Consider the following 114,834-nt stretch of genomic DNA (forward strand, 5'->3'; position numbering starts at 1 on the left):
TGAACGGAGCCTCTGTCTACATTACCGGCGGCGGCTCGGGCGTTGGTGCCGCGCTGACCGACGGGTTCATGGCCCAGGGTGCCAATGTCGCCTTTATCGGCCGGTCCGATGCAAGCGATTTTGTCGAACAGATGCACGACAAACACGGCCGCGCGCCGCTGTTCCTGCAAGGCGACATGACCGATACCGAATTGCTGCATGCCACCATGGCCAAGGCATCTGAGGCGCATGGCCCGATCAAAGTGCTGGTCAACAACGCCGCCAATGACAAGCGGCACTCGCTGGAAGAAACCACGACCCAGTTCTGGGACTGGATGATCGAGGTCAACCTCAAGGCCTATTACTTCGCCTGTCAGGAGGCCGCCCGGCAGATGAAAGACGGCGGCGCGATCATCAATTTCAGTTCGATCAGCTATATGATGGGGAACGCGGGCTATCCGATCTACACAACCTCGAACGCGGGGATCACCGGCATGACCCGCTCACTGGCGCGTGAGTTGGGACCGCAAAAGATCCGCGTCAACGCGCTTGCCCCGGGCTGGGTTCTGACGCAGAAACAACTGGATATGTGGGCCACGCCCGAGGATCTGGCCGCGCATCTGGATCGTCAGTGCCTGAAAGAGCATCTGACGCCCGAGGACATGATTGCCCCGACGCTTTTCCTGGCGTCCGAGGCCAGCCGCGCGATGACAGGTCAGTGCATGGCCGTCGACGGCGGCGTTGTGGTGACGGGGTGAGCCGATGAACGTGGAATGGATCGCTGTCGATTGGGGGACCTCGCACCTGCGCGCCTGGGCGATGCAGGGCGATACAGTGGTGGATCAGGCGCAATCGGATCGCGGGATGGGCCGGTTGGCCAAGGGCGAATTTCAGGCGGCGTTGATGGATCTGGCCGAAGGCTGGCTGGGAAGCTCTCCGGTGGATGTCATTGCCTGCGGCATGGTGGGCGCGCGACAGGGTTGGGTCGAGGCTCCGTACAGCGCGGTTCCGTCCCCGCCAGTCCCGGATGCGCCGATCCGCGTGCCAGCCACCGACCCGCGCATCCGCGCCTTTGTGGTGCCGGGTCTGAAACAGGTCACGCCGCCGGATGTCATGCGCGGTGAGGAGACCCAGATAGCCGGTTTTCTGGCCGCGCGTCAGAACTGGGATGGCGTCCTCTGCCTGCCCGGAACCCATACGAAATGGGTGCAGGTCAGCGCGGGTGAGGTCGTCAGTTTCCGCACCTTCATGACTGGTGAGATGTTCGAACTGCTGCGCAAGCAATCGGTTCTGAAGCACTCGGTGGCCGAGGGGTGGGACGATGCCGCCTTTGCCGAAGCCGTCGCTGATGCATTGTCGAAACCCGAGCAGCTGGCGGCACGATTGTTTTCGCTAAGGGCCGCCGATTTGCTGGAAGGTCAGGACAAAGGCATCGCCAGTGCCCGCCTTTCCGGAACGCTGATCGGTGCAGAACTGGCCGCCGCGCGTGCCTATTGGCTGGGCCAGCAACTGGCCATCATCGGGTCGGACACGGTCGCGAAAATCTACGCGCAGGCACTGCGTCAACAGGGTGCGTTTGTCGACACCGCGAACGCAACGCAAACCACATTGGCCGGTCTGGCACTGGCCCGAAACCTGACGAGGCAGACCGCATGAGACGTCCCATCATCGCCATCCTGCGCGGAGTGCAACCGTCCGAAGCCGAAGCGGTCGGTCAGGCCATCATCGACGCAGGCATCGACCAGATCGAGGTGCCCCTGAACTCGCCGGACCCGTTGCGCAGCATTGGCCTGATGGCCGACGCTTTTGGCGACCGCGCACTTGTAGGCGCTGGCACGGTGCTGACGCCGGAACAAGTTGAAGATGTCGCGCGGGTTGGCGGCAAACTGATCGTCTCTCCCAACTATGACGCCGAGGTGATCACCCGCACGGTCGCGCTTAACCTGCAAAGCTGGCCGGGTATTTATTCCCCGACCGAGGCGTTCGCTGCGCTGAAAGCCGGTGCAACCGGCCTGAAACTGTTCCCCGGTGTCATGGCCGGGCCGGCGGGCCTTGCCGCCCTGCGTCCGGTGCTGCCCGAAGGCACGCTTGTCTTTGCCGTCGGCGGAGCTGGTCCCGAGAATTTCGGGCAGTGGATCAAAGCCGGGGCCGATGGGTTCGGCATCGGTTCGGCCCTCTACAAACCCGGCATGAGTGTTGCGGACATTGCGGAGCGGGCGGCCAAAATCGTCGCCGCCTATGATGAGTCGGTGGGATGAGCTCTGTTTTTGACGACCGTCCTTGCGAACTGGGCGAGGGCCCCTTGTGGCATCCCGAACGGCAGCAGCTATTCTGGTTCGATATCATAAACAAGCGCCTGATGACGCAAGAGGGCGACGCCCCAAAACACTGGGATTTCGACGAACATGTCTCGGCTGCTGGCTGGGTTGATCGCGACACCTTGCTGATCGCGTCTGAAACCGGTCTCTGGCGGTTCGATCTGACGATAGGGCGGAAAGAACTGGTTGCGTCGCTTGAGGCTGACAACCCGGTCACGCGTACCAATGACGGGCGCGCTGACCCGTGGGGCGGGTTCTGGATCGGGACGATGGGCAAACAGGCTGAATCCGGCGCGGGCGCGATCTATCGGTTCTGGCGCGGAGAATTTCGACGTCTGGTGCCGGATGTAACGATCTCGAACGCGATCTGTTTCGCGCCGGACCGGTCCTGTGCCTATTTCAGCGATACGGCAAGGCAACAGGTCATGCGCCAGCCGCTGAACCCTGAAACCGGCTGGCCCGAGGGCGAAAGTGCCGTCTTTCTGGATTTGCGCGCTGACGGGCTGCACCCTGATGGCGCTGTGGTTGACGCGGCGGGCAACATCTGGATCGCGCAATGGGGTGCAAGCCGGGTGGCTGTTTACGACCAGACCGGAGTGTTTCAGAACGCCATCCCGGTTGACGCCGCGCATACCTCCTGCCCGGCTTTCGGCGGCGACAATCTGACCACGCTGTTCTGCACAACGGCCCGTCAGGGGCTGGGTGCGGAACATATCGAAGCCCAACCCTCGAACGGAATGACCTTTGCTGCATCCAATGCCGGGCAAGGTCAGGCGGAACACAGAGTCATCTTATGAAGCCGGAACTTGGCGTTTGCTACTACCCTGAACACTGGCCCGAAGCAATGTGGGCCGAGGATGCCGCGCGCATGGTCGAAACCGGCCTGACATGGGTCAGGATCGGAGAGTTTGGCTGGAGCCGGATGGAACCCACACCGGGCGACCTGTGCTTTGACTGGCTGGATCGCGCGATTGAGACGCTGGGCGCGGCGGGCCTGAACGTGGTGCTTGGTACGCCCACCGCGACGCCTCCGCGCTGGATGTTGGACAAGTATCCGGACATGCTGGCCGTTGATGCGAATGGCAATCCGCGCAAGTTCGGCTCGCGCCGACATTATTGCTTTAGCCATCAGGGGTATATCGCCGAATGCGCGCGGATCGCGCGGATCATGGGCGAACGTTATGGCCGCAACCCGCATGTGGCCGCATGGCAGATCGACAACGAATATGCTTGCCACGAGACAACTGTCAGCTATAGCCAACCCGCCCTGCAGGCCTTTCGCAGATGGCTTGCCAAGCAATACGGCACCGTCGATGCGCTGAACGAGGCGTGGGGCAATGTGTTCTGGTCAATGGAATACAATGATTTCGCCCAGATCGACCTGCCGAACCTGACCGTGACCGAGCCCAGCCCGGCCCATGTGCTGGCGTTCCGGCGCTTCAGTTCGGATCAGGTGGTGGCGTTCAACAAGGCGCAGGTGGATGTTCTGCGTCCGTTGACCGATGCGCCGCTCTTGCACAACTACATGGGTCGCGTGCTGGAGTTCGACCATTTTGCGGTCGGCGCGGATCTGGATATCGCCACGTGGGACAGCTATCCGATCGGGTTCCTGTCCGATCGGCTCGAGGCGGATGAGGATCACAAGACTGCCTTTCTGCAACAGGGCGACCCGGATATGCAGGCCTTCCACCACGACCTTTACCGCGCCGTTGGGCGTGGCCGTTGGTGGGTGATGGAACAGCAGCCGGGTCCAGTGAACTGGGCCCCCTACAATCCGGCCCCCCTGCCCGGCATGGTTCGGTTGTGGTCGCTTGAGGCGGTGGCGCACGGGGCCGAAGTGGTCAGCTATTTCCGCTGGCGGCAAGCCCCATTCGCGCAGGAACAGATGCATGCGGGTCTGCTGGCACCTAACAACCGCGCGGCACCGGGCCTGTCGGAAGCACGGCAAACAGCGGATGATTTGGGGGGTCTGGGGGCGGTAAAACCCGGGAAAGCCAAGGTTGCGATCCTGTTCGACTATGCCTCGGACTGGGCCTGGGCGACGCAGCCGCAAGGGGCCGGGTTTGACTATTTCCGGCTTGTATTCTCAACCTACCGCGCGTTGCGCCGCGCCGGGCTGTCGGTGGATTTCGTCCCGCCGACGAACATACCGGCGGGCGGGTATAAACTGATACTCGCGCCCGGGCTGGCAACGCTGGAGGACGATCTGGCGCAACGGCTGATTGATGGCTGTGACCTCGCAATCCTCGGTCCCAGAACAGGAGCGATCACGCGGGATTTCCAAATCCCGCGACAGGGTCGTCCCGGCCTGAGTGGTCTGGACTGCGACGTCGATCTGGTCGAGACCCTGCCCCCAGATATCACCCGCCCGGTCCAAGGCGACGGCGCGGCGCAGCATTGGATCGACCGTGTGTCAGGTGATGCGCCGGATCTGTTGTCATTTGCGGACGGGACTGCCGCGCTCAAGGGCATGGATGGTGTCTGGTATCTGGCAGGTTTCCCGGATGAAACCCTTTGGGACCGTGTCGTCGCCATGGCGGCGCAGGAAACCGGACTGGATCTGCACCCTATGCCCAATGGGCTGCGGCGCCGGGAAACGGCGGATCATGAGTTCCTGATCAACTACAATGCCGATCCTGTCGAGTGGAACGGCCACACAATCCAGGGTTGCGATGTTGCCATCCTGAACCGCACCCCGCCCGGACCGGCCTGAGGCCAATCCGGGCGGGTCCTGCGCCGCGATCAGTCGCTTTGCAGGGTGTTGGGATCAAAGGCCCCGCCGAAACCACCGTTGTTTGACGGCTGGTCTTCGCTTTCCGGAGCCTCCTCATCACCCTCGCCGCTCAACGTATTCGGAGCGAATACGTTGCCGAAGCCAGAGTTGTTGCCCTCGGCCTCCGGCTGCGCGTCCTCTTCCGTTGCGCCGGGCTGCAGATCGCCAGGCTCAAACACGCCTTCGAAGCGTCGCTTGCGCTCTTCCTCGCGCAGTCTGCGCTGCTCTTCGCGCTGCTGTCGCAACTCCTGAATACGCTGTTCCGCCTCGAGCTGCTTTTGCTCGCGTACATCGGCGATACATTGGCCGGGGTTATAAGCCGTTGCAGTGCCAACCACGGTGATCGTGGCGACAGCAAAAACGAAAACCAGAACCGCCGCCATGTTTCCGGCGAAGAAACTGGGCAGTTTGATCTTGCCCGCCAGTTCCTCGACCGTGGCTTCCCTGCGCGCGGCTGCAACCAGTTCCTGACGTTTCAGCTTGGCTTCGTTCAGCAGGGCAAAGAACACGGTCAACGCCACGATGATGAAGGCCAGCGCCGAGATCGACGGCGTGATGCCATAGCGCACCTTTTGCGCCAGTTCGATGGTCAGTGTCGGGTATTCGCCAAAGGTGAAGGTGGTGGTGTTGTAGTTCTCGAACGAGGCAAGAAACGCCAGCACGGCAGCGCTGGCAATCGCCGGGCGCATGAACGGCAGCAGGATCTTGCGGAACGCCTGCGCATGGGATGCGCCAAGGTCCAGCGCGGCCTCGGTCAGCGCGATGTCATAGCGCTGCAGCCGCGCCACCAGCACCAGCATGCAGTAGCTGGCGATAAAGGTGGACTGGCCGATCACCGTCAGGAAAATCCCGTTCGACAGCACGCTATCCGCGCCCAGCCCCAGCATACGGTTGATCCGGTCCCAGAACACCAGTGTCGAGATACCCAGAACCACACCTGGGATCAGGATCGGCGCGATGATGATGGTGTAATAGGTCGCGCGCAGCTTGGGCCAGATCTGAGTCAGCATCAGCGCCCCCGCCAGACCCATCGCGACCGACAGAACCACCGTTCCGGCCCCGATGATCAACGAGTTCTTGATGCCGTTCAGAATGCGCTGATCCTGAAACAGCTCTCCGAACCATTGAAAGGTCAGACACTCCCACGGAGTCATCCGCGGGAACGAGGATGAGTTGAACGCCGTGACCGACATGATCACCAGCGGACCCAGCAGGTACAGGAAGAAGAGGGCCAAATAGACCCAGACGCTTACACGAAGGAACGACAGGTTCATTTCCCGATATCCCCCATGTTCACCTTGAACAGGCGCATCACCGCCAGCACGAACAGTATACAGGTCACCAGCAGCACGATGGCGTAGGCGGCCCCCTGCGGCCAGTCATTGTTGTCGTTGAACTGCTGATAGATCAGCTGCGTGAACCACAAGCTGGACGGCCCGCCCAGAATTTGCGGCGCGGCCAGCGCACCGGCGCTGAGCATGAAGACCATGGTGCAGCCCGAACTGATCCCTGGCTTGGCATAGGGGATCACGACCCGCCAGTGAATTCGCCACCATGGCGCACCCAGATCGCGTGCAGCCTCGATCTGGTTTCCGTCCAGGCTTTCGATGACGTTATACATCGGGAAGATCATCAGCAGGATGTAGGCGTATCCCAGACCGGCGTAGAGCGCGATGTCGTTGCGGATGAAGTCGAACGGCGTGTCCCAGATGCCCAGCCCCATGAACAGCGTGTTCAGTACTCCGGTCTCGCCAAAGATGATCCGCAGGGCAAAGGCGCGCAGGATCTCGTTGATCCAGTAGGGGATGATCAGCATGATCGCGAAGATACGGATATGGCTGCCCTTTGACTGGCCCAGATAGTATGCGATGGGGTAGCAGATGATCAGATTGAAGATCGTCACACAGACCGCGGCCAGCAGCGTCCGAAAAAATACCCGCAGATCGACGGTGTTATAGTCCTGACTGCCGCCTTCGGGGCCGTAGATCAGGTATTTATAATTCTCTAGCGTGTATACATCCTTTGGCCCGCCGATTTCAGGGGGCGGCAGGTTTGGGCGGAAGGAGAAGTCCAGCATCGACAGCTGCGGCAGGATGATCAGGCCAATGGTCCAAAACAGGACAAGGCCCAGGATCGCGATCCCCATGCCGGTGCCATTGCGGTTGAAGAAGTCTTTCAGGAACTGGGGCATGTGACCGACCCCTTATTCCGCAGCCAGTTCACCCGCCGGAACCAGAACCGCGTTGCGGATCTCGTATTCCAGCGTGATGTTCTGGCCGGTGTGATCCTCGAAGGACTGGCCGAGGTTCGGCAGGGATACCTTGATCTCTTTGCCGCCGTCCCCTTCGGTGAAGATATTGAAGACGTTGCCCTCGAACTCTTCATGCGTCACGCGGGCGGTGACGAAATGGTCCCCGGACGCGCCATCAGGGGCGATGGCAAAGGCTTCGGGGCGGATGAACATCATCGCGTCGTCACCCACTTTCAGCTTGCCCTGATTGGCGGTCGAAATCCGCGCCACCAGATCGCCCGAACGGTTGGTTGCGATCAAAGCCTCGTTGCCCATGACCTGTTTGATCTTGCCACGGAAGACATTGTTTTCCCCCACGAAAGAGGCCGCAAAGGCGGTGTTGGGGTCGTTGTAGATGGTCTTGCCATCGGCAATCTGGTCGATCACGCCTGCGCGCATGACGGCGATGTTGTCCGACATGGTCAGCGCCTCGCCCTGATCGTGGGTGATGTAGATAAACGTGATGCCGACGCGCTGCTGGATTTCGCGCAATTCGGTGCGCATATGCTGGCGCAGCTTGAGGTCGAGCGCCGACAGCGGCTCGTCCAGCAGCAAAACGTCGGGCTCTGCACAAAGGGCGCGGGCGATGGCGACGCGCTGGCGCTGACCGCCCGACAGTTCACTGGGCAGCTTGTCGCCCTGCCCCGGCAGCGCGATCATGTCCAGCAGCTCATCCGCGCGCTTGCGCCGCTGGGCGGCGCTGGCCCCCTTGATCTCCATCGAGAAGGTGATGTTTTCCCACACTTTCATCAGCGGGAACAACGCGAGGTTCTGGAAGATCAGCGCGGTCGGGCGTTTGTTGGGCCCGATCCCGCGCATGTTGTTGCCACCGATCAGGACGTTGCCCTCGCTGGGTTCCAGAAACCCCGAGACCGCGCGCAGAATCGTGGTCTTGCCGCAGCCCGACGGGCCCAGAAACGAAAAGAAGTCGCCCCCGTTGATGTTGACGTTGGCATCGCGGACGGCGACAAAATCGCCGAAACGGATCCACAGGTTTTCCAGATCGACTCCGACCCCTGCACTCATGGCTGATATCTCCGTATTGGCCGGTTTTCACCGCACCACAGTAGGTCCCGGCACGCCCTTTAGACGCACGGGGGTAGAACCCCCCGCATCGCTGCGAGGGGCCAGTCTGCAAAGCGATCAGGCGCTTTTGAACTTGTTGACGAACTCGGTCCGGGTTTCCGCATACCAGGGCGCTTCGGCCGGCCACGGATTGAGGTTGGCCAGCGAGTCGCCCGGATAGGCCTCGGCAAAGTTCTTTTTGTAGGTATCGCCCGAATACTGGTCGGCACCCAGAACCGGCGAGTTGTAGCCGTGGCTGTCGATCGCCACACCGGCCGGTTTCGCCTGATAGGCGAAGTCGATAAAGGCGTAGACCTGATCGATATTGGCAGCACCGGTGGGCATCGAGATACCGTCCACCCATGCCATCGCGCCTTCGACCGGAGCCTGATAGTGCACCGGCTCACCTGCGGACTTCAGCGCCAGCGGCGGGCCATCCCAAGTCTGGCCGACAATAACGCCTTCGTTCAGCAGGCCGTTTTTCTGGGTGTCGGCGTCGTTCCAGATCAGTTTGATCCGATCCTTGCGGGCGATGCACCAATCGGTGATCTGGCCCCAGACTTTGCGCATCGTCTCTTCGTCGCCATACGCGGCCCAGACCGAACCGGGCTCCATCTCGCCTGCGCGCTCCATGTAAAGGCCAGCGCCCAGCATCATGGAATGCGCGCGGCCCATGGTCTTGCCGGCATTTTCTTCCGACCAGACGTCGCCGTACGAGGGCGCGTCGCCTTCCGGCAGCCACAGATCGGTGCGATATGCGATGCCTTCGGTGCCCCAGATATGCGGCAGCCAGTGCGAGCCGCTGCCTCCGAAATCCCACGCGTCGGTGCCGATTTTGGCCATCGCCGGGTTCACCAGATCAATCGGCACCTTGTTCATGTCGAAGGGCTGCAACAGTTCCAGCGGTTCCCACTGCAGTGACCGGTTGTTGGTGGGCGAGACGATGTCAAAGCCCTGACCCTTGGTGGCCTTCATCTTGTTGATGATTTCTTCGTTCGAACCGATGCCGGTGTAGTTCACCTTGATGCCGGTCAGGGTTTCGAACTCCTGAATGAAGGTCGGCGGCAGATAGTCCGACCACATCAGGATGTTGATCTCACCCGACGAGGCCAGCGCGCTTTTGCTGTAGAGCGGCGCCGCCAGAGCAGCAGCCCCCGCGCCCTTCAGCACCGTGCGCCTGGATATTGATTTCATGTCAGCCATTGTTTTTCCTCCCGATATTGGACTGATTCTTTTTGTTATTTTCTATTGATAGGACTTTCTGTGCGCGTTGGTCAGCCAAAAAGTGACAGTTCGCGAAATTCATAAGTCCAGATTGCCAGAGGCCCTGCAACACTGGTTTAGCCGGACGGCTCTTCCGCGTGCCAGATAGCAAGGCCATGTGGTGGAATCGGATCTTCGCCAACAAGCAGTTTCCTGTGCCCCTTGGGCAACGAAATCACCGTATCGCCGAAATTGAACGCAAATCGCAGACCGCCCCGCCGGGTTATCCGCAGGTCGGGTCCGTAATCCGCCCAATCAAGGCCGCACCAGTCCAGCACATCCTGAACGATTTCAGACAGCAACGCACCACGCGGCACCATCGCCAGATAAGTCGCCCGCTCGGACCGGACCACCGCCGGACTGCCGTTGCGATATGGGCTGACGAAGTGGCCAATGACGTCCCTGTCGGTCTCCAGAATCTCTCGCCAGCCCGTGAAGTCCAATTGTGCCCCGCCGGACAAACGCACGGTCTCCTGCGCCAAATCAGGCAGGGATTCCACGCGCAAGACACGAACGCCTGTCAGGTCGGCCAACGGCCCCGGTGCCAGATTGGCCGGAGTGTGCATTTGCAGCGTTTTGCTGCCGGATCGCGCTCCGACCAGCAATTTGGCTTTGCTGTCGCGCAGCTGTGCTGCAAGCGCGTCCGTCACGATCATGCTTTGCGGCAGCGCGATCAGAGTATACCCGCTCAGATCGTCATCGGGGCCGATGAAATCCAGATCAACGCCGCTTTGCGAAAAGGCCGTATACCACTCCCGCAGAATTTGCGCATTCGGGAATTCGTCGTCATGCGGCAGGATGTCGGCGGCCCAAATGGACGCGTAATCGACCAGCATAGCCACTTTGGCCCGCCCCCGGGTTACGGGTGGCAAAACGCTTCGGTCTTTCACGATCTGCGCCAGTTCCTCTGCCGCCTGATCCCGGCTGTCATCCGATCTGAACAAGGCCGTATGATACTGTTCCTGCGCGCATTTCGCCTGCCGCCAGCGGAAGAACATCACCGCCTGTGCGCCATGCGCATAGGCGGTCCAGGTCCACAGGCGCACCATGCCGTCGGCGGGTGAAGGGTTCTTGTCGGCCCAGTCCACCGGCCCCGGCTGTTGTTCCAGAACCCACATCCGGCCTTTCCCCAGCGAACGGTAGAGGTCACAGTGGAACCCCTGATAATCCGGCGCGCCAGTGCGCAGGTAGCGGCGTTTTTCGGCATCAGACAGCGCCGAGCCCAGCAAATTGCCCAGCGGGTAGCTGTCAAACCCGGCGTTATCCAGATCGGCTGCAACCGCATGGTGATCGAACTCGAAACTTCCGGCCATGAAGTTATGGGTGATGTCGCGGCCCGGGGCGTGTTCGCGCAGGATATCCACCTGCGCCCGGTTGAACAGCCGCACCCGGTCTGAGGAATAGCGCATGAAATCAAGCGCATGGGTCGGGTTCGGAGAGGCAACCAGCCCGTTAGGCAGTTCGATCTGATCAAAGCCGGAATAGACCGCGCCCCAGAACGTGGTGCCCCATGTCTGGTTCAGGTCTTCGATCGATCCGTACCGATCCGCAAGCCAGCGCCGGAACCCTTGCCGGGCCGCCTCGGAGTAACTGAGGGCGGTGTCGTGGTCGTTATATTCATTGTCGATTTGCCACGCGTGCACATGCGGGTTCCGGCCATAGCGGCGGGCGTATTCGGTGGCAATCCGGCGGGCCTCGGCCAGATAGGTCTCGCTGGAAAAGCAGTAGTGCCTGCGAGACCCGAAGCCGCGCACCCGCCCGTCGGGACCAACCGGTAGAATGTCCGGGTACTCGTCGATCAGCCATTTGGGTGGTGAGGCTGTGGGCGTCGACATCATGATGCGCAGCCCGGCCTGCCCTAATATGTCGATCACCTCGTCAAGCCAGTCCCACCGAAATGTTCCGCGTTCAGGTTCGATCAGCCCCCAGGTGAATTCGGCGATGCGCACCCAGTCCAGCCCCATCCCGACCATCCGCGAAGCATCCTCGCGCCATTGAGAGGGGTCCCATTGTTCTGGATAGTAGCAGACGCCCAGTTCCAGCCTGCTCATCGGTGGTCCTTTGCGGTGCGGCGTTCGATCCACTTCAGGAAACTGGCGCAGCCAAGGGTGATGACGACATACAGGATCGCCGCCGTGTTGAACGGCGCAAAGGGCAGGAAGCTGGCGGCCTGAAATTCGCGCATCCGCTGGGTCATGTCGCGCACCGACAGGATCGACAGCAGCGATGTATCCTTGATCATCGCGATGAACTCATTGCCCAGCGGCGGCGTCACGATGCGCAACGCCTGCGGCAACACGATCAGCCGCGCGGTCTGCCAGCGCGACAGACCCAGCGAGCTTCCGGCCTCGAGCTGCCCCTTGGGGATGGCTTCGATGCCGGATCGGAAAATCTCGGCCATATAGGCGGAATACCCCACCGATATTGCGATGATCCCGCGGGTCATGTTCGTCATGTCGATGCCTCCGCCGGTGGCATCCTTGACCGCCCCGGCCAGCGGCAGGCCGATATACAGGATGATGACCAGCATCGGGATACCCCGGATCGTGTCCACGAAGAATTCGGCCCCAACGGCGAGCGGGTGTAGCTTGTGCTGGGCCCCGCCGATGGTCAGGGTCAGCAGCAGGAAGCCAAAGACCGCGAAGGCAAGCGCCGGATTGCGGTACTTGTCGGGCAGAAAGCTGGTCTGCCAGAGAACGGGATAGCCCTGCGTGTGCGCCTCGACCGGGACAAACGCGCCCGAGACACTGTCGACCGTTTCAATCTGTTCCAGCGCGCTGGCTGCATCCGTGGCGCTGCGGATGCGGTATTGCCGGTCTTCCCCGCCTTCGAATTCGCCAAACCTGATGATATCCGCCTGTGCCTGCGGCGTGCCGCGCACGATGGCAATACGGGCATCCGTGCTGCCGACGAGAACATAGTTCACTTGCGGCTGCATGAAGAAGAACGTGGAAACCGCCAACAAGGCCAGGCTGATCGACCCATAGACTACAGTTGTCCGGGCTTTCTGCTTGAAGGATTGCAGACCCACCCAGATCAGCCCGAGGATGGCTGCAAAGATGTAAGCGAAGATCGCCGCCCGGAAAGTGATCGCGACGCCCGTGGCGAATTGCCAATGCGCCATGAACAGCAGGTAGAACAGAGCCGCTCCGGTCAGGATTTCAAATCCCAATCGCGCATAGTTGCCCGGTTTCGCGGGCAGCCGCCCGGAAAGCAAAGACAGACCGACCAGAGCGGCGTAAAAAACCAGCAGAACCTGAAGCCCCAGCTGAACCTGCGCCACGACCTCGGGGAACAACACCCAGGTCTGGCTGGATCGATCGATCAGGGCCGAGGTGTTTTCGCTGAGGGCGTGAAAGAAGACCGACTCGGCGAATGGCATCAACACGTGCGGTGCGAGGAACCCCAGAACGGCCAGCCCAACCGCCGCCGGAAGCGCGGCCAGCGCCGAAAGGCGCAGCCAGACCGGGGCCTGCGCGGCAAACCGGGCGTGCCGGGCGCAGAGATATCCAAGAACAGCGACGATCAGGACCAGCAGGAACCCCACAAAGATCGGTCCTGCGTTGTTTCCGATCCCCAGAATGGCCACCAGCGACCTGAGGTATTTCGACGAGGTGGCGAACAGGTAGATGATGAACGGGGCGGCTGCGAGCAACACAAGGTTGCTCGGGCGGATCGAACGTAGGCGAGACATGGGGTTCTCCGCTGGGCTGTGGCTCCGGCGGCAGGAACCGCCGGGCCAGAGAAGGTTTCAGAGGCTCAGTCAGCGCCCCAGTATTTGCCGACCAGCGCATCCAGCGTGCCGTCTTCCTTGATCGCGGCCAGCCCTTCATTGATGGCGTCAACGGTTGCGTCGCCCTCCTGGAACACAATGCCCAGCGGGTCGGATTGCAGGCCGGTGATGCCAACGGTCAGTTCGCCCGCAAATTCCTGTTCATAGGCCGCGGCCGAGGTGCCATCGATGATCACACCCTGCACATCCGCGTTCTGCAGCGCCAGAATTGCCGCCGAAAAGTTGTCATACAGGCTGACATTCTCGCGCCCAACCAGTTCTTCGGCCAGTTGTGCATTGGTGGTGCCGGTCTGGGCCGCCAGTTTCTGACCGCCAGCCTTGAAGTCGTCCAGGGTCATATCGGCATTGTCGACCTGCAGCAGGACGGCCTGACTGACGACGATGTAGGGCTCGGAGAAATCCATCGTCTCTTCCCGTTCCGGCGTGATCGACACGCCCGAGATCACAAGGTCGAACTCGCCCTGTTGCAGCGCGGCAAAGATACCGTCCCATGCGGTGTTGACGAAGTTGGGGACGCAATTGACCTTGGCGCAGATCGCATTCATCACATCGACATCAAAGCCGACAATCTCGCCCGTCGTCTCATCGACCGTTTCCATCGGTGGATAGGTGGCATCCGTTCCGATCTTGAGCACACGCCCTTCCAGATCGGCGGCAAAGGCAGCCGGGGCCGTGATCGCGGCCAGGGTTGCGGCGGCTAGCAGTTTCTTGAACATGTCCTGTTACTCCTGTGTTGGGTCAGTTGGTTCACGCCGGTGCCGGCGCGGGTTTGTCAGGTTGCCGCTCGATGAAGGTGGCCCTGATCTTTTTCTGGGTCTCGGTCGGGTCGGCCCCGTCCAGAGATTTCAGCATGAATTCCCCCAGCAGGCGACTGGTTTCGCCAATCGGAACATAATAGGTGCTGGGAGGCGGGACAAAATACTGGCTGAGCCGCAGATCATCGGTCGAGATCACGACCACATCGCGCCCGACCTGAATGCCGGATTGTGCTGCAGCCGAAAGGGTGCCCAGCGTCATCGCCTCATTGGCGCAGATGATTGCGGTGGGACTGTTGGGCAGAAGTATCAGAGCGCCGAAGGCCCGCGCCCCGCTTTGCGCCGTGGTCGCGCCGTTGAAGACCAGCGCGGGGTCAAAAGGGATTTTGCTGGCGGCAAGCGCGTCGGAATATCCCTGCTGCCGTTGCGTGGCGTAAACCAATTCTGCCGGTGGATTGACCAGAGCAATCCGTTTGTGCCCAAGCCGCAGCAGCCGGGCGGTGGCCTCATGCGCTGCGGTCTGGCTGTCGAAATCGACGAACGCGTGGGGAATGTCGCTGTCGCTCATGCCATAAGTGACAAAGGGAAAATCCTGCGCCTGCAGGTAAGTAATACGAGGGTCGTTGTGCCGCGTGCCCGAGAATATGACGCCATCGGCCAGCCCTTCTTGCACGATACCGCGCAGGGTCTCCATCGAGTCTGGAAGGCTGGCAACGCTGAAAACGCTCAGATCATACCGTGAGCCCTGCAGGGCGGCGGCAATCCCGGCCAGGATTTGGGTGAACTCCACCCCCTCCCACTCCTCGGATGCGTCTGCTGAGACACCGACCAGCACCGCAATCCGGTAGGATTTGTTGGTGCGCAGTTTGAGCCCGTCGAGGTTGACGCGATAGCCAAGACGGGAGGCAACCTTTTGTATGTCGTCGCGTGTCTCGGCTTTGACCGTTTCCGAGCCGCGCAAGGCGTTCGAAACCGTGCCGACGGAATAGCCCGTCAGCTTGGCAATCGATTTGATCGTGGGCCGCGCCATCACGCGACCCGTTCCAACTGTTCCATCAGGAACTGCCGCCCCTTTTCCAGCGTGCGCTTGGGGTCTGGCGAGTCATCATGTTCGACAAACAGGTCGGTGCAACGGGTGGCGCGAAGCGATCGGAGAACGGCGGGCCAGTCCACGACCCCATCCCCTAGATCGCACCAACGTGCGTCACCCTGTTCTGCCGGATTCACATCCTTGGCGTGGATCGACAGGATACGGTCGCTATGGTGTCGGATAAGGTGCGCAGGGTCCAGCCCGGCGGCCACCAGCCAGCCAATGTCAGGTTGCCAGTAGATTTCGGGCTGCGACAGGATCAGATCCAGCGGCGTTTCTCCGGCGTCTCCGATCACATCGAAATCGTGGTTGTGATAGGCCAGTTTCACACCCTGCCGGGACAGGCGTTCCGCCCACTCGGATAACTGGCCCGACACTGCTATCCATCCCTTTGCAGTGCCGGGCCGCGCCTCGGGCGCCAGCCAAGGCATGACGGCCACTGGGCATTCCAGAAGGTGCAAAACTTCCAAAATCTCGGGAAACCGGTCGTCGAACTCTTCCCAGTCGAAGTGGGCGGATCGCACACGCAGGTCGGATTGCCGGACAAGGCTTGCCATTTCGCCCGGCGACAAATGGTGCAGGCCAGTCGTTTCGACATCGGTAAAGCCGCACGCCGCCGCAAGCTGCAGCTGATCGCTCAGATCACCGCAATGCCGGACCGTATATAGCTGCGCCGAAACCCGCATTTCCCACCATTGAAACGTTTCAATTATGGTGAAACAGGCAAACCCGCGTTGTCAAGCGCCGCGAAACGGCGCTAGCGCATGGACATTCCGTTATGGAACAGGTGCACTTTCTCGGGGCTGGCCGTGACCGAAACACTCTGCCCCCGCAGGTTCCGCTGCACACCCGGCAGTTTTGCGATGACCTGATCCGCGCCGCCCGTGTTAGCGAAATACAGCAAAGTGACTTCTCCCAGAGCTTCGGTGAAATCCACCTCGCCCGTCAGAATTGGGTTGCTGTCGGTCATGACAAAGTCTTCGGGCCGGACACCGATATTGACCTGTTTGCCCTCATCCGCCGCGTTCGTCGGAATTGCCGAAACGGCGACCCCACCGGCATCCAGCGCCACAGTCGTCGTCGCCCCTGTACCGGTGATCTTGCCGGGCAACAGGTTCATGGCTGGCGATCCGATGAACTGCGCGACAAATTCATTGTCGGGCGTCTCGTACAACTCCAGCGGCGTTCCGACCTGAGCAATGCCCTTGTTGGCCAGAACCACGATCCGGCTGGCGAGCGTCATCGCCTCGACCTGATCGTGGGTCACGTAGATCATCGTGCTGTCGGGCATCGCCTCTTTCAGCCGCGCGATCTCGATCCGGGTGGCAACGCGCAGCGCGGCATCGAGGTTCGAGAGCGGTTCGTCAAACAGATAGACCTTGGGGTCCCGCACGATCGCCCGCCCGATGGCGACGCGCTGGCGCTGCCCGCCGGACAGGGCTTTGGGCAAGCGGTCAAGGAACGGATCAAGCTGCAGGATACGGGCGGCGCGGTCAACTGCGGCGTCAATCTCGGCCGCGGGCAGTTTGGCGATTTTCAGTGCAAAGGCCATATTCTCGCGCACGGTCATGTGCGGATACAGAGCGTAGGACTGGAACACCATCGCGATACCGCGTTGGGCGGGCGGCACGTCATTCATGACCTGCCCTTCGATCTCAAGCGTGCCACCGGTGATCTTCTCAAGCCCCGCGATCATCCGCAGCAAAGTGGATTTCCCGCAGCCCGAGGGGCCGACAAAGACGATCAGTTCGCCCTGTTCGATGTCCAGATCAATATGCTTCAGGACATCAACCGGCCCGTAAGATTTGGCCACATCCGTGAGTTTGAGTTCCGACATGGCTTACCCCTCGTCCCTGATCAACAGGCAGAACTGAGCTGCGTTCAGCGTGACTTTGCCCTGACCTTCGATTCCGCCCAATTCCTGACCGATGACACGCCAGTCACCGGTTGGCAGAGTGACCTCGCTTGGCTCAGAACCCAGGTTGAAGGCGCAGAAAACCTGCTCAGCCGCATCTGTGCGCAGGAATGTCAGCACAGGTCCGGATTGCGTCATCTCTGATTGCGCGCCGGATGCCAATGCAGGGTGTGCGTGGCGCAGCGCTATGGCCCGGCGATAGAAATGCAGCATCGATTGGGGGTCATGCTCCATCCGGTCGACGGCGCGTTCCGCTTGCGGGGCGCTGACCGGCAGCCATGGAGAGCCGGTGCTGAACCCGGACTGCTCATCCTGCGCCGCCCAGACCATCGGGGTCCGGCACCCATCGCGGCCTTTGTATTCGGGCCAGAACTCAATGCCATAGGGGTCCTGCAACTGCTCAAACGGCACGTCGGCCTCGGGCAGGCCCAACTCCTCGCCCTGATACAGGCAGGCCGAGCCGCGCAGACACATCATCAGGACCGCATGCTGACGAATGGCGGCCTCATCCAGATTCCAGCGCGAGGCGTGGCGTTGCACGTCATGGTTGGAGAACGCCCAGCAGGGCCAGGCGTCACCGGCCTTGGCCTCAAGTTCATCGAACACATGCTTGGTGTAAGAGGCTGTCAGCGCGCGCTTTTCCAGGAACTCGAAGGCATAGCACATATGCATCCGCTTATCGCCGGTTGTGTACTCGCCCATGATCTCAAGCCCGCGTTGGGCATCGCCGATCTCACCCAGACAGGCGCGGCCTTCATATTCATCGGTAAGGGCACGCAGCCGTTCAAGGAAGGCAAGGTTTTCGGGCTGGCTTTTCGAATACAGGTGATCCTGATGGTTATACGGGTTGACCTGCGGCGCGATCGAGGCGTTGCGCTGGTCCAGCGGCAGTGCCGGATTGTCGCGCAACTGCTTGTCGTGGAAATAGAAGTTGATCGTGTCCAGCCGGAAACCATCGACGCCCATCTCAAGCCAGAACCGCGCCACGTCCAGCAGCGCGTCTTGCACCTCAACGCAATGGAAATTCAGATCCGGTTGCGAGGTCAAGAAGTTGTGCAGATAATATTGCTGGCGGCGCGAATCCCACTGCCAGGCCGGGCCGCCAAAGATTGACAACCAGTTATTCGGCGGCGTGCCATCCGGCTTCGGATCGGCCCAGACATACCAGTCGGATTTCGCATTGTCCCGGCTGGCACGGCTTTCGCCGAACCACGGATGCTGGTCCGATGTGTGCGACAGCACGAGGTCGATCATCACTTTCAGCCCCAGCGCATGCGCCTGATCCAGCAATTCCTGAAAGTCACTTAAAGACCCGAACATCGGATCGACGTCGCGGTAATCGCTGACATCGTAGCCGAAATCCTTCATCGGAGATTTGAAGAACGGCGAAATCCAGATCGCATCGACGCCCAGCGACGCGATATAGCCCAGCCGCTGGGTGATGCCTTTCAAGTCCCCGATCCCGTCGCCATTGCTGTCCTGAAAGCTGCGCGGGTAAATCTGATAGATCACCCCGCCGCGCCACCAGTCGGACGCTGCTTTGGTTACACGGGAAAGCTCTACGGTGTTCTGCACGTTCATCAGACGCCTCTATTTAACGGACCCGGCCAGCAGGCCGCGGACCAGGTATTTTTGCATTGCGAAGAAAACGACCAGCGGCACGGCAATCGATACAAAGGCCGCTGTGGCAAGGATTTCCCAGTTACCCCCACGCGTGCCCAGCAGTTCGACGATGCGGTTGGTCATGACCGTGGTCTGACCCGTGGCATCGATCAGGAACACCTTGGCGACCAGCAGGTCATTCCATGTCCAGAGGAACTGGAAGATCGCAAAGGATGCCAGTGCCGGAAAACTGAGCGGCAGGATCAGTTTGGTGAAAATCTGGAACTCGGTCGCGCCATCGACCCGCGCGTTCTCGATCAGGTCGCGGGGCAATCCGGCCATGTAGTTGCGCAACAGGTAAATCGCCAACGGCATCCCGAACCCGGTATGGGCCAGCCAGACCCCCAGATAGCCTTTGCCGATCCCGATATTCAGGTGGAACTTCAACAGCGGGATCAGCGCCAGCTGCAACGGCACCACCAGCAAGCCGACCACCGCAGCAATCAAAAGCGCACGACCGGGAAAGTCCATCCACGCCAACGCATAAGCCGCGAAAGCTGCAACGAGGATCGGAATGATCGTCGCCGGAATCGTCACGGTCAGCGTGTTGAAAAAGGCCTTGCCCATACTGTCGGTACTGCTCTGATCCAGCAGGACTTTCTGGTAGTTCTCAGTGGTGAATTCGGGCGGCAGTTCGGCGGTCACAAAGATACGCGCGCCGCGATTGCCGGTGAACTCTTCGGTGTTTTCCATCCGGTAGTTGCCCTCGGCATCCACGGTGATGGTGCCACCCCGGCGCAGCTCGGCGATATCGCCGGGCGCATAGGCGTCAACGTCGCGCGAACTGATGCCCCAGCGCGAGATAACGGCCTGCTGGTCCCCATCGAACAACTGCCCTTCGATCACGTAAACGCCGTTTTCCAGCACCTGCGTCTCGGGCGCTGCGCTGCGCAGGGTCAGGTTCTGCTCGGACGGGAAAAGAGAACGCCACCAGCCGCTGCCGGAAATCTGATCGGCCGTGCGGAAGGACGAGATCAACAGGCCAAGCGTCGGAATGATCCACAAGACGACCAGAAAAACGACCGAGGCATGGACGACCCAGCGCAGCGCCGGTTTGGTTCCTGCAATATCGTTCATCGCCCTACTCCATTTCCTTGCGCGCATTGCGCACGTTCCAGACCAGGATCGGAGCCACCAGCAGCATGATCACCATGGCCGAGGCGGACCCGACGCCCCAGTCATTGGCGCGGAACAGTTTGTCGTACATGTAATTGGCCAGCACCTGCGTCTCCCACTGGCCGTTGGTCATGGCGAACACGATGTCGAAAACCTTGAGCACGGTGATGGTGATGGTGGTCCAGACGACCAAAATCGTAGTTTTGATCTGCGGCACCTTGATGCGGAAGAAAATCTGGAACGGGTTTGCGCCGTCCAGAATGGCGGCCTCGATGGTTTCTTCGGGGATGCCGCGCAACGCGGCGGACAGGATGACCATGGCAAAACCGGTTTGAATCCAGATCAGCACGATCATCAGGAAGAAACTGTTCCAGAACGGAACCGTCAGCCATGTTTGCGGCTCGGTCCCGCCAAAGAAGATATAGAGCGCGTTCAGAATGCCGATCTGATCCTGCTCCGCCGGACGGGCGTCGTAGACCAGTTTCCAAATCACCGAGGCGCCCACGAATGAGATCGCCATCGGCATGAAGATCAGCGATTTGGCAAAGTTGCCCCAGCGGATGCGGTCGGTCAGCTGCGCTACCAACAGGCCAAAGGCCGTGGACATGGCAGGCACAACGATCAGCCAGAACATGTTGTTGCGCATGGCTTCCCAGAACTTCGGCTCAGCCGCCATCTGGGTGTAATTGTCCAGACCGACCCATCTGTACCCGCCGCCGGGCACACGTTCCGTGAGTGACAAGCGCAACGTTTCAACAACCGGATAGGCCAGATACAGGCCAAGCGCGGCAAGCGCCGGGAACAGAAACAGCCAGGGCCGGATCATGTTCGCCCGATTGATATTGCGGCCCGCATTTGGCCCGCGCGGCGGGAACAGGACTTTGTCCAGAAACTGGTTCGAGAGGTAGAAATAGCCTACGCAGCCCGACACGCCGATGGCGATGGTCAGCAGGCCCTGAAGTGCCGGAGTCATGACGCCCTCGTCCGTTGAAAGGCGGGACGGCGTGAAGACCGCCCCAAACCTTTGGTTACTTTGCTGCGTCCCACGAAGACTGGATTTCGCTGGCAACAGTCGCCGCGTCCTTCGCGCCCGAGGAATAGTCGACCATGCCGGTCCAGAACGTCCCTGCCCCGACCGCGCCGGGCATCAGGTCCGAACCGTCAAAGCGGAAGGTTGTGGCATTGGTCAGAATCTCACCCTGTCCGCGCTGGGTGTCGTTCGAGTAATTCTCGGGGTTTGCGCCAAGGTGCGGGGTCAGGAACCCGTCCTGCGACATCATGATCTCATGCGCGAAGGGGGTCTTGAGGAATTCCATGAATGCCTCGGCCGCCGGGCTGGCGTTGGTGATCGTGAACAGCGTTCCGGCGCCCAGAACCGGGGTGCCCAGGTCCTTTTCGGCATAGGCCGGGAAGTAGAAGAAATCCGCATCCACGCCCAACTCAGTCCCTTCCGGGAAATAGGCCGGAATGAACGACGCCTGACGGTGCATCATGCAGGCCGGCGGGCTGTCGAACAGGCCTTTGGGGCTGTCGCGGAAGTCGATGGCCGCGGTGTCGTCCGCGCCGCCGACAACGTAGTCGTCATTGCGGGTAAAGCTGCCATATTCCTCGATCGCGGCGATGACGCGCGGGTCGTCGAACTTCATGTCATTCGACACCCAGTCGTCATAAACCTCGGGCGGCTGGGTGCGCAGCATCAGGTCTTCGACCCAGTCGGTCGCAGGCCAGCCGGTCGCCCCGCCAGACGCCAGACCGACGCAAAGCGGCGTCTCGCCGTCTTCGACCATCTGGTCCATCAGCGCCTTGAAGTCTTCCATCGTCTCGGGGACCTCATAGCCGAAATCCTCGAAGTTTTCGGGGATGTACCAGACCAGAGATTTGACGTTCACGTTGAAGAAAAAGCCGTAGAAGCCGTCTGCGCCTTCGGCGTTCTCAAATGTCCCCAGATCGACCCAGGACTGACCGGCGGCGAAGTTTTCCTTGATCCAATCCGCCGACCCTTCCGGCAGCGGCGTCAGATAGCCGTTCTTGGCCATATTCGCGGCCAGCCCCGGCTGCGGGAAGACCGTGAGGTTCGGTGCGGACCCGGCAGCGGCGTCGATCAGGATCTGCTGTTCCAGCGAGTCCGATCCCACATAACTGGAATTCGCCCCCGTCGCCGCGTCGAAATAGGCGACCAGATTTTCGAACGATTTCCCCTCACCCGCCAGCCACGGGCCGAAGATTGTCAGGCTTTCGCCGGACAGGTCGGTCGCATCGGCAAAGGCCTGATAGCCGTCCCAGTCAAAGCTTCCCTCACCCGCGGGGTGGATCAATTCACCCTGCGCCTGTGCCGCCCCTGCCATCAGGGCGAGCGTCGCCGCACCTGCATAAAGCGCGTGTTTCATGAATAGTCCTCCCGACGATATCATGCGCATCTGGATTTTTCCAAAGCGCTTTGGATGATTGGTGTTATCCGCTAACATTCACGCTCTGTCAACATTCTGTTTCCACTTAGCCATAATATTAACATTCTTGGCAAAACGGGTTGACGGAATGGGAAATTGGCCACAATACAGAAAAGAGCACTCGTTTGAAGGCGCTTTGAGATCGAAATGAACCTGAAGCAACTCTCGGAAATCCTTGGCTTGTCGCAGACAACCGTCAGCCGCGCGCTGAACGGCTATCCCGAGGTGAGCGAGGATACGCGGGTTCGCGTTCAGGCCGCAGCCGCCAAACATGGCTATCGCCCGAACAGCCGCGCCAAGGGGCTGGCGACAGGGAAATCCATGGTGATCGGGCATGTGATTCCCAGCTCATCCCAGCATGAAATGGTGAACCCGATTTTCGGGGATTTCGTGGCCGGTGCCGCGCGCAAATACGCGGAACATGGCTACGACATGATGTTCACCAGCGCCGATGACACCTCGATTGAAGAGGCGTATCGCAGCCTGTTTCAACGCGGTGCCGTGGATGGCGTCGTGCTGCAGGGGCCCAAGGTGAACGAACACCGGATCGAGGTTCTGAACCGCATGTCCGTTCCGTTCATCGTGCATGGACGGTCGACCGGCATCACCGTCCCCTATGACTGGGTCGACGTGAACAACAAAAGCTCGTTCCTGCGGGCAACCCAGTTTCTGATCGATCTCGGCCATCGCCGCATCGCGCTGATTAACGGGATCGAGGATATGGATTTCGCGCAACGGCGGCGCGAGGGGTACCTTGAGGCGTTGCAGCAAAGCGGCGTGGAGCCCGACCCGGACCTGATGCGCAGCGCCGAAATGACCGAGGTCTATGGCCATCACGAAACCCGCGACATGCTGCGGCTGGCCAACCCGCCAACGGCCATATTGTGCGCATCGATGATCTCGGCCATCGGGGTGCGCCGCGCGCTGGACGAAGCCGGGCTTCAGATGGGGCGCGATGTGTCGGTCATCGCCCATGACGATGACCTGTCCTACCTGAAAAACGGTCAGGATATACCGATATTTACCGCCACGCGCTCATCGGTCCGGCGGGCCGGTGAGTTTGCGGCGGACATGCTGATCGAACGGATCAAATCGCCGGGCGATCCGATCAAAACTAGATTGCTCGAGGCGGAACTGGTAGTTGGCCGGTCAACCGGCCCCGCCCCTAACAGGTTCTGAACATGAAATATGCCCGCAGCGATTTTCCCAAGGATTTCCTCTTTGGCGTGGCGACCTCGGCCTATCAGATCGAAGGCCACGCGCAGGGCGGTGCGGGTCAGACCCATTGGGATACATTCGCGGCCTCACCGGGCAACGTGGTTCGGGAAGAAAACGGCGATCTGGCCTGCGATCATCTAAACCGGTTCGAACAGGATTTCGATCTGGTGCGCGAGGCCGGGTTCGATTGCTACCGGTTTTCGACCAGCTGGGCCCGCGTGCTGCCCGAGGGGCGCGGTCAGGTCAACCAAGCCGGTCTGGACTATTACGACCGTTTGGCCGACGCGCTGCTGGAACGCGGCATTCGCCCCTGCGCGACGCTGTATCATTGGGAGCTGCCTTCGGCACTGGCCGATCTGGGCGGTTGGCGGAACCGGGATATCGCCGGATGGTTTGCCGACTTTGCCGAGGTGATCATGGGCCGCATCGGCGACCGGATGTATTCTGTCGCGCCGATCAACGAACCCTGGTGCGTAAGCTGGCTCAGCCATTTCGAAGGCCACCACGCGCCGGGTCTGCGCGATATCCGCGCCGCGGCCCGCGCGATGCATCACGTTCTGCTGGCCCATGGCCGCGCCATTCAGGCGATGCGCGGGTTGGGCATGTCCAATCTGGGCGGCGTGTTCAATCTGGAATGGGCCGAACCCGCCGATGACAGCCCCGAGGCACGGCAGGCCGCAGACCTGTATGACGGAATTTACAATCGGTTCTTTCTGGGCGGCGTGTTCAAAAAAGCCTATCCCGACAATGTGTTGAAAGGGCTGGAGCCTCATCTGCCCTCCGGTTGGCAGGATGATTTCGACACCATTGGAACGCCGGTCGACTGGTGCGGGCTGAACTACTATACCCGCAAGCTGATCGCCCCGGCGGATACCGCATGGCCCGGTCTGACCGAGGTTCCGGGCACGCTGCCCAAAACCCAGATGGGATGGGAAATCGACCCCGCCGCCCTGACCCGTTTCCTGACGCGGACGTGTCGGGAATACACCGGGGACCTGCCCCTCTTGGTGACCGAGAACGGCATGGCCAGCCCCGAGAGGGGGCAGGATGATGACCGGATCGACTATCTGAACAGCCATCTGGCTGCGGTACAGGACGCACTGAATCAAGGCGTTCCCGTTAATGGCTATTTCATCTGGTCGCTGCTGGACAATTACGAATGGGCCTTTGGCTACGAGAAACGCTTTGGTCTGGTGGATGTGGATTTCGAAACGCTTGAGCGGACCCCCAAAGCCTCGTTCCATGCCGTGAAATCGATGCTGGGTGCCAGTAAGGTTTCCCTACCGCTGGCGCAACCGGCAGGTGCGGTGCATGAGCACTGGAATCTTGTTGCGGATGTCGGTGGCACGAACACCCGCCTTGGCGTGGTTTCCAACGGAGAGTTGGTCGATCTGCGTAAGCATCCGACCGGGTCTCTGCCTGATCTGCTCGAGGCGTTTCACAGCCTGCGCGACGACATCGGAACCGACCCTCAGGCGGTTGTGGCCGCCGGGGCCGGGCCGGTGCGGGACGGCGTGATCCGCCTGACCAACGCCCATCTTGACCTGTCCGAGGTCGAGCTTGCGCAGGCCACAGGCGCGAAGAATACGTTTGTCATCAATGATTTCACCGCCGCTGCCTGGTCCGTGGCCGAGGTGACACGCGCCGATGTGGCGGTTCTGCAAGGGCACGACACGCCGCCAACAGGAACCCGCCTTGTCGTGGGGCCCGGCACGGGGCTGGGCGTTGGCGCGCTGCTGTATTCGGAAGGTCATTATCACACTGCCTCGGGCGAAGGCGGCCATGTGGGCCTGTCTCCGCGCCATCGGGATGAGGTGGATGTGTTCGACGCCGCCCGCCGCATCTCGCCCGAGAGTTTCTTTGACGACAGCCTGATGCTTGAGGCTGAAATGTTCCTGAGCGGCACGGGCCTGCCGGTCCTCTATCAGGCCGTTGGCATAGCAAGTGGCCAAACCGACACGCCGGTGCGGACAGCCAAGGACATTCTGCAGGATGCCCGCGATGGCTCTGACCCCATCGCCGCCAAAGCGGCACAGATGTTCACATCGCATCTGGGGGCTTTGATGGGCGACATGGCGATGACGCTGATGCCGACCGGAGGGGTGTTTCTGGTCGGCGGTGTGGCCGAAAAGAACCGCTGGCTTTTCGGCGATACGTTCCGGGCGGCTTTCAACGCGGGCGGGCGGTTCAGCGATTTGCGCCGCTCGATGAACCTGTATGTGTCGGAACAGGCCGAATTTGGCATTGTTGGCGCTAACAATTTCTGCAAAAATGCGCTCGCGCGGTAGACTGGCCGCCTGAACTTATTTTTGCGGAAGGAATTCGGGATGATCCTGTGCTGCGGTGAAGCCCTGATCGACATGATCGCCGAGCCCACAACCTCGGGCGCAAGCGGGTTTGTGCCGCATTCGGGCGGGGCGATCTTCAATACGGCAATTGCCCTTGGCCGGCTGGGCGCACCGGCGGCCATGCTGACGGGTCTGTCCTCGGACATGTTCGGCGATCAACTGGCGCAGGCGCTGAAAGACAGCCATGTGGACACCGCGCATGTCATTCGGTCCGAACGCCCCAGTACTCTGGCTTTCGTGCAATTGAAGGACGGGCACGCCTCGTACACCTTCGTCGATGAAAACACCGCAGGCCGGATGCTGCGCGCCGAGGATATGCCGGATCGGTTAACCGCCGTATCGGCCCTGTATTTCGGTGGTATCAGCCTGGCTTGCGAGCCCTGCGCCGACGCCTATGCCGACCTTTTGAACCGCCATGGTGCAAAGCGCGCGGTCATGCTGGACCCCAATATTCGCCCGGGGTTCATTCAGGACCAGACCCGGTATCGTACGCGGCTGAACCGGATGATCGCGCAGGCGGATATCGTCAAGGTCTCGGACGAGGATCTGGACTGGATCGTCCCCGGCCCGGAAACCCTGACCGAGAAAGTGCCGCTTTTGCTGCAGGCGGGGCCTTCGGTGGTCATCGTGACCAGAGGTGGTGAAGGGGCCACAGGGTATCTGTCGGACGGAACCGAGGTCTCCGTGCCGGTTCAGCGGGTCGAGGTTGTCGATACGGTCGGCGCTGGCGACACGTTCAATGCCGGGGTTCTGGCCGAACTGCATCGCGCCGGACATCTGACCAAAGACGGTATTCGCGCGCTCAACGCCGACAGTCTTCGCGCTGCCCTGTCGTCCGGTGCCGCCGTTGCAGCCGTCACCGTATCCCGCGCCGGGGCAAACCCGCCCTGGGCGCACGAGCTTTAACCCCTTATAAGGGCAAACCCATGAAACGATCCGACATCAACCGCATCAAGTCCGAGGCGCAGGCGTTCATTCACTCTTTCGGTGCCGTGCTGCCCCCGTTTGCCGACTGGTCCCTCGACCAGATGCGCAGCGAAAAGGCGGCTGGCATACGGGACCGCAATCTGGGCTGGGACATAACCGATTACGGTCAGGGCCGATTTGATGAGCTGGGCCTGTTTCTGTTCACCCTGCGCAACGGCGACGCCAATGACCTCAGCCTCGGGCGCGGGATGTTATACGCGGAAAAGCTGCTGATCTCGCGCGACAAGCAGCTGTCCCCGATGCATCGCCATATCATAAAGGCCGAAGACATCATCAACCGGGGCGGTGGCGATCTGGTGATGGAGATTTACGCCTCGGATGAAGATGGGGGGATCGACCGGGAAAATCCTGTCATCGTGCCCAGCGATGGCTGCCCCGTCACGATCAAACCCGGTGAGCTTTTACGGCTTGCGCCGGGTCAAAGCGTCACGCTGATGCCGGGTATCTGGCACGCGTTCTGGGCGGAACGCGGTGATTGTCTGATCGGCGAGGTTTCGACCGTCAATGACGACCGCACCGACAATGTGTTCGAAGACCCGATCCCGCGCTTTGCGACAATCGAAGAAGATGCCGAGCCCGATTTCCTTCTGGTCGCAGATTACTGACAGGCGCCGGCCCCGGCTGGACCGAGACTCTTGACAACTATTCTATTCCCGGACTAGCTGCACGGGATGGTTCCCGACGGCGCGCCCGAGGGACGAAAATGGGAATACGGTGCGGCCTGTGCAGGCCAAAGCCGTGACTGCCCCCGCAACTGTAGGCGGAGAGCGACGTCAAATCACCACTGGCCAAAAGGCCGGGAAGGTTGACCGAGCGACGACCCGCAAGTCAGGAGACCTGCCATCATATGTTCAACCAACCCGGGGCGGGGTGTCCTGGAAGGAGGCTTTGATGGCACGCTTGCGTGTTCAAGATACCGGCACCACGTGTCCGCCATTGGCATTTTTCGGAGCGAAGAATGCCGCACGACACTGATCACCACGTTCTGATCTGCGAGACCTGTCAGGGGCCTGTGTCGGCGGACGCAGCAAAAGACGCACTGGACCGCCAGCTTCCCGACGGTTTCAAAACCCGCCTGATCGCCTGCATGGCCGGGTGCGAACGACCCATGACCGTTGGCCTGCAGGCCGCAGGCAAGGCCCAGTATCTGTTCGGCGACATTCAGACCGACAAGGACTTGACGGCGCTGGCCGACTTTGCCCGCCAGTATCGTGATAGCGCAGATGGCTGGACCAGCGCATCCGAGCGCCCCCCTGCCCTGCTCACCAAAACTCTGTCGCGCATGCCGCGTCTGCCGTCGGAGGACGGTTCATGAGTTTTCTGGTGGCCGAGGGTTTGGGATATTACGCGCTGAACGGAGATATGCTGCTGCAGGACACCTCGTTCAGCCTTGAAGAAGGCTCGATCCTGGCCATCGCCGGACCGAATGGCGCGGGCAAGACCACGCTGCTGAAACTGTTATGCGGGGCCGAACGTATGGCCCTTGGCGATGTCCGCATCCAGGGTCAAAGCCTGCGGAACCTCTCTGCCAGACAGCGGGCGCGGACGATTGCCGTGGTGGGGCAACAGGAATTCCCCGATGGTCGGCTGCGCTTGCGGGACTATGTTGCACTGGGTCAGATCCCGATCAAAGCGGACAGATCAGCCGCTGACCACGCAACCGACCTGAACCGCGTTCTGGATGTCACCGGCCTGTTCCATCTGGCAGAAAAACCGCTGGGCAGATTGTCAGGCGGGGAAAGGCAGCGCGCCCATATCGCAAGGGCGCTGGCGCAAAACCCGGTTTTGCTGTTTCTGGACGAACCGACCAACCATCTGGACCCCGACGCCAAGGGGCACATGCTGTCGCTGGTGGCAGAACTGGGCGTGACGGTCGTCATGATCGTCCACGATCTGGTCATGATCCCGGAATTTGCGACCCATGTCGCGCTGATGAAAGCCACGCGGCTGACCGGATTTGGACCGGTGAGCGAGGTGCTGACACCGGGCCGCGTCCGCGAAACCTTTGGCGTGGATTACCTGTGCTTTCAGCACGAAGGCCGTGTGATCCCTGCGCTCGATATCCGAAAACGCAAACTGTCACCTCAAAAGGATTTAGGATGAAGCAGAAACTCTGGCCTGTGGCGCTGATCACCGGTCTGGCAAGCGGCGCGGCGGCACAGGAAGTCTCGGTCGACAACTGCGGCGAACCGCTGGTGTTTGACACACAGCCCGAGCGATTGGTCGTGCATGACATGAACATGACCGACATGGCGTTTGCGCTTGGCCTGCAGGACAAAATCGTTGGCCTGACCGGCATCACCGGCTGGTACAAGACCAGCACCGATTTCGACGCGCAGCGCGGCGATATCCCTGAGCTCGCGCCGAAATACCCGACGATCGAGAACCTCGTCGCGGTTGAGCCCGACCTGTTCTTCGCAGGCTGGTATTACGGCATGAAACCGGGCGGAGATGTCACGCCCGACACGCTGGCCCCCTTCGGCATCAAAACCATGATCCTGACTGAAAGCTGCGTGCATCTGGACAAGGACCGCCCCGAAGCCAGCATGGACCTGCTGTTTGACGATGTTCTGCGTCTGGGCAAGGTGATGCATGTCGAAGACCGGGCCGAGGCGCTGGTGTCCGGCTGGAAAGTGCAGCTTGCCGCGATCAAAACCAAAACCTCAGATGTGACCAAGCCGCGTGTATTCCTGCTGGACGGGCCTGCTGATGCACCCTTTACCGCCGGTAAATACGCCATTCCCGACGCGATGATCGAGGCTGCTGGCGGTGTGAACGTGACCCATGATCTGGACACAAGCTGGGGCCGCACCTCGTGGGAGGCTGTTGCCGCCGCAAACCCGGAATTCCTGGTCTTGCTGGACTATCAGACCGGCAACGGGGCGGAAGACACGTTCAAATTCCTGCAGGAACATCCGGTGATGTCGCAGACCGATGCGGTCAGGAACAAACGCTGGATCGGGTTGCGCTACGAAGAGCTGACCCCTGGACCGGCCAACATCGACGCCATCGAGAAGATGACAAGGGCCATGCATCCGGTAAGCAACTGATATGGCCCAAACGGGCCGGTTGATACTGCTGGGGGCGGTCGTTCTGATCGCCCTTTTGCTGTTGTCCGTGGTCTACGGAACAACGCCGATCCCGGTGCGGGACGTTATCACCGCGACTGGCCTCGGTACCGGTCTGACTGAGGGTGAGATGTCGCCCATGCATCGGATCGTGTTTGATCTGCGCTTGCCCCGGGCCCTGTTTGCTGCCGTCATCGGCGCCGGGCTTGGGGTTGTTGGCGTGGTTCTGCAAACCACCACGCGCAACGATCTGGCGGACCCGTTTTTGTTTGGCCTGTCCTCGGGCGCGGCGGCGGGCGCGGTTCTGGTGATCACCGTCACCGGAGATGTGTTGGGCATCTGGACCTTGCCGCTGGCAGCCTTTTGCGGCGGCCTGATTGCGTCGGGCATTGTTCTGGCGCTGGTCCACAGCCTGCGCACCAGCGCGCCAGAAAAGCTGATCCTGGCCGGGCTGGCCGTGTCATTCCTGTTCTCGGCCATCACCAACTACCTGATCTTCGCTGGCGACAGCCGGGCCGCCCATTCGGTGATCTTCTGGATGCTGGGCGGATTGGGTCTGGCCCGGTGGGAGACCTTCCCGCTGGTCCTGATCGGGCTGGGGCTGATCCTCAGCTATGCGCTCTACCGCAGCCGGTGGCTGGATGCGCTGCTGACCGGAGACTTCACCGCCGCCACACTGGGCATTCCCGTGCAGGGTCTGCGGTTCAGCATGTTCTTCGTGGCCGCGCTCGCGACGGCCAGCTTCGTGTCGGTCGCAGGTGTGATCGGCTTTGTCGGTCTGATGGTCCCTCATATCGCCCGGGGCATTGCAGGCACCCTGCATCGCAACCTGCTTGTGGCCTCTGCCATCGTCGGAGCGATTCTGCTGACCCTGTCCGATATCCTGTCCCGGCTTCTGCTTGCACCGCAGGAACTGCCCGTGGGGATCGTGACCACGTCGATCGGATCGCTTTTCGTGTTCCTGTACCTGTTCAAATCGGCCAAAGGCGACTGACGTCGCTAGTGCGTGCCGCGCGGGACAAAAAACGGGTCAATCAACAGCGTTTCACTTTTGCTGGCGGGGTCTTCCAGCCTTCGTTCAAGCAGCCGGATAACGTGCTCGACCGACTGGTTTATCGGGTTGTTCACGGTACTCAGATTGAACATCGGCCAGCCAGCCATTTCGATATCGTCAAACCCCACAATCGACAGCGACCCGGGCACATCCACGCCAAGCTCGCGCGCTGCGGTCAGGGCACCGATGGCGCTGGCGTCATTGGCGCATACTAGGGCGTCTAGATTGTGATCTTGCAGCATCCTCATAGCGGCCCGGTACCCGGCCTCGACGGTGAACTCTCCGGCCTCTTCCGCGATCAGGGGCAGGCCCGTCTGGTCAAGAGCGGCGATCAAACCCGATCTGCGCTCGGCTGAGGAGGCAAAACAGGACGCGCCCGCGATGTACCCGAATTTCGTACGGCCCCGTTCGACCAGAGTCTGAGTGGCGATTCGCGTTCCTTCGGCGTTTTTGCAGCACACGTTATCGACGCCCGGCGCATGCACGATTCGACCGGATGAGATCATGGGCACACCAAATTTGCTGCATTGTGCGACCAACGCGCCGGGCATGCTGCCGCCCCGCAGAATCAGAGCATCCAGCGGGTAGCGCAGAACCTGATCAATCGCGGCTTCAGCCCGCGCATCACCGCCATCGATCAGGATCGGCCATTTGTTCAGAACGTTGAGTTCACCGACCAGCCGGTTGACGAACTCGGAATCGTAGGTGTTGCGCATGTTGCCCACGAAAACGGCCACCAGATGCGACCGCCCGCCTTTCAGACCCGCCGCCAAAGCGTTGGGTTGATAGCCCATGCGAGTCGCGACCTCGTGAATCTTTTTCCGTTTATCCGCATCGAGATAGGCACCGGGCGTAAACGCCCGCGACACCGACGAACGCGACACGCCCGCCGCATCTGCGACGGCTTGCGCGGTTACCCGGCGCGGCCTTTCGGCTGGGTTGATCACGTCGTCACTCACATCCAAGGCTTCCCCTTTTTTGGCCGAATTTGTCAATATTGCTAGGAAAGTTTCAAAAAACCGTCATATGATACGCGTATGTGACCACGTGTGCACATCGGGGCCGATTTTCGTATCTCCCGGCGCGTGCATTTGAATTCACTTTTGGGGGGCAGACCTCCCGTAATCTGGCGCGATGACGCGAGTTGCGGCATCGCCAGCGCCATTACTGGACCGGAGAATCAACATGACCAATCTCAAGTTCTGCGCAACTGCTGCGGCATTCGCTTTCACAGCGACTGCAGTATTTGCCGAAACCGAAATCACCTGGTGGCACGCTCATGGCGGTCAGCTGGGGGAAACCGTCAACAAGGTGGCTGAGAAATTCAACGCCTCGCAAGACGAGTACAAGATCACTCCGATCTACAAGGGAAGCTACGAAGAGACGCTGACCGCCGGCATCGCCGCCTTCCGTGCTGGCGAACAGCCCAACATCATGCAGGTGTTCGACGCCGGTGCTGCGACCGTGATCGCCGCCAAAGGCGCAACTGTTCCGGTTCAGGACCTGCTGGCTGACAATGGCGTCGACTTCGACATCAATGACTACATCGCCGGTGTGCGCTACTTCTACGCCGACAGCGATGGCAAGATGATCGGCATGCCGTTCAACTCGTCGACCCCGATCCTGTATTACAATGTTGACGCGCTGGAAGCCGCAGGCGTCACCCCGCCGAAAACCTGGGAAGAGTTCCAGTCGACCACCGCCCCGGCCCTGAAAGACGCAGGCTATATCGCGCTCAGCCAGTCGCACCTGCCCTGGATCTTCACCGAAAACTTCATGTCGCGCCACAACCTGCCGTTTGCGACCAACAACAACGGCTATGACGGCACCGACACCCAGATCCTGGTCAACAATGACGCCATCAAGGCGCATTTCACCGCGGTAAACGATTGGAAAGAAAACGGCCTGTTCGAATGGTACGGCACCGGCTGGGGTGACAACGCGAAGCCGTTCGAAGAAGGCAAAGTCGCCATGTGGCTGGGCTCGTCGGGGTCTTTCGGTGGCCTGCTGCAGAAAGACCTGCCGTTTGAATTCAGCGCCGTTCAACTGCCCTATTGGGAAGGCGTGACCGCCGAGCCGACACAGACCTTCATCGGTGGCGCAGCGCTGTTCGCCATGGCCGGAAAATCGGATGAGGAAAACAAGGCGACCGCGGAATTCTTCCGCTTCCTGACCGCGCCTGACACCCAGTATTTCTGGCATCAGGAAACCGGTTATGTGCCGATCACCGAAGCGGCCTATGAGGTTGCCAAGAAAGACGGCCACTATGACCGTTACCCGGCTGCCCAAGTTGGCGTGAACCAGCTGCAGGAAAAAGCAGGCGACAACACCAAAGGCTACCGCATGGGCTTCTACGTCCAGATCCGCGACATCATGAACCGCGAATATGGCCGTATCCTGACCGGTGAAACCGACGTGGAAACCGCGTTCAAGACGATCGAAGAGGAAGCCAACGAACTGCTGGCCCGCTTCGCCAAGACCCAGGGCTAAGCCCCGGATCACCCCCAAGATGGTCGCGCTTTCAGGGCGCGGCCATCCCTCTTTTCTACTGGACGGACCATGAAACGCGCGGGCTTTGACAATATCTGGCTACCGGTGGCGCTGTTGCTACCGCAACTGATGATCATCGCGATCTTCTTCTACTGGCCCGCAGGCTGGGCTCTGCAATCCTCGTTCTTTCTGCAGGACCCGTTCGGGTTCGGATCGACCTTTGTGGGTGCGGATAACTACACCTCGTTGCTGGGCAACAGCCAGTATACACGCATCGCCTGGTTTACCGTGGTGTTCTCGGTTCTGGTCACGTTCTTCTCGCTGGCCATTGCCCTGTTGCTGGCGGTCAAGGCCGACAAAGTGATCCGCGGGGCCAAGACCTATCGCACGCTGCTGATGTGGGTCTACGCCATCGCGCCGCCGGTCGCCGGTTTTCTTGGCATCCTGTTCTTCGACCAGAGCACAGGAGCAATGACTAAGTTCTTCGGGTTCTTTGGTTGGGATTTCAAACTGGGCGTGAACTATAACGCAACCGCGACGGCCATGATTATCGTATCCGTCTGGAAACAGATTCCGGTCAACTTCATCTTCTTCCTGTCCGGGCTGCAATCGATCCCGCGTTCCGTGCGCGAGGCGGCGATGATCGACAACCGCTCGGCCACCGGTCGGTTCTGGCAGGTTACGTTCCCGCTGCTGGCGCCGACCGCTTTCTTCCTGCTGATCATAAACATCACCTACGCCATGTTCGATACTTTCGGCATCATTGATGCGCTGATGAAGGGTGAGCCCGGCAATAACCCGATGACACTGGTCTACAAGGTCTATCTGGACGGGTTCCGTGGCAATGACCTTGGCGGTTCATCGGCACAGTCGGTTGTTCTGATGGTGCTCGTGCTCATTCTGACCATCTTCCAGTTCCGGCTTGTTGAACGCCGGATCCACTATACCTGAGGGGGGGCTATCGATGGCTGAAACAACACTCGAGACGCCCACCACCACCCGCCGCACCCGCAGAATTCGCTGGGAGACGGTCGGAGATCACGTGGTCCTGATACTGGGCTCGCTTTTGATGATCCTCCCGCCCCTGCTGGCGCTGACCACGGCCAGCCATGATGCGGTGACGATCCACCGCCAGGGATTGCAACTGACGCTTGGCGATGATTTGGGCAAGAACTTCCGCGCTGCCATGTTTGAAAAGGGCGGGTTTACCCAGACGGTGGACGGCACGCTGATGCTGATGAACTCGTTCATTCTGGGCATTGGTTTTGCGGTCGGGAAAATCATCATCTCGATGATGGCGGCCTATGCCATTGTCTATTTCCGGCTGCGCTTTGCCACGCTGGCCTTCTGGGTCATCTTCACCACCCTGCTGCTGCCGCTCGAGGTGCGGATTCTGCCCTCGTATGAAGCGATCCAGAAGCTGGGCCTGACCAACACCTATACCGGACTGATCGTACCCTTGATCGCATCGGCCACCGGTACGTTCTTCTTCCGCCAGTTCTTCATGTCGGTGCCGGAAGAACTGGCCGAGGCCGCCCGCATCGACGGGGCAGGCCCGTGGAAGTTCTTCATCGACATCCTTGTTCCGCTCAGCCGGACGATGATTGCGGCGATCTTCATCATCATGTTTGTCTTTGGCTGGAATCAGTATCTGTGGCCGACGTTGATCACCACGGATGAAAGCTTCTTTACGCTGGTGCGCGGGATCAAGCAGATCGTTCTGTCCTATACAGACAGTCAGATCCCCGAACACGGGCAGGCACTGGCATTGGCCATCGTGGCGATGATCCCGCCTGTGGCCATCGTCATCTTCTTCCAGAACTGGTTCGTCAAGGGCCTCACAGAATCCGACAAATAAGGAATACGCGCATGGCTCAGGTTTCATTAGAGGGCATCCGCAAAGTCTATCCAAACGGCTTTAAGGCGGTCGAGACCACCAGCTTCACCATTCAGGACGGCGAGTTTGTCGTTCTGGTCGGGCCCTCGGGCTGTGGTAAATCCACCCTGCTGCGGATGATTGCAGGGCTTGAGGATATCACCGAAGGCACGCTGAAAATTGGCGACCGGGTGGTCAACGATGTGGACCCGGCGGATCGGGACATCGCGATGGTGTTTCAGAACTATGCCCTGTACCCGCATATGACCGTCCGCAAAAACATCGGCTACGGGCTCAAGAACCGGGGCATGCCGGCGGCTGAAATTGACGCCAAGGTTCAGGACGCGGCCAATATGCTGAACCTGACGGAATACCTTGACCGCAAACCGGCACAGTTGTCCGGCGGTCAGCGTCAGCGTGTTGCGATGGGCCGCGCCGTGGTCCGCGACCCGGCGCTGTTCCTGTTTGACGAGCCGCTTTCGAACCTCGACGCCAAGCTGCGCAACCAGATGCGGATCGAAATCAAGGCCCTGCAGCGCCGCCTCGGCACCACCGCCGTTTACGTGACGCACGATCAGGTCGAAGCCATGACAATGGCCGACCGCATCATCGTTCTGAACGCGGGTCAGATCGAACAGATCGGCACACCGTCCGAAATTTACCACAACCCGGCCTCGACCTTCGTGGCCTCGTTCATGGGCGCGCCGCCGATGAACCTGATCGAGGCTCAGGTGGATCAGGGGCAGGTCCGGATCAACGGGTATGACGGCCTGATGCCCGCGCCCGAGTCTGCGAATGGCCCGGTCACTCTGGGTATCCGGCCCGAGGATATCGAACTGAACGAACAGGGCACGGTCCCGTTTCGGGTCGATATCCTGGAAGAGCTTGGCGCCCACCGCCTGCTGCACGGCGCGCTTGGCGGTCAGCCTTTCACCGTGATGGTCAGCAAGGATCACAAGGCTCAGATCGGCGAGACTCAGGTCTCGCTCCGGCCCGATGCGGTCCGGCTATTTGATGCGGAAACGGGAAAAGTTCTTTGATCACAAAGGTTTTGGACGATCTGCCCGCCGTGACTGAAGATCAGCGGGCCAGCATCCTGTCCGCCCCCCGCACGGCGCAGGCCCATCGCGAGCTGCTGCGCGGCATAGACGCGATGAACGCCCTGCAATTGGGTGGTGAGGCAAGTCGTTCAAACTTGCCCGCTGAATTCAACGTGGCCGCCTGGAATGTGGAACGCTGCCTGTTTCCCGAAGCGACGGCGGCCCACCTGCAACAGATCGCGCCTGAAGTTGTCCTGCTGTCCGAGGTCGATCACGGTATGGCCCGCACCGCGCAGCGTCACACGACCGAAGTGATGGCGGCTGAACTGGGTATGGCCTACGCCTTTGGCGTCGAGTTCCACGAGCTTGATCTGGGCGGCCCGACCGAGCGGCATTTCTGCAAGGACGATTTCAACACGCTGGGCTGGCACGGCAACGCGATCCTGTCCTCGGTTCCTTTTGAGCGCACCGCTTTGATCCGGCTGGACGATCACGGACATTGGTTTTGCAGCGATGACGGTACTGTTGACCCGGACCAGCCGCGCGTCGGGGGCCGTATGGCTATTGCCGCAGTGGTACCGACCGAAAACGGCCCTGTTTGTGTTGTCTCAACCCATCTGGAAAGCAACGCTGGCGCGCCGCACCGTCGTGGGCAATTCGAGATTCTGCTGGATGCAATCGACGCCTTTGCCCCCGATATGCCGATCCTGATTGGCGGAGATCTGAACACCGGCAACCACTTGCCTCCCGATTTCGACTGGCAAAAGGAAACCCTGTTCGACCTTGCAAAAACGCGCGGCTATTCCTGGGACTTCACCGCAGACGGCCCAACGACCCGCCCCAGCCTGATCACGCCGCACCCCACGCGCGTGATGAAGTTGGACTGGCTGGCCGGACGAGACCTGACCTGCCGGGACAAGGGTGCCCTGACCTCAATCTCAGCCGACGGGACGCCGCTTTCCGACCATGATTGCGTGTGGTGCACCGTTGACTGACTGCTGATCACTCCGGGCCGTCTGACAGCAATTGCCGAACCAGCGGGTTGGGAAAGCGTCGTTTGAGCGTCACGGCGTGGAAGTTCTCCTTTATGCGCGGATGCTCCTGCGCTTCGACCAACCGGCCCGAGGATAGCTCGTCCTGAACCACTATTGGGGCCACAAGGGCCAGCCCGATATCCTCGCGCGCCAGCAGGCGCATCATGGCCATATCGTCCACCTCAGCCGCGATGTGCGGGCGCACCGACATGCGGCTGGCCATCGCGTCAAACGCCGTGCGGACGGAATTATTCGTGGTCGGCAGAATGAAGGGCTGTTCTTCCAGCAAATCCCGGATCGGGCGTTTTGGGTCCAGCCTGGCCGGGGTGCCGACAATGCTGACCGGCTGTTCCGCCAGATGATGTGTTTCAAACCGGGTCAGGCTGTCGCTGGCGGGTTCGTGGTTCATCAGGACAATGTCGAAATTGAGCGTTTCCAGCCCCTCGAGCAATTCGCTGGGGTTGCCGGATCGCAGGATCACCTCGACATCGGAGCGCGCCAGAATAGGCCGCAGAAACCCGATCTGAAAGTTCCGTGACAGCGTCGCCTGCGCGCCGACACGCAGCGCTTGCCTGCTGTTTCCTTCGTCCTGCAATGTCGCCACAAGCTCTTGCCCTGTTGCGAAAATCGCGTCGGCATGGTCCAGCGCGATGCGCCCGGCTTCGGTCAGATGCAATTTGCGCCCGCGGCGCTCGAACAGCTGGTGGCCCAGCCGTTGTTCCAGTTCCTTGATCTGAACGGACAGCGCGGATTGCGACAGATTCAGACGCTCAGCCGTCCGGGTCAGGTTCCCGTCATGCGCAACGGCCCAAAAATAGCGGAGGTGGTGATAGTTCAGCGGCATATAGTTTTAGATAATCGAACGATATCTACAGAACAATGAATTTTTATGATGCTTAATTCTGAAATATGCCCTGTCCGACGGGCTGGCTCAGCCTGAAAGATCTAGGAGTTTACCCTGTGACTTACCTGCTTATTCCCTTGCTTGGCCCGCTGATTCTGCTGGCCGCGGCCTATCACGCTGGCCGCAATCCCGGTTTGCGCCCCGGCAAGGTGCCGAATCTTGCGGAATGGGCCGCTTTGGCCGCCTTTGGCATGTCGGCGCTTTCGACCCTGCTTCTGATAAAATATGGCGCAGGCACGTCGGCGCTTATTGGCGTCTGGGGCGTTGGTCTGTCGGTTCGGCTGGATGCGGTCAGCGCCACGATGCTGGTGCTGGTCAGCTTCATCGGCTGGGTCGTTCTGCGCTATTCGGCGACCTATATGGATGGCGAAGCGCGGCAGGGGGCATTCACGGGCTGGATGTCAGTGACATTGGCCTCGGTCCTGTTGCTGGTGATGTCCGGCAACCTGATACAATTACTGGCGGCGTGGATTGCCACCAGCCTGTCCCTGCACCAACTGCTGCTGTTTTACCCCGACCGCACAACCGCACAGCGCGCGGCCCGCAAAAAGGCCGTCGTCGCCCGGATCAGCGAAGGCGCGCTGGCGCTGGCTGTTCTGCTTCTGGTTTTGGGGTACGGAACCACCGAAATCCCGGCGATCCTGTCCACCGCGCAGCCTGATGCGATGACCATCATCGCCGCGCTACTGATTGCGGTGGCGGCCATCACCGCCTCGGCTCAGTTCCCGATCCACGGCTGGCTGACCGAAGTGATGGAGGCCCCGACCCCGGTCTCGGCTCTGCTGCACGCCGGGGTGATCAACGCCGGTGGGTTCCTGTTGATCCGCTTGGCCGATCTGATGCTTGTGGCCCCGGGTATCATGGCCCTGCTGGTGATGCTGGGCGGGTTCACCGCTCTGTTCGGCGGGCTGGTGATGCTGACACAACCCGCAGTGAAAACCTCACTGGCGTGGTCCACCATTGCGCAGATGGCGTTCATGATCATGCAATGCGGTCTGGCGCTGTTTCCGTTGGCCTTGCTGCATATCGTGGCGCATTCGCTGTACAAGGCACATGCCTTCCTCAGCGCCGGTGAAGCCGTGCGCAACGTGGCGGCGATCCGTCGGCCGGGGCCTGTCGCAGTGCCAAGCGCGCGGAATGTGCTGCTGGCCTTTGCGACCGGCATCCTGATTTACGGGGTTGTGGCTGCAGTCTTCGGAATTGACGGAAAATCCATGCAGGCCATCGCATTGGGAGTGATCCTGATCTTCGGCGTTGCCTATCTGCTGGCGCAGGGCTTTGCCGACGCGGCACCGGGCGCATTGACCCGCCGCACGGTGATCTATGCCGGTCTGACCTCGGTCAGCTATTTTGTACTGCAGGTCGCGGCCCAGCATCTGACGGCGGGCACGCTGCCCGCGACCCCGGCACCGGGACCCTTGGAATGGGCGCTGATCGTGCTGGCCCTTGTCAGCTTTGGCGCCGTCGCGCTGGCGCAATCGACCTTCCCGCTTTGGGCGTCGCATCCTGCGGCAGCAGGCATCCGGGTGCATCTGTCGAACGGGCTTTACGCAAACGCAATCTTCGATCGGCTGCTGGACGGATGGTCCAGACGGCAAACTGCTTAAACGGGGGCCTGAAAATATATGAAACACGAAAGCTATCCCGCCGCACTGCTGGAACTAGTTGCGATTGCCAATGACGCGGTGCGTCAGATACCGCCACTGTTCCCACTGTCCTCGAACGTCGCGGTGAACCCGTTTCTCGGCCAAACGGACGAGCCGCTGACCGTGACCGCCGCCCGCCTTGCCCGCGTCGCGGGTGCGCGCATCACGCCGGGCCGCGCCGCTTTTGCCGACAAGCTGAACGCAGGCGATATTCTGGATGAGGATTTGATTGAAGCGCTGGCCAACGCGGAAAACCGTTTTGATCTGCCCAGCCTGGACGAAGTGAAGTCAGCGCTTACGGCGGAGCCGACCACCCCTATGCCCCTGCCCACCGTCGCCGATCTGGCGGCCGAAGTGTCGGGCATCGACTGGCCCGGCCTGATTGACGAACGGATCGGCGCTTGGGCCGCCAGCCTTTTCGATCAGGGTCAGGCCCTGTGGCAACCCAGCCGTGTCGGTGGGGCCTACAGCGCCTGGCGCGAGTTCGCCTCGCGCGATCTGACGCTGGAGATTCACGGGCTCAAAGGCTTCGGCGCGTTTGTAGCGGGAACCAACCGGTCGCAATGGCGCGCCATCGGCCGCGCCTCGGAAACGCTTGGTGTAACACCCGAGGCCGCCGGAACCGCCTTCCACCGCTGGCTGATCACCCTGGGCGGCTGGGCGCAATATGCCCGTTACCTGTTGTGGCAAGCCGAACTGGAGGGTCAGGGCGACACGACCATTACCGAGCTTCTGGCCATTCGGTTGGTGTTCGAAGAGGCTCTGTTCACTCTCTACCTCGACCAGATTGCCGACCGGTGGGCCGAGACCATCGCACAGCACGAAGCCCCGGTGACGCCGACCCGCGATCTGGTGATCGACGCTGTTCTGCAGGATGCCGCAGAACGTGCGCAACAGCGCAGGCTGGCGCACACTCTGGCCTCGCATCACCTCCGCAAGACCGAAGGCCGCCCGCAGGTTCAGGCCGCGTTCTGCATCGACGTCCGCTCCGAAATCTTCCGCCGCGCGCTCGAGGCGCAGGGCGAAGGGATCGAGACCATTGGTTTCGCAGGGTTCTTCGGCCTCGCCAGTGCCCACAAGGCCGCCGGTTCGGACGTGACCGAGCTGCGCGGCCCTGCTTTGTTGAAACCAAGCGTCTCATCGAAAGCCGCAGAAGGAACTCAGTCCGATCTCAACCGCCGCTACGCGGCCCGCGCCAAACGCGCCTGGGGCCGGTTCAAACTGGCCGCCGTATCCTCGTTTGCCTTTGTCGAGGCAACCGGCCCGGTCTATGCCGGAAAGCTACTGCGCGATGCGCTGGCGTTCAAATCAGAACCGGAGAAAGGTGACCCGGCCCCGCAGCTTGATCCATCGATTGATCTGCAAACACGCGTCGGCATGGCGCAGAGCATTCTTTCCGCCATGTCCCTGACCGGCAACTTCGCCAGAATTGTCATGCTGGCGGGCCACGGGGCCGATGTGACCAACAACCCCCATGAAAGCGCATTGCAATGTGGCGCGTGCGGAGGGTACGCCGGTGACGTCAGCGCCCGCCTGTTGGCCGGTTTGCTGAATGACAGCGCCGTCCGCGATGGCTTGCGGCAAGCGGGTATCGATATCCCGGCGGATACGATGTTTCTGCCAGCTCTGCACCATACAACGACGGACAGTGTGACCATAATCGATCAGGATCATCCCGCCGGCCAATGGGCCAAGGACATCGCTCAGCTAAAGGGTTGGCTGGAAACGGCCGGGCAAATGGCCCGGGCCGAGCGTGCCGACCGCCTGCCCCGGGCCAGCGACGCAAGCGACATTGCCCGCCGCGCCCACGACTGGGCCGAGTTGCGCCCCGAATGGGGCCTCGCCGGGTGCCGCGCCTTTATTGCCGCACCGCGCAGCCGGACACATGGCGTAGGCCTCGCGGGTCAGTCCTTTCTGCACAGCTATGACTGGCGCGCGGATGACAGCTTTGGCGTGCTGGAACTGATCATGACCGCCCCGGTCGTGGTGGCCAGTTGGATCAGCCTGCAATATTACGGCTCGACCGTTGCGCCCGCCCTGTTCGGTGGCGGCAACAAGCTGCTGCACAACGTTGTGGGCGGGATCGGTGTCATCGAGGGCAATGGCGGAACTCTGCGCCCCGGTCTGCCCTGGCAATCGGTGCATGACGGAGAAGGGTTCCAACACGACCCGCTGCGCCTGTCGGTGATCATCGAGGCCCCGCGTGAGGCCATGAATGACATCCTGAAACGCCACGCAGGCGTCAAGGCGTTGTTCGACAACCGCTGGCTGCACCTGATCGCGATGGATGAAAATGGCGATCTTGCATGGCGCTATCAGCGGGATCTGCACTGGGTTCCGATGGCAGGCCAAGCCGATGCCAGCCGCGCCATCGCTGCCGAGTAGTCTGTTTGCTGCCGGGTCCGGCGACACTCGCCGGACCCGGTGGTCTTACAGCGCGGTTTTGAACAGTTGCGTCAGTTTATCCTCGGTCAACTCAACCGGGTTACCGCCGCAGGATGGGTCAATAATCGCCCCCTGAACCAGTTCGGGAATCGAGGCCTCTGTCACGCCCAGATCAGACAGGTTGCGCGGAATGCCGAGGCTGTCATTGAACGATTGCACAAAGGTGCGGAACCCGTCAAAGCCGCCATCAATGCCCAGAAAGGCCGCCGCCGACTGGAAGCGATCCGCAATCTCGGGGGCGTTGAAGTCCAAAACGGCGGGCATGCAGACCGCATTCGTCGTGCCGTGATGGGTATTGAACACCGCGCCGACGGGATGGCTCATCGCGTGAATCGCCCCAAGGCCCTTTTGGAACGCGGTGGCCCCCATCGCCGCCGCGCTCATCATCTGGGCGCGAGCCTCGATATCGCTGCCATTGGCATAGGCGCGGGGCAGGTATTCTTTCACCAGCCGCATGCCTTCCAGCGCGATGCCGTGGCTCATCGGGTGGTAATGCGGGCTGCTGAACGCCTCGACACAATGGGCAAAGGCATCAAGCCCGGTGCCCGCAGTGATGAATTTCGGCATGCCCACCGTCAGTTCCGGATCACAGATCACCACGGTCGGCAGCACCTTGGGGTGGAAGATGATCTTCTTGGCGTGGGTATCGGAATTGGTGATCACACTGGCGCGCCCCACCTCGGACCCGGTCCCGGCGGTGGTCGGCACCGCGATGATCGGCGCAATCGCATCCGCATCCGCGCGCGTCCACCAATTGCCGATGTCTTCAAAATCCCAGACCGGGCGCGTCTGACCCGCCATAAAGGCGACCATCTTGCCCAGATCCAGCCCCGAGCCGCCGCCAAAGGCAATCACGCCATCATGGCCTCCCGCGTTATACGCCGCGACCCCGGCGTCGAGGTTCTTTTCATTCGGGTTCGGGTCCACATCCGCAAACAGGCCCCGCCCCAGCCCGGCGGCCTCCATAATATCCAACGTGGCGCTGGTGATCGGAAGATCGGCCAGCCCCTTGTCCGTCACCAGCAAAGGACGCTTCATCCCCGCCGCCGCACAGGCCTCGGGCAGTTCCCTGATCCGGCCAGCGCCGAACTTGATCGCGGTCGGGTAGGACCAGTTTCCAACAAGGCTCATGATGTCACCTTTTTCAGATGGAAGGATTTTGGGCGCGTCAGGTTGTGATAGCCGATCACCGACAACCCACCCCCACGCCCGGTATTCTTGCAACCGGTCCAGCACAGGCCGGGGTCCAGATAGTCGGCCCGGTTCATGAAGACAGTACCGGTTTCGATCTGGTCGCCCACCCGCGCGGCGCGGTCCACATCGCGGGTCCAGAGGCTGGCGGTCAGGCCAAACTCACTGTCATTCATCAGCGCGATGGCTTCCTCGTCCGAGGACACTTTCATGATGCCCACCACAGGCCCAAAGCTCTCATCCCGCATCACCCGCATGTCATGGCTGACATTGGTCAGGATTTGCGGGGTAAGATAGGCACCGCCATCATCCTCGGGGAAGGTGTCGATATGGGTCACGGCACCGTCGGCGACAGCCTCGGCAATCTGCGCGCGTACCTCATCGGCAAACCGCACATTGGCCATCGGTCCGATCGTCGTCTTAGTGTCCAGAGGGTCGCCCAGCTTATAGCCCTTCACGACCTCCACCGCTTTGGCGACAAAGTCATCACAAAGGCTCTCATGCACATAAATCCGTTCGATCCCACAGCAGCACTGGCCCGAGTTGAACATCGCCCCGTCGATCAGCGTGTCGACGGCCGCATCCAGATCGGCATCGTCCATGACATAGCCGGGGTCCTTGCCGCCCAACTCGGTGCCGACCCCGGTAAAGGTCCCCGCCGCCGCGCGTTCTATCGCCTGACCGCCGCCAACCGAGCCGGTGAAGTTCACAAAGTCAAACGCCTTTCCCGCGATCAGATCATTGGTCACATCATGGCTCAGGAACACGTTCTGAAACACGTCCATGGGCACTCCCGCCGCATGAAACGCCTGCGCCATCCGCTCACCCACCAGCAGCGTCTGCGTCGCGTGTTTTAGCACCACCGCATTACCCGCAATCAGCGCCGGAGCAACGGTGTTGATCGCCGTCACGTATGGATAGTTCCAGGGTGCCACCACAAACACCACCCCATGCGGAAGGCGCTTGATGTATCGCCGGAACGTCTCGTCCTCGCCCACGGCGATATCGGCCAAAGACGCCTCGGCAATCTCAGCCATGTAACCCGCGCGTTCACTGAACCCGCCGAACTCACCGCCATAACGCACCGGACGTCCCATCATATGCGCCAGTTCCGGCACGATCTCATCATTCATCGCACCAATGGCAGCCACGCCTGCCATCACCAGATCGATCCGCTGCTGCAATGGCCGTGCGGCCCAGTCCACCTGCGCCGCCCTCGCCTGTGCGGCAACCTCAAACGCCGCTTCGCGCGTTAGAACCTCCCGCGCTGCATATACCGAACCATCAATCGGCGAGACACATTGCAACATCTGCTCCATCTTCTCTCCATTCCCGAAAGAAACAGGATCCCTGCTTCATCTGGCCATAAATATCCCCGGGAGCGCGAGGGGCTGGCCCCTCGCTCCCAACCCATCAAGCTCGCTCAAACCCCCGGGCAATTTCCCAATCCGTCACCACGCGCTCGAATTCCTCAATCTCCACTTCCGCAGCGCGGGAATAGTGATCCACCACATCATCCCCCATCGCCGCGCGCAGCATGGCCGATCCGTGCAACGCATCGCGCGCCGCGCGCAGGTTGCCGGGGATCATGCCAGTGTCGCCCTGATAGACGTCACCGGTCGCCGCGGGCTGCAGGTCCAGCCCTTCTTCAATTCCGGCGATCCCGGCGGCCAGCATCCCGGCAAGGGTCAGATAAGGGTTCATGTCCGAACCCGGAATGCGGCATTCCACCCGCACCGCCTTTGTCCCGTCACCGCACAGGCGAAAACCGGCGGTCCGGTTGTCGACCGACCAGATGATCCGCGTTGGCGCAAAGGTGCCCTTCATGAACCGCTTGTAGCTGTTGATATAAGGCGCCATGAAATAGGTATAGTCGGCTGCGTATTTCAGCAGCCCGGCCATATAGCTTTTCATCAGCGCCGACATGCCCAGCTCATCCGCTTCGTCATAAAACGCAGGCTGCCCATCTGCCCAAAGCGACTGATGCACATGGGATGAACTGCCGACCTTCTCATGATGCCATTTGGGCAGGAACGTCGCCGCATGCCCGTGTTGCCACGCGATCTCTTTCACCGCATTCTTCGCGATGGTGTGATATTCGGCCGTGTCCATCGCAGGGGCGTATTTGATGTTCAGCTCTTCCTGTCCTGTCTCGGCTTCACCCTTGGAGTTCTCGACCGGTATCCCCGCATCCCACAGATGGTTGCGGATCGGGCGCATCACATGTTCTTCCTTGGTGGTCTGAAGGATGTGATAATCCTCGTTATAGCCCGAGATCGGCTCGAGTTCCCGGAACCCTTCCTTGCGGATCTGATCGAAGCTTTTCTCGAACAGGAAAAACTCCAGTTCCGTGGCGGTCATCGCCTCATAGCCCATGGCCTGCAGGCGGTTGACCTGTTTCTTCAGGATCGACCGGGGCGCGTGCGGCACCTCATTGTGGGTGTGATGATCCAGAACATCGCACATCACCATCACCGTGCCCTCCAGCCACGGCACCGGGCGCAGCGAGTCCAGATCGGGTTTCATTACATAATCACCATACCCCCCTTCCCAACTGGTCGAAGCATAGCCATCGGGCGTTCCCATTTCGAGGTCGGTGGCCAGCAGATAGTTGCAGCAATGGGTCTCTTGCCAGGCGCTGGCAACGAAATGAGCGGCATGAAACCGTTTCCCCATCAGCCGTCCTTGCATATCGACGATGCAGACCAGAACCGTGTCCACCTCACCCGCAGAGACCTGGGTTTTCAGGTGTTCGAAAGTCAGTTTTGCCGTCACGTTGCTGTCTCCTTGATGGCCCCCGCGGTGCGCCGATGCGCTACCAGAATCCTATCCGCCACCGTGGCGACCTGTTGGCCCGAGCGCAATAGGGTGCCGCGAAGTTCGGCGCGTTGAAAGACGACAGGAAAGGGCTGAATCAGCCATCCGCTACCGCTTGCGGGCAATGACCCAGACAGGATGATAGGTCAGCGAAACGCCCCGAGGGGTTTCGAAAAGGCGCCTATAGTCAGCCGTAAACCGGGCGAGGGTCGATTTGGTCCATGTCGTCCGCGCCCCGCCATTCACGCCGGTTTTGCGCAGATGCTCCAGAACCTGACGGGGCGTGGCAAAACACGATTGTCGCACGCTTTCGCCAACGCTCAGCACCTCCATCCGGTCGCCCAAAGCCACCGCAAGGTCACCGGGCCAACACAACCCCGGCGCATGGGCCGACGTGCCGATCTGGGTCAGTTCGCGATATTGTTCGGGTCCGAAACCGGAAATCGCCAGCCATCCGCCGGGCGCAAGCGCGTTTGACGCCTTGGTCAGCAGTCTGGCCGGGTCCTCCATCCACTGGATCATCGAGGCTGAGGCCAAAAGGTCGATGTGCTCCGGCCAAGCAATCTCCCGGGCGTCTCCGGCAACAAACCCTGCCCCCATTGCGTCAGCCGTCGCGCGGGCCTGCGGGGCAAGGTCATTCAGGGTCAACGCGCCGAACCCGAAGCTCTCGCACAGATGGCGGGTCAGATGGCCGGTGCCGCATCCCAGTTCGAACGCATGGCTGAATCGGTCCGGAGCGCCGTGCTGGCGCAGCTCTGAGACCAACCGATTGGCGATCCAGGCCTGCTGGCTGGCGGTGTCGTGATAGGTGTCGAAGCTTCGGCTAAAGCTGCGCTGGACCCGGTCGGTAAACTGAACGGTCATACCAGCCACTCTGCCCAGTTTTGTCCCGGTTGAAAGGGAACGTGCGGCGCGGAAATGCGTTTTACCTTTTCCGGTTGACACGCCCACGCCGCCTCCTGCGCGGAGGTTGGAATGATACGGTCGCGGTCCGGAATCCAGATCCGGTCAAAGCCCGGGTCCGGGGCGGGTCCGCGTTGGGTGACGGCATGAAGCTCGGACCGGGCGGCCTCAATGTTCAGCGCGGGAGGTTCGCCATCCAACCCGGCGCGGCGGCAGAATTTTGCGAAACCGGTCGGCGAAAGCTGATCCGCCGTCGCGCGGATCAGGTCCGGTGCGATCCCATACTCTGCGCTGGTCGGATGCAGCGTACCGCTGACGGCCACCAGCCGGTCAGGCCGAAACCCGGATACGCTCAGCCAGTGCGCTGCCGAGGCCACGCCAAAGGAGAACGCCAGCAGGTCCACCCGGTCGAACCGGCTCAGATCCGGCAACGGGTCCTCCAGGCTGGTGTAATCTTCGACCAACAGAACATTCCCGGCCCCGGTCAACCCGCTGAACGGGGCTGCGCCAAGGGCCCAGCCTGCGAAGACCAGCATCAGGTCCGAGCGATCCGATTGCGCCAGCCACTGATGCTTCACCGCGCACCTCCGGCCAGAGAGATCATGGCGGCTGTGACCCGGCTCAACTCGTCCGGCGAGATGATGTAGGGCGGCATGCAATAGATATTGCGCGCAAACGGGCGCAGCCAGACGCCGGTTTCCGGGGCCAGCCGATGCGCGATTGAGGCATCCACCGGCTCTTGCATCTCGATCACGCCAATGGCCCCCAGAACCCGCACATCCGCCACGCCGGGCAAAGCCCGCGCAGGTGCGAGTTCCGCCTTTAGCTGCTTTGCGATATCACCAACCTCCTGCCGCCAGTCGCGTTGCCCCAACTGATCAAGGCTGGCAACACCGGCAGCGCAGGCCAGCGGGTTCGCCATATAAGTCGGGCCGTGCATCAGAACCCCGGCCTCGCTGTCGCCGATCCCCTGGGCCACGGCTTCGGTGGCGACGGTTGCGGCCAGCGTGATGTGCCCTCCGGTCAGCGCCTTGCCCAGACACAGAATGTCGGGAACCACCCCCGCGTGATCCATCGCGAACATCTCGCCGCTGCGCCCGAAGCCGGTGGCAATTTCATCGAAAATCAGCAGGGTGTCCTGAGCATCGCACAGTTTGCGTGCACCGCGCAGCCATGCCGGGTGGTAGAAATACATCCCCCCGGCCCCCTGCACGACCGGCTCGAGGATCAGCGCGGCGATCCGGTCGCCTTTCTCTGCCAATAACTGCTCTAGCGCGCCCAGCCTGTTTTTCGCCGGGTCATCCGACCAGTCCTGATCGTAGCGGATGGACGGGCGCGGCAGGAAATGCTGGATCGACAGCGCGCCGCGAAACAACCCGTGCATGCCGTTGACCGGGTCACAGACGCTCATCGCTTTCCACGTGTCGCCGTGATAGCCGCCGCGGATGGTGGCAAATTCGGTCCGTTCGCGGCGGCCTTTGGCGATCTGGTACTGAACGGCCATTTTCAGCGCGACCTCAATCGCGACCGAGCCGCTGTCGCTGTAGAAAATCCGGTCCAGACCGTCGGGCATCAGACCGATCAGCCTGCGCCCCAGTTCGACGGCTGGTTCATGAGTCAGGCCGCCAAACATCACATGCGGCAACTGTCCCAACTGTTTCTGCATCGCATCGATGATGGCCGGATGGCGGTGCCCATGTACGGTGCACCACCAGGACGACATCGCGTCGATCATCCGAACCCCATCATCGCGGGTCAGCCAAACGCCCTCGGCCCCCGTGATCAGATGCATCGGGCCGGGATCCAGCACATGCGTATAAGGATGCCACAGGTGGCGGGCGTCGAATTCGAGCGGGGTCACAGGAACCTCCGGATCGTATCGACATCGATGGATGAAAAAGCCTCTGCAAGGTTTTGTGACGTCAGGCTATTCAGGTATGGCAGGCGGCCAAGATGCCGGACATCGCACATCTGCACGATGGTGTCTTCCACGTCAGGCGCGGCGTCGCCGACAAAGGCCACGCCGGCAACCTGACACCCGGCCCCGCGCAGGGCCATCAGGGACAGAGAGGTGTGGTTGATCGTCCCCAATGCCGTGCGGGCCACCAGAATGACCGGAGCCTGCCACTTGGCGAAGAGGTCCAGATAAAACGCCTCCCGGTTCAGCGGCACCATCACACCCCCCGCCCCTTCGACGACCAGAGGGTCGTCGATTTGCGGCAGGGTCAGCCGCGACAGGTCAATCTCAACGCCCATATCTTCGGCTGACAGGTGCGGGGATGCGGGCAGGTTTAGGCGATAGGTTTCCGGCAGCACCTCGGCCCCCGACAGGGTGCGCACGATATCGGTGTCGGTTGCATCTTCCAGCCCCGATTGCACGGGCTTCCAGTATTTGGCCCCCAGCGCCGCCGTCAGGCCGGCCGCGAAAACAGTTTTGCCGACACCGGTATCGGTTCCGGTGATGACCAGCGCGCTCATGCGGCCTCCTTTTGCTGCGCGGCGAGGGCGCGGAACAGGGCGGTGATGTCCTCGTGCCCAACATTCCCGGTGATAGAGACCCGCAGACGCGAGGCCCCACGCGGCACTGTCGGAGGCCGAATGCCGCGCACATCGAACCCCTGATCCTGCAGAGACGCCGCCATCGCCATTGTTCTGGCTTCATCCCCCAAAACCACCGGGATAATCTGGCTGTGAAGGGCGACCCCCGAAACACCGAAATGCCGCGCCGTTTCATGCGCGTGCCGAACGCGCTGCTGCGCCGCCATCACAAGCTCATCGGTTGAAGCCAGCGCTGTTAGGGCGGCACGAACGAGCGCTGCGTTCAGCGGCGACGGCGCAGTCGCAAAGATGAAAGGACGCGCCCGGTTGATCAGCGCATCAATCATGGCTTTCGGCCCGCAGATCAGCCCTCCAGCGACACCCAGCCCCTTACCGCAGGTGTGAAGCGTCAGCAGGTCTGCATCAAGATCGTGGGCCAACCCTTTACCCTGCTTCCCGAAAATTCCGGTCGCATGAGCCTCGTCCGCGATCAGAACGGCATCACACTCCCGCGCCAGCGCTGCGAGGTCTTCCAGAGGCGCAAGATCGCCTTCCATGGAATAGACGCTTTCAAGGGCGATCCAGATTTGCCCTGCGCCGCCAGCAGCGCGCCAGTCGTTCACCATCTGCCGGGCATCGCCGACATCATTGTGCCTGAAGGCGCGCAGGTCAGCCCGGCTGGCGCGCATGCCTTCGTGGGCGCTGGCGTGGACAAGCGCATCGTACAGAACCAGATCGCCAGCGGCTGGCAGAGTGGAAAAGATCGCCTGATTGGCCTGAAACCCGCCGCCCATGAACAAGGCGGCCTCGGCCCCGAAAAACGCGGCGGCCTGCTGTTCCAGGGCTTCATGTTCAGGATGATTGCCCCGCAGCAGGCGCGACCCGCCCGAACCCGCGGGAACGCCCCGCGCAATTGCCTGCTGAGCGGCCTGCTGCAATATCTGCGAACCCGCCAGCCCCAAATAGTCGTTCGAGGCAAAATCCAGCCCGCGCGCAGGTGAAAGCACCCGGCGACGATGCCGGGATTCCAGCGTATCGAGCATGGAATTCAGCCGGTCAACAGCTTTCATTCGGCAGCTTCCGTGCAAGCCCTGCCCTCTGCCTGTTCCGCCTGCAGACCGAGCTTGGCAAACAGGATCGAGTCCGTGTCTTCCTCGGGGTTTTCTGCAGTTAGCAAGGTGTCGCCGACGAAGATCGAGTTGGCCCCGGCAAAGAAGCACATGGCCTGCATCTCGTCGCTCATCTCGCTGCGCCCGGCGGACAGGCGGACGTAAGAGGTCGGCATCAGGATGCGCGCGGTGGCGATGATGCGCACAAAGTCGATCGGGTCGATGGGTTCGGCATCGGCCAGCGGCGTGTCGGCCTGCGGCATCAGCATGTTGATCGGAACCGAATCCGGCGGCGGGGTCATGTTGGCCAGCGTCAGCAGCATGTCGATGCGGTCGCCGGTATGTTCGCCCATTCCCAGAATCCCGCCCGAGCAGACCTTGATCCCCGCGTCCTGCACCCGGTTCATCGTGTCGATCCGGTCGGCAAAGGTGCGGGTGGTGATCACCTCGGAATAATACCGTTCGGACGTGTCGATATTGTGGTTGTAGTAATCCAGCCCGGCGTCGCGCAGTTGCACGACCTGCGTGTCATCCAGCATGCCCAGCGTCATGCAGGTTTCCATCCCCATCGCCTTGACGCCCTCGACCATCGCCACCAGCGCGGGCATGTCGCGGGCTTTGGGTTCGCGCCATGCAGCGCCCATGCAGAACCGGGTTGCGCCGCCATCCTTGGCCTTCTTGGCCTCGGCCAGAACCCGCTGGACCTCGATCAGTTTCGAGGCGGGCAGGGTTGATCCGTTCCGGGCCGATTGCGAGCAATAGGCGCAATCTTCCGCGCAGCCGCCTGTCTTGATCGACAGCAGTTTGGAGGTTTGAATTTTGTTGGGGTCGAAATGCTCGCGATGCACAGTTTGTGCCCGGAACAGCAAATCCATCAGCGGAAGATCGTGAACGGCTTGCGCAGATTTTCGGGTCCAGCCGGAATGGGGGATGATCATTTTATCTATAAAACTTTCTGCAGCCTGCGTTAACCAGGATTTATTATCGATAAAATTGCATCGTGCAACAAATCATGCTTGAACGCCACAATTTGACGCATGAATCCGCTTCTTAGAAATCCAACCCGAGGTCCGCCGTGCGCACCGAATGTGTCAGCGCCCCGGACGAGATATAGTCCACCCCCGTCGCCGCAATCGAGGCCACTCGGTCAAGCGTGACATTGCCGCTGGCCTCGGTCTTGATACGTCCGCCGACCATGGCAACCGCTTCGCGCAGCGTGTCGTTGTCCATATTGTCCAGCAACACGACCGAAGCGCCGCCGACCTCAAGCACTTTGGAGAGTTGGTCCAGCCGGTCCACTTCAATTTCCACCGCCATCATGTGGCTGGCATGGGCTTTTGCCGCTTCCAATACCTGACACACCCCACCTGCGGCAGCGATGTGGTTGTCCTTGATCAGGATCGCGTCGGACAGCGAATAACGATGGTTGAAGCCGCCGCCATGCAGAACCGCCAGTTTCTCGACGATCCTAAGACCGGGCGTGGTCTTGCGGGTGCAGGTGATGCGCGCCGCAGTGCCATTGGTCTGCGCCACGAACGCCGCTGTCTGGGTCGCTATTCCGGTCAGGCGACCGGCAAAGTTCAGGGCCACCCGTTCCCCGGACAGGATCGAGGCGGCAGAGCCCCGGATGGTCATCAGCGCCTCGCCCCGTTGGCAGGCGGTGCCGTCGGTGACATGCGTTTCAACTTCAAGTGCGGGATCGACCAGACGGAAGGCAATGGCTGCCACCTGCATACCCGAAACAACGGCATCCTCACGCGCGTTCAACCGGGCCTCGTAAGTGGTGCCACCGGGGATCACCGCACGAGTGGTCACGTCGCCATAGCTGCCCAGGTCTTCCATCAGCGCAGTGCGGATCATCGGTTCCAGCACCAGATCAGGCAGGGTTGCAAAACTCATGTCAATTCCTTGCAAGCTTGGGCCCGGATGGCGAGCGCTTCGGACAGGTACATCTTCGAGCGTTCGCCGTGGCCTTCGTCGGTATCGGGGAAATCTGATCGTTCATGCGCGCCACGACTTTCTTCGCGCAGCAGGGCGCTGGCGGCGATCAGAGTGGCCGTTGCGCACAAGTTCCGATAGGACGGGCAATCACCGTTCGCCTCTTCCAGCACCGCGATCTGTTGCAAGGCGCGGGTCAGCCCGGCGCGATCCCGCACCACGCCCACATTGCGGGTCATGGTCTGGCGCAGGTCTTGCACCGCTGCCGCCGTATCCGGCGCGTCGCCTTTCGCGAATTGAACGTCCAGCAGATCGGCCTCGGGCACCACGGGTATGCTGTCCGCGATACCCTCGGCGCAGATCCGGGCAAACACCAGCGCTTCCAGCAGTCCGTTCGAGGCCAGCCGGTTGGCCCCGTGCAACCCCGTCGAGGATGCTTCGCCACAAACCCAAAGCCCGCCCAGCGTTGCGCGGCCCTTTGTGTCGGTTGCGATCCCGCCCATGTGATAATGCGCGGCGGGGGCAACCGGGATCGGCTGCGTCACCGGATCGATGCCATTGCGGGCGCAATACTCGGCAACCGCCGGAAACTCCTGGGTTATACGCGCACCCAACGCCGCGCGGGTGTCCAGCGCAGGCTGATTGCCCGTCTGTACCTGATCGAAGATCGCCCGCGCCACCACGTCTCGGGGGGCAAGCTCGGCATCCTTGTGGATGGCCTGCATGAACCGCTCGCCCTGCTTGTTGATCAAAATGGCCCCTTCGCCGCGCAGCGCCTCGGTCGCCAGCGGCGCGGGGTCTTCGCCCACATCCATCGCGGTGGGGTGAAACTGGACGAACTCGGCATCGGCAATCTGCGCCCCGGCCCGCGCCGCCATGCCGATGACCTGCCCCCGGATGCGGGGAGGATTGGTGGTCAGCGCAAAAAGCCCGCCAGACCCACCCCCTGCCAGCAGCACGGCAGGCCCGCGTAGCATTACGGTGTCGGGGCCACCTTCGGCATCCTGTACCGCAACGCCGGCCACCTGCCCGTCCTTCACATCCAGCCCGACGGCAAGCACGCCCTCTAAGACCTGAATGGAAGGTGTTTCGCGAACCTGTTCAATCAGCGCGGCCATGATCTGGCTGCCCGCCTGATCGCCCTTCACCCGCACCACCCGCGCAAAACTGTGCGCGGCTTCTCGGGACAGGACATAGCCGCCGTCCTTTGTGCGGTCGAACGGCGTTCCCAGCGTGGTCAGATCAAGAATGTAAGCGCGCGCCTCGCGCGTCACGAGGTCGGCAACCTCGGGTGACACTGTCCCCGCACCCGCGTTCACGGTATCCGCCGCGTGGCTTTCCGGGCTGTCTGCACCGTCCATCGCCGCCGCCACGCCACCCTGCGCCCAGGCGGAACTGGCCCCTTGCCCCAACGGATCGGGCGAGATCATCACCACGGGCCGCGGTGCCAGTTTCAGCGCGGCATAAAGCGCGCCAATACCAGCCCCCACGATGACAACGCGATCCGTGGTGAGGTCTTTCATACGGGATCAGAGACCCAGCTTGCGGGACAGATCGATCATCGCCTGCACCGATTTGCGCGCTTTTGTGGCAATGTCCCCGGCGACCTCGACCTGACCCTCCATCGTGTGCAGGGCATAGAGGATCTTTTCAAGCGTGATCTTCTTCATGTACGGGCACATGTTGCAGGGACCGACGAAATCGACCTCGGGCAGTTCGTCGGCGATATTCGACGCCATCGAGCATTCGGTGATCAGCATCGCCTTTTCAGGCTTTTCGTCATGCACGTATTTGATGATGCCGCTGGTCGAGCCGGAATAGTCAGCCTCGGCCACCACATCGGGCGGGCATTCGGGATGCGCGATCAGCCGCGTGCCCGGGTTCCACTCGCGGAAATCGCGCAGGTCCTGCGCGGTGTATTGTTCGTGCACGATGCAGGAACCGGGCCAGTAGACCACGTTCTTGTCGCTTTTATTTGCCACGTTCTGCGCCAGATATTGGTCGGGCGTCATGATGACCGTGTCGCTGTCCATCGCATCCACGATCTGAACCGCGTTGGATGAGGTGCAGCAGATATCCGAGGCCGCTTTCACCTCGGCCGTGGTGTTCACATAGGACACGACCGGCGCGCCGGGGTATTTGGCGCGCATCTCGTCGATTCCCTCAGCCGTGATCGATTCTGCCAGCGAGCATCCGGCGGCCATATCGGGCATCAGAACGGTTTTTTGAGGGCTCAGGATTTTCGACGTTTCGGCCATGAAATGCACACCGGCCTGTACGATCACATCCTCTTCAACCTCGCTGGCCTTCATCGCCAGCTGCAGGCTGTCGCCGACAAAGTCGGAAACGCCGTGGAAAATCTCGGGCGTCATGTAATTATGCCCAAGGATCACGGCGTTACGTTGTTTTTTGAGCGCATTGATTGCACGTACATAAGGCGCATAGATCGCCCAGTCCGGCGGGCTGACCACGCGGTCCATCCGGGCGTAAACATCCTGCATCTCGTTGGCCAGCGTGGCCGAGGGCGCAAGGTCGTACTGATCCGCAAGTACGGAACGAACGTTAGTAAGATCGAGCAACGTGCGAGCTACCTTTTCAGCTGTCGTTTATCTGGCGGGCTGCTTGAGGCCGTAGGCCTAGCCGATGCATTTCCGTAATAAAACCGGAAAATTTGGCGTTAGCGCTAAGAAATGCAGGTAAATCCGCCGAAAACCGGAAAAGGATGCGCAGGATTACCCCAGGATACCCGGCAGCCGCAGCCCGTGTTCGCGTGCGCAGTCCTTGGCGATGTCATAGCCTGCATCGGCATGCCGCCACACGCCCGAGGCAGGATCGTTCCACAAAACCCGCTCGAGCCGTTTGGCCGCCGCATCGGTCCCGTCGGCGCAAATCACCACGCCCGCGTGCTGGCTGAACCCCATCCCGACACCGCCGCCATGATGCAGCGACACCCATGTCGCGCCCGACGCGGTATTGACCAGCGCGTTCAGCAGCGGCCAGTCCGACACAGCGTCCGAACCGTCCTTCATCGCTTCGGTCTCGCGGTTGGGCGACGCGACCGAGCCGCTGTCCAGATGGTCGCGCCCGATCACAACGGGGGCTTTCAACTCGCCCCTGCGGACCATTTCGTTGAAGGCCAGACCCGCGCGGTGGCGATCCCCCAACCCGATCCAGCAGATGCGCGCGGGCAGGCCCTGAAAGGCGATACGCTCCTGCGCCATGTCGAGCCAGTTGTGCAGATGAGTGTTCTCGGGGAACAGCTCTTTCATCTTGGCGTCGGTCTTGTAGATATCTTCCGGATCGCCCGACAGCGCGCACCAGCGGAAGGGGCCGATGCCCCGGCAGAACAGCGGGCGGATATAGGCGGGCACGAAGCCGGGGAAGGCAAAGGCGTTTTCCAACCCTTCATCCTGCGCCACCTGCCGGATGTTGTTGCCATAATCCAGCGTCGGCACCCCCGCGTTCCAGAAATCGACCATCGCGGCCACGTGTTGCTTCATCGAGGCGCGGGAGGCTTTTTCCACGGCCTTCGGATCGCTTTCGCGCTTGTCCTTCCACTGCGCCATGCTCCAGCCCAGCGGCAGATAGCCGTTCACCGGATCATGGGCGCTGGTCTGGTCGGTGACGATATCGGGGCGCATCCCGCCCGCTTGCATGCGGCGGTAAATCTCGGGGAAAATCTCGGCGGCATTGCCCAGCAGGCCGACCGACTTGGCCTCGCCCGCTTTGGTCCAGCGGTCGATCATCGCAAGCGCTTCGTCCAGCGTCTCGGCCTTTTCATCCAGATATTTGGTGCGCAGGCGGAAATCGATGCTGTCGGGGTTGCATTCGACCGCCAGACAGCAGGCCCCGGCGAAGACAGCCGCCAGAGGCTGCGCGCCGCCCATGCCGCCAAGCCCGCCGGTCAGAATCCACTTGCCTGTCAGGTCACCGTCATAGTGCTGACGGCCAGCCTCGACGAAGGTTTCATAAGTGCCCTGAACGATGCCCTGCGTGCCGATGTAAATCCACGAGCCGGCGGTCATCTGGCCGTACATCATCAGACCCTTCTTATCGAGCTCATTGAAGTGGTCCCAGTTGGCCCAATGCGGCACAAGGTTCGAGTTGGCGATAAGCACCCGAGGTGCATCCGCATGCGTCCGCACGATGGCCACCGGCTTGCCGGATTGCACCACCAGCGTTTCATCCTCTTCCAGATCCTTGAGGCTGGCGACGATGGTGTCGAAATCATTCCACGTCCGCGCCGCGCGACCGATGCCGCCATAGACCACCAGCTCATGCGGGTTTTCCGCCACATCCGGGTGCAGATTGTTCATCAGCATCCGCATCGGCGCTTCGGTCATCCAGCTTTTGGTGTTCAGCTCGGGGCCGGTGGGCGGAAACACGTCGCGGGTGTTCTTGCGGGGATCGGTCATGGGGCAAGCTCCAGTGCTGTGTCTTGGATGGCATCCAGAATATCGCGCAGCCAGCGGCGCAAGCGGGTGGCTTTTTGCGGGTCGTACGCCCAGGGCGCAGTCTCGGCGGTCAAATAGGCGGATTGCGCCAATTCCATCTGAATCGCGTGCGTGCCCTCGCTCGGGCGTCCGTAGTGCCGCGTGCTCCAACCGCCGCGAAACCGCCCGTTCAAAATGGTTCTATAGGGGGAAGAGGCCGCAAATTCATGGGTGATAGCCTCGATCTCGGGCGCGCAGGTGGTGCCGCCATCGGTGCCGATATTCATGTCAGGCAGCGTGCCGTCGAACAGAAACGGAATTTGGCTGCGGATCGAGTGGCAATCGTAGAGGACAGCGATGCCGTGGATCGCTTTCACGCGCTCCAGCTCGGCGGTCAGCGCGGCGTGATAGGGCGCATGAAACTGCGCCAGACGGTGCGTGATATCCTGTTCCGAGGGTGCTGTGGTCCAGATGTCCTGACCATCAAAATCCGTCATCGGCACCAGAGCCGTGGTGTTCTGACCGGGATAGAGCGTGACACCGGACGGGTCCCGGTTGGCGTCGATCACGTAACGGTGGAAGGTCGCCCGCACCGTTGTCGCGCCGGGCAGCAAGCCGCAGTAAAGGTCGTGGATATGCCAGTCGGTATCGCTCAGCCTCTTGCCGATTGGATTCAAGGCAGCCTCGATATCCGGCGGCACATGGGTCCCGGTATGGGGCAAGCCCAGCACGACAGGGCCATCACCCCGTGTGACTTCGACCGGGGCGATCATGCGCCCAGCTCCGGCATGGCGATGCCTGTGCGATGGGCGATCTCACCACTGGCGATCAAGGTCGAAGCGGCCTCGATATCCGGCGCGGTGTAACGATCGTCGCCCAGCGGTGGCACGATTGCGCGCAGCCTGGCCATCACGCCTTGAAGGGCTTCGCTGGTCGGTAATGGCGCGCGGAACTCGACGCCTTGGGTGGCGCAGAGCAGTTCTACCCCCAGAATACGCTCCAGATTGGCCACCATCTGCCCCAGACGGCGTGCGCCATGGGCGGCCATCGACACGTGATCCTCCTGATTGGCCGAGGTCGGCGTGCTGTCGGTCACGCAGGGATTGGCCAGATGCTTGTTCTCGCTCATCAGGGCCGCCGTGGTGACTTCGGCGATCATCAGGCCCGAGTTCAGCCCCGGATTGGGGGTCAGAAACGGCGGCAGATCGAAGCTGAGTACCGGGTCGACGATCAGCGCGATGCGGCGCTGCGCAATTGCGCCGATCTCGGCCACCGCCAGCGCGATCATATCAGCGGCAAACCCCACCGGTTCCGCGTGGAAGTTGCCGCCTGAAACGATCAGACCGGTCTCGGCCAGAACCAGAGGATTATCGGTCGCCGCGTTCGCCTCGATCTCAAGCGTTGTTGCCGCCTGACGCAGCACATCCATCGCGGCCCCAACGACTTGTGGCTGGCAGCGGATGCAATACGGATCCTGCACGCGCGTATCACCGTCGCGATGGCTTTCGCGGATGACCGAACCCGCCAGTAAAGCGCGCATGGCAACCCCGGCTTCGATCTGCCCGCGATGACCGCGCAGAGTGTGAATTTCGGGCTGCAAAGGCGCGGTTGACCCCATGATGGCATCCGTTGTCAGCGCCGAGGTCACCAGCGCGCTTTGCGCCGCCTGCCACGCGCCAAACAGGCCTGCCAGTGCGAAGGCGGTGGAAAACTGGGTGCCGTTGATCAGTGCAAGCCCTTCTTTCGGGCCAAGTTCAACCGGTTGCAGCCCCGCCGCGTTCAGCGCCCTGCCACCGGGCATCACATCGCCGCCAAACTCGGCCTCGCCTTCACCCATCATGACAGCGGCCATATGCGACAGCGGTGCCAGATCGCCCGAGGCCCCGACCGAGCCCTGCGCCGGGATCACCGGGGTCACGCCCTTGGCCAGCATGGCTTCCAGCAGGTCGATCAGCTCCAACCGGACACCGGATGCGCCGCGGCCAAGGCTCAGCAGTTTCAGCGCCATCATCAGCCGGGCATGCGCGCGCGGGATTGCTGGCCCGACACCGCAGCAATGACTGAGGATCAGATTGCGCTGCAGGGTTGCTGTATCCTCGGCGGCGATTTTGACGCTCGCCAGCTTGCCGAAACCGGTGTTGACGCCATACACCGCCAGATCCCCCGCGGCTGCGTCAGCGATCCGCGCATGGGCCGCTTCGATGGCAGGGCGGCAAGCCGGGTCCAGACGTACCGCGCGCTCTTCCCGAAAGACCTGTTCCAATTGTTTCAAAGACACCGCACCGGGCGTGAGGGTCAGGGTCGTCAAGTCGCACCTCCGAAAAAGCGAGTGTGAAGCGGGTTGAAGCCGACGCGATAGGCAAGCTCGGCCGGGTGCTGCACATCCCAGACCACCAGATCAGCGCGCAGACCAGCGGCAATCCGGCCGCAATCGGTCAGACCAAGCGCGCGGGCCGCGTGGGTGGTGACGCCCTGCAACGCCTCTTCGGGCGTCATGCGAAACAAAGTGCAACCCATATTCATCGCCAAAAGCAACGAGGTCATGGGCGCGGAACCCGGATTGCAATCCGTCGCCAGCGCCATCGGCACTCCATACTGGCGCAGCAGGTTGATCGGCGGGGATTGGGTTTCGCGCAGGGTGTAGAACGCGCCGGGCAGGATGACGCCGACACTCCCCGCGACAGCCATCGCCTGAACGCCCTCTTCATCCAGATATTCGATGTGATCCGCCGACAGCGCGCCATACCCGGCAGCCATCTTTGCACCGCCAAGGTTCGAGAGCTGCTCGGCATGCAGTTTGATCGGCACGCCAAGCTCTTTCGCTACATCGAACAAGGGCACCAGTTGATCCGGCAGAAAGGCGATCCCCTCGCTGAACGCATCCACTGCATCCACCAGTCCCAGTTCATGCGCCTCGCGCAGAGTCGGGATGCAAACTTCGGCGATATAGGCGTCGGCGCGGTCTTTGTAGGTGTCGGGAATGGCATGCGCGCCCAGAAAGCTTGTCACCACCCGAACGGGGCGATGGTCCGGCAACGCCCGCGCGGCACGCAGCATGTTCAACTCGGTCTCGCGATCCAGACCATAGCCGGATTTGACCTCGATCACCGAAACACCCTCGGCCAACATCGCATCCACACGCGGCAACGCCTGTGCGATCAGGTCGGCAACACCGGCCTCGCGCGTGGCTTTCACGGTCGAGATGATGCCACCCCCGGCGCGCGCAACTTCTTCGTAGGTCGCACCGTTCAGGCGCATCTCAAACTCGACAGCACGGTGGCCGCCATGCACCACATGGGTGTGGCAATCGATCAGCGCGGGCGTGACCAGACGGCCATCCAGATCGGTTCCGGGCAGCGACGCATGATCCGCAGGCAGGTCGGCCTGTTTCCCGACCCATGCGATACGCCCATCCGCGATCACGACCGCCGCATCCTCGATCAGCCCGTATTTCTCAGGCCCTTCTGCCATCGTGGCAGCTTGCAGATTGAGTAGCACCTGATCGCGGGCCTGCATTCGAATCCATCTCCCTCGCTTTTCGCTCTTTTCTAGTACAGTCCAATCTGTATTATGTCTATGCATTATTTGAGGAGCCCCGCATGACCGCCCTATTCGCACAGCGCGCCCTTCTTGAGACCGGATGGGCAGAAAACCTGAGGCTTGAGTTCAGGGACGGGCGGATCGCTGGCCTCTCGCCGAACGCATCGGCGCAGACGGGCGATGTTCGGGTGGATACCCTGCTGCCGGCGCTCGCGAACCTGCACAGCCACGCCTTTCAGCGCGCGATGGCGGGGATGACCGAATACCGTCTGGCCGGGCGCGACAGTTTCTGGACATGGCGGGACCTGATGTACCGCTTCACCGCGCACCTGACACCCGAGCATGTGCAGGCCATCGCCGCGCTGGCCTATCTTGAGATGCAGGAGGCCGGGTATGCCTCGGTCGGAGAGTTTCACTATCTGCACCATCAACCGGACGGGCAGCCCTATGACCGCCTGTCCGAGATGTCCGACCGGATCATGGCCGCTGCGACAGAAACCGGAATCGGCCTGACCCACCTGCCGGTGCTCTACTCCTACGCGGGTGTCGGCGAGCACCTGTTAGAGGCGGGTCAGCGGCGCTTTGGCAACGGCGTGGATCGGTTTCGCGCCCTGGTGGATCAGGCGCGGGTTGCGCTGAATGCGTTGCCCGGCGACTTCCGTGTCGGAATTGCGCCCCATTCCCTGCGGGCCACCTGCCCGCGTGATCTGGCGCAGGTCGTGGCAGCGCAAGTTGCGGGCCCAATCCATATCCACATCGCCGAACAGCCCAAGGAAGTGGCCGAGGTCCAAGCCGGGCTTGGCGCGCGCCCGGTCGAGTGGCTTTTGGACAATGCGCCGGTCGATGGCAATTGGTGCCTGATCCACGCGACCCACATGACCGACGCCGAAACCCGCGCAATGGCTGCCAGCGGAGCCGTCGCCGGACTCTGCCCGATTACCGAGGCCAATCTGGGCGATGGCCCTTTCAATGGCGCGGCCTATCTGGAAGCGAAAGGTGCCTTTGGCGTGGGCTCCGACTCTAACGTGCTGATCTCATTGACCGAGGAGTTGCGCACGCTGGAATATTCCCAACGCCTGCGCGACCTGTCCCGGAACGTGCTGGTGGTCGGTGAAGGGTCGGTGGGGCAGACGCTGTATTGCGGCGCGGCTGCGGGCGGCGCGCAGGCCTTGGGCCGTCAGGCCGGAATGATCGCCGAAGGCATGCTGGCTGATCTGGTCGCTATCGACAGCAAGACCCCGGCTTTGTGCGGGCTCAACGCGCAACAACTGCTTGACGGGCTGATCTTTGCCGCCAAAGACAGCGTGGTAACGGATGTCTGGTCGGCCGGTCGCCATCAGGTGCAAAACGGGCGCCACGTGGCACGGGACCGGATTATCGCCAACTACCGTCAGGCGATGGCAGACCTTGTCCCAAAGCTTTGACCCCAAGGCATCTTTGCAATCCAAATAAACACAGACATAATATAAATATGACCGAAACAAATATGAGCGCACCTTGAACGATCAAAAACCCATCGGTTTTCAGGACATCCGGGACGAGGTGCTGAACCGCATTCAGACCCGGATCTGGCCGCAGGGCAGTTTGCTGCCGACCGAACTGGAGCTTGCGGCCGAATTCGGCTGCGCCCGTGCGACGGTGAACCGGGCACTGAGGGAACTGGCCGAACAGGGCATCGTGACCCGCAAGCGCAAGGGCGGCACGCGCGTTGTCACCACTCCGGTCAAGCAGGCCAAGCTGCCGATTGCGGTCGTCCGCCAGACCATCGAGGAAATGAATGCGCAATACCGCTACGCCCTGGTCGCGCGCACCCTGATCGATTGTCCCGCCTGGCTGCAGGCCAAGTTGGGCATTCAGGAGGGCACGAAAATCTTGCATCTGCAGTGCATGCACCACGCCGACAACCGCCCGTTCCAGTACGAGGAACGCTGGATCAACGTACCAGCGGTTCCGCATGTGGTGGATGAGGATTTTCTGGCCGTCGGTCCAAACGAATGGCTGCTGGCGGAAGTTCCGTTTTCAAACGCCGAAATCGCGTTTTCAGCCGTGCCAGCGGCGGGCCAGTTACAAGAATTCCTGTCGGTCCCGCCGGGAACCCCGTTGTTCCAGATGGAACGCACCACATGGTTTCGGGAAAGCCCGGTCACCTTCGTCAGAATGACATTTCATCAGGGCTATCAGATGCGCACCACGTACTGAGAATTTCAAACCCCGTAGCGCGCCATGAACATATCCACCGCATGCTGCGCGACCTGATCTATCTCGGCCTGACTGAACTCGCTTTGAATGCCAAACGCGGCCCGGGTCCAGACCCGCACCTTGCACAGTTCCGAAAACTGTTCGGCGGCGAACTGGATGTCGCCGATTTTCAACTCGCCCTTGGCCACCGCTTTTTCCAGATAGCTGGCCATGTGACACTGGCCGTTTCGTGGGCCCGCCTCATAGAACGCGCGCCCTAGTTCGGGAAAGCGATCCCGCTCGGCCACGCAGACCCGGAACACCTGCTGCGCAAAATCCGAGATCAAAAAACCCGTAAGCTGCTGCGCTGTGATCATCAGAACCTCACGCACAGGTTTGGTCTCATCCACCATCGCGATGACGTGATCCGCCATGCGGTTGCATTCGGTCTGTGCGACCTCGACAAACAACAGGCGCTTGTCGGGAAAGTAACTGTACAACGTGGCCTTCGAGACACCGGCAGCGCGGGCGATATCGTCCACGCTTGCTCCTTCGAACCCATCCGCCATGAAAACCTCTCGGGCTCCGCGCAAGACCTGATCGAATTTCCGGCCAGTGCGCAGGATGGTGGCGGTTTGGGTCATGTCGTCTCCTGAGATGTTGCGTGGGGCAAGCTTATAAACCGATCGGTTCAGATACAACGATTCGCGGCGCTTTCAAAACCGCCGATGCCGCAGACACCTTGTTTGTCGCGCCTCTGTCAGAGCGCTTGCCGCGCCCGCAAACCATGCTAGGACAGTGCGCATGGTCGAGATTTTCCTACGCACCCTGCCCTTCTTTGCAATCATCGGCCTTGGCTACTGGGCCGGGCGCACGCGGTTCTTCACCGCCGAGGCGACGGCCTATCTGACCAAATTCGTATTCTACTTCGCCCTCTCGGCAATGCTGTTCCGGTTTGCGGCGACGCTGCCCTTTGCGGATATCTTCAACGGACGGCTGATCCTGGGCTATCTGGCCGGAACGCTGACGGTCTATGCGCTGGCCACCAGCGTCGCCTGGCTGCGCGGGCTTGACATCCCCACTGCCGCGGTCGAGGCCCAATGCGCGGCGATTGGCAATGTCGGCTTTCTGGGCCTGCCGATGCTTGCACTGTTGCTGACCGAAGCGGCAATCGGCCCGGTGATGCTGGTTCTTGCGGTGGATCTTGTCGTGTTCTCATCCGTCATCGTGATCCTGATAAACGGCGGGCGGGACGGAAAACTGACCCCCGCCACATTCCGGCTGATCGGTCTGGGATTGCTGAAAAACCCGATGATCGTGTCCATCTCCGCCGGGCTGATCTGGTCGGCGCTGCAAGTCCCGGTTCCGGGCCCGCTGAATGACTTCCTGACCATTCTGGGCGGCGCGGCAACGCCCGGAGCCTTGTTCGCAATCGGGGCCTCGCTGGCCGGAAAATCCGCGGAACGGCTGCAGGTCGCCGCCTGGCTGAGCTTTTGCAAGTTGGTCGTCCATCCCGCCTGCGTCGCCGTTGCGCTGATCTGGCTGGTCCCCATCGACCCTTTTTCGGCAACGGTCGCCATTGCCGCCGCGGCCCTGCCCGTGGCGGGCAATGTCTACATGCTGGCCGCGCATTACGGGGTCGCCCCCCATCGCGCGTCCGCCGCGATACTGCTATCGACGATCGTAAGCATTCTGACCGTTCCATTGGTGATCGCCTGGGTAACAACACCCTGATCTTCACCTTTTCGAAAAATACTCTCGCCGAAGGCAGCCGCACTTTACGTGCGGCTTTTGGAACGTTAGCCATGGCTCAACCCCAATGTAAGGACAAAGCCAGATGGAAACCCTTTCAGAAAATGCCTGTTTCGGTGGTGTACAGGGTGTGTACCGCCATGCCTCCTCGGCTTGCCAATGTGACATGACCTTCGGCCTGTTCCTGCCTGCCGAGGCCAAAGACGGGCCCGTTCCCATCCTGTGGTATCTTTCCGGCCTGACCTGCACCCATGAAAACGCCATGACCAAGGCAGGCGCACAGGCCTGGGCTGCGGAACAGGGCATCGCGGTTGTGTTCCCCGACACTTCGCCGCGTGGCGAAGGCGTGGCCGATCACGAGGATTACGATCTGGGTCAGGGTGCTGGCTTCTACGTGAACGCAACACAAACCCCATGGGCCCCGCATTTCAACATGTGGAATTACGTGGCCGAGGAACTGCCCGCTCTGCTGGCCGAGAACTTTGCCATCGACATGGACCGTCAGGCCATCACCGGCCATTCGATGGGCGGCCATGGCGCGCTGACGCTGGCGATGAACCTGCCAGGGCGGTTCGGGTCGGTCTCGGCCTTTGCACCGATCTCGAACCCGACCGGGGCGGATTGGGGGCGCAAACAGCTCAGCGCCTATCTGGGCGATGATGAGGCCCTGTGGGCCAAACATGACGCCTCGCTGATGATGAAGGAAAAGGGGTTCGACGGCCCGATCCTGATCGACACCGGGGCCAGCGACCAGTTCATCGACCTGCTGCGCCCTGAGGCGCTGGCGCTGGCGATTGCCGAACGCCGCCAGCAGGCAACTTACCGTCTGCAGCCGGGTTACGACCACTCGTATTTCTTCGTTTCGACCTTCATGGAAGACCACATCACTTTCCACGCCGAAGCGCTGTACGGGGACTGAGGCATGAGCAAATACGACTATGACCTGATCATCATCGGGTCCGGCCCGTCGGGGCGTTCGGCAGCGATACAGGCGGGCAAGCTGAAACGGCGGGTGCTGGTGATCGACCGCAAGGATCGCTTTGGCGGGGTATCGGTGCATACCGGGACAATCCCGTCGAAGACCCTGCGGGAAACCGTGCTGAACCTGTCGGGCTGGCGCGAGCGCAGCTTTTATGGGCGCTCCTATCGGGTCAAGGACCAGATCCGCGCCGAGGACCTCAAGGCGCGCCTGCACATGACGCTCGATCACGAGGTCGACGTGCTGGAACATCAGTTCAACCGCAACCACGTCGAAACATTGAACGGATTGGCGAAATTCATCGGCCCGCACGAGGTCGAGGTCGCCACCGACGCGGGCGAAACCACGCGCCTGACAGCCGCCAAGTTCCTGATCGCCACGGGCACCAAGACCTACCGCCCGGATTATGTGCCGTTCAACGGCAAAACCGTCGTCGATGGCGACGACTTTCTGGAAATGGCCGAAATCCCCCGGTCGCTCTGCGTTATCGGCGCGGGCGTGATCGGGGTCGAATACGCCACCATGTTCTCGGCGCTCGACGTGCGGGTGACGCTGATCGAACCCAGGGAAACCTTCCTCGATTTCATCGACAGCCGCCTGATCCACGATTTCACCCATCAGGTTCGCGAGAACGGTGTCGATTTGCGACTGGGCTCGGCGGTCGAAAAGATCGAAGACGCTGGCGAGCATGTTGAGGTCACACTCGAAAACGGCCGCCATGTCCGGGCGGAAATGCTTCTGTTTGCTGCCGGGCGCATGGGCGCGACCTCGGCGCTGAATCTGGATGCGGTTGGGCTGGAAACCGACCATCGCAACCGCATCAAGGTGGATCGCAAGACCTATCAGACGGCTGTGCCGCACATCTACGCGACAGGAGATGTGATCGGCCACCCCTCACTGGCCTCGACCTCGCTGCAACAGGGGCGTGTTGCGGCGTGTCATGCGCTGGACACGCCCACCCTGCCGGAAAGCCCGTGGTATCCCTATGGCATCTATTCCGTGCCCGAGATTTCGACCTGCGGCATGTCCGAAGAAGAATTGCAGGAACGCGGTATCCCTTACGAGGTCGGCGTGGCGCGGTTTCGCGAAACCTCGCGCGGGCATATCATGGGGCTGGAGCACGGCATGCTGAAAATGCTGTTCTCGCTGAAAACCCGCCGGGTGCTGGGGGTCCAGATCGTCGGCGAAGGCGCGACCGAGTTGATCCATATTGCGCAGGCGGTTCTGAACCTGAAAGGCACGGTGGACTACTTCGTCCAGAACACCTTCAACTACCCGACGCTGGCCGAGGCGTACAAGATCGCCGGTCTCGACGCCTTCAACCGCATGCCCATCCCGGACGAGTTCAAAGTGCGCAAGGCACCCGCGAAAAAAGAGGCCAAAAAGGCGTGACAACGCTCTATGTCGATGGCGATGCCTGCCCGGTAAAGGCCGAAGCCGAACGGGTCGCGACCCGGCACAAAGTGCCGATGGCGCTGGTGTCGAACGGCGGGCTGCGACCCTCGGCCAACCCGCTGGTGCAGGTCGTCATCGTGGCCGAAGGCGCGGATGAGGCCGACAAATGGATCGCCGAGCGTTGCCGGATGGGCGATGTGGTGATCACCTCTGACATCCCGCTGGCCGCGAAATGCGTCGAGGCCGGCGCGCGCGTGCTGCGCCCGAATGGCGAGGCCTTCACGGCGGCCAATATCGGGCAGCAACTGGCGATGCGCGATCTGATGGCCGACCTGCGCGCCGCAAACCCTCTGGGCGCGGGCGGTGGCGGGAAACCGTTCAGCAAGGCAGACCGGTCCCGCTTTCTGGATGCGTTAGAGCGCGAGTTGCGCGCGGCGCTGCGGGGCTGATGGCGCCTGACCAACCCGGCGGAACCCGAATACCCCGTTTACATCCGGGGTTTTAGAACGCACCTTGCGGTTGAAACCTGACCGCGCGTTTTGGAACACGGAGAGTGCAGTATGAAAGTCAAAGGCGAACACTACCGATCGATTTGGTGGGACACCGCAGCGGGTGAGGTTCGGATCATCGATCAACGCTGGTTACCGCACGAGTTTCGGATCGTAACGCTGAAAACGCTGGATGAATTTGCCACCGCAATCCGCGACATGTGGGTCCGGGGCGCGCCGCTGATCGGCGCGACGGCCGCATTTGGAGTCGCCGAGCAGATGTCCCGTGACAGCTCGGATGCCTCGTTCGATGCGGCCTATGAGGTTTTGAACGCAACCCGGCCGACGGCAATCAACCTCCGCTGGGCGCTGGATAAGTGCCGGGCGGCGCTGATGCCGCTAGCCCCCGGTGACCGGGCGGATCAGGCGTGGAAACTCGCGCAGGAGATCGCGGATGAAGATGTAAAGATCAACGCCTCGATCGGTCGGCACGGGCTGGAACTGATCAAAAGCATCGCCGCCCGCAAACCTGCGGGCGAGCCGGTGCGCCTGCTGACCCACTGCAACGCAGGATGGCTCGCGACGGTGGATTGGGGAACCGCCACAAGCCCGATGTATCACGCGCATGAGGCCGGTATTCCGGTCCATGTCTGGGTGGACGAAACCCGGCCCCGCAATCAAGGGGCGCTGACCTCGTGGGAGTTGGGCGAACACGGCATTCCCCATCGCTACGTCGTCGATAATGCGGGCGGGCATCTGATGCAGCACGGGCTGGTGGACGCCGTCATCACCGGCACCGACAGGACCACGGCGCAGGGCGATGTGTGCAACAAGATCGGCACCTACCTCAAGGCGCTGGCCGCGCATGACAATGGCGTGCCGTTTTATGTGGCCCTGCCCTCGCCCACCATCGACTGGACGGTTCGCAACGGGGTGGAGGAAATCCCGATTGAAGAGCGTGATCAGGGTGAAGTCTCGCACGTCATGGGAATCGATGATCAAGGTGCCATTGCCGACGTGCGCGTGACCCCCGACGGAACGGAAGGCGGCAATCCTGCCTTTGACGTGACGCCGAACCGGCTGGTCACCGGGCTGATCACCGAACGCGGTGTATGTGATGCCTCTGCCGAGGGGCTGGCTGATTTGTTCCCAGAAAGAGCCGGTTAACATTTTGTTCAGGCTGCCCGACGAAAGTCCGGTCTGATTGGAAAAGCCCACGACCCGCAGTGAGAATTTTGCTGAGAAAACATGATGATCGAAAACTGGTACAAGACGGATGAAGCCCGCCAATGGCGCAATCAGGCGGGCGAAAACCCTGCCGATCAGGAACTGGGCGAACGCGTCTATACTTCGCGGCTGATCGGGCAGAACCCGGACCTTCTGATGCATGGCGGCGGCAATACCTCGGTCAAGCTTGAACGGCCCGACCTGTTCGGCGACCCGCAGCGGGTTCTGCACGTCAAGGGGTCGGGCTGGGATCTGGACAGTATCGAAGCGCCGGGTCTGCCGGGTGTCTGGCTCGACCCGCTGCTGAAACTGCGCGCGCTGGATCGGCTGACGGATTTCGAGATGGTCAATGTGCAGCGCGCCAACCTGCTGGACTCCGGCTCGCCCAACCCCTCGGTCGAAACGCTGCTGCATGCCTTTCTGCCGCATAAATACGTCGATCACACCCACGCGACCCCGTTTCTGGTGCTGGCGAACCTGCCCAATGCCGAAGAGGTCTGCCGCGAGATATTTGGCGACCGGCTGGGCATCGTGCCCTATATCATGCCCGGTTTCGGTCTGGCGAAAAAAGCGGCTGAGGTGTTCGACGAATACCCGAATGTCGAGGGGCTTTTGCTGCTGAAGCACGGGCATTTCACCTTCGGGGAAACCGCCCAGGAAAGCTATGACAAGATCGTGTCGCACACCAACGAAGTCGCGGCCTATTTCGGCATGGGTTCGGTGACGCCCATCGGCCAGCGTGAACCCGCTGCAAACCTTGAGGTGCTGCCAGCGCTGCGCGGCGTTATTGCCGAGGTCTCGGCAGGCCGCGACGATCCCTTGCCGGTGTTCGATCTTCGAAACGGGCCGGACGTCATGGAGTTCCTTGAACGCTCAGATATCGAAGATTTGTCCGGTCGGGGCATGGCCTCGCCCGACCATGTGCTGCGCACCAAGGGCAGCCCGCTTGTCCTGCGCGCATCCGACCTGACCGGCGGGCGTGCGCAGCTGAAAGCCAGGGTCGAGGAATTTGCCGAAACCTATCTCGCCTATTTCAACCGGCAAGCCCCGCAGGCGGATGAACCCAAGACCCTTTTGCCCGCCGACCCCAAACACGCGTGGATCGAAGGCGTCGGGGTGGTTGGTATCGGGGCCAATGCCAAAGCGGCCTCGGCGGCGGCGGATCTGGCAGAGCAGAACCTGCGGGTGCGCGCCGTGGGTGAGGATGCGGGTGGGTTTTACCCAATCGGCGAGAAGGACCGGTTCGATTGCGAATACTGGTCGCTGGAACAGGCAAAGCTTGGCAAATCCGCCCCGCCGCCCCTGCAGGGCAAGGTGGTGATGATCACGGGCGGGGCCGGGGCGATTGGTCGGGCAACCGCGCAGGCCTTTGCGGCCTCGGGCGCCAATATCGTACTGGTGGATCGGGATGAGACGGCGCTGTCCGAGGCGCAGAAGACGCTTGGCAACTGGCATTCTACTTTCGCCTGTGATGTGACCGAAGATGGCGCGGCTGATGAAGCGGTGAATGCGGCCATTCATCGGTTTGGCGGGTTGGATATTCTGGTCTCGAACGCCGGATCGGCAACCTCGGGCGCGGTGCTGGACCTTGACGACGCCGCGTTTCGCGCGGCGTTCGAGCTGAATTTCTTTGCCCACAAGGCCTTTGCATCCAGCGCTGCCCGCGTGATGCAGGCGCAGGGGCGCGGGGGCCAGATTCTGTTCAATATCTCAAAACAGGCCATCAATCCGGGCCGGAATATGGGGGCATATGGCACACCCAAGGCGGCGACGATGTTCCTGTTGCGCCAACTGACGCTTGAGCTTGCCGGTGATGGTATCCGGGTGAACGGCGTGAACGCAGACCGCATCCGCTCGGGTCTGTTGACCGATGGATTCATTCGCGAACGCGCAGAGGCGCGTGGTGTTAGCGAAGATACCTATATGGCGGGCAACCTGCTGGGCCGCGAGGTTGAGGCCACTCATGTGGCCAACGCCTTTGTCGCACTGGCACTGATGGAACGTACGACGGGTCACGTCGTGACCGTGGACGGGGGAAACACCGAAGCGGAACTGCGCTGACCAAAGCGCGGTTGCCGTCTCAGGCGGCGACTGGAGTTCGGTTCTCACGGATCGGCAGGTGCACGATGGCGCTGAACGCGCCAATCGCCACGCCGATCCACCAGACGAAAGTGTAGTCGCCAAACTGGTCATACATGCGGCCGCCAAGCCAGATACCCAGAAAGCTGCCGACCTGATGGCTGAAGAATATGATGCCGTAGAGCGTTCCCATGTAGCGCAACCCATAGAGATGCGCGACCAGACCGGATGTCAGCGGGATCGTCGCCAACCACAGGGACCCCATCACCAGCGAAAAGGCGATCACCGAAAGCGGCGTGATCGGGAACATGATGAACAGCGCCGCCGCGAGGGTCCGGCCGGTGTAAACAGCGGCCAGCAGGTATTTCTTGGGGAAGTGATTGCCCGCCCAACCGGCCAGCAGCGTGCCGCCAATATTGGCCAGCCCGATCAGTGAGATCGAAACCGCCCCAAGGGCCGAGGTTGTGGTGATGCCGATGGAATGCAACACGCCGCCGGGCTGGATCGGCCCGCACATCTCGGTCACGAAGGCCGGGAAATGCGCGGTTACGAACCCCAGCTGATACCCGCAGCTGAAAAAGCCCAGAAATATTAACGCGTAAGAAGGATCGCGAAACGCTTTGCCCAGAATCTGGCTCATGCTTTCTTCCAGCTCGGCCTTGGATATGGCTTGCGGCGCGCGCATGAAGGGCAGCGTTAGAACCAGCGCCAGGATCGCAATGGCGAAGATGATGAACACCTGCTGCCACGGCAGGAAAGTCAGCATCCACTCGGCGGTCGGCGCACCCAGCACCTGACCAAAGCTGCCCGCCGCCGTCACGATGGCCAGCGACATCGACCGGTTCTGGTCCGACGACGCGCGCCCGACCACGGCCAGCACCACGCCGAACCCGGTTCCGGCGATGCCGAAGCCGACAAGCCAGGCGTACATCTGATGCCCGAACGGGGTGACGGACCAGGCTGACAGCACCATCCCTGCCGCATAGGTCAGCGCACCCAGAACGATCGCTTTGCGGTCGCCGACCTTCTCGGCAATGGCGGCAAAGATCGGTTGCCCGATCCCCCAGGCCAGATTCTGAATCGCAATCGCCATCGAGAAATCGGTGCGCAGCCATCCGAATTCATCCGCAATCGGAATCTGGAACACGCCGAAAGAGGCGCGCACGGCGAAGCTGACCGTGATGATAATGCATCCGACGATCAGGATTGGGTTCAGCAGGCGGTCGTATTGCGGCATGGGCCCCTCGGGGATTTCGTCCGGCAGACGGTAATCTATTGGAACCGGGCGTCAATTCAGCAGTTTTGCGGTCACGGATAACGAAATTTGAACCGTCGGCAAAAATGCCCGCTTTTCATGGCGCAAACCGATAGGTAAGGCTCGGACCCATGACGGATCTGATTTCGCATTACGAGGCCCGCATCGCCGAAGGCACCCTTACCCGGGACGACGCGCAAGAGGCTGTCCTGCCGCATTTCGAGCGTATCCGGGCCGCGCTGGCCCAACCTGTCAAACGCGGGTTGTTTCGCAAAGCGCCCCCTGCCCCGCAGGGGCTGTACCTGTGGGGCGGCGTCGGGCGCGGCAAATCCATGTTGATGGATATGTTCGTGGACACGCTGGGGGATACCCCTGCGCGGCGCGTTCACTTCCATGCCTTCATGCAGGAAATCCATGCAGGCATGCACAAGGCGCGTCAGGACGGGGTCGAGGATGCGCTTGCGCCCGTCGCGCAGGAGGTCGTGAAGTCGGTCCGCCTGCTGGCCTTTGACGAGATGCAGATCACCGACATTACCGACGCCATGATCGTCGGGCGATTGTTCGACCTGTTGCATGAGGGCGGGGTGGCGGTTGTGACCACCTCGAACCGGCATCCGGACGATCTGTACAAGGACGGGCTGAACCGGCAGCTGTTCCTGCCGTTTATCGCCCATATCAAAGAGCAGTTGCAGGTGTGGGAACTGATCTCTCCGACCGACTACCGGCAAAACAGGTTAAAGGGCGCGCCGGTCTATTTCACGCCGATCGGGCCCGAGGCGCGGCAGAACATCCGGTCTGTTTGGGCCGATCTGGCCGGTGGCCCGGCGGATCCGTTGATTTTACAGGTCAAGGGGCGGGCCGTTGAACTGCCTGCCTTCCGGAACGGCGTGGCACGCGCGTCGTTCTACGATCTGTGCGGCCGTATGCTGGGGCCGGGGGATTATCTGGCCATCGCCGAAGAAGTGAAGGTGTTGATCCTTGAGGATATTCCCCGCCTCTCGCGCAACAACTTCAACGAGGCCAAGCGCTTTGTGACCCTGATCGATGCGCTTTACGAAGGTAAAGTCCGCCTGATCTGTTCCGCTGCTGCCGAGCCCGAGATGTTGTATGTCGAGGGCGAAGGAACCTTTGAATTCGAGCGCACCGCCTCGCGGCTGCGCGAGATGCAGGATCAGGATTGGGGGAAATAGGGGGCGCTGCCCCCGCCGCGCTTTGCGCGACTCCCCCGGAGTATTTTTGAAAAGATGAAGCGCTAGCCGTTTTCGCGCAGGATGTTTCCGGCGAGATAGAGTGAGCCGCAGATCAGAACCCGCGCTTGCGGGTCTTTTTGCGTGATCGCGGCCAAGGCGGCGCTGACGCCGTCTGCGGTGGTGGCGGGCAGGTCGACTTTGGCGGCGGCGGCGGCGGTCTCCTCGGCGCTGAGCGTGGCCGCCTCGCCGGGTATGGAGACAGCGGTCAGGCTTTGGGCCTGCGTGGCCAGCGGTGCCAGATAACCCGTCACATCCTTGGTGTTCAGCATGCCGCAGATCATATGGGTCGGGCGTTTAGGCAGCCTGGCCAGAACATCGGCCAATGCGATGCCCGCGGCGGCATTGTGCCCCCCGTCCAGCCACAGTTCGGCCTGCGGGGCCGACTGCACCAGCGGTCCGGTTTTCAGACGCTGCATGCGCGCGGGCCATTCGGCTTTGGTGACCGCGGCCTCATAGGCGGCATCGCCAAGGTTCAGATGGCGCAGAACCGCCAGAGCGGAACCGGCGTTCTGAATCTGATGCGTCCCCAGCAGGTTGGGCAGGGGCAGGTCCAGCAGACCGGTTTCATCCTGATAGACCAGCCGCCCCTGTTCTTCGTAGACATGCCAGTGCTGCCCATGGGCAATCAGCGGCGCGCCGAGTTTGGCTGCGGTGCGTTCGATAACCTCCATCGCCTCATCGGGCTGAGGTCCAACGATGCAAGGCACGCCCCGCTTGATGATCCCTGCCTTTTCGGCGGCGATTTTCGCCAGCGTGTCGCCCAGAAACTGCTCGTGATCGATTGAAATCGGTGTGATCACGGTGACGGCGGGTTTTTCGATTACATTGGTCGCGTCCAGACGACCGCCTAGACCGACCTCGAGCAAAGTGTAATCGGCCTGTGCGCGGGCAAAGGCCAGAAGGGCGGCGCAGGTTGTGATCTCGAAATAGGTGATGTTTTCACCGCCATTGGCTTCGTAACACTCATCCAGAACGGCGGTCAGGTTGGGTTCGGAGATTAGCTCCCCGGCCAGACGAATGCGTTCGTGAAAACGCGCCAGATGCGGAGAGGTATAAGCGTGGGCGGTCAGCCCTGCCCCTTCGAGCCCGGCACGGATCATCGCCTGGGTCGAGCCCTTACCGTTGGTGCCGGCGATATGGATCACGGGCGGCAGTCTGTCCTGCGGATTGTCCAGCGCGGCCAGCAGGTTCCAGACGCGGTCTAGCGTCAGGTCGATGATCTTGGGGTGCAGCGCCATCATCCGGTCGAGGATGGCGTCGGACGTTGGCGCGGTCATTCCTTGCCTGCATCCTCGGCGGGGGCTTTTTCCTGTGTTTCCTCGGGAGTCGGCGCTGGCAGATCTCCTTTGACCGCAGGCGGCAGCCCCATCAGCATCCGCGTGATGGTGATAAGCTCTTCGCGCATCTCGGTCCGTTTGGTTACGCGGTCCAGCATGCCGTGATCCAGCAGATATTCGGCGCGCTGGAACCCTTCGGGCAGTTTTTCACGGATGGTCTGTTCGATCACGCGCGGACCGGCAAAGCAGATCAGCGCGTTGGGTTCCGAGATATGCACATCGCCCAGCATCGCGTAAGACGCGGTCACGCCTCCGGTGGTCGGATGGGTCAGAACGACGATATAGGGCAGGTTCGCCTCTTTCAGCATTTCCACCGCGACGGTTGTGCGGGGCATTTGCATCAGGCTCAGGATGCCCTCTTGCATCCGGGCACCGCCAGCGGCGGAAAACAGGATCAGCGGGCGTTTCAGTTTCACCGCCTCTTGCGCGGCGGCGATGATGGCATTGCCCACAAACATGCCCATCGATCCGCCCATGAACGAGAAATCCTGCGCGGCGGCCACGATCGGTGTCCGGCCGATCTCGCCCGAGGCGACCAGCATCGCCTCTTTCTCGCCGGTCTTTTTCTGCGCGGCTTTCATGCGATCCGGGTATTTCTTCTGATCGCGGAATTGCAGCGGATCGTCCTTGGGGGCGGGAACGTCGACCTCGGTGAAGATGCCGCCGTCGAATAGATGCTGGAATCGCTCGCGCGGGGTGATTGCCATGTGATGGCCGCACTGGGTGCACACGTTCTGGTTTTCCGCCAACTCGCGGTGAAACAGCATGGTTCCGCATTCATCGCACTTGTGCCAAAGGTTTTCAGGCACTTCCCGGCGCGAGAAGATCGAGTTGATCCGGGGGCGGACGTAGTTTGTGATCCAGTTCATGTCGGAACCTTGGCTAGTGCGGCGTTGACGTCAAATAAGACGCCACGGCCGGAAATGCAATCAGCGCCTGATCGCAAGGCGCGCGGTTAGCCAGCAGACAATCATGACCGCGAAATCCACCAGCAGCCATTGCCGCAGCATGCCGGTATCCGACATGTCATAGGGCAGCAGGAACAGGGCCAGACCGCTGAGGTTGTCGGGCAGTGAGATAAACAGCAGCGCAACCGCATTGTTGAAGAAATGCAGGGCGACAGCCGGGCCAAGGGTCCCTGCCCGCGCTGTCAGGTCGGCAGCCAGCAGGCCAAAGACGCAAGACCATGTGGCGACCAGCAGGGCGTTGTCCCCTGCAAGGGCCGGCGCGTAGTGACCGGCGGCAAACAGGATCGAGGGAACGCCCATCCAGATCACCGGGGACCGAAATCTGGCCGCCAAGGACTGCTGCAGGTATCCGCGAAACAGAACCTCTTCGGCGCTGGTCTGAATCAGGACGGCGAAGGCTGAGATCGGCAGCAGCATCAGCCAGACAGACAGGCTGAGGTTCGCCTGAAGCGGCTCGCCCATGTTATAGGGCGGCAGAACGGTCACGATCACGCCCAGGATCATCAGGGCGCGCAACACCCTCCAGAACTGAGCCAGTGCGGTGCCGCGCGCCCCGATCATCGACGCAAAAGCCCGGTGCTGCAGCAGGCGCGCGGCGACGGCGACACCCAGTGTGATGAACCCGAAGCTGCCCAATAGCACGAACATGGCCAGCGGTGTGCCGCCCTTGAACAGAACAGCGGTCCAGTAATAGGGGGCGATACCGGCAATCGCCGAGAACAGGATCAGGTTCAGCGCGCTGACAAGAATGCCGACCAAAGCCAGCCCCAGCGCAATCCGCCACAGTTCGGGCCGGGCGCGGGCGGGCGCGATAAGGCGGTCATGGGCGGCGTAAGCGCCCGGTTCATCGTCACGCATTGTCACCGGCACCCTCAAGGCCCTCGGGCTGAGTCACATCCGGGAAAACATCCGCTCCGGCGCTGGCGGCATTGATCCGGTTGGCCAGTATGGTCAGATACCCGGCCACGGTTTGCAGCAGTTGCACCGCAACCGTGGCATCGCTTTCGACAACCGCGCGCAGTTCTTCCGCTCCGATCCGCAGGAACGAACAATCATCGACGGCCGTCAGGTCCAGTTGCCGCTCTTCACCGGTGATGATCGACAGATCGCCGATCAGGCGACCCGGCTCGATGATCGAAACCGTTCGCTTCGCCCCGTCCGGTTCGGTCCATTCCAGTTTGGCCTGACCCGCGATGCACAAATAGGCCGCGTCCGGTATCTGTCCGCAGGAAAAGATCACCTGACCCGCCGCAGCCTCGTACCACTGCGCCGAAAACGCCAGCAGCCGCTGGTTGCGGGCATCGATGCCCGAGAACAGCTCGGTCGAGGCGATCACCTCGATCTTGCGGCTCAGATCGGCCGAGGCCCCCTGGACGTGCACAGGTTGGGTGCGCGAGACGCCGTCGATCCGCCCGTGCTTGATTTCGACGAACAGATCATAGGCTTCGGGATGGGCAAAGTGGTCCTCCATGAAGATCATGATTGAATCCGGCAGCAATTCGCGCAGTTTCAGACGCGTGCGCAGGCGGCTTTCGGAATCGTGGCTGGCCAGCGCCTTGTCGAGGATCAGGACATCAGGGCGTTTGATCCCGGCCCGCGAAAACGCGGCGCGTTCCTGAAATACGGTCGGCAGGTTGTTCCCGCCCAGACCTGAAGGCAGGTCATAGATGATGGCAGCGGCGCGGCGGCGCAAACCGGCCTCGTTCATCGCTTCGGCCACGACGTTTTCAATGTCTTCGGCATGCGCGCCTGCCATCAGGGACACCCGACCATAGATCGCGTTTTCCATCACCGACAGGCGGGGGATGTAGGCCTCGGGCGTCACGGGCAGGAACATTCCATCGAGCGCGCCGCGCAGCTGGTCCGCCCGTGCCTTGCGGATCGCCAGGATCTTGTCCTTGTATTCTTCCGGGAAATCCGGGCCGATCTGTTCGGCTGTCAGCAGAAACGGAACGGTGAGCAGCGTCGCGCGCTCGTCATCGTTGATCTCGGCATCGCCCTTGGCCTTGCGGCGGTCCTGAATGTCCAGCAGGCGGTGATACATGTCTTTCGACATGCCCAGCCTCAGAAACAAGGGGTGGTCCGTGCCGTCACGGCCAAAGGCGTGGTTGAGCGTTTCCAGCACCGCATTTGAAATGCTCATCGCGTCTTCTGCAAGGTCATGCGCACTGAGCATGGACAGGAACCGCCCGTCGCCTGCCAGAATCTCGGGTGAGATATCGCGTGCCGGGGCCCCGAACAGCAGGTTGCCGCCCAGCGGAACAGCGGGATTGAACCGGTCGGGATCGAATCTGTAGACATATTGGTCCAGACCCTTGGCGCGCAGCTTTTCGTCTACGGATTTACGCAGATCGACGATCCCACGGGCCAGTATCGGGTGCAGTTCGGGGTCGAAACGCGTGCGCAGGGTGCGGCGGAACATGAATTCGTCAATGCCCATCGCCTCGACCAACTCGAACCACCAGTCGCGGATATCGTCGATGTCATCCAGCCCGGCCAAACCGGGGTCGATCCACTCATCCGACAGCGAATCCGGCGGGTTCCCGGCGCGCACCGCTTCGATCTGCCGGCGCGTGGGTGCTTTCACTGCATCTGTCTCATGCTGCGGGTGGGTCCGCAAGGGCATCATCAGGTTGTCGCCCAAAGTGCCGTCAAACAGATAGGGCCGCGAATAGGCATAGCCGATCCGCGCCGCGATAACGGACTGATGCAGATCGCGCAGATCGTGCCCGGCCAGAATAACCTCTCCCTGAACCGGCAGAACCTCGCGCGTCAACAACTGGGCCAAGGCGTTTCGCTCGGCGGCGTGGGTCGACTGGATCGCCACGCGGGCCCCCTTGGGAATGGTCAGGTCGATATCTTCCAGAACGGTCTTGCCGTCATTGTCGCGAACGGTCACGTTGCGCAGCTCGATATCGCCGGTCAGATGCGGGATCGTCTCGGGCTCGCCCACGAACAGGTGCTCGGGGATCATGTCCGATGGCGCGAAGCGCTCGGTCACAATCTCCCACCGCAGGGACATGTCCTGCACCTGATTGTAATAGGTCAAAAGGTCCTTCCACGGGCCGCTCAGATCCTTGTATGCCCCAAGCGCGGCGACCAGAGCGCCCACCGTAACCTCACCCGTGATCGCCAGATAGCCGCCAACCGAATAGAATAGGAACGGCGTCATCTGAGTGATCAGATTGTTGAGAAATTTCATGAAGAATTTTTTGTTGTAGATCCGGAACCGGATCTCGAACAACGTTCCCAGACGGTGGCTGAATTGCGCCAGCCGGTAACGCCAGCCGCCATTGGTGCGCAGGTCGCTGATGCCCGCCGCGCTTTCACCGATCTCCGAGCTCAGCTGCCGGACCTCCTGAATGCGGTCCTTGTTCAGCAGGTTGATCTGGCGCTGCAGTTTGGGGATCAGCCAGGCCTGCAACGGGATTAGGGCGATGCTGGCCAACCCGAACCAAACGCTTTGCATGAACAGAAAGGTAACAATTGTCATCATCTGCCCGAACTGGAACACCGGCTGGGCGATGGCATCGCCCATCAGCCCGCCCATCGGTTCGGCCTCGGACGTGATCATCGACACCAGTTCTCCCTGACTGGTGGTGGCGAAATAGGATTTCGGAAACCGCATCGCACGGTGAATCAGGGTGAACCGCAGACGGCGCAGCATACGCTCGGCCAGAACGCCTTTCATCGTGTTGATGCGCATTTTCATCAGCCCGCTGACGATCACGGTTGCCAGAAAGGCAAAACACAGGATCAGCAGATATTGCACCTGAGTCACGGTGATCCCGAACACCACCACCGTGTCAGCGGGCGCGCCGATGGCGTCGTTGATGATCTGCTTGGGCAATTCCAGCGAGGCATAGAGGAACGGGAACGACAAAACCGTCAGAACCAACAGAACAAGCTGTTGTTTCTTCGAGTATTTCCAGATGAATGAAAACAGAGTGGGTTCCATGCCTGGGCCTTGTCCGGAGTGGGAGGAACTGCGACGGTTGCGATGTTCCGCGTGGGTCAGATGGCAGACGGTAAGCATTGCCTTGGCCCTTTGCAAGAATGGGCGCGCGTTTCTTGTCCGGTCGTGTCGCGACCGTCCGGATTTGGTAAATTCTGTCCGCCAATCCTTATTTCAGCTTTGTCCCGCATCCTCTGATTGATTAAACAGAAGCAACTTCAGACGATGGAACCATGGGCAGAATTCTGGACCGCTATCTTCACCGCAAGATTCTTGGGCGCTGGCGCACGGCGGCTTTGGAAGCTACGGGTGCGGCACAACCGATATTGCGCCAGCAGCGCGATCAGGCCCGCGCCCTGCGCACCCATCTGGACCGGCTGATTCACGAGGCGGACAGCCGCCTGAGCCACCCGCTGATCGGATCGGCCCAGTTTCCCAAACCGGTCGGAACGGACTGGAGCTGGCGGCCCGATCTGTGGCGCGGACCGTTGGCGCAACCCGGTCTGGCGTCGCCCCGGCGCAAGGCCGCGCTGGACGGTCAGGTGACACTGTTTCACGACTGCCCGCAGGCCGAGATTGCGGCACGCCAAATCAGAAACCGCAAAGAGCGGGACCTGGCACCGTACAGTCTGGCGATCGAGGTGTTCAGCTTCGAAGGCGGGTTCCTGTCGCTTTCCGTCGAATTGCCGAAAGACGCCGCGCAGAACCTGACCAGTCAGCATCTGATATGCGTTGACACCCTGATCGACAGCGAACGACCGGTTGAGATATTTGCCCGCCTCAACGTGCAGCACGGGCCGAACGCGGAACAGGTGTTGCGGCAGATGGATATGTCCGGGCCCTCCACAGCGGTTGATTTCGATCTGGCGCATCTGCCGCTGAACGAGCGGCGGATCGAGAAAATCTGGCTGGACCTGATCATCGAAAACCCGCGCATGAACCGCATCGTCCTGCGCGACCTGACCATTTGCCGCCACCACCGCGCAGATTTATGAGACAGCCTGACATGACGCAGCCGACATTAACGCTCACCCGGTTCGAAAACGGCCTGTGGCAGGGTCATCTTCAGTCCGATGCGCAACCCAGCATCGAGGTTCGCTATCTCGGCGAGGCGTTGGAGGGTGTGGACCTGTCACCCGCCGACACCGGCTGGACCCTGACTGTGCCCGTGCCGGTAACCGCCCTGTCCGAAGGCGTGCACAGCTTTGTTGTCATCGATACCGCCTCGACCCGCAAACTGGCGGATTTCACCGTGATCGCCGGCGCCCCCGCCGCCGACGATCTGCGGGCCGAGGTCGCGCTGTTGCGCGCCGAACTGGATATGCTCAAACGGGCGTTTCGGCGGAACTGCAACGCGGGCGACTAAGCGCCGCCGCCTCATTTCTCTGTTATTTCAGCCGTTTTAGTGCATCATTCAGGCATCCAGAACAGATTGGGTGCAGCAATGGACCGCAACAGCATCATCAAAGTCATCGCTCTGATGGTGACTGGCTTTGGCATCGGCATCGACTTTACCGGTGCGCTGATGCTGGTCCCGGCCATCGAAAACTCTTTCAACGCCGACATCACCAGCACCCAATGGGTCCTGAACATCTACGCCCTGTTCTTTGCCATGACCATGGTTGCCGGGGGCCGCCTTGGCGACATGTACGGCCACCGGAAGGTGATGATCATCGGCCTGTCGATCTTTTTGTTTTCGTCGATCATGTGTTTCGTGTCGCCCAGCCTGGACTTTCTGGTCGGCGCGCGTGCCTTGCAGGGGATCGGCGCAGGCTGTGTCTGGCCCTGCACATTGGCCTTTGGGGCCACGAAAGTCTCGAAGCCGGAACACCGGGCCCTGGTCATGGGCCTTATTCTGGCGGGTGTGACCACCGGCAACGTCTTTGGCCCGATGATCAGCGGGCTTGCCGTGAACCTTGGCGAGTGGCGGTACTTCTTCCTGGCCAATGTGGTGTTTTCCTGCATCTCGATGGCCACCGCCCTGTTGCTGATGAAGCGTGAGACGCATCACAAACAGGGCGAGCACATTGATTTCGCGGGTATGGCCATCCTGTCGTTCGCGGTTCTGCTGCTGCTCTACGGGCTGGATGTGGGTGCGGATTGGGGCTGGACCTCGGTTCCGCTGCTGCTGCTGTTCTTCGTCAGCGCGTTTTTGTTCCTTCTGTTCCCAAGGATCGAAAAACGGGTCAAGGAACCGCTGCTGCTGCCCCAGATGATGCGAAACCGCGAGTTTCGCATCACGCTGGGCCTGAATATGTTCAACGTCTCGGCGGCTTTTGTCGGGTTGCTGTATTTCCCGCAATACATGCAAAAGGTTCTGGGCTGGTCGACATTTGAATCGGCACTGGGATTAGCACCGCTGACGATGTTGCTGGCGGTTGGGTCCATTGTGTCCGGCACGCTCTATAACGATTTCGGGCCCAAACGGCTGTTGCTCTGGGGTTATCTGATCGCCGCCATAGGGTCAGCCAGCATGATCGTGATGCCCAGCGGGCTGGGGTATTTCCGGATACTGCCCGGCATGGCGATGATCGGGCTGGGCGCAACGCTGACGGTTGGCCCCTCGGGCACTGCGGCTGTCTGCGCCGTCAAACCCGAACGCGCGGGGCTGGTGGGGGGCCTGAGCTTCATGGTCCATCTGGTCTATGGCGCGATCTCGGTCGCCTTTGCCACGGCCATCATGTACGTGGTCAGTCGGTCCAGCCTGCGGGAAAACCTGAGCGCTGCTGGCGTCGACCTGTCAGAGGCCGATCAAAAGGCCATCAATGGCGGCACGCTCAGCACCGACTCGGCCCGTGCGGTGCTGCAGAAACTGGGACCCGAGGAGGTCGAAAAAGTCAAAACCGCCACCGCCGCCGCGTTCGACAGCGGCATGAGCATGGCCTTCGTGTTTTCGACCATCTCGGTTTCGGTTGGTATCCTGCTGGCCTTCATGTTGGATGAGGAAAAGCTGCACAAGGTCGAAAGCTGACGCGAAAAAAGGAAAGGGCCGCGTCATTCGCGGCCCTGTGATTTTACTGTGATGGCCCGTTCGGGTTGAAGGCCGACAGACCCTTGAGGATGTCGATGGCATAGGCCAGTTGGTAATCCTCCTCCCGCAATTCCGCGGTTTCTTCGGCCTTGGCGCGGTCTTCCTCGATCTGGCGGATTTCATCCTCGCTCAGGCTGTCATTATTCAGGCTGCCGCGCAGGTCTGCCTCGGACCGGGAGGGCCGGTTGGATTCTTCCTCTTCCGGCTCGGGTGCCGGGCGCGGCTGTTCGACGATGATGTCGGGGCTGACGCCCAGCGACTGGATCGAACGGCCCGACGGGGTGTAATAGCGCGAGGTGGTCAGGCGCATCGCACCGTCGCCGCGCAGGGGCATCACGGTCTGAACAGACCCTTTGCCAAAGCTCTTTGTTCCCACGACGATGGCACGGCGATGATCCTGCAGCGCACCGGCCACAATCTCCGACGCAGACGCAGAGCCGCCATTGATCAGCACCACAATCGGCTTGCCCTCCGCCAGATCGCCCGGCGTCGCGTTGTACCGCTCGCCTTCTTCGGGGTCGCGGCCGCGGGTCGAGACGATTTCGCCTTCGTTCAGGAACGCGTCAGAGACCTTGATGGCCTGCGTCAGCAGACCGCCCGGATTGTTGCGCAGGTCCAGCACGAAGCCGTTGACCTTCTCGATCCCGCCGGCCTCGGTGATCTGTTCTTCCAGCCCTTCCTGCAGGTTCGGGAAGGTCTGGTCGTTGAAGGTGGTGACGCGCAACACAACGCTGGTGCCCTGCGTGCGGGCGCGAACGGCGGTCAGTTTGATGGTGTCACGGATGATGGTCACATCGAACGGCTCCGGTTCACCTTCGCGCACGACGGTGATCACAATCTCGGACCCGACAGGCCCGCGCATCAGATCGACCGCCTTGTCCAGCGTCAGGCCCAGAATGCTTTCGCCATCCACATGGGTGATGAAATCCCCGGCCTCGATCCCCGCAGCGGCGGCAGGCGTGTCATCGATAGGCGAAACGACTTTGACAAAGCCCTCTTCCTGCGTGACTTCGATGCCCAGCCCGCCGAACTCGCCCCGCGTTTGCACGCGCATCTGTTCTGCGTCATCGGGCGACAGATAGCTGGAATGCGGGTCCAGCGAGGTCAGCATACCGTCAATGGCAGCCTCGATCAGTTCTTCGGGCTCGACCTCTTCGACATATTGGCTGCGGATACGTTCGAAGATGTCACCGAACAGGTCCAGTTGCTGATAGACGCTGGCCTTGCTTGCGGCCTCCTGCGCCAGCAGGGGCCCTGCGATCTGAGTGGTTGCGATGATGCCTGCCACGGTTCCGGCCACACCGGCCATAACAAATTTCTTCATACTCGTTTATCCATCCTTGCTGGTCCGAAACCACGATTCCGGGTCCACGGGGCTGTTGTTCTGTCTTACCTCTATATAGAGCGTTTCTGACCGGTCAGTTCCAGTGCCATCACTGGTTGTTGACAATATTGCGCCGATTTCCGGCGTTTTGCCCGGCATAAGACCCACGGGCGTGCCCTTGGGGATCACCTGCCCCGGCTCACCATAAACCTCCTGCAGGCCTGAAAAGACGAATAAAAGATCGGGTTGAGGTTCCAGGATCACCAGATTCCCCAGATCCAGAAGCGGGCCGCGATAACGAATCGTGGCTGCCGTGGGCGAGGTTACCAGCGCGCGCGGGCGCGTTCCAAGCACCAGACCGGGGCGGGTCACCCCGGCCGCGTCGGTTTCACCCGCGCCATGCAGCAGGATGCCCTGTACTGGTAGAGGCACCTCGCCCTTGCTGCCGGTTATGCTGGCATCGGTCGAGGCGATCTCACCTTCCGAGATTTCAGCCAGCCCGCTGGCAAACCCGTCCAGCGTTTCCGTGGAAGAGATCAGGATCGCCGTGCGCACCGGGTCTTCGACAAAGCGCCGGGGAAGGTCGGTCCGATCGGCTATGGCTTCGCTCAGCCGGGTGCGGGCGTCCTGAACGCCGCTTAAACCTTCGGTCAGGGTGTCGGCTGCATCCTGTTGCAACAGGCGCAGGGTCTGCACTTCCTGCAGGTCCCGCGCCAGCGCTTCGGCCCTGGCGTTCAGGCCCGGCGTGACTTCGGACAGCATCATGCCCGCCCGCGCCGCCCCCAACGGGCCCGAGGGGTGCAGCATCAAGACCGGCGGGGCGGTGGTTTCGATGGTTTGCAGCACGCCCAGCAACTGAGCCACGTCTTTTTCTTTCGCACGCAGTTCGGCGGTCAGTTGCGCCTCGCGCGTTGCGGCCTTGCGCAACCCAGCGCGCATGGCACTCAGACCGGCCTCATAGGCCTGAACCGTTTCGGTCAGGGCGCGCACCCGGTCGCGGGCCCCTTCGGCTTCGGTCAGCGAAACCGAGGCCTGTTCCAACAGCGCCGCCGCCTCAAGCGCGGCCCGCGAAGAATCAGCTTGCGCGGGACCCGCGAGAAGAAGTGAGACAGCCAGAACCGCAAACCTCATGACAACAGGCTCTCGCCGGTCATTTCGGGTGGTTTGGGCAGGCCCATCAGGTCCAGCAGCGTCGGGGCCAGATCCGACAGGCGCCCGTTGCGCAACTGCGCGCCTTCGGGGCCTCCGACCAGCGCTACCGGCACCGGGTTCAGCGTATGCGCCGTATGCGGCCCGCCGGTTTCGGGGTCGACCATCATCTCGCAATTCCCGTGATCGGCGGTGACGATCATCGCACCTCCGGCCTTGTCCAGCGCGGCAACAACCTGCGCCAATCCCTGATCCACAGCCTCACAGGCCTTGATCGCGGCCTGCAAGTCGCCGGAGTGTCCAACCATATCCGGGTTGGCGTAGTTGGTGACGATCAGGTCATAGCCGGCCCCGATGGCTTCGACAAATTTCGCCGTGACCTCAGGGGCCGACATCTCGGGCTGCAGGTCATAGGTCGCCACTTTTGGCGATTTCGGCATGTACCGGTCTTCGCCCTCTTCCGGGGCCTCTTTGCCGCCGTTGAGGAAAAATGTGACATGCGGGTATTTCTCAGTTTCGGCCAGCCGGAACTGTCGCAGGCCCTGTTTGGCGACCCATTCGCCCAGCGTGTTCACGATGGCGCGTTTGGGAAAAACCGTGGTCATATAGGCGTTATGGCCGTCGGAATATTCGACCATGCCCAGCAGCGCGGACAGGTTCGGGCGCGGTCCGGTATCGAAATCGGAAAAACCCTGCTCACCAATCGCGCGCAAAATCTCGCGCGCGCGGTCGGCGCGGAAGTTGAGGCAGAAGAACCCGTCCCCGTCCCGGACACCGCCATAGTCGCCCAACACGGTGGGCGCGATGAATTCGTCGGTCTCGGACTGGTTATAGGCATGATCCACCGCATCATGCGCGGTGCTGACAGCACGACCCTGCCCTTTGATCATGGCGGCATAGGCTTCACTGATCCGGTCCCAGCGGTTGTCGCGGTCCATTGCAAAATAGCGCCCGCATACGGTGACAATCCTGGCCCCCTTGGGCAACCGATCCTCAAGTTCCGCGATATAGGTAAAGGCCGATTTCGGGGCCACATCGCGCCCGTCCGTCACCGCGTGCAAGGCCACCTGCACGCCCGCATCGGTGATCGCCCTGGCTGCCGCAACGGTGTGATTCAGATGCCCGTGCACACCCCCGTCCGAGACCAGCCCCATCACATGCGCCGTGCCGCCCGCAGCCTTCACCCTGGCAATGAAATCCTGCAGCGCAGCGTTATCGAAGAAAGAACCATCCTCGATCGCCAGATCGATCTGCCCCAGATCCATCGCCACAACCCGGCCCGCGCCGATATTGGTATGGCCGACTTCGGAATTGCCCATCTGACCGCTGGGCAGGCCCACATCCGGGCCGTGGGTGATCAGAGTGGCATGCGGGCCATTGGCCATAATCGCGTCAAAGGTCGGCGTTTTCGCCAGATAAGGCGCGTTGGCCGTTGCATCGTCCGACAGGCCCCAACCATCGAGAATGCACAGGACAACGGGTTTCGGGGCGGTCATTGAATGTCTCCGGTTACTGCTCTGCGCCCATCTTCTATCGCTTGCCCGCCAGAGGGTGAACCGTCTTTGCCACGATTGGCGCAGATTTAATCAAACCGGAATCCGGCAGGGATTGAAGCGTCAGTCCTTGAGGTAGCTCTTGTAGGGTCGCGCCTTGCGATTGCGGTATTTGACCGTCAGGTCCAGCAGCGTATCGTTTTCATCATAGACCCCCAGAACGATCCCCCTGCCCCGGCTTTTTGTCCGCATTTCGATCAGTTGCTGCTCGGACCGCGTGGTGCGCTGCGACGCGCGGCGGGTCCAGGCGAACAGATGCTCATACATCTCGGCAATGACTTCGGCGTGCTCGGCGCTGTCGCCCAGATCGGTCAGTTCATCCGGGTCGTTTTCCAGATCGAACAGGATCGGCCGGTGGCCGCCTTCGCAATGGATCAGCTTCCATTTCCTGTTCGCCACCATGAACATCACCGCATCGCGGACCGAGGCGTTCAGCACATCCGCAATCGGCGAGCCCGAGTAATCGTATTCGCAGATCACCACGTCGCGGGGCAGGTCGTCGGCCTGCCCGTGCAGGATCGGCAGCAAGGAATGCCCTTCCAGAATATGCGTCGCCACCTCTCCGCCGGCGGTATCGACAAATGTGGGCGCCAGATCGATGGATTCCACCAGCGCATCGCTGACCGTACCGCGTGTGGCATCCGCCTCGGGCGAGGGATCGTAGATGATCAGCGGCATCCTGGTCGACGCATCGTGGAAGAAGGTCTTTTCCCCCATCCAGTGATCGCCCAGAAAGTCTCCGTGGTCCGAGGTCAGGACAATCATCGTGTCGTCCATCCGCCCGGTCTGTTCCATCCAGTCGAACAGCCGCCCCATCTGGTCGTCCGCCTGTTTGATCAGGCCCATATAGGCGGGGATCACCGCCTCACGCACATCTTCCCGCGAGAACGCCTGCCCGACCTTGGTATCCATGAACGCCTTGAGCACCGGATGCGCATTCTGGCGTTCCGTCTCGGACCGGACCACCGGCAAAACGTGGTCGGGACCATACATCGAGGCATAGGGCTCGGGCACGATGTAGGGCCAATGCGGCTTGATAAAACTCAGGTGGCAGCACCACGGGCCGTCATGGGTTTCCATGAAATCGATGCCGCGCCCGGTCAGATAGGGGGTTTCGCTGTCCTCTTCGGCGATATTTGCTGGCTCGGATGCGCTTTTCAGGAACCAGCCGGACAGAACGTTGCCATCCGCATCCAGCCCGGAATTGGCAAAATCGTGCCAGGGGTTGTCGCTTTCATAGCCCTTGGCTTTCAGGAACTTGTTGTATTCCTTCGCCCCATCCGGGTCGTAATAGCCATCCGGCCCCTCGGGCAGCATGCCGTCATCCCGTTCGAATACGTCGAAGCCACATTCGGCAACGCGGGCCCCAATCAGGCTGTCGGGTTCCAGACCCAAACGGGCCATGCCTTCGGCATCCGCGCGCATATGGGTCTTGCCGACCAGCCAGCAATCCATCCCGGCCTTGCGCAGATGGTCGCCCATCGTGATCTCGCCAACTTTCAGCGGAATGCCGTTCCAGGACGCCCCATGCGAATGCACATAACGCCCGGTATAGGTGGACATCCGGGAACTGCCGCAGATCGGCGACTGGATGTAAGCGCGGTTGAACCGGACGCCTTTCGCCGCCAGCCGGTCGATATTCGGAGTGTGCAGATGCGGATGCCCGTAACAACTCAGATAGTCCCAGCGCAGCTGGTCGAACATGATGAACAGGATATTTCTGGCTTTGGCCAATTGCGCCCCCTCCCGAGTGGTCCGGTGCTATCTAGCCAATTCCGTTCGGGCAGCGCAAATGCCGATTAGGTCTGACGCTCCATCCGTTCCAGCATTTTCCTGGCGCGCTTGCATTGAAGCTGGTCGCGCAGCGGGCTGTCGGGATCGACATCCTTTTGGCAGACCACACATTTATCCGCACCCGAGATCGCGTTCAGACCGCCGCAGCTGCCCTTGATGGTCTTGCCCATCAGCATCACACCCAGCGACATGCCCACCATGACAAGGGCTAGCAGTATGAAGGCCAGAATAAAGGTGCTCATCTTGGGTCCTGCCAGTCAGTTGGTGCCAAGCGCGTCTTTGAACGCGGTGCTGTGCATCGTAATATACGCATCTTCGCCGCCTGTCACATCCCGCGCGATGAAATACACGGCAAGTTTATGCTCTTCGGCCAGTTCCATGCCCTTTTCCTGCCCCAGTGCCAGCATCGCCGTCGCCCAGGCATCGGCCATCATCGCATTTTCGGCCAGAACCGTGACCGAGGTCGTGCGATGCGTAATCGGACGCCCGGTGGTGGGGTCGATGATGTGGGAATAGCGCACACCATCCTGTTCGAAGAAATTCTTGTAATCGCCCGAGCTTGCCATGCCGCGATTGTCCAGCGACACGATCAACTGAACGCTTTGCGCGCCGGGCTCGGGCTTTTCGATGCCGATCCGCCATGCCTCACCCTGATCGTTTTGCCCTTTGGACACCAGGTCTCCGCCGATCTCGACCAGATAGTCCTCGATCCCAGCCTCTTGCAGGGTCTCGGCCACGGCGTCGATACCGTAGCCTTTCGCAATGGCCGACAGGTTGATCCCAACCGCGGGGTCGGATTTCGCCAGTGTCCCGGCCTCGGCGTCCAGCGTCAGCAACCGGGCCTGCCCGACACCATTCAGTGCGGCGGCAATATCGGCGTCGGACGGCACCGGATCTTCCGGTTTGCGCGGACCGAAGCCCCAAAGCTCAATCAGCGGGCCCAGCGTCACATCGAAAGTACCGCCGGTCTTTTCGTGCACCTCATTCGCGGCAGCCATCACCACTGCAAACTCGGCTGAGACCGGCATCGGGGCGGTGCTGGCGGCGGCAGAAAAGGTCGAAACCTCGGAATTCGGGTCCCAGTTGGACATCTTGGCGTTGACGTCGGCCAGTGTCTGATCAACGGCCCGAGCAAGCGCGTCGGCGTCCAGATCCTCGCCAATGGCGGTGATGTTGAAGGTTGTTCCCATCGTTTCGCCCGACAGGCGGACCACGTCGGGTTCCTTACCGAACAGGCAGCCGGAAACAAGTGTGGCGAGGGCCAGCAACGGCACTAGTCGCATCGGGGGTCTCCTGGAAAATCCGTGCCCGGCATATGCCAGCGCCCCGGGTCAGAGTCAAACCGGCGTCACAGCTTGAGCGGCAGAAAACCCAGTGCGAGCAAGCCGATCCCCGCCGGTACCCCGAACAGCCAGGCCCGTTTCCGCCATCCCGGCGGCTGCTGTTTCCACAGTTTGCGGAAATTATGGCCGCAAACGACCACCACAAAGAAGATCAGCACAGCCAGCGGCGGGGTCAGGTAGAGGTCGTTCAAAGCCTTGCGTATCCTTGATAAGCGGCGGATTTCACCGATCCGGGCATTTGCACCCTATACAGGTCGTTTAGCTGCGCTAAGGTGAAAGGGAAAGACTTTGAAGTACAAGGAGGAGAGTGCCAATGGCTCCAAGCTCTTACCAGTCCCCATCGCGCGGCGACAAGGCTGACAAGACAACCTACAGCCAATCGACGGAATCGAACCTGTCGCATGCGCAAACGACCGTGGCAAAGCTGCTTGATGGTAAGGGGGATGCGGTTTTCTCGGTACGTCCCAATGATACGATCCATTCCGTGGTGAATACGCTCAAGGAAAAGCGGATCGGTGCCGTGGTCGTGACCGATCAGAACGGTGCCCTGCAGGGCATCCTGTCGGAACGTGACATCGTGCGGCGCATGGCGGATACGCCGGGTCAGACCCTGCCGCAGGCGGTCGAGGAACTGATGACCAAAGAGGTCAAATCTTGCACCCCGGACGATCTGCTGAATGACGTGCTGAAAACCATGACCGAAGGCCGTTTTCGCCACATGCCGGTTCTGAAAGATGGCAACCTTTGCGGCGTGATCACCATCGGTGATGTCGTGCATTTCCGGTTAAAGGAACTTGAATACGAAGCCCTGCGCATGAAGCAGATGATCGTCGGTTAATTCCTGACGCGACCATCGGCGACCGGCCCCTTTGGCCGGTCAGCGGGTTGATGTGAACCGGACACCGCCAGAGAAGATTTCGGCTGCTGTCAGGCGACCGGTGGCAAAAGCGCCGGTGTCGATTGAGATGACACCCCGCGCAACCCGCGCCTGATCCACTATCGTATGACCATGCACGACCCATTGACCGTCTGCCCTGCGCGCCCGCGAATAATGCGGCCGCCCCCACAGGCAGGTCTGCCGGGGTTGATCGTCAATCGCCCTTCCCGGGTCCAGTGCCGCGTGCACGACCGAGACATTGCCGCTGGACCAGATCAGCGGGCGGTCCGACAGCCACGTGACCAGCGCCTCACCCATGGCATGCCGTAACTGCGCGGCCATCGCGGCGGCGTTGTCCTCGGGGGTCGCATCCTTGATCCCGAAAGAGGCCAGCGTTTGCAGCCCGCCATTGCGGAACCACAGCCCGCCGACCTGTTCGGGGCCTTCGAGAAAGCGCAGCAGCATTTCTTCGTGGTTGCCCAGCAGGCAGATGACGCGCCCGCCCGAGGTTTCGCTCAGGTGATGCAACTGGCGCAAGACCTGCGCGCTGTACTCGCCCCGGTCGATATAGTCGCCCACAAAAACCATACGGCAATCGCTGTCCATGCGGCTCAAGATCGCCTGCAACAGATCAAGACGGCCATGGATGTCCCCCACCGCATAGAATCGCTCATCCGGAGCGATTGCGGACAGGTCATCATCCGCGTCCTGCGTTTGGCGTTTTGCCAAAAGCCCTTTGATCCAGTCTTTCACCATGCGGGCCTATCCCTACCCGGCCCCGACTGCAGCCACAATTGGCAATCGTTTCGATTGAAGGCCCGTAGGCGTCTGATATGACTGTCACCAAGGGAGTTCATTTATCAGATCAGCGCGCAGAGGGTTGTATGAAACGGGTTTTGGTTACGGGCACTGCGGGCTTTATCGGGTTTCATCTGGCCAGATTGCTGCTGGCCGATGGCTTCCGCGTTCATGGCTATGACGGGATGACCGATTACTACGACGTTACCCTCAAGCAGCGTCGGCACCAGATGCTGATGCAAACGCCGGGCTTTTCGGCAACCGAGGACCTGTTGGAAAACCACGACCGCCTGATGCAGGTCGCCGATGAGATTCAGCCCGATGTCATCGTCCACCTCGCCGCGCAGGCCGGGGTGCGCTACAGCCTTGAACATCCGCGCAGCTATATCGACTCGAACGTTGTGGGCACGTTCAACGTGATGGAGGTTGCGCGGCAGCATAAGGTTAATCACCTGCTGATGGCCTCGACCTCATCCATCTATGGGGCCAGCGAGGATATGCCCTTTACCGAGGTTCAGAAGGTCGACAATCAACTGACCATCTACGCCGCGACCAAAAAGGCGAACGAGGCGATGGGGCATTCCTATGCCCACCTTTGGGACCTGCCGACAACGATGTTTAGGTTCTTCACCGTCTATGGCACCTGGGGGCGGCCCGATCTGGCCTATTTCAAGTTCGTCGCGGCTATTCTGGACGGGCGTCCGATCGATATCTACAATCACGGCGACATGTATCGCGACTTTACCCATGTCGAGGATCTGGTGCGGGGCATCCGGCTGTTGATCGACACCCCTCCTGTTCGGCCTGCCAGCAGCGATGAGATCGAAGAGGGCGACAGCCTGTCCCCCATCGCGCCCTATCGCATCGTGAATATCGGCAACGGAGAGAAGGTCCGTCTGATGGACTTCATCGAAGCCATCGAAGAGGCGGTCGGCCAGAAAGCCATCCGCAATTACATGCCGATGCAGATGGGCGACGTTCCGGCAACATGGGCCGACAACAGCCTGTTGCAACGCCTGACCGGCTATCGACCGCAGACCGAATTCAAGGACGGGATTAAAGAATTCGTAGAATGGTATCGCGACTATTACGGGAAATAAGCGGGCACTTCCCGCAAAAGAAAACCGGCGCAGGGTGCGCCGGTTTCTTGTTTTTTACCCGCCGAAATCGTCGAGCATGATGTCTTCGCGGTCCACGCCCAGATCCAGCAGCATGTTGATGACCGACTGGTTCATGATTGGCGGGCCACACATGTAATATTCGCAATCCTCGGGCGCGGGATGGTTCTTGAGGTATTCCTCGAACAGCACATTGTGGATGAAGCCGGTATAGCCTTTCCAGTCATCCTCGGGCTGCGCGTCCGACAGCGCCACATGCCATTCGAAATTGTCGAACTCTTTGGCCAGCGTGTCGAAATCCTCGACAAAGAACATCTCTTTCTTCGAGCGCGCGCCGTACCAGAAGCTGATCTTGCGGTTGCGGTTCTCAAGGCGTTTGAGCTGGTCGAAGATGTGACTGCGCATCGGCGCCATGCCGGCACCACCGCCGATGAACACCATCTCTTTTTCCGTCTCACGGGCGAAGAATTCGCCAAACGGACCCGAGATCGTGACCTTGTCGCCCGGTTTCAGGTTGAAGATATAGGACGACATCTGACCCGGCGGGATACCGTCAGAGCCCGGAGGCGGCGAGGCCACGCGGACGTTCAGCATGATCATGCCCTTCTCATCCGGATAGTTCGCCATCGAATAGGCGCGCTCGATGGGTTCGCCTACGACGGACTTGTACTGCCACAGGTTAAAGCGGTCCCAGTCTTCGCGATATTCCTCTTCGACGTCGAAATCGGTATAGGCCAGCTGGTGCGCGGGCGCTTCGATCTGGATATAGCCACCGGCGCGGAAATTCACATCCTCGCCTTCCGGCAGGTCCAGCGTCAGGGCCTTGATGAAGGTCGCCACGTTCTCGTTCGAACGCACCGTGCATTCCCATTTCTTGACGCCAAAGACCTCTTCGGGAACCTCGATATCCATGTCCTGCTTGACCGCAACCTGACAGGACAGGCGGTCGCCGCAGGCGGCTTCGCGCTTCGTGATATGGCTTTCCTCGGTCGGCAGGATCGAGCCGCCGCCCGAATGCACGCGCACCCGGCACTGTGCGCAGGTGCCACCGCCACCGCAAGCGGAGGGGACAAAGAGTTTCTCGGCCGCCAGCGTTTGCAGCAGTTTGCCACCCGCCGGAACTGATACGGTTTTCTCGCCGTTGATGGTGATGTTGACGTTGCCGGTCGACACCAGACGCGAGCGCGCGGCCATGATGATCGCCACCAGTCCAATCACGATCAGGGTGAAAAGCGCGACGCCCAGGGTAAAAGTTTCCATCAACGCCTCCTTACAGTTTCACGCCCGAGAAGGACATGAAGGCCATCGCCATCAGCCCAGCGGTGATGAAGGTGATACCCAAGCCCTGCAGGCCGTCGGGAATGTCCGAATACTTCAGCTTTTCCCGAACGCCCGCCATCGCGGTGATCGCCAGCGCCCAGCCAAAGCCCGACGACAGGCCATAGGTCGCGGCCTCGGCAAAGTTGTAGTCTCGTTCCACCATGAACAGCGAGCCGCCCAGAATGGCGCAGTTCACCGTGATCAGCGGCAGGAAAATCCCCAGCGCGTTGTAAAGCGGCGGGAAGTATTTATCGAGGATCATCTCGAGGATCTGGACCATCGCCGCGATCACGCCGATATACGAGATCAGGCCAAGGAAGGTCAGGTCCACATCCGGGAACCCGGCCCAGGACAGCGCGCCCGGTTTCAACAGGTAGTTCAGCAGCAGGTTGTTGGTAGGCACGGTGATCGCCTGCACCACCATGACCGAAATCCCCAGACCCAGCGCGGTGGAAATCTTCTTGGACACGGCGATGAAGGTACACATCCCCAGAAAGAAGCTGAGCGCAAGATTTTCGACAAAGATGGCCTTTACGGCCAGTGAAATCAGACCTTCCATCAGTGCGCCTCTACCTGCTGGATTTTGTATTCACGTTCTTCCACCTGGTTCGGCTTCCATGTGCGGAAGGCCCAGATGATCAGCCCGATGATGAAGAACGCCGACGGAGGCAGCAGCAGCATGCCGTTGGGCACGTACCAGCCGCCATTGTTCACGGTCTGCAGGATGGTCACGCCAAACAGCGACCCCGCGCCGAACAGTTCCCGAATGAAACCGACCAGCAGCAGGATCAGGCCGTAGCCCATGCCGTTGCCCATCCCGTCGATGAAGGACGCGACCGGAGGGTTCTTCATCGCAAACGCCTCGGCCCGGCCCATCACGATACAGTTGGTGATAATCAGGCCCACAAAGACCGACAGGGTTTTGGAAATCTCGAAGGCATAGGCCTTGAGGATCTGGTCCACCAGGATCACCAGCGAGGCGATTATCACCATCTGCACGATGATCCGGATCGAGCCGGGGATCTGGTTGCGCAGGCATGAGATGAAGAAAGACGAGAACGAGGTCACGAAGATCACCGCCAGCGCCATCACCATCGATACCTGCAACGAGGATGTCACCGCCAGCGCCGAACAGATGCCCAGCACCTGCAGGGTGATCGGGTTGTTGTCGACAAGCGGATCGACCAGCATCTCTTTCTTGGTCTGGGACATCAGAACTCTCCTGCTTGCAGTTTGGCCAGGAAGGGACCGTAGCCCGCATCACCCATCCAGAATTTCACCAGGTTATCGACCCCGACCGACGTCAGCGTGGCCCCGGCAAGCGCATCGATATAGAAATCGGGGCCCGCAGCGGGTTGCGATTTGGCGACCGTGATCTGCAAGTCGCCCGCGTCGTCGCGCAGTTTCTTGCCGCTCCACAGCGCTTTCCAGCGCGGGTTGTCCACCTCGGCCCCAAGGCCGGGGGTTTCGCCATGCTGATAAAACTGCAGGCCGTAGATATCGTTGCCATTCTTTTCCAGAGCGATGAAGCCATAGAGCGTCGACCACAGGCCATAGCCGTGCAGCGGCAGGATCACTTTGTCCAACTCGCCCGCATCGTCGCGCAAAAGATAAATCACGCGGTATTTCGACTTGCGGCCAATGCCTGCCGGGTCGTCGTCCAGCGCAACGCTCAGGTCCGGATCGCTGGCGGCTGCGATGTCGTCAAAGGTGGCCGGATCGAATTGGTCGTCCACGAAATCGCCGGTGGACAATTCCAGCACATGCGGCTCGAACGCGGCAAAAGCCTCGGTTACGTCGATGCCGGGTTCATACACACCCGCCACCTGCAGAACGTTAACCTGCTTGTCCTTCAGCCGGTTGGCATCCTGCACCGGGCGCAGGCTGACAGCCGCAGCAGACACCACCATCGAGGCCACCAGACAGACGGCGACGGCGATGAAGATCGTCTTGCCGACCGAATCCGGCGAGGCCGCCAGAAACCTGGCCAAAGCGCCTTTCGGTTCGTTGGATTGCGTATCAGACATGGCGACGCGCCCTCCGTTTGATGTTGGCCTGCACGACAAAATAGTCGATCAGCGGTGCAAAGACGTTGCCGAACAGGATAGCCAGCATCATGCCCTCGGGGAAAGCCGGGTTGATGACGCGGATCATCACAACCATGACACCGATCAGCGCGCCATAGATATAGCGGCCCGTGTTGGTGTGGCTGGCCGAGACCGGCTCGGTCACCATGAAGGCCAGACCAAAGGCATAGCCGCCCAGCACGATGTGCCAGTACCACGGCATCGCAAACATCGGGTTGGTGTCCGACCCGATCAGGTTCAGCAGCAGGGTAAAGCCGATTGTGCCCGCCAGACAGCCAATGATCAGGCGGTAATTGGCGATCCGCGTGGTCAGCAGGAAGGCCAGACCGATCATGCAGGCCAGTGTCGAGGTTTCGCCAAAGCTGCCCTGAATCTGCCCAAAGAACGCATTCCACCATGTGATGCCATCCGCCGCCAGCGCCTGATACCCGTCCGAGGCGGAAACGGACAAAGCCGTCGCGCCCGAGAACCCGTCGACCGGAGTCCACACCGCGTCACCCGACATGTTGGCGGGATAGGCGAAATACAGGAACGCCCGACCGACAAGCGCGGGGTTCAGGAAGTTCTTGCCGGTGCCGCCAAAGACTTCCTTACCGATGACAACGCCGAATATAATGCCTAGCGCGACCTGCCAAAGCGGCGCGGTTGCAGGCATGATCAGCGTGTAAAGCATTGAGGTGACAAGGAAACCCTCGTTCACCTCATGGCCGCGCACTGTGGCGAAGATGACCTCGAATATCCCTCCCGCGACCAGGGTCACGATGTAGATCGGCAGGAAGTACATCAGCCCGTGCATCACGTTGGCGAAGATGCTGGCAGGGTTCAGCGAAATGCCAAACGCCTGCAGGATCGCAATCCGCCAGCCGGTTGCCGAGTCCGGCCCAAGTGCTGCAATCGCGCTGTTGGCCTGATAACCGGTATTGTACATCCCCCACAGAATGCAGGGGATCGTGGCGATCACGACATAGGTCATGATCCGCTTCATATCCACATAAGACCGCGCATGGGGCGCTGCGGTGGTTACGGTTTTCGGAGTGTAGATGAAGCTTTCCACCATCTCGTAGATGGGAAAATACTTCTCGTACCTGCCGCCCTTGGTAAAGTTCGGCTCGATCCGATCGAAGAAGCTGCGCAAACCCATTTCGGATCAGCCCTCCTTTTCAATCTTGGTCAGGCAGTCGCGCAGCGCCAGCCCGTATTCATATTTCGCCGGACAGGCAAAGCCCACAAGGCCCAGATCCTCTTCATCCAACTCCAACGCGCCCAGTGCCTGCGCGGTGTCCGTGTCCATGACCAGCAGCGCGCGCAGCAATTGCGTCGGCAGATAGTCCTGCGGCATCAGCTCTTCAAAGGTCCCGGTCGGCACCATCGCCCGGCGACCGCCGTTGAGGTTGCTGGTCAGTGCATAGAGCTTTTTGGCAAAGGCCGAGCCCAGCACAGGCTGCACCGCGAATTTCGACGGCATCGGACGAATCCAGCCCATCGGGATCTGGTCATGATCTTCGCGGATCAGGGTGATCTGACGCGCGAACCGGCCCAGATAGGCGGTCGGACCCTCGGCAAGCTGCCCCGACAGGATCGAGCCCGAGATGACGCGTGGGGTTCCGTTCACATTGACCTCGTCGCGGGTCAGGTCGTCGGTCGACGCCCCCATGACCGTCCGGATCAGACGCGGCTGGCGCGCGCAGGGGCCGGTCAGGGCAACGACGATGTTCGGGTCCAGATGCCCGGTCTGCATCAGGCGGCCAATCGCGATCACGTCCTGATAGCCAATGGTCCAGACCTGCTTGTCGCCCGCCAGCGGTTCAAGGAAGTGAATATGCGTCCCTGCCAGCCCCGCCGGATGCGGCCCGGAAAAGGCAGCAGCTTCGACACCGGCGACATCCGCGCCGGGAATGGCATCGCCGTCCTTGTGGCACAGATAGGTTTTGCCTTCGGTCAGTTTCGCGACCGCAGCCAGACCTGCCGCAAAAGCGTCACCCGCATCGGCAATGATCACGGCCGCATCGGCCGCCAGCGGTTCACTGTCCATCGCGGTCACAAAGATCGCTGCCGGTTTATCTGCGGGCGCGGACATCTTGGAATAGGGCCGCGTGCGGAACGCAGTCCACAGCCCGGCGGCGCACAGCTTCTCGGCCACACCCTCGGCATTGTCGGCATGTCCGACACCAGAAAAGTCGATGCCCGCATCGTTCGGGTCAGAGACCTCGATCACCACGCTCCGCAGCACGCGGCGCGCACCGCGATTGATGGCCACGACCTTGCCGCTGAGGGGGGCAACCATCATCGCCTCGGGCACGTCCTTGTGGCAAAAAAGCGGCGTACCGCGCTGAACCGTCTCGCCTTCCTGCACCAGCATGCGCGGCTTCAGCCCAAGGTAATCCGACCCCAGAACCGCAACGGTGGAAAACTCGGGGCCCGGTTGGATCGTCTGTTCGGGCGCGCCCTGAACCGGCAGTTCCAACCCTTTTTTCAGTTTGAAAGTTTGCATCTTGCTACGGTCTTCCAAGCCTCTTTCCTGCGCCAACTATTGTACGCCACGCGATCATGACGTCCAGATAGCGCGGATCGTCTGGCTCACCGGGACGCAAATGCGTCATAAACCCGCCGGAATCCGCTGGCATTACTCCGATCTCGGACCCTTTACGCGCACAGGCTGCGAAACGCAAACCTGTTACCGCCGAAACCAGCGGCAGCGGGTCACTTTATACTGATCCTATTACAAAACCTGCAAAGCAACCCCGAAAAAGCGTGTCGCACCTGTTTTGCTTCCGGTGTAAGCAAAAGCCATGAACGCTTTTGACGAATTTGAGATTTTCCTGGTGGCACCGCCAGGGCTGGAAGCCCCCCTTTGCGCCGAGGCCAAACAGCACGGATTCGCCGGGGCCAGGGTCATCGCAGGCGGGGTTAGCTGCACCGGAGGCTGGTCCGAAGTCTGGCGCGCCAATCTGTGCCTGCGCGGGGCCAACAAAGTTCTTGTCCGTCTGGGAAGTTTCCCGGCGGTGCATCTGGCCCAGCTGGACAAACGGGCACGCAAATTCCCCTGGGCGGACTTTCTGCGCCCCGATATTCCGGTCAAGGTCGAGGCCACCAGCCGCAAATCCCGCATCTATCACGCCGGTGCTGCCCGTCAGAGGATCGATCGGGCCATATCCGAAACGCTTGGTGCACCGATCTCGCCCGACGCCAACCTGCGCGTCCTTCTGCGCATCGAAAAAGACCTGTGCACGTTCTCCGTGGATACATCCGGCGAGCCCCTGCACAAACGCGGCCACAAACCGGCGGTCGCCAAAGCCCCGATGCGCGAGACCATGGCCGCCATGTTCCTGCGCGACTGCGGGTTCGACGGATCAGAGCCGGTTCTGGACCCGATGTGCGGATCGGGCACCTTCGTGATCGAGGCCGCCGAGATTGCGTCGGGGCTCTTCCCCGGTCGCTCTCGCCGCTTTGCATTCGAGGATTTGGCCGGGTTTGATCCGCAGGCGTGGCAGACCCTGCGCCAGGCGCCGCCGACACCGGCCCCTGATCAGCGTTTTTATGGCTCTGACAGAAACGCAGGCGCGATTGAGGCCGCCTCAACCAACGCCCAACACGCAGGCGTGGCGGAAATCGCCCGCTTTTCTCAGCGCTCCGTCAGCGACATCAAACCGCCCGAAGGCCCCGCTGGCCTGGTCATCGTTAACCCGCCCTACGGCGCCCGGATCGGAGACGAAAAGCGCCTGCGGTCGCTCTACGGCAGCCTGGGCAAAACCTTGATGTCGCGTTTTTCCGGCTGGCGTGCAGGGATCGTGACCAGCAACCCCTCACTGGCCCGCGCAACCCGCCTGCCCCTTCTGCCCCCCGGACCTGTCGTCGATCACGGCGGCACCAAAATCCGCCTGTACCAGACGGCTGGGCTACCCTGACGTGGGAACGAACCGCATTTTTTTTTGGATGGGAATTCACCACAGAATCCCTCTTGCACATCCCCTTTGCCGGGTATAGATCACCCGCCACGGTCGGAGTGTAGCTCAGCCTGGTAGAGCACTGTCTTCGGGAGGCAGGGGTCGGAGGTTCGAATCCTCTCACTCCGACCAATTAATCCGCCAGAGCAGCAGATAAGCTGGACCCCATTTGTGTCGGTTCTTCAGCCCTGATGAAGGTTGTTCCCCGGCCCCCCCACGATGAAAACCGTTTGAGGCCCATGATCTCTTACACGAAAACTCTTCGGGCTTGAGTAACTCGTTTACACACGACCTTTCGCGCTTCCCTCAAGCTTGCTCAAAGCGGCCATCAGGCTTCTACGTTCGGACGGGTTCAAAACCCCCAGAATTTTTTCCTCCAACGCGGTCAGATGGGGGGACATCGCCTTATAAAGGTCCAGCCCCTTTGCCGAAGGGCGAAGCAACTCGCTTCGGCCGTCTTCGGGATTTGGGTGCCGTTCGACCAGCCTCTTTTCTTCCAACTTGCCCACGGCGCGGCTGACCGTGACTTTGTCGATCGTCGCGGAAGCCACGATTTCGCGGTTGGTGATCTGCCTGTCGCGCACCAGAATGGCCAGCACCCGCCACTCGGCCGAGCTGAGATCGAATTTCTCCTGATAGACGCCCCGCAGCATTTCGCTGACGGCGGCGTAGGTCCGGCGGAGCTGGTAGGGGAAAAACGCGTTCAGATCCAGCTCTGCCCCGTTTTCTACCGTCTCGTCGTGTTTCCGTTCCATGCTGCTTCTCCGGCCGGGCCTGAATACCATTGGCCATAGAATTTTATTTTCGTTGACATTGTTACACATGAAACCAATACTGGCAATATAGTTTCAACGGAAACTAAATTGGTGCAGTGGAATGCAATTTCCTGGGAGGAGAATGACATGAACGCTATGAAGACTATCGTTGGATCGGCACTGGCAGGCATATTATTGACAGCCTCTGTCGCAACAGCCGAGGAGTTTGTCCTGTCGTCGTGGCTGCCGCCGCAGCATCCGGTTGTCGCCAACATCATTCAGCCCTGGGCAGATTCGGTGGCCGAAGCGACCGAAGACCGCGTCACCGTTCGCATTCTCCCAAAACCGCTCGGCCCACCCCCGGCGCATTACGATCTGGCGGTGGACGGGGTGGCCGATATCACCTACGGCCTGCATTCGTTCACCCGCGATGACCGTTTCCTGCGGTCGCGGATCGGACAATTCTCGTTTCTGGGCGATTCAGCCGAGGATACTTCGGTTGCCTATTGGAACGTCTATGCCGGCGACCTCGACGCGCAGGCAGAGCATGAAGGCGCGAAGCTGCTGGGTCTCTTCGTGCACGGCCCCGGGATGTTCCATAACAACCAGCGGCAGATCGAAACGGCTGACGACTTCTCGGGCCTGAAGATTCGCACGCCCGGCGGTTACATTGCAGACCTGTCCGGCGATCTTGGCATCACCACGCAATTCATGGGGCCGGGCCAGGTGTTCGAAAAACTGTCCACCGGGGTCATTGATGGCGTGACCTTCCCGATCGAGGCGATGAAAGCGTTCAAACTGACGGACCACATCACGCATTCAATGCGTATCCCGGGCGGCATGTACAATACCTCGTGGTTTCTGGTGATGAACGAAGATCGCTGGGATGAGATCTCGGACGCCGATAAAGCCGCAATCGAGGCCGTATCGGGTGCCGCCTTTGCCGCCCTTGCAGGCAAGACATGGGATGCGGCAGATGCTGCTGCGGCTGAATATGTCGCGGATAGCTCGGTTCAGGTCTACGATGCGCCGGACGAGGTTCTGGAGACGATCAAGGGCTTTGCCGACAAGCATGAGGCTGCATGGGCCGACGCCGTTGCCGAAACCGGCTTCGACGGTACGGCAGCCCTTGCCGAGATGCGCAAACAGGCGGGGCAATAACCCCGCATGGCCCATCCTGCCGACACCGATCCGCGCCGGGGCGTAACGCTCTGGCGCAAGCTGTTCTACGCCATGGCCATGGCATCGGTTGTGGTCATGCTGGCGATGATGCTGCTGACTGCCGCAGACGTGGTGGCGCGATATGTGTTCAACAGCCCGATCAAGGGCGCCTTTGAACTGACCGAAATCGGGCTTGCCCTGCTGGTGTTTCTGGCGATGCCGCTGACCACGGTGTCGAACGAACATGTGACGGTGGATCTTATGAAGCTTCCCTCGCGCGGGATACTGTCCAAAGCTTTGCTCATACTCTCAGTCGTCATTGTCGCGGGCGCCTTTGCCATGATGGCGTGGGAGGTGTGGGAACACGCCATGAAACTGCAAAAACGCGGTTCGGTAACCAACTCGCTCTCAATCCCGTTGTATCTGGTCGCCATTGTCGTCGCTGCCGCTTGCGCAATTTCCGGTCTCGCTGCGGGGATTGGCTTGGTCAAAGGTTCCAAGGAATGATCGCTTCGTTGCTCGGCATTGCCGTATTGTTCGTGCTGGTCCTGGCCCGGGTGCCGATCGCCTTTGCCATGATCGGGGTCGGCACCGTCGGCTTTGCGTTGCTGCGCAGCTGGAAGGCCAGTTTCACGCTGCTGGGCAACACGACATTCGACACGGTGCTGTCCTTCACCCTGTCGGTCATCCCGCTGTTCATTCTGATGGGGAACCTGCTGACCGCCTCGGGCGTTAGCCACTCGCTGTTTGCCGCGGCACAGCGCCTGTTGCGCAGGCTGCCGGGCGGGCTGGCGATGGCCACTGTCGTGGCCTGTGGCGGGTTCAGCGCGGTGTGCGGCTCATCCCTTGCGACCGCTGCGACCATGTCGCGGGTTGCCATGCCATCGATGCGCAAGGTCGGATATGCAGACAGCCTTGCGACAGGATCCATCGCAGCCGGTGGGACGCTGGGCATTCTGATCCCCCCATCGGTTATCCTGATCATCTACGGCATCATCACCGAGGCGGACATTGCCAAACTTTTCCTGGCCGGATTGCTGCCGGGTTTGCTGGGCGTACTCCTGTACATCGCCGCCGTCTATGCCGCAGTCAAAGTCAAACCCGATCTTGCGCCAGCCGGTTCCGACGATCACCCGTTGACTGCACGCGAACTCGGCGGCGTCAGCGCGGTTGTGGGGCTGTTCAGCCTGATCATGATCGGCATCTACGGGGGGTTCTTCACCCCGTCCGAGGCCGCCGCAGTCGGGGCGTTCCTGTCGCTTATCATTGCGGTATTCATGGGCGGCATCGGCATCCGTGACCTTTTCCGGGTCGGCATCGACACGGTTCGTCCAACCGCCATGATCTTTGCCATTGTCATCGGGGCCGAGGTCTTTTCGAACTTCATCAGCTTTGCCGGTCTTCCGGACGCCATCCTGTCCTTTGTTCAGTCTCTGGATGTCAACGCGTTTGTGGTCATGTTTGTGCTGGTGCTGATCTACATCGTGCTGGGCGCGGTGCTCGAGAGCCTGTCGATGATCCTGCTGACCGTGCCGATCTTCTTTCCGATGATCATGTCCCTGGATTTCGGCGACGGCATTCTGTCGAACCCCGAGGCGGTCGCGATCTGGTTCGGCATCATCGTTGTAGTGGTGACGGAGATCAGCCTGATTTCCCCGCCGATCGGGCTGAACGTTTTCGTGCTGCGCACGATTCTGCCCGATATCCCGATCCGGACGATGTTTGCAGGCATCTTTCCTTTTTGGGTGGCCGACATTCTGCGCCTTGCGCTGCTGATTGCCCTGCCATCCATTGCCCTGACTCTGGCGCTCTAGGCAGAACATGCGCCCTGCCCCGGCTTACCGCTTGGGCGGGGTCAGCCATTGTGCCGACATGCCGAAATTCGAGTTCTTCAGCTCCTGTTTGGCGATGGCCTGCAGATGCACCTCGTCCGGCCCATCCGCATAGCGTAACGCGCGCGCCCAGGTGTAGCTGTCGGCCAGCGGTGTGTCCGGCGTCATACCCATTGCTCCGAATACCTGCATCGCCCGGTCGGTGACGGCGGCGTGCACGTTGGGCGCGACGACCTTGATCAGTGAGATTTCGCGGAACGCCGCCTTCGCACCCACCTGGTCGATCTTCCACGCAGCTTTCAGCGTCAGCAGGCGGGCCTGTTCGATCTCGAGCCGCGATTTTGCAATCCACTCGCGGATGACACCCTGTTCCGAGAGTTTCTTGCCAAATGCCACCCGCTCTTGCGCGCGTTCGACCATCAGCGAAAGCGCCATTTCCGCAGCACCAATCGAGCGCATGCAGTGGTGAATGCGCCCCGGCCCAAGCCGTGCCTGTGCCAGCGCAAAACCGCTGCCCTCTTCGCCCAGCAGGTTCGCGGCGGGCACACGCACGTCTTTGAACACCAGTTCTGCGTGGCCTTCGGGGTCGTGCATATTCAGGATCGTCGGATTGCGCACAATCTCGAAACCCGGCGTATCCTTCGGCACGATGACCATGCTTTGCTGCTTGTGCCGGTCAGCGCCGGGATCGGTCTTGCCCATGACGATGAAGAGTTTGGTGTTCGGATGGCAGGCATTGGTGATGAACCATTTGCGGCCGTTCAGCACGTATTCCCCCCCCTCGCGGCGGATCGAGGTTGTGATATTTGTCGCGTCAGAACTGGCCACATCCGGTTCGGTCATGGCAAAGGCGGACCGGATTTCGCCGTTCAGCAGCGGCACCAGCCAGTCCCTGCGCTGTTCCGGCGTGGCGAACATGTGCAAAAGCTCCATGTTGCCGGTGTCGGGCGCGCTGCAGTTGAACACCTCCGAGGACCAGCTGACCTGCCCCATAATCTCGGCCAAAGGCGCGTATTCCAGATTGCTCAGCCGCGTGCCGGGCTCATCGTCGCGCAGACCGGGCAGGAACAGGTTCCACAGCCCTTCGGCCCGCGCCAGCGCCTTGAGGTCTTCCATGAACGGAACCGGGAAATTGCCCGCCTCCATTTCCTCTTTATGGTCGCGGATGCGCGGATAAATATGCGCCTCCATGAAGCTTTTGAGCTGCGTGCGGAGTTCTTCGGCGCGGGGTGACAGGGCAAAATCCATGGTGATCCTTTTCAGATGGTGACGGCCTTTGCGGTCCCCTCGCGCGCATGTGGCGCAAAAAGACACTCAGAGCATTCTCAATTGAAAGGCCGCCCGCAAGGGGCAGGCTGCGTAACCCCGCGTCAAAGGGTTCAGGTCACGCGATTGACTGCCCGGTATTTGGGATCATCCCACAGCCGGTTGTCCAGTACATCGGCCAGAATATCAACGGCGGCCACCACATCGTCTTCGTCCAGATACAGCGGCGTGAAGCCGAACCGCATGATGTTGGGCGCGCGGAAGTCGCCGATGACGCCCCGATCGATCAGCGCCTGCATTGCGGCATAGCCTTGATCGAAGGCGAACGAAACCTGACTGCCCCGGATCGCCGCGTCGCGCGGACTGGCCAGCATCAGTTGCGGGCAGCGTGCCTCGACCTCGGCGATGAAGCGCTCAGACAGGGTCACCGAGGCCGCCCGGACCTCGGCCATGGAAACGCCATCCCAGACCTTCAGCGCCTCTTCCAACGCACCCATCTGGAGGACCGGAGGGGTGCCGACGCGCATACGTTCGATATCGGACGCAGGCCGATAGTTCAGTTCAAAGGCAAAGGGAGAGACGTGGCCCATCCATCCCGCCAGCGCGGGCTGCGTGTCGCCAATCAGGTCGGGGCGCACGTAGATAAAGGCCGGGGCACCCGGACCGCCATTGAGGTATTTGTAAGTACAGCCAACCGCGAACTCACAGTTCGAACCCGTCAGATCAACCTCAATCGCGCCGGCGCTATGGGCCAGATCCCAGATCATGACCGCCCCCGCCGCATGCGCCCGCCGGGTGATGTCACCCATGTCATGCATGCGCCCGGTGCGGTAATCGACCTCGGTCAGCATCACCGCCGCCACCTTGTCATCAATGGCCTCGGCCACCGCCTCGGGGTCGACGGTCTTTAGCTCAATGCCTGCGTTCTTAAGCGCAATCAGCCCCTCAGCCATGTACAGATCGGTCGGGAAGTTGCCGTTGTCCGACAGGATGACCTTCCGATCCGGGCGCATCACCAGCGCAGCCGACAAAGCCTGAAAAACCTTGATGGACAGGGTATCGCCCATCACAACCGAGCCGTCAGGCGCGCCGATCAGGCGGGCGATCCGGTTACCGACGCGGGCGGGCTGTTCCATCCAGCCGCAGCTGTTCCACCCACGGATCAGTTCGCCGCCCCATTGGCGCGTGACCACATCCTGCACTGCGGGTGCCACGGATTTCGGCAATGGTCCCAGCGAGTTGCCATCCAGATAGATGACCCCTTCGGGGATATCGAACAGGTCTTTTCTGGGCAGCGCCATCCTACAATCCCCCGCGCAGGTTCCACAGTTCCGGGAACAGTTCCACATCCAGCATCTTGCGCAGATAGCTGACGCCGCTGGTGCCGCCCGTCCCGCGTTTGAAGCCGATCACCCGTTCCACGGTCGTCACGTGGTTGAACCGCCAGCGGCGGAAATAATCCTCAAGGTCCACCAGCTTTTCGGCCAGTTGATACAGCACCCAATGCGTGTCCGGTTCCCGGTAAATCCGGGTCCATGCGGCGATGACCGCATCGTCGGGCTGATGCGGCGCGCGCAGGCGATAGACTGCAGGATCAAAGGTGGTGCCAAACTCTGCCTCGAGCATGCGCAGGGCGATGTGGTAGATTGAGGGCTGGGCCAACTCGTCCTCCAGCATCCGGTGCAGGTCAGGGCTGTGTTCATGCACCTTCATCATCGCGGTGTTCCGGTTGCCCAGAACATACTCGATCAGCCGGTATTGATGGGACTGAAACCCCGACGAGGCCCCAAGCGCCTCGCGGAACTTGGTGTAATCGCTTGGGGTCATGGTGCGCAGCACGTCCCAGGCATTGTTGAGCTGTTCGAATATCCGCGACACCCGGCTGAGCATCTTGAACACCTGATCCGCGCGGCCTTCGATCATCAGCGCGCGGGCGGCCTGCAGCTCGTGCAAAACCAGACGCATCCACAACTCGGACGTCTGGTGCTGGATGATGAACAGCATCTCGTCATGGGCGTCGGACAACGGATGCTGCGCCGACAGGATGGCGTCCAGCGATAGGTAATCGCCATAGCTCATGTCCTTAGCAAAGGACATTTTCGCGCCATCCTGTGATGGGTCGTAAGCGTCGCCGTTGCTCATCTCACACCTCTTGCGGTGATGCGAGCCGTCACATGAAGGCCTGCAGCCCGGTCTGTGCCCGCCCAAGGATCAGCGCGTGGATGTCATGGGTGCCCTCATAGGTGTTCACCGCCTCAAGGTTCATGACATGGCGGATGACGCCGTATTCATCGCTGATGCCGTTGCCGCCATGCATGTCACGGGCTTCGCGGGCAATCGCGATGGCTTTGCCGCAATTGTTGCGCTTCATCAGGCTGATCAGTTCGGCAGGTGCGCTGTGCGATTCAAACAGACGCCCCAGTTGCAGCGCCCCCAACAGGCCCAACGAGATTTCGGTCTGCATATCCGCCAGCTTTTTCTGGATCAGCTGCGTCGCGGCCAGAGGTTTGCCGAACTGCTTGCGGTCCATCGTATAGCTGCGCGCCGCATGCCAGCAGGCCTCGGCCGCGCCCATGGCCCCCCATGCAATGCCATAACGCGCCCGGTTCAGGCAGCCAAACGGCCCGGACAGGCCCGACACGTTCGGCAGCAGGTTTTCTTCGGGCACAAAAACCTCATCCATCTGAATCATGCCGGTGATCGAGGCCCGCAGCGAGAACTTGCCTTCAATCTTCGGTGCGCTCAGGCCCTTCTTGCCTTTTTCAAGGATAAACCCCTTGATCTTGCCGTCATGCGCATCTGACTTGGCCCAGATGATAAACACATCGGCAATCGGCGAGTTTGTGATCCAGTTCTTGGCACCAGAGACCAGATAGCCGCCATCGACCTTCGTGGCGCGCGTCAGCATGCCGCCGGGGTCCGAGCCGTGATCCGGTTCGGTCAGGCCAAAGCACCCAACCGCCTCACCCGAGGCCAGTTTCGGCAGGAATTTCTGCCGCTGCTCCTCGGTGCCATAGGCGAAGATCGGGTGCATCACCAGGCTGGATTGCACGGACATGGCCGAGCGATAGCCGGAATCGACACGCTCAACCTCGCGCGCGACAAGGCCGTAGGACACGTAACCTGCGCCGACGCCGCCATATTCTTCAGGGATGGTCGAGCCCAGCAGGCCCAGCTCACCCATTTCGGTCATGATCTCGCGGTCGAAGTTTTCGTCACGGTTCGCCATGATGACGCGGCTGGCCAGCTTGTCCTGACAATAGGCGTGGGCTGTATCCCTGATCATGCGCTCTTCTTCGGTCAGCTGTTGCTCGATCAGGAAAGGGTCTTCCCACGTCATGCGGGGCATTTTGGCGCGCGCGGATTCTGGCGTGGCGGCGTGGCGGTCTTCGGGTTGTGTCAGCATATCGTACCCTCCCATACTGGCCTCCTTACTATCGTTGTGCTTTTGGGATTGCCACCAGAAGAGTGGCTGTTTGCAAAATACTGCAGACAGGTTTCAGTTGGCTGTCCTGAATACTCCGAAGCCCACGCCGATAAGCGATGGTCCTCACCGACTAAAGGCTCTTGAGAATCTGATTGGCGGTAAACGCCGTCTGGTAGAAGCGAGACATGATCGGCGCGGACCGCACCGTGGTTAGTTGCGTCATGGGCAGCGGTAGATCGCCCGGGTCCATCCCCGCAATCAGGTCGGCCATGCAGGCCCCGAAAATCGTGCCGGTCGTGATGCCGCGCCCATTGTATCCGATGGCCGTCAGCAGGTTCGGGGCCAGTTGATAGATGCGGGGCAGATGGTCTGGCGTCATGGCGATCCGGCCATGCCACGCCTCTTCGAATGCCACCGGCCCGAGGTCGGGGAAAAGCCGCGCCAGTTGCTTTCTGGCCCAGCGATGCGACAGGCCGCGCCCGACCGAACCCACCAGCGATCCCATCGAGCCGATGACCAGCCGGTCGGACGCATCGCGGCGAAGGCTGAACATGATCTGCGCCGTCGACCAAAGGCCCTGCCGACCGGGCAGGATGTGCGACAACTCGGCCTTCAGCGGCTGCGTTGCCAACTGGAAGAAATGGATATTGGTGAAAACGCGGTTCAGGTCGGGCCAAAGCGCGTCGGTATAAGCGTTTGTCCCCAGAACGACGTATTTTGCCCGAACAATTCCCTGATCCGTTTCGACGATCCACATATCCCCGTCGCGGCGCAGCCTGGTGGCCCGAACGCCCGTGCTGATACCGGCACCCGCCGCCTGCGCGGCACGGGCTAGACCCCGGCAATAGCCCATCGGATTGATGGTGCCTGCGCGATGGTCCAGAAGACCACCGTGAAACAAATTTGTCCCGGTTTTCCGGGCCATCTCCTCGGGCGACAGCAATTCGACTGGCTCACCCAGACGCACCCATTCGGCATGGCGGGCTTCCAGATCCCTCAGACCGGACTGTGCATGGGCGGCATGAATTGTGCCGGTCCGCGTCACCTCGCAACGTATCTGGTGTTTTTCGATCAGATCGAAAACCAGACCGGGCCCATCGCCGAAGCATTTGATGAACCTCGGCCCGTAGATATCACCCAGCTTTTTGCGAACGGCTGCTGGCGGGTGCCAGACCCCGGCGTTGACCAGCCCGACATTGCGCCCCGAGCCGCCAAACCCGATACGCTGCGCCTCAAGCACATGGGCCCCCAGCCCACGTTCCGCGCAATGCAGGGCCGCAGACAGGCCCGTGTAACCGCCGCCGACAATGGCGACATCAGTTCTCACATCGCCCGCCATAGGGTTCCGGACATCTTGTTCCTTGGCCGAGATGTCCCAAACAGAGATCGGGCTATGTGGTTTCATTGGCTGGTCCGCCTCTTATGCCAAAAGCGCCGCCGCGCCTGCATGGGCGCAGGTTGCAACGGGTCTTTGGGTGGGTCAATATTCGAAAAACGTACTGGAAACGGAAGGTTGGAATGGCTGCTCTGAAAAAATCCGCCGCGCAGATGGTGCAAGACGCCCGAGACCGCATTGAAGAGATCGAAACCACCGATCTGATCGCTATGGCCGGCGACCCGAACGTGGTGATTGTCGATATCCGCGACGTGCGCGAGCGTCAGCGCACCGGTTTCATTCCCGGCAGCTTCCACGCGCCGCGCGGCATGATCGAGTTCTGGGTCGATCCCGAAAGCCCCTATCACAAGGACATCTTCGCGCAGGAGGGTAAGAAATACGTCTTTCACTGCGCCTCGGGCTGGCGTTCCGCAATCACCGTCGCCACCCTGCAGGATATGGGGTTCGAGGCGGCGCATCTCAAAGAAGGGTTCGGCTCATGGGAAAAATCGGGCGGGCTGGTCGAGCATGTCGCTGACGCAGACTGATCTGGTAAGGCGACAGGCTTGCCCACTGATTTAAATCCTCAGAGCCCCGGGCTCTTTTCTTTGTTTTTGATACCCCGCAAGGTACAGTTGCGCCGACCAGTCAAAAGGACTTTGCCATGACGATCCCACCTGTTGATATGGCTGTGAAACCCGAAGTCACCGGGTTCTTTGACGAGATCTCCAATACAATCAGCTACGTGGTGCGCGACCCGTCCGGCACGGCCTGCGCAATCATCGACCCGGTGATGGAGTTCGACCCGGCCGCCGGGCGCCTGACCTTTGACTCGGCGGATCAGATCATCGCATTTATCCGCTCTCAGGGCCTGACGCTGGAATGGATCATCGAGACCCATGTCCATGCCGACCATCTGTCGGCGGCCCCCTATATCCAGCAGGAGCTTGGCGGTAAAATCGGCATCGGCGAGCACGTGCTGACGGTGCAGGACACGTTCGGAAAGATCTTCAACGAAGGCACCGAATTCCAGCGGGACGGATCGCAGTTCGAGGCTCTTTTTGCCGACGGCGATACCTACGCAATCGGGTCTCTGCCGTGTTTCGCCCTGCACACGCCGGGCCATACGCCGGCCTGCATGGTCCACGTGATGGGTGATGCGGCCTTTGCAGGCGACACGCTGTTCATGCCCGATGGCGGCTCGGCCCGCGCGGATTTTCCGGGCGGGGATGCGGGGCAGCTCTACGATTCAATTCAGCGTGTGCTGTCCCTGCCCGACGAGATGCGGCTGTTCATCTGCCACGATTACGGCCCCGGTGGCCGGGCCATCGCATGGGAGACGACGATCGGAGAGCAAAAGATCAGGAACATTCACGTCGGCGGTGGGAAAACCCGCGAAGAGTTCATCAAATTCCGGACCGAACGGGATGCTCAGCTTGACGTTCCCAAGTTGATCCTGCCGTCTTTGCAGGTGAACATGCGCGGCGGCGAGGTGCCGACGGATGAAGACGGGAACATGATGCTCAAGACACCGGTCAACAAGCTCTGACCCGCAAAAAGGCCGGGCCGATTTCCCGGCCCGGCGGCATCAAGCCAGATCAGAACTTCCAGCGCGCGCCCAGAACGACGGTCGACAGGTCGTCGAAATTGTCCGATGAATCATCATAGGCATAGTCCTGATACGAGAAATAGGCCTCCATATTCAGGCTGTCGATCTTCTGCACGACACCGATCCCCCAGACATCCGAATCCGAGCCGTCGGCGTTAAAATCGGACCCGTCCCAATAGTGCAGACCAATCCCGGTTTTGCCGAAAGAGAACCAGTTATCTTCATAAGCGATCTTGGCGTAGAAATAGCTGGGGTCGGCCGCGGTGCTGCTGTCCACGTCCCGTTCACCTGCGGCGATCGTGAAACTGAAGCGCTCGTTCACAAGGATCGACGCTGAACCGACAACGTCCTCGCGCCGCGCGCTCTGGCTGCCGCCGGGACCGCTGTTGCCGCTGCTGCGGACCAAATAGCCCAGCCCCGCCGCAACCTCGATATTGCTGGTCACTTTGTTGCGGTAGTAGATCGCGACGTCATAGTAATCGCGGTCATCGTCGAAATCTTCCTCGAGCACATTCTGACCGTAAGAGGCGCTGAAGGTGAACCCGTTGAACGGTGGGGTGTCATAGCGGACACGCGTGCGGCGCGCGCCGTCAAAACTGTCGGTTGTACCGCTCACGGTCGGACCGGTCAGAAAACCGGCGTCATCGCGGAACAGGAACGAGGCGTTGGAATCGGCGGTGAAGGAATACAGAACCAGACCGACCAGCGACAGGTCCTGTTCGGCAATGCCGTCCCCGGACATGCTGCCCTGCCCGGCCGAGAATTTGCCCCAGTCACCTTCAAGCGAGAAATCCACATGGCGGATATCCTCTCGCGTCCAGCCGCTGAAATCGTTGCCGTTCTGGTCTGTTTCCGTCGAGTTGGGCAGGCCAAGGGCGGTTTCGAACCGGAACCGGAACGTGTTGTTGCCATAAGGTTGCATAAGCCGCAGGCCAACCCGGCTGTTGGAGGCGTCAAAATCCCTGACGTTGGTTTCTGTTTCCTGACCATCATCGACCGAGATGATGGCCGGGTTCAGTTGCCCTTCAAGAATGACTGACCCGCCGGAATTATTTTTGTATTCCAACTCGGCAGCCACTGGTGAAGAAAGCGCCGATACCATCAGCGCCGCTGATGATGTTTTTATGGTTCTGAATTTCATCTTTACGACCCTCTTGTTTCTTCAAACCGCCAAAATCCGGGCCGGGCTATGTGTCCGCAGACAAACCTGTAATGGGTCCGGTGCAGCGTGTTTTGCGTTCCGATTTATTCGGTGGGCGTTTCCCCTCCTTTCGTGTCGAAATACCTGTTTCAGAATCAATGGTTAAATTAACAAACTCGCATATGAAGAGTACCGCATATTATTGCCCGGGCAGCAACTCGTTTTGATGAAGGTCGGACGACATTTCGGCACAGTCGCGCAATGGACGGCGTTTGGGATTCAACAACGCCAGATTAGGGCGAAACTTGAACCGATGCGCGATTCGCGTGCAAGCCGCCGTTTAACGGTCGATCCTGCGCCCAAGCTGCCAGACAGTTTCCAGATCGCCCGAAGGTCCGATATGCACCATATGCGCATGACATCCTTGGGACAGCCGCCCGGCCAGATCGTTCCGGATCAACGCAGCAGGAAGGCGACCGGCCATTTCCAGCGCTTCGGAAATCGGCATTCCGGTCACGTCGGACAGATTGCGGACGGCATTCAGCAGTTCCAGATGCGCCCCTGCCAACGTGCCGTCGGCCAGTGTCAGCCTGTTGTGGTTTCTCAGGATTTCACGGCCATTCAACTCGAAGCTGGTAATGTCCGAACCTGCGGTCGCCATCGCGTCGCTAACAAGAAATACGAACCCCGGCCCCTGTTTTGCCCTCACCGCGTTGCGCATGGTGGCCGGGTGGACATGGATTTTATCGGCGATCAGCCCGGCGGACAGACCGCCAAGGGCCAAGGCCGCCCCGACGGTGCCGGGTTCGCGATTGCCCATCTGACTTTGGGCGTTGAACAGGTGCGTCACGCAGCTTGCACCGGCTTCGACCGCAGCCACGCAATCCGCGTAGGACGCATCGGTATGACCCAGCGACACCAGTATCCCCGCCCGTACCATCGCACTGATTTGTGCGGTCGAGACGCTTTCGGGGGCTACGGTGACCTTGAGCACCGGCAGGCGCGCTGCCGCCTCAAGAAGCCTGTCCAGATCGGACTGTTCCATCGGGCGAATAAGGGCCGCGTCATGGGCACCCCTGCGGGATTTGGCAAGGTGCGGTCCCTCAAGATGCAGGCCGAGAATACCCGGAACGCCGACCTCGACGGCTTCGATAGCTGCGGATATGGCCTGTTTGGTCACCTCCGGCGTGTCGGTGATCAGAGTGGGCAGAATGGAAGTTGCCCCGATCCCTGCATGGGCCTCGGCCATGCGCAGTAACGTGGACACATCCGGCTGATTGTTGAACATGACGCCGCCGCCGCCATTGACCTGCAGATCGACGAAGCCCGGTGCCAGCAGGCCACCAGCCAGTTCAGTCCGCGCAACCGTCGGGCCGACATCCACCTCAGGGACCACCGCTTCAATCCGGCCCTGCCGGTGCAACAGCGCATGATCCCGAACCACCTGCCCCGGCGTCAAAATATCCGCCCCGGTGATGGCCTGAAGCGCGCCGGTCATACCGTTTCCGTGACCTTGTTCAGATGGCGCGGCGTGTCGGGATCAATGCCGCGAGAGGCCGCAAAAGCCTCGACCATGGAATAGAACGACACGATCAGGCTGAGCGCATCGGTCAGCGGATGCAGCGTGCGCACATGGTCGATCCGCGTGGCCCGCTGCACCTTGTCGGTGGTTGCAAACACATGGGCCCCCTTGGCGCCTATGGCATCAGACACCTGCGACAGCGCCGCTTCCGCCGCGTCGGCAGCCGCGAAGCTGAGCACCGGGAAGCCTTCCTCGACAATCGAGACCGGGCCATGCAGCACCTCGGCAGACGAATAGCTTTCCGCATGCAACTGGCAGGTTTCCTTGAACTTCAGCGCCGCCTCGTTCGAAACCGCCAAGGCCTGCCCGCGCCCCAGCGTGAACAGCGACGGCCGCGCCCCGATTGCGTCGCGAACCTCGGGCCAGTCTATGCGCGCCGCACTTTCCAGATGCTGCGGCAAGGCGAGGATTGCGGATAAAAGGGCGGCGTCCCCGCTCCA

The 114,834-nt window shown here is 61.1% G+C and carries 101 protein-coding genes, 1 tRNA gene, 1 pseudogene and 1 riboswitch (2 of these 104 cut by a window edge); of the genes and pseudogenes, 42 read left to right on the forward strand and 61 right to left on the reverse strand.

Translation table 11 applies throughout. The features are described from left to right. The 5 genes in view from ACR0EZ_RS05220 to ACR0EZ_RS05240 are tightly spaced (at most 4 nt apart) and all read left to right on the forward strand, a layout consistent with a single transcriptional unit that may run on beyond the window. Positions 1-737, forward strand: partial view of an SDR family NAD(P)-dependent oxidoreductase gene (locus tag ACR0EZ_RS05220; RefSeq protein WP_480611569.1) — the 3' portion only. Its footprint begins 28 nt before the window's first position; the window shows 737 of its 765 coding nt (coding positions 29-765); the start codon falls outside the window, past its left edge; its stop codon occupies positions 735-737. Between the two features lie 4 nt (positions 738-741). After that, entirely contained in the window at positions 742-1,635 is an 894-nt protein-coding gene (locus ACR0EZ_RS05225; RefSeq protein WP_480611570.1) for a 2-dehydro-3-deoxygalactonokinase, read from the forward strand. Then, positions 1,632-2,237, forward strand: a complete 606-nt coding sequence (locus ACR0EZ_RS05230) for a 2-dehydro-3-deoxy-6-phosphogalactonate aldolase (RefSeq protein ID WP_480611571.1) — start codon at positions 1,632-1,634, stop codon at positions 2,235-2,237. Before ACR0EZ_RS05225 ends, ACR0EZ_RS05230 begins: the two co-directional genes overlap by 4 nt. Beyond that, positions 2,234-3,094: an SMP-30/gluconolactonase/LRE family protein gene (locus ACR0EZ_RS05235; protein WP_480611572.1), complete on the forward strand. Its 861-nt coding sequence runs from the start codon at positions 2,234-2,236 to the stop codon at positions 3,092-3,094. The genes ACR0EZ_RS05230 and ACR0EZ_RS05235 overlap by 4 nt, the downstream gene beginning before the upstream one ends. Next, positions 3,091-5,010 (forward strand): beta-galactosidase, encoded by a 1,920-nt coding sequence (locus ACR0EZ_RS05240; RefSeq protein ID WP_480611573.1) that lies wholly within the window; start codon positions 3,091-3,093, stop codon positions 5,008-5,010. Before ACR0EZ_RS05235 ends, ACR0EZ_RS05240 begins: the two co-directional genes overlap by 4 nt. Before the next feature lie 29 nt (positions 5,011-5,039). Here ACR0EZ_RS05240 and ACR0EZ_RS05245 read toward each other — a convergent pair whose 3' ends face one another. The 14 genes from ACR0EZ_RS05245 to ACR0EZ_RS05310 form a co-directional block, all read right to left on the reverse strand. After that, positions 5,040-6,344, reverse strand: coding sequence for an ABC transporter permease (locus ACR0EZ_RS05245; RefSeq protein WP_480611574.1), 1,305 nt, complete (start codon positions 6,342-6,344; stop codon positions 5,040-5,042). Then, positions 6,341-7,261 (reverse strand): ABC transporter permease, encoded by a 921-nt coding sequence (locus ACR0EZ_RS05250; protein ID WP_480611575.1) that lies wholly within the window; start codon positions 7,259-7,261, stop codon positions 6,341-6,343. Before ACR0EZ_RS05250 ends, ACR0EZ_RS05245 begins: the two co-directional genes overlap by 4 nt. Positions 7,262-7,273: 12 nt before the next feature. Continuing rightward, positions 7,274-8,386 (reverse strand): ABC transporter ATP-binding protein, encoded by a 1,113-nt coding sequence (locus tag ACR0EZ_RS05255; RefSeq protein ID WP_480611576.1) that lies wholly within the window; start codon positions 8,384-8,386, stop codon positions 7,274-7,276. A gap of 117 nt (positions 8,387-8,503) precedes the next feature. Then, positions 8,504-9,628: an extracellular solute-binding protein gene (locus ACR0EZ_RS05260; protein WP_480611577.1), complete on the reverse strand. Its 1,125-nt coding sequence runs from the start codon at positions 9,626-9,628 to the stop codon at positions 8,504-8,506. 137 nt (positions 9,629-9,765) lie between these two features. Then, positions 9,766-11,739, reverse strand: a complete 1,974-nt coding sequence (locus ACR0EZ_RS05265) for a beta-galactosidase (RefSeq protein WP_480611578.1) — start codon at positions 11,737-11,739, stop codon at positions 9,766-9,768. Next, positions 11,736-13,382, reverse strand: coding sequence for an amino acid ABC transporter permease (locus ACR0EZ_RS05270; protein ID WP_480611579.1), 1,647 nt, complete (start codon positions 13,380-13,382; stop codon positions 11,736-11,738). Before ACR0EZ_RS05270 ends, ACR0EZ_RS05265 begins: the two co-directional genes overlap by 4 nt. A 65-nt stretch (positions 13,383-13,447) precedes the next feature. Next, positions 13,448-14,197, reverse strand: coding sequence for a basic amino acid ABC transporter substrate-binding protein (locus tag ACR0EZ_RS05275; RefSeq protein ID WP_480611580.1), 750 nt, complete (start codon positions 14,195-14,197; stop codon positions 13,448-13,450). A 31-nt stretch (positions 14,198-14,228) separates the two neighbouring features. Further along, positions 14,229-15,266, reverse strand: a complete 1,038-nt coding sequence (locus ACR0EZ_RS05280) for a LacI family transcriptional regulator (protein WP_480611581.1) — start codon at positions 15,264-15,266, stop codon at positions 14,229-14,231. Then, entirely contained in the window at positions 15,266-16,012 is a 747-nt protein-coding gene (locus ACR0EZ_RS05285; RefSeq protein WP_480611582.1) for a sugar phosphate isomerase/epimerase family protein, read from the reverse strand. The genes ACR0EZ_RS05280 and ACR0EZ_RS05285 overlap by 1 nt, the downstream gene beginning before the upstream one ends. A gap of 71 nt (positions 16,013-16,083) precedes the next feature. Further along, complete coding sequence (locus ACR0EZ_RS05290; RefSeq protein WP_480611583.1) at positions 16,084-17,163, reverse strand: ABC transporter ATP-binding protein; 1,080 nt, start codon at positions 17,161-17,163, stop codon at positions 16,084-16,086. A gap of 3 nt (positions 17,164-17,166) precedes the next feature. After that, on the reverse strand, positions 17,167-18,822 hold the full coding sequence (locus tag ACR0EZ_RS05295; RefSeq protein ID WP_480611584.1) for an alpha-amylase family glycosyl hydrolase: 1,656 nt from the start codon (positions 18,820-18,822) through the stop codon (positions 17,167-17,169). Positions 18,823-18,831: 9 nt separating this feature from the next. After that, a complete protein-coding gene (locus ACR0EZ_RS05300; RefSeq protein ID WP_480611585.1) occupies positions 18,832-19,980 on the reverse strand; it encodes a carbohydrate ABC transporter permease in 1,149 nt (382 codons plus the stop codon). A 4-nt stretch (positions 19,981-19,984) separates the two neighbouring features. After that, a complete protein-coding gene (locus tag ACR0EZ_RS05305; RefSeq protein WP_480611586.1) occupies positions 19,985-20,992 on the reverse strand; it encodes a carbohydrate ABC transporter permease in 1,008 nt (335 codons plus the stop codon). 55 nt (positions 20,993-21,047) lie between these two features. After that, positions 21,048-22,406 carry an ABC transporter substrate-binding protein gene (locus tag ACR0EZ_RS05310; protein WP_480611587.1) on the reverse strand — a complete coding sequence of 453 codons (1,359 nt, stop codon included), beginning with the start codon at positions 22,404-22,406 and terminating at the stop codon, positions 21,048-21,050. A gap of 207 nt (positions 22,407-22,613) precedes the next feature. Here ACR0EZ_RS05310 and ACR0EZ_RS05315 point away from each other — a divergent pair, with 207 nt between their 5' ends. The 9 genes and pseudogenes from ACR0EZ_RS05315 (at position 22,614) to ACR0EZ_RS05355 (ending at position 31,081) form a co-directional block, all read left to right on the forward strand. After that, the gene (locus ACR0EZ_RS05315) at positions 22,614-23,645 is read left to right on the forward strand and encodes a LacI family DNA-binding transcriptional regulator (protein ID WP_480611588.1); all 1,032 of its coding nucleotides are present in this window, start codon (positions 22,614-22,616) and stop codon (positions 23,643-23,645) included. 2 nt (positions 23,646-23,647) lie between these two features. Beyond that, positions 23,648-24,946, forward strand: a pseudogene (locus tag ACR0EZ_RS05320) (GH1 family beta-glucosidase); the annotation flags it as partial. Next, complete coding sequence (locus tag ACR0EZ_RS05325; protein ID WP_480611807.1) at positions 24,941-25,972, forward strand: glucokinase; 1,032 nt, start codon at positions 24,941-24,943, stop codon at positions 25,970-25,972. The pseudogene ACR0EZ_RS05320 and the gene ACR0EZ_RS05325, both read left to right, overlap by 6 nt. Positions 25,973-26,011: 39 nt before the next feature. Next, the gene (locus ACR0EZ_RS05330; protein WP_480611808.1) at positions 26,012-26,938 is read left to right on the forward strand and encodes a carbohydrate kinase family protein; all 927 of its coding nucleotides are present in this window, start codon (positions 26,012-26,014) and stop codon (positions 26,936-26,938) included. 20 nt (positions 26,939-26,958) lie between these two features. Continuing rightward, a complete protein-coding gene (locus ACR0EZ_RS05335; RefSeq protein WP_480611589.1) occupies positions 26,959-27,624 on the forward strand; it encodes a D-lyxose/D-mannose family sugar isomerase in 666 nt (221 codons plus the stop codon). A 50-nt stretch (positions 27,625-27,674) separates the two neighbouring features. Further along, positions 27,675-27,878, forward strand: a riboswitch (cobalamin riboswitch). Positions 27,879-27,977: 99 nt separating this feature from the next. Continuing rightward, positions 27,978-28,334 carry a DUF1636 family protein gene (locus ACR0EZ_RS05340; RefSeq protein WP_480611590.1) on the forward strand — a complete coding sequence of 119 codons (357 nt, stop codon included), beginning with the start codon at positions 27,978-27,980 and terminating at the stop codon, positions 28,332-28,334. Then, entirely contained in the window at positions 28,331-29,122 is a 792-nt protein-coding gene (locus ACR0EZ_RS05345; RefSeq protein WP_480611591.1) for an ABC transporter ATP-binding protein, read from the forward strand. The genes ACR0EZ_RS05340 and ACR0EZ_RS05345 overlap by 4 nt, the downstream gene beginning before the upstream one ends. Beyond that, positions 29,119-30,069 carry an ABC transporter substrate-binding protein gene (locus ACR0EZ_RS05350; protein WP_480611592.1) on the forward strand — a complete coding sequence of 317 codons (951 nt, stop codon included), beginning with the start codon at positions 29,119-29,121 and terminating at the stop codon, positions 30,067-30,069. The genes ACR0EZ_RS05345 and ACR0EZ_RS05350 overlap by 4 nt, the downstream gene beginning before the upstream one ends. Position 30,070: 1 nt before the next feature. Further along, the gene (locus tag ACR0EZ_RS05355) at positions 30,071-31,081 is read left to right on the forward strand and encodes a FecCD family ABC transporter permease (protein ID WP_480611593.1); all 1,011 of its coding nucleotides are present in this window, start codon (positions 30,071-30,073) and stop codon (positions 31,079-31,081) included. 5 nt (positions 31,082-31,086) lie between these two features. On the opposite strand, the gene ACR0EZ_RS05360 is transcribed toward ACR0EZ_RS05355, so the two are convergent. After that, positions 31,087-32,100, reverse strand: coding sequence for a LacI family DNA-binding transcriptional regulator (locus ACR0EZ_RS05360; protein WP_480611594.1), 1,014 nt, complete (start codon positions 32,098-32,100; stop codon positions 31,087-31,089). 226 nt (positions 32,101-32,326) lie between these two features. Between ACR0EZ_RS05360 and ACR0EZ_RS05365 the strand changes: the two genes are divergently transcribed. The 5 genes from ACR0EZ_RS05365 (at position 32,327) to ACR0EZ_RS05385 (ending at position 37,542) form a co-directional block, all read left to right on the forward strand. After that, positions 32,327-33,631, forward strand: a complete 1,305-nt coding sequence (locus ACR0EZ_RS05365; RefSeq protein ID WP_480611595.1) for an extracellular solute-binding protein — start codon at positions 32,327-32,329, stop codon at positions 33,629-33,631. Between the two features lie 69 nt (positions 33,632-33,700). Further along, the gene (locus tag ACR0EZ_RS05370) at positions 33,701-34,582 is read left to right on the forward strand and encodes an ABC transporter permease subunit (RefSeq protein WP_480611596.1); all 882 of its coding nucleotides are present in this window, start codon (positions 33,701-33,703) and stop codon (positions 34,580-34,582) included. A 13-nt stretch (positions 34,583-34,595) separates the two neighbouring features. Continuing rightward, positions 34,596-35,489 carry an ABC transporter permease subunit gene (locus ACR0EZ_RS05375; protein WP_480611597.1) on the forward strand — a complete coding sequence of 298 codons (894 nt, stop codon included), beginning with the start codon at positions 34,596-34,598 and terminating at the stop codon, positions 35,487-35,489. 11 nt (positions 35,490-35,500) lie between these two features. Beyond that, positions 35,501-36,547 carry an ABC transporter ATP-binding protein gene (locus ACR0EZ_RS05380; RefSeq protein WP_480611598.1) on the forward strand — a complete coding sequence of 349 codons (1,047 nt, stop codon included), beginning with the start codon at positions 35,501-35,503 and terminating at the stop codon, positions 36,545-36,547. Beyond that, entirely contained in the window at positions 36,547-37,542 is a 996-nt protein-coding gene (locus ACR0EZ_RS05385; RefSeq protein WP_480611809.1) for an endonuclease/exonuclease/phosphatase family protein, read from the forward strand. Before ACR0EZ_RS05380 ends, ACR0EZ_RS05385 begins: the two co-directional genes overlap by 1 nt. A 7-nt stretch (positions 37,543-37,549) precedes the next feature. Here the strand turns inward: ACR0EZ_RS05385 and ACR0EZ_RS05390 are convergent, their stop codons facing one another. Further along, positions 37,550-38,425 carry a LysR family transcriptional regulator gene (locus tag ACR0EZ_RS05390; protein ID WP_480611599.1) on the reverse strand — a complete coding sequence of 292 codons (876 nt, stop codon included), beginning with the start codon at positions 38,423-38,425 and terminating at the stop codon, positions 37,550-37,552. A gap of 116 nt (positions 38,426-38,541) precedes the next feature. On the opposite strand from ACR0EZ_RS05390, the gene ACR0EZ_RS05395 reads away from it, so the two are divergent. After that, positions 38,542-40,092, forward strand: coding sequence for a proton-conducting transporter transmembrane domain-containing protein (locus tag ACR0EZ_RS05395; RefSeq protein WP_480611600.1), 1,551 nt, complete (start codon positions 38,542-38,544; stop codon positions 40,090-40,092). An 18-nt stretch (positions 40,093-40,110) separates the two neighbouring features. Continuing rightward, positions 40,111-42,516: a YbcC family protein gene (locus ACR0EZ_RS05400; RefSeq protein WP_480611601.1), complete on the forward strand. Its 2,406-nt coding sequence runs from the start codon at positions 40,111-40,113 to the stop codon at positions 42,514-42,516. Between the two features lie 45 nt (positions 42,517-42,561). Here ACR0EZ_RS05400 and ACR0EZ_RS05405 read toward each other — a convergent pair whose 3' ends face one another. From ACR0EZ_RS05405 to hutI, 16 genes are all read right to left on the reverse strand, one after another. Then, on the reverse strand, positions 42,562-43,707 hold the full coding sequence (locus ACR0EZ_RS05405; protein ID WP_480611602.1) for an iron-containing alcohol dehydrogenase: 1,146 nt from the start codon (positions 43,705-43,707) through the stop codon (positions 42,562-42,564). Continuing rightward, complete coding sequence (locus ACR0EZ_RS05410) at positions 43,704-45,086, reverse strand: aldehyde dehydrogenase family protein (protein WP_480611603.1); 1,383 nt, start codon at positions 45,084-45,086, stop codon at positions 43,704-43,706. The genes ACR0EZ_RS05405 and ACR0EZ_RS05410 overlap by 4 nt, the downstream gene beginning before the upstream one ends. A 94-nt stretch (positions 45,087-45,180) precedes the next feature. Continuing rightward, positions 45,181-46,458 (reverse strand): glutamine synthetase family protein, encoded by a 1,278-nt coding sequence (locus ACR0EZ_RS05415; protein ID WP_480611810.1) that lies wholly within the window; start codon positions 46,456-46,458, stop codon positions 45,181-45,183. Between the two features lie 234 nt (positions 46,459-46,692). Beyond that, entirely contained in the window at positions 46,693-47,448 is a 756-nt protein-coding gene (locus tag ACR0EZ_RS05420; protein ID WP_480611604.1) for a methyltransferase domain-containing protein, read from the reverse strand. Continuing rightward, the gene (locus ACR0EZ_RS05425) at positions 47,445-48,065 is read right to left on the reverse strand and encodes a pimeloyl-ACP methyl esterase BioG family protein (RefSeq protein ID WP_480611605.1); all 621 of its coding nucleotides are present in this window, start codon (positions 48,063-48,065) and stop codon (positions 47,445-47,447) included. Before ACR0EZ_RS05425 ends, ACR0EZ_RS05420 begins: the two co-directional genes overlap by 4 nt. After that, the gene (gene bioA / locus ACR0EZ_RS05430) at positions 48,062-49,348 is read right to left on the reverse strand and encodes an adenosylmethionine--8-amino-7-oxononanoate transaminase (protein WP_480611606.1); all 1,287 of its coding nucleotides are present in this window, start codon (positions 49,346-49,348) and stop codon (positions 48,062-48,064) included. The genes ACR0EZ_RS05425 and bioA overlap by 4 nt, the downstream gene beginning before the upstream one ends. After that, complete coding sequence (bioD, locus tag ACR0EZ_RS05435; RefSeq protein WP_480611607.1) at positions 49,345-49,965, reverse strand: dethiobiotin synthase; 621 nt, start codon at positions 49,963-49,965, stop codon at positions 49,345-49,347. The genes bioA and bioD overlap by 4 nt, the downstream gene beginning before the upstream one ends. Next, the gene (locus ACR0EZ_RS05440) at positions 49,962-51,095 is read right to left on the reverse strand and encodes an 8-amino-7-oxononanoate synthase (RefSeq protein WP_480611608.1); all 1,134 of its coding nucleotides are present in this window, start codon (positions 51,093-51,095) and stop codon (positions 49,962-49,964) included. Before ACR0EZ_RS05440 ends, bioD begins: the two co-directional genes overlap by 4 nt. Further along, the gene (gene bioB / locus ACR0EZ_RS05445) at positions 51,092-52,072 is read right to left on the reverse strand and encodes a biotin synthase BioB (protein WP_480611609.1); all 981 of its coding nucleotides are present in this window, start codon (positions 52,070-52,072) and stop codon (positions 51,092-51,094) included. The genes ACR0EZ_RS05440 and bioB overlap by 4 nt, the downstream gene beginning before the upstream one ends. A 112-nt stretch (positions 52,073-52,184) precedes the next feature. Next, positions 52,185-53,033 (reverse strand): carboxylating nicotinate-nucleotide diphosphorylase, encoded by an 849-nt coding sequence (nadC, locus tag ACR0EZ_RS05450; RefSeq protein WP_480611610.1) that lies wholly within the window; start codon positions 53,031-53,033, stop codon positions 52,185-52,187. Continuing rightward, positions 53,030-54,595 carry an L-aspartate oxidase gene (locus tag ACR0EZ_RS05455; RefSeq protein ID WP_480611611.1) on the reverse strand — a complete coding sequence of 522 codons (1,566 nt, stop codon included), beginning with the start codon at positions 54,593-54,595 and terminating at the stop codon, positions 53,030-53,032. The genes nadC and ACR0EZ_RS05455 overlap by 4 nt, the downstream gene beginning before the upstream one ends. 6 nt (positions 54,596-54,601) lie before the next feature. Next, a complete protein-coding gene (gene nadA, locus ACR0EZ_RS05460; RefSeq protein ID WP_480611612.1) occupies positions 54,602-55,651 on the reverse strand; it encodes a quinolinate synthase NadA in 1,050 nt (349 codons plus the stop codon). Between the two features lie 153 nt (positions 55,652-55,804). Beyond that, positions 55,805-57,487 carry a urocanate hydratase gene (hutU, locus tag ACR0EZ_RS05465; protein ID WP_480611613.1) on the reverse strand — a complete coding sequence of 561 codons (1,683 nt, stop codon included), beginning with the start codon at positions 57,485-57,487 and terminating at the stop codon, positions 55,805-55,807. After that, positions 57,484-58,275, reverse strand: a complete 792-nt coding sequence (gene hutG, locus ACR0EZ_RS05470) for an N-formylglutamate deformylase (protein ID WP_480611811.1) — start codon at positions 58,273-58,275, stop codon at positions 57,484-57,486. The genes hutU and hutG overlap by 4 nt, the downstream gene beginning before the upstream one ends. Next, on the reverse strand, positions 58,275-59,813 hold the full coding sequence (gene hutH / locus ACR0EZ_RS05475; RefSeq protein ID WP_480611614.1) for a histidine ammonia-lyase: 1,539 nt from the start codon (positions 59,811-59,813) through the stop codon (positions 58,275-58,277). The genes hutG and hutH overlap by 1 nt, the downstream gene beginning before the upstream one ends. Next, positions 59,810-61,021, reverse strand: a complete 1,212-nt coding sequence (gene hutI, locus ACR0EZ_RS05480) for an imidazolonepropionase (protein ID WP_480611615.1) — start codon at positions 61,019-61,021, stop codon at positions 59,810-59,812. The genes hutH and hutI overlap by 4 nt, the downstream gene beginning before the upstream one ends. A gap of 83 nt (positions 61,022-61,104) precedes the next feature. On the opposite strand from hutI, the gene ACR0EZ_RS05485 reads away from it, so the two are divergent. Both ACR0EZ_RS05485 and ACR0EZ_RS05490 read left to right on the forward strand, forming a co-directional pair. Continuing rightward, complete coding sequence (locus tag ACR0EZ_RS05485) at positions 61,105-62,469, forward strand: formimidoylglutamate deiminase (protein WP_480611616.1); 1,365 nt, start codon at positions 61,105-61,107, stop codon at positions 62,467-62,469. A 73-nt stretch (positions 62,470-62,542) separates the two neighbouring features. Next, positions 62,543-63,244 carry a GntR family transcriptional regulator gene (locus ACR0EZ_RS05490; RefSeq protein WP_480611617.1) on the forward strand — a complete coding sequence of 234 codons (702 nt, stop codon included), beginning with the start codon at positions 62,543-62,545 and terminating at the stop codon, positions 63,242-63,244. A 5-nt stretch (positions 63,245-63,249) separates the two neighbouring features. Here the strand turns inward: ACR0EZ_RS05490 and ACR0EZ_RS05495 are convergent, their stop codons facing one another. Continuing rightward, positions 63,250-63,867: a TetR/AcrR family transcriptional regulator gene (locus ACR0EZ_RS05495; RefSeq protein ID WP_480611618.1), complete on the reverse strand. Its 618-nt coding sequence runs from the start codon at positions 63,865-63,867 to the stop codon at positions 63,250-63,252. Positions 63,868-64,027: 160 nt separating this feature from the next. On the opposite strand from ACR0EZ_RS05495, the gene ACR0EZ_RS05500 reads away from it, so the two are divergent. From ACR0EZ_RS05500 to ACR0EZ_RS05525, 6 genes are all read left to right on the forward strand, one after another. After that, positions 64,028-64,957 (forward strand): AEC family transporter, encoded by a 930-nt coding sequence (locus tag ACR0EZ_RS05500; protein ID WP_480611619.1) that lies wholly within the window; start codon positions 64,028-64,030, stop codon positions 64,955-64,957. A 103-nt stretch (positions 64,958-65,060) separates the two neighbouring features. Further along, entirely contained in the window at positions 65,061-65,894 is an 834-nt protein-coding gene (gene fghA / locus ACR0EZ_RS05505; RefSeq protein WP_480611620.1) for an S-formylglutathione hydrolase, read from the forward strand. 3 nt (positions 65,895-65,897) lie between these two features. After that, entirely contained in the window at positions 65,898-67,346 is a 1,449-nt protein-coding gene (sthA, locus tag ACR0EZ_RS05510; protein WP_480611621.1) for a Si-specific NAD(P)(+) transhydrogenase, read from the forward strand. Beyond that, positions 67,343-67,798, forward strand: coding sequence for a YaiI/YqxD family protein (locus ACR0EZ_RS05515; protein ID WP_480611622.1), 456 nt, complete (start codon positions 67,343-67,345; stop codon positions 67,796-67,798). The genes sthA and ACR0EZ_RS05515 overlap by 4 nt, the downstream gene beginning before the upstream one ends. A 111-nt stretch (positions 67,799-67,909) precedes the next feature. Beyond that, a complete protein-coding gene (gene mtnA / locus ACR0EZ_RS05520; RefSeq protein ID WP_480611623.1) occupies positions 67,910-69,004 on the forward strand; it encodes an S-methyl-5-thioribose-1-phosphate isomerase in 1,095 nt (364 codons plus the stop codon). A gap of 81 nt (positions 69,005-69,085) precedes the next feature. Further along, the gene (locus ACR0EZ_RS05525) at positions 69,086-71,125 is read left to right on the forward strand and encodes a bifunctional aldolase/short-chain dehydrogenase (RefSeq protein WP_480611624.1); all 2,040 of its coding nucleotides are present in this window, start codon (positions 69,086-69,088) and stop codon (positions 71,123-71,125) included. Between the two features lie 19 nt (positions 71,126-71,144). Here the strand turns inward: ACR0EZ_RS05525 and ACR0EZ_RS05530 are convergent, their stop codons facing one another. Beyond that, entirely contained in the window at positions 71,145-72,380 is a 1,236-nt protein-coding gene (locus ACR0EZ_RS05530; RefSeq protein WP_480611625.1) for an MFS transporter, read from the reverse strand. Positions 72,381-72,529: 149 nt separating this feature from the next. Between ACR0EZ_RS05530 and zapE the strand changes: the two genes are divergently transcribed. Then, complete coding sequence (gene zapE / locus ACR0EZ_RS05535; protein WP_480611626.1) at positions 72,530-73,588, forward strand: cell division protein ZapE; 1,059 nt, start codon at positions 72,530-72,532, stop codon at positions 73,586-73,588. Between the two features lie 62 nt (positions 73,589-73,650). On the opposite strand, the gene ACR0EZ_RS05540 is transcribed toward zapE, so the two are convergent. Genes ACR0EZ_RS05540 through ACR0EZ_RS05555 form a run of 4 tightly spaced genes read right to left on the reverse strand, consistent with a single transcriptional unit; the run spans position 73,651 to position 79,911 of the window. After that, on the reverse strand, positions 73,651-74,925 hold the full coding sequence (locus ACR0EZ_RS05540) for a bifunctional folylpolyglutamate synthase/dihydrofolate synthase (protein WP_480611627.1): 1,275 nt from the start codon (positions 74,923-74,925) through the stop codon (positions 73,651-73,653). Continuing rightward, positions 74,922-75,854, reverse strand: a complete 933-nt coding sequence (gene accD / locus ACR0EZ_RS05545) for an acetyl-CoA carboxylase, carboxyltransferase subunit beta (protein ID WP_480611628.1) — start codon at positions 75,852-75,854, stop codon at positions 74,922-74,924. The genes ACR0EZ_RS05540 and accD overlap by 4 nt, the downstream gene beginning before the upstream one ends. Positions 75,855-75,914: 60 nt before the next feature. Beyond that, positions 75,915-76,811 (reverse strand): CPBP family intramembrane glutamic endopeptidase, encoded by an 897-nt coding sequence (locus ACR0EZ_RS05550; protein WP_480611629.1) that lies wholly within the window; start codon positions 76,809-76,811, stop codon positions 75,915-75,917. Beyond that, entirely contained in the window at positions 76,804-79,911 is a 3,108-nt protein-coding gene (locus tag ACR0EZ_RS05555) for an ABC transporter transmembrane domain-containing protein (protein WP_480611630.1), read from the reverse strand. The genes ACR0EZ_RS05550 and ACR0EZ_RS05555 overlap by 8 nt, the downstream gene beginning before the upstream one ends. A 230-nt stretch (positions 79,912-80,141) precedes the next feature. On the opposite strand from ACR0EZ_RS05555, the gene ACR0EZ_RS05560 reads away from it, so the two are divergent. From ACR0EZ_RS05560 to ACR0EZ_RS05570, 3 genes are all read left to right on the forward strand, one after another. Then, entirely contained in the window at positions 80,142-80,903 is a 762-nt protein-coding gene (locus tag ACR0EZ_RS05560; protein WP_480611631.1) for a DUF6478 family protein, read from the forward strand. An 11-nt stretch (positions 80,904-80,914) separates the two neighbouring features. Next, the gene (locus ACR0EZ_RS05565) at positions 80,915-81,274 is read left to right on the forward strand and encodes a hypothetical protein (protein WP_480611812.1); all 360 of its coding nucleotides are present in this window, start codon (positions 80,915-80,917) and stop codon (positions 81,272-81,274) included. 78 nt (positions 81,275-81,352) lie between these two features. Continuing rightward, the gene (locus ACR0EZ_RS05570; protein WP_480611632.1) at positions 81,353-82,879 is read left to right on the forward strand and encodes an MFS transporter; all 1,527 of its coding nucleotides are present in this window, start codon (positions 81,353-81,355) and stop codon (positions 82,877-82,879) included. A 43-nt stretch (positions 82,880-82,922) separates the two neighbouring features. Here ACR0EZ_RS05570 and ACR0EZ_RS05575 read toward each other — a convergent pair whose 3' ends face one another. The 7 genes from ACR0EZ_RS05575 to ACR0EZ_RS05605 all read right to left on the reverse strand — a co-directional run bounded on the left by ACR0EZ_RS05575 (position 82,923) and on the right by ACR0EZ_RS05605 (position 90,293). Continuing rightward, the gene (locus ACR0EZ_RS05575) at positions 82,923-84,263 is read right to left on the reverse strand and encodes a S41 family peptidase (RefSeq protein ID WP_480611633.1); all 1,341 of its coding nucleotides are present in this window, start codon (positions 84,261-84,263) and stop codon (positions 82,923-82,925) included. Positions 84,264-84,269: 6 nt separating this feature from the next. Further along, on the reverse strand, positions 84,270-85,394 hold the full coding sequence (locus tag ACR0EZ_RS05580; RefSeq protein ID WP_480611634.1) for a murein hydrolase activator EnvC family protein: 1,125 nt from the start codon (positions 85,392-85,394) through the stop codon (positions 84,270-84,272). Next, positions 85,391-86,908, reverse strand: coding sequence for a 2,3-bisphosphoglycerate-independent phosphoglycerate mutase (gene gpmI, locus ACR0EZ_RS05585; RefSeq protein ID WP_480611635.1), 1,518 nt, complete (start codon positions 86,906-86,908; stop codon positions 85,391-85,393). Before gpmI ends, ACR0EZ_RS05580 begins: the two co-directional genes overlap by 4 nt. 120 nt (positions 86,909-87,028) lie before the next feature. Further along, the gene (locus ACR0EZ_RS05590; protein ID WP_480611636.1) at positions 87,029-88,699 is read right to left on the reverse strand and encodes a sulfatase-like hydrolase/transferase; all 1,671 of its coding nucleotides are present in this window, start codon (positions 88,697-88,699) and stop codon (positions 87,029-87,031) included. 65 nt (positions 88,700-88,764) lie between these two features. Beyond that, the gene (gene nqrM / locus ACR0EZ_RS05595) at positions 88,765-89,001 is read right to left on the reverse strand and encodes a (Na+)-NQR maturation NqrM (RefSeq protein ID WP_480611637.1); all 237 of its coding nucleotides are present in this window, start codon (positions 88,999-89,001) and stop codon (positions 88,765-88,767) included. A gap of 15 nt (positions 89,002-89,016) precedes the next feature. Next, positions 89,017-90,042, reverse strand: a complete 1,026-nt coding sequence (locus ACR0EZ_RS05600; protein WP_480611638.1) for an FAD:protein FMN transferase — start codon at positions 90,040-90,042, stop codon at positions 89,017-89,019. A 65-nt stretch (positions 90,043-90,107) separates the two neighbouring features. Then, a complete protein-coding gene (locus ACR0EZ_RS05605; protein WP_480611639.1) occupies positions 90,108-90,293 on the reverse strand; it encodes a hypothetical protein in 186 nt (61 codons plus the stop codon). Between the two features lie 122 nt (positions 90,294-90,415). Here ACR0EZ_RS05605 and ACR0EZ_RS05610 point away from each other — a divergent pair, with 122 nt between their 5' ends. Continuing rightward, positions 90,416-90,940, forward strand: coding sequence for a CBS domain-containing protein (locus ACR0EZ_RS05610; protein WP_480611640.1), 525 nt, complete (start codon positions 90,416-90,418; stop codon positions 90,938-90,940). 39 nt (positions 90,941-90,979) lie between these two features. On the opposite strand, the gene ACR0EZ_RS05615 is transcribed toward ACR0EZ_RS05610, so the two are convergent. Continuing rightward, positions 90,980-91,735, reverse strand: coding sequence for a metallophosphoesterase family protein (locus ACR0EZ_RS05615; protein WP_480611641.1), 756 nt, complete (start codon positions 91,733-91,735; stop codon positions 90,980-90,982). A 128-nt stretch (positions 91,736-91,863) separates the two neighbouring features. On the opposite strand from ACR0EZ_RS05615, the gene ACR0EZ_RS05620 reads away from it, so the two are divergent. After that, positions 91,864-92,877: a GDP-mannose 4,6-dehydratase gene (locus tag ACR0EZ_RS05620; protein ID WP_480611642.1), complete on the forward strand. Its 1,014-nt coding sequence runs from the start codon at positions 91,864-91,866 to the stop codon at positions 92,875-92,877. A gap of 54 nt (positions 92,878-92,931) precedes the next feature. On the opposite strand, the gene nqrF is transcribed toward ACR0EZ_RS05620, so the two are convergent. The 6 genes from nqrF to ACR0EZ_RS05650 are packed head-to-tail and all read right to left on the reverse strand — an operon-like array spanning position 92,932 to position 98,793. Beyond that, positions 92,932-94,155 (reverse strand): NADH:ubiquinone reductase (Na(+)-transporting) subunit F, encoded by a 1,224-nt coding sequence (gene nqrF, locus ACR0EZ_RS05625; RefSeq protein WP_480611643.1) that lies wholly within the window; start codon positions 94,153-94,155, stop codon positions 92,932-92,934. Positions 94,156-94,165: 10 nt separating this feature from the next. Further along, positions 94,166-94,774 (reverse strand): NADH:ubiquinone reductase (Na(+)-transporting) subunit E, encoded by a 609-nt coding sequence (gene nqrE / locus ACR0EZ_RS05630; RefSeq protein ID WP_170389343.1) that lies wholly within the window; start codon positions 94,772-94,774, stop codon positions 94,166-94,168. Further along, positions 94,774-95,427, reverse strand: a complete 654-nt coding sequence (locus ACR0EZ_RS05635; RefSeq protein WP_170710614.1) for an NADH:ubiquinone reductase (Na(+)-transporting) subunit D — start codon at positions 95,425-95,427, stop codon at positions 94,774-94,776. Before ACR0EZ_RS05635 ends, nqrE begins: the two co-directional genes overlap by 1 nt. Continuing rightward, a complete protein-coding gene (locus ACR0EZ_RS05640; protein ID WP_480611644.1) occupies positions 95,427-96,242 on the reverse strand; it encodes a Na(+)-translocating NADH-quinone reductase subunit C in 816 nt (271 codons plus the stop codon). Before ACR0EZ_RS05640 ends, ACR0EZ_RS05635 begins: the two co-directional genes overlap by 1 nt. Further along, on the reverse strand, positions 96,235-97,443 hold the full coding sequence (locus tag ACR0EZ_RS05645; RefSeq protein ID WP_480611645.1) for an NADH:ubiquinone reductase (Na(+)-transporting) subunit B: 1,209 nt from the start codon (positions 97,441-97,443) through the stop codon (positions 96,235-96,237). The genes ACR0EZ_RS05640 and ACR0EZ_RS05645 overlap by 8 nt, the downstream gene beginning before the upstream one ends. 6 nt (positions 97,444-97,449) lie before the next feature. Continuing rightward, positions 97,450-98,793 (reverse strand): Na(+)-translocating NADH-quinone reductase subunit A, encoded by a 1,344-nt coding sequence (locus ACR0EZ_RS05650; protein WP_480611646.1) that lies wholly within the window; start codon positions 98,791-98,793, stop codon positions 97,450-97,452. Between the two features lie 298 nt (positions 98,794-99,091). On the opposite strand from ACR0EZ_RS05650, the gene ACR0EZ_RS05655 reads away from it, so the two are divergent. Further along, positions 99,092-100,207, forward strand: a complete 1,116-nt coding sequence (locus ACR0EZ_RS05655) for a THUMP domain-containing class I SAM-dependent RNA methyltransferase (protein ID WP_480611647.1) — start codon at positions 99,092-99,094, stop codon at positions 100,205-100,207. Between the two features lie 94 nt (positions 100,208-100,301). After that, positions 100,302-100,378, forward strand: a tRNA-Pro gene (locus ACR0EZ_RS05660). A 149-nt stretch (positions 100,379-100,527) separates the two neighbouring features. Here ACR0EZ_RS05660 and ACR0EZ_RS05665 read toward each other — a convergent pair. Beyond that, positions 100,528-101,001: a MarR family winged helix-turn-helix transcriptional regulator gene (locus tag ACR0EZ_RS05665; protein ID WP_480611648.1), complete on the reverse strand. Its 474-nt coding sequence runs from the start codon at positions 100,999-101,001 to the stop codon at positions 100,528-100,530. Positions 101,002-101,148: 147 nt separating this feature from the next. On the opposite strand from ACR0EZ_RS05665, the gene ACR0EZ_RS05670 reads away from it, so the two are divergent. The 3 genes from ACR0EZ_RS05670 to ACR0EZ_RS05680 are packed head-to-tail and all read left to right on the forward strand — an operon-like array spanning position 101,149 to position 103,976. After that, a complete protein-coding gene (locus ACR0EZ_RS05670) occupies positions 101,149-102,162 on the forward strand; it encodes a TRAP transporter substrate-binding protein (RefSeq protein ID WP_480611649.1) in 1,014 nt (337 codons plus the stop codon). A 6-nt stretch (positions 102,163-102,168) separates the two neighbouring features. Further along, positions 102,169-102,669 (forward strand): TRAP transporter small permease, encoded by a 501-nt coding sequence (locus ACR0EZ_RS05675; protein ID WP_480611650.1) that lies wholly within the window; start codon positions 102,169-102,171, stop codon positions 102,667-102,669. Then, positions 102,666-103,976 (forward strand): TRAP transporter large permease, encoded by a 1,311-nt coding sequence (locus tag ACR0EZ_RS05680; RefSeq protein ID WP_480611651.1) that lies wholly within the window; start codon positions 102,666-102,668, stop codon positions 103,974-103,976. Before ACR0EZ_RS05675 ends, ACR0EZ_RS05680 begins: the two co-directional genes overlap by 4 nt. 24 nt (positions 103,977-104,000) lie before the next feature. On the opposite strand, the gene ACR0EZ_RS05685 is transcribed toward ACR0EZ_RS05680, so the two are convergent. The 5 genes from ACR0EZ_RS05685 to ACR0EZ_RS05705 all read right to left on the reverse strand — a co-directional run bounded on the left by ACR0EZ_RS05685 (position 104,001) and on the right by ACR0EZ_RS05705 (position 110,092). Further along, on the reverse strand, positions 104,001-105,242 hold the full coding sequence (locus ACR0EZ_RS05685; protein WP_480611652.1) for an acyl-CoA dehydrogenase family protein: 1,242 nt from the start codon (positions 105,240-105,242) through the stop codon (positions 104,001-104,003). 131 nt (positions 105,243-105,373) lie between these two features. Further along, positions 105,374-106,561 (reverse strand): kynureninase, encoded by a 1,188-nt coding sequence (kynU, locus tag ACR0EZ_RS05690; RefSeq protein WP_480611653.1) that lies wholly within the window; start codon positions 106,559-106,561, stop codon positions 105,374-105,376. Position 106,562: 1 nt separating this feature from the next. Continuing rightward, positions 106,563-107,402, reverse strand: coding sequence for a tryptophan 2,3-dioxygenase (gene kynA, locus ACR0EZ_RS05695; protein WP_480611654.1), 840 nt, complete (start codon positions 107,400-107,402; stop codon positions 106,563-106,565). Positions 107,403-107,430: 28 nt separating this feature from the next. Next, positions 107,431-108,609, reverse strand: a complete 1,179-nt coding sequence (locus tag ACR0EZ_RS05700; protein WP_480611813.1) for an acyl-CoA dehydrogenase — start codon at positions 108,607-108,609, stop codon at positions 107,431-107,433. A 208-nt stretch (positions 108,610-108,817) separates the two neighbouring features. Next, positions 108,818-110,092 (reverse strand): NAD(P)/FAD-dependent oxidoreductase, encoded by a 1,275-nt coding sequence (locus ACR0EZ_RS05705; protein ID WP_480611655.1) that lies wholly within the window; start codon positions 110,090-110,092, stop codon positions 108,818-108,820. 113 nt (positions 110,093-110,205) lie between these two features. On the opposite strand from ACR0EZ_RS05705, the gene ACR0EZ_RS05710 reads away from it, so the two are divergent. Both ACR0EZ_RS05710 and ACR0EZ_RS05715 read left to right on the forward strand, forming a co-directional pair. Next, positions 110,206-110,610 carry a rhodanese-like domain-containing protein gene (locus ACR0EZ_RS05710; RefSeq protein ID WP_480611656.1) on the forward strand — a complete coding sequence of 135 codons (405 nt, stop codon included), beginning with the start codon at positions 110,206-110,208 and terminating at the stop codon, positions 110,608-110,610. Between the two features lie 116 nt (positions 110,611-110,726). After that, on the forward strand, positions 110,727-111,611 hold the full coding sequence (locus tag ACR0EZ_RS05715) for an MBL fold metallo-hydrolase (RefSeq protein ID WP_480611657.1): 885 nt from the start codon (positions 110,727-110,729) through the stop codon (positions 111,609-111,611). Between the two features lie 49 nt (positions 111,612-111,660). Here ACR0EZ_RS05715 and ACR0EZ_RS05720 read toward each other — a convergent pair whose 3' ends face one another. From ACR0EZ_RS05720 to ACR0EZ_RS05730, 3 genes are all read right to left on the reverse strand, one after another. Then, the gene (locus ACR0EZ_RS05720) at positions 111,661-112,812 is read right to left on the reverse strand and encodes a porin (RefSeq protein ID WP_480611658.1); all 1,152 of its coding nucleotides are present in this window, start codon (positions 112,810-112,812) and stop codon (positions 111,661-111,663) included. Between the two features lie 340 nt (positions 112,813-113,152). After that, the gene (gene nagA, locus ACR0EZ_RS05725) at positions 113,153-114,310 is read right to left on the reverse strand and encodes an N-acetylglucosamine-6-phosphate deacetylase (protein WP_480611659.1); all 1,158 of its coding nucleotides are present in this window, start codon (positions 114,308-114,310) and stop codon (positions 113,153-113,155) included. After that, positions 114,307-114,834, reverse strand: the 3' portion of a protein-coding gene (locus ACR0EZ_RS05730) for an SIS domain-containing protein (RefSeq protein WP_480611660.1). The gene runs 504 nt beyond the window's last position; 528 of the gene's 1,032 nt are visible here — the last part of the coding sequence; its start codon lies off the right edge, out of view; it ends in the stop codon at positions 114,307-114,309. The genes nagA and ACR0EZ_RS05730 overlap by 4 nt, the downstream gene beginning before the upstream one ends.

This window comes from Ruegeria sp. AK4 (assembly GCF_056541025.1).

Bases quoted from the DNA above. Each gene is read 5' to 3' on its own strand.
- ACR0EZ_RS05225 (WP_480611570.1), top strand. From the start codon at position 742: ATGAACGTGGAATGGATCGCTGTCGATTGGGGGACCTCGCACCTGCGC.
- ACR0EZ_RS05230 (WP_480611571.1), top strand. From the start codon at position 1,632: ATGAGACGTCCCATCATCGCCATCCTGCGCGGAGTGCAACCGTCCGAA.
- ACR0EZ_RS05235 (WP_480611572.1), top strand. From the start codon at position 2,234: ATGAGCTCTGTTTTTGACGACCGTCCTTGCGAACTGGGCGAGGGCCCC.
- ACR0EZ_RS05240 (WP_480611573.1), top strand. From the start codon at position 3,091: ATGAAGCCGGAACTTGGCGTTTGCTACTACCCTGAACACTGGCCCGAA.
- ACR0EZ_RS05245 (WP_480611574.1), bottom strand. From the start codon at position 6,344: ATGAACCTGTCGTTCCTTCGTGTAAGCGTCTGGGTCTATTTGGCCCTC.
- ACR0EZ_RS05250 (WP_480611575.1), bottom strand. From the start codon at position 7,261: ATGCCCCAGTTCCTGAAAGACTTCTTCAACCGCAATGGCACCGGCATG.
- ACR0EZ_RS05255 (WP_480611576.1), bottom strand. From the start codon at position 8,386: ATGAGTGCAGGGGTCGGAGTCGATCTGGAAAACCTGTGGATCCGTTTC.
- ACR0EZ_RS05260 (WP_480611577.1), bottom strand. From the start codon at position 9,628: ATGGCTGACATGAAATCAATATCCAGGCGCACGGTGCTGAAGGGCGCG.
- ACR0EZ_RS05265 (WP_480611578.1), bottom strand. From the start codon at position 11,739: ATGAGCAGGCTGGAACTGGGCGTCTGCTACTATCCAGAACAATGGGAC.
- ACR0EZ_RS05270 (WP_480611579.1), bottom strand. From the start codon at position 13,382: ATGTCTCGCCTACGTTCGATCCGCCCGAGCAACCTTGTGTTGCTCGCA.
- ACR0EZ_RS05275 (WP_480611580.1), bottom strand. From the start codon at position 14,197: ATGTTCAAGAAACTGCTAGCCGCCGCAACCCTGGCCGCGATCACGGCC.
- ACR0EZ_RS05280 (WP_480611581.1), bottom strand. From the start codon at position 15,266: ATGGCGCGGCCCACGATCAAATCGATTGCCAAGCTGACGGGCTATTCC.
- ACR0EZ_RS05285 (WP_480611582.1), bottom strand. From the start codon at position 16,012: ATGCGGGTTTCGGCGCAGCTATATACGGTCCGGCATTGCGGTGATCTG.
- ACR0EZ_RS05290 (WP_480611583.1), bottom strand. From the start codon at position 17,163: ATGTCGGAACTCAAACTCACGGATGTGGCCAAATCTTACGGGCCGGTT.
- ACR0EZ_RS05295 (WP_480611584.1), bottom strand. From the start codon at position 18,822: ATGAACGTGCAGAACACCGTAGAGCTTTCCCGTGTAACCAAAGCAGCG.
- ACR0EZ_RS05300 (WP_480611585.1), bottom strand. From the start codon at position 19,980: ATGAACGATATTGCAGGAACCAAACCGGCGCTGCGCTGGGTCGTCCAT.
- ACR0EZ_RS05305 (WP_480611586.1), bottom strand. From the start codon at position 20,992: ATGACTCCGGCACTTCAGGGCCTGCTGACCATCGCCATCGGCGTGTCG.
- ACR0EZ_RS05310 (WP_480611587.1), bottom strand. From the start codon at position 22,406: ATGAAACACGCGCTTTATGCAGGTGCGGCGACGCTCGCCCTGATGGCA.
- ACR0EZ_RS05315 (WP_480611588.1), top strand. From the start codon at position 22,614: ATGAACCTGAAGCAACTCTCGGAAATCCTTGGCTTGTCGCAGACAACC.
- ACR0EZ_RS05325 (WP_480611807.1), top strand. From the start codon at position 24,941: ATGCTGGGTGCCAGTAAGGTTTCCCTACCGCTGGCGCAACCGGCAGGT.
- ACR0EZ_RS05330 (WP_480611808.1), top strand. From the start codon at position 26,012: ATGATCCTGTGCTGCGGTGAAGCCCTGATCGACATGATCGCCGAGCCC.
- ACR0EZ_RS05335 (WP_480611589.1), top strand. From the start codon at position 26,959: ATGAAACGATCCGACATCAACCGCATCAAGTCCGAGGCGCAGGCGTTC.
- ACR0EZ_RS05340 (WP_480611590.1), top strand. From the start codon at position 27,978: ATGCCGCACGACACTGATCACCACGTTCTGATCTGCGAGACCTGTCAG.
- ACR0EZ_RS05345 (WP_480611591.1), top strand. From the start codon at position 28,331: ATGAGTTTTCTGGTGGCCGAGGGTTTGGGATATTACGCGCTGAACGGA.
- ACR0EZ_RS05350 (WP_480611592.1), top strand. From the start codon at position 29,119: ATGAAGCAGAAACTCTGGCCTGTGGCGCTGATCACCGGTCTGGCAAGC.
- ACR0EZ_RS05355 (WP_480611593.1), top strand. From the start codon at position 30,071: ATGGCCCAAACGGGCCGGTTGATACTGCTGGGGGCGGTCGTTCTGATC.
- ACR0EZ_RS05365 (WP_480611595.1), top strand. From the start codon at position 32,327: ATGACCAATCTCAAGTTCTGCGCAACTGCTGCGGCATTCGCTTTCACA.
- ACR0EZ_RS05370 (WP_480611596.1), top strand. From the start codon at position 33,701: ATGAAACGCGCGGGCTTTGACAATATCTGGCTACCGGTGGCGCTGTTG.
- ACR0EZ_RS05375 (WP_480611597.1), top strand. From the start codon at position 34,596: ATGGCTGAAACAACACTCGAGACGCCCACCACCACCCGCCGCACCCGC.
- ACR0EZ_RS05380 (WP_480611598.1), top strand. From the start codon at position 35,501: ATGGCTCAGGTTTCATTAGAGGGCATCCGCAAAGTCTATCCAAACGGC.
- ACR0EZ_RS05390 (WP_480611599.1), bottom strand. From the start codon at position 38,425: ATGCCGCTGAACTATCACCACCTCCGCTATTTTTGGGCCGTTGCGCAT.
- ACR0EZ_RS05400 (WP_480611601.1), top strand. From the start codon at position 40,111: ATGAAACACGAAAGCTATCCCGCCGCACTGCTGGAACTAGTTGCGATT.
- ACR0EZ_RS05405 (WP_480611602.1), bottom strand. From the start codon at position 43,707: ATGAGCCTTGTTGGAAACTGGTCCTACCCGACCGCGATCAAGTTCGGC.
- ACR0EZ_RS05410 (WP_480611603.1), bottom strand. From the start codon at position 45,086: ATGGAGCAGATGTTGCAATGTGTCTCGCCGATTGATGGTTCGGTATAT.
- ACR0EZ_RS05415 (WP_480611810.1), bottom strand. From the start codon at position 46,458: ATGCAAGGACGGCTGATGGGGAAACGGTTTCATGCCGCTCATTTCGTT.
- ACR0EZ_RS05420 (WP_480611604.1), bottom strand. From the start codon at position 47,448: ATGACCGTTCAGTTTACCGACCGGGTCCAGCGCAGCTTTAGCCGAAGC.
- bioD (WP_480611607.1), bottom strand. From the start codon at position 49,965: ATGAGCGCGCTGGTCATCACCGGAACCGATACCGGTGTCGGCAAAACT.
- ACR0EZ_RS05440 (WP_480611608.1), bottom strand. From the start codon at position 51,095: ATGAAAGCTGTTGACCGGCTGAATTCCATGCTCGATACGCTGGAATCC.
- bioB (WP_480611609.1), bottom strand. From the start codon at position 52,072: ATGATCATCCCCCATTCCGGCTGGACCCGAAAATCTGCGCAAGCCGTT.
- nadC (WP_480611610.1), bottom strand. From the start codon at position 53,033: ATGAGTTTTGCAACCCTGCCTGATCTGGTGCTGGAACCGATGATCCGC.
- ACR0EZ_RS05455 (WP_480611611.1), bottom strand. From the start codon at position 54,595: ATGAAAGACCTCACCACGGATCGCGTTGTCATCGTGGGGGCTGGTATT.
- hutU (WP_480611613.1), bottom strand. From the start codon at position 57,487: ATGACCGATCCCCGCAAGAACACCCGCGACGTGTTTCCGCCCACCGGC.
- hutI (WP_480611615.1), bottom strand. From the start codon at position 61,021: ATGCAGGCCCGCGATCAGGTGCTACTCAATCTGCAAGCTGCCACGATG.
- ACR0EZ_RS05485 (WP_480611616.1), top strand. From the start codon at position 61,105: ATGACCGCCCTATTCGCACAGCGCGCCCTTCTTGAGACCGGATGGGCA.
- ACR0EZ_RS05495 (WP_480611618.1), bottom strand. From the start codon at position 63,867: ATGACCCAAACCGCCACCATCCTGCGCACTGGCCGGAAATTCGATCAG.
- ACR0EZ_RS05500 (WP_480611619.1), top strand. From the start codon at position 64,028: ATGGTCGAGATTTTCCTACGCACCCTGCCCTTCTTTGCAATCATCGGC.
- fghA (WP_480611620.1), top strand. From the start codon at position 65,061: ATGGAAACCCTTTCAGAAAATGCCTGTTTCGGTGGTGTACAGGGTGTG.
- sthA (WP_480611621.1), top strand. From the start codon at position 65,898: ATGAGCAAATACGACTATGACCTGATCATCATCGGGTCCGGCCCGTCG.
- mtnA (WP_480611623.1), top strand. From the start codon at position 67,910: ATGAAAGTCAAAGGCGAACACTACCGATCGATTTGGTGGGACACCGCA.
- ACR0EZ_RS05525 (WP_480611624.1), top strand. From the start codon at position 69,086: ATGATGATCGAAAACTGGTACAAGACGGATGAAGCCCGCCAATGGCGC.
- ACR0EZ_RS05530 (WP_480611625.1), bottom strand. From the start codon at position 72,380: ATGCCGCAATACGACCGCCTGCTGAACCCAATCCTGATCGTCGGATGC.
- zapE (WP_480611626.1), top strand. From the start codon at position 72,530: ATGACGGATCTGATTTCGCATTACGAGGCCCGCATCGCCGAAGGCACC.
- ACR0EZ_RS05540 (WP_480611627.1), bottom strand. From the start codon at position 74,925: ATGACCGCGCCAACGTCCGACGCCATCCTCGACCGGATGATGGCGCTG.
- accD (WP_480611628.1), bottom strand. From the start codon at position 75,854: ATGAACTGGATCACAAACTACGTCCGCCCCCGGATCAACTCGATCTTC.
- ACR0EZ_RS05550 (WP_480611629.1), bottom strand. From the start codon at position 76,811: ATGCGTGACGATGAACCGGGCGCTTACGCCGCCCATGACCGCCTTATC.
- ACR0EZ_RS05555 (WP_480611630.1), bottom strand. From the start codon at position 79,911: ATGGAACCCACTCTGTTTTCATTCATCTGGAAATACTCGAAGAAACAA.
- ACR0EZ_RS05560 (WP_480611631.1), top strand. From the start codon at position 80,142: ATGGGCAGAATTCTGGACCGCTATCTTCACCGCAAGATTCTTGGGCGC.
- ACR0EZ_RS05565 (WP_480611812.1), top strand. From the start codon at position 80,915: ATGACGCAGCCGACATTAACGCTCACCCGGTTCGAAAACGGCCTGTGG.
- ACR0EZ_RS05570 (WP_480611632.1), top strand. From the start codon at position 81,353: ATGGACCGCAACAGCATCATCAAAGTCATCGCTCTGATGGTGACTGGC.
- ACR0EZ_RS05575 (WP_480611633.1), bottom strand. From the start codon at position 84,263: ATGAAGAAATTTGTTATGGCCGGTGTGGCCGGAACCGTGGCAGGCATC.
- ACR0EZ_RS05580 (WP_480611634.1), bottom strand. From the start codon at position 85,394: ATGAGGTTTGCGGTTCTGGCTGTCTCACTTCTTCTCGCGGGTCCCGCG.
- gpmI (WP_480611635.1), bottom strand. From the start codon at position 86,908: ATGACCGCCCCGAAACCCGTTGTCCTGTGCATTCTCGATGGTTGGGGC.
- nqrM (WP_480611637.1), bottom strand. From the start codon at position 89,001: ATGAGCACCTTTATTCTGGCCTTCATACTGCTAGCCCTTGTCATGGTG.
- ACR0EZ_RS05600 (WP_480611638.1), bottom strand. From the start codon at position 90,042: ATGCGACTAGTGCCGTTGCTGGCCCTCGCCACACTTGTTTCCGGCTGC.
- ACR0EZ_RS05610 (WP_480611640.1), top strand. From the start codon at position 90,416: ATGGCTCCAAGCTCTTACCAGTCCCCATCGCGCGGCGACAAGGCTGAC.
- ACR0EZ_RS05615 (WP_480611641.1), bottom strand. From the start codon at position 91,735: ATGGTGAAAGACTGGATCAAAGGGCTTTTGGCAAAACGCCAAACGCAG.
- ACR0EZ_RS05620 (WP_480611642.1), top strand. From the start codon at position 91,864: ATGAAACGGGTTTTGGTTACGGGCACTGCGGGCTTTATCGGGTTTCAT.
- nqrF (WP_480611643.1), bottom strand. From the start codon at position 94,155: ATGGAAACTTTTACCCTGGGCGTCGCGCTTTTCACCCTGATCGTGATT.
- nqrE (WP_170389343.1), bottom strand. From the start codon at position 94,774: ATGGAAGGTCTGATTTCACTGGCCGTAAAGGCCATCTTTGTCGAAAAT.
- ACR0EZ_RS05635 (WP_170710614.1), bottom strand. From the start codon at position 95,427: ATGTCCCAGACCAAGAAAGAGATGCTGGTCGATCCGCTTGTCGACAAC.
- ACR0EZ_RS05640 (WP_480611644.1), bottom strand. From the start codon at position 96,242: ATGTCTGATACGCAATCCAACGAACCGAAAGGCGCTTTGGCCAGGTTT.
- ACR0EZ_RS05645 (WP_480611645.1), bottom strand. From the start codon at position 97,443: ATGGGTTTGCGCAGCTTCTTCGATCGGATCGAGCCGAACTTTACCAAG.
- ACR0EZ_RS05650 (WP_480611646.1), bottom strand. From the start codon at position 98,793: ATGCAAACTTTCAAACTGAAAAAAGGGTTGGAACTGCCGGTTCAGGGC.
- ACR0EZ_RS05655 (WP_480611647.1), top strand. From the start codon at position 99,092: ATGAACGCTTTTGACGAATTTGAGATTTTCCTGGTGGCACCGCCAGGG.
- ACR0EZ_RS05665 (WP_480611648.1), bottom strand. From the start codon at position 101,001: ATGGAACGGAAACACGACGAGACGGTAGAAAACGGGGCAGAGCTGGAT.
- ACR0EZ_RS05670 (WP_480611649.1), top strand. From the start codon at position 101,149: ATGAACGCTATGAAGACTATCGTTGGATCGGCACTGGCAGGCATATTA.
- ACR0EZ_RS05675 (WP_480611650.1), top strand. From the start codon at position 102,169: ATGGCCCATCCTGCCGACACCGATCCGCGCCGGGGCGTAACGCTCTGG.
- ACR0EZ_RS05680 (WP_480611651.1), top strand. From the start codon at position 102,666: ATGATCGCTTCGTTGCTCGGCATTGCCGTATTGTTCGTGCTGGTCCTG.
- ACR0EZ_RS05685 (WP_480611652.1), bottom strand. From the start codon at position 105,242: ATGGATTTTGCCCTGTCACCCCGCGCCGAAGAACTCCGCACGCAGCTC.
- kynU (WP_480611653.1), bottom strand. From the start codon at position 106,561: ATGGCGCTGCCCAGAAAAGACCTGTTCGATATCCCCGAAGGGGTCATC.
- kynA (WP_480611654.1), bottom strand. From the start codon at position 107,402: ATGAGCAACGGCGACGCTTACGACCCATCACAGGATGGCGCGAAAATG.
- ACR0EZ_RS05700 (WP_480611813.1), bottom strand. From the start codon at position 108,609: ATGCCCCGCATGACGTGGGAAGACCCTTTCCTGATCGAGCAACAGCTG.
- ACR0EZ_RS05705 (WP_480611655.1), bottom strand. From the start codon at position 110,092: ATGAAACCACATAGCCCGATCTCTGTTTGGGACATCTCGGCCAAGGAA.
- ACR0EZ_RS05710 (WP_480611656.1), top strand. From the start codon at position 110,206: ATGGCTGCTCTGAAAAAATCCGCCGCGCAGATGGTGCAAGACGCCCGA.
- ACR0EZ_RS05715 (WP_480611657.1), top strand. From the start codon at position 110,727: ATGACGATCCCACCTGTTGATATGGCTGTGAAACCCGAAGTCACCGGG.
- ACR0EZ_RS05720 (WP_480611658.1), bottom strand. From the start codon at position 112,812: ATGAAATTCAGAACCATAAAAACATCATCAGCGGCGCTGATGGTATCG.
- nagA (WP_480611659.1), bottom strand. From the start codon at position 114,310: ATGACCGGCGCGCTTCAGGCCATCACCGGGGCGGATATTTTGACGCCG.